Source organism: Palleronia pontilimi, assembly GCF_016412875.1.
Classification (GTDB): Bacteria; Pseudomonadota; Alphaproteobacteria; order Rhodobacterales; family Rhodobacteraceae; genus Palleronia; species Palleronia pontilimi.
On the sequence record NZ_JAEKPD010000008.1, the window covers coordinates 167520 to 281629 of the forward strand.

105 protein-coding genes, 1 tRNA gene and 1 pseudogene (2 of these 107 cut by a window edge) are annotated in these 114110 nt (G+C 65.4%); 44 read left to right on the top strand and 63 right to left on the bottom strand.

What is annotated here, in order from left to right:
- The 7 genes from ILP92_RS09645 to ILP92_RS09675 all read left to right on the top strand — a co-directional run.
- Window positions 1–651: the 3' portion of a DMT family transporter gene (locus ILP92_RS09645; protein ID WP_198916283.1), read on the top strand. It extends 189 nt beyond the left edge of the window; 651 of the gene's 840 nt are visible here — the last part of the coding sequence; its start codon lies off the left edge, out of view; it ends in the stop codon at window positions 649–651.
- Between the two features lie 114 nt (window positions 652–765).
- Window positions 766–1944: an OmpP1/FadL family transporter gene (locus ILP92_RS09650; RefSeq protein ID WP_198916174.1), complete on the top strand. Its 1179-nt coding sequence runs from the start codon at window positions 766–768 to the stop codon at window positions 1942–1944.
- Between the two features lie 143 nt (window positions 1945–2087).
- Window positions 2088–2954 carry an ATPase gene (locus ILP92_RS09655; RefSeq protein ID WP_198916175.1) on the top strand — a complete coding sequence of 289 codons (867 nt, stop codon included), beginning with the start codon at window positions 2088–2090 and terminating at the stop codon, window positions 2952–2954.
- Between the two features lie 57 nt (window positions 2955–3011).
- Entirely contained in the window at window positions 3012–3929 is a 918-nt protein-coding gene (metA, locus tag ILP92_RS09660) for a homoserine O-acetyltransferase MetA (protein ID WP_198916176.1), read from the top strand.
- A 43-nt stretch (window positions 3930–3972) separates the two neighbouring features.
- A complete protein-coding gene (locus tag ILP92_RS09665; RefSeq protein WP_368667861.1) occupies window positions 3973–4884 on the top strand; it encodes an alpha/beta fold hydrolase in 912 nt (303 codons plus the stop codon).
- Window positions 4885–4935: 51 nt separating this feature from the next.
- Window positions 4936–5817, top strand: coding sequence for a polyphosphate kinase 2 (gene ppk2, locus ILP92_RS09670; RefSeq protein ID WP_198916178.1), 882 nt, complete (start codon window positions 4936–4938; stop codon window positions 5815–5817).
- Window positions 5810–6424 (top strand): TetR/AcrR family transcriptional regulator, encoded by a 615-nt coding sequence (locus ILP92_RS09675; protein ID WP_198916179.1) that lies wholly within the window; start codon window positions 5810–5812, stop codon window positions 6422–6424. The genes ppk2 and ILP92_RS09675 overlap by 8 nt, the downstream gene beginning before the upstream one ends.
- A gap of 29 nt (window positions 6425–6453) precedes the next feature.
- Here ILP92_RS09675 and ILP92_RS09680 read toward each other — a convergent pair.
- The 12 genes from ILP92_RS09680 to iscR form a co-directional block, all read right to left on the bottom strand.
- Window positions 6454–6530: transfer RNA gene (locus ILP92_RS09680), tRNA-Arg, on the bottom strand.
- A gap of 46 nt (window positions 6531–6576) precedes the next feature.
- Complete coding sequence (locus ILP92_RS09685) at window positions 6577–7797, bottom strand: cysteine desulfurase (RefSeq protein WP_198916180.1); 1221 nt, start codon at window positions 7795–7797, stop codon at window positions 6577–6579.
- 12 nt (window positions 7798–7809) lie between these two features.
- Window positions 7810–8403, bottom strand: coding sequence for a Yip1 family protein (locus ILP92_RS09690; RefSeq protein ID WP_198916181.1), 594 nt, complete (start codon window positions 8401–8403; stop codon window positions 7810–7812).
- Entirely contained in the window at window positions 8400–8930 is a 531-nt protein-coding gene (locus ILP92_RS09695) for a YIP1 family protein (RefSeq protein WP_214650009.1), read from the bottom strand. The genes ILP92_RS09690 and ILP92_RS09695 overlap by 4 nt, the downstream gene beginning before the upstream one ends.
- Entirely contained in the window at window positions 8899–10197 is a 1299-nt protein-coding gene (locus tag ILP92_RS09700; RefSeq protein ID WP_198916182.1) for a SufB/SufD family protein, read from the bottom strand. Before ILP92_RS09700 ends, ILP92_RS09695 begins: the two co-directional genes overlap by 32 nt.
- Entirely contained in the window at window positions 10197–10952 is a 756-nt protein-coding gene (gene sufC, locus ILP92_RS09705) for a Fe-S cluster assembly ATPase SufC (RefSeq protein WP_198916183.1), read from the bottom strand. Before sufC ends, ILP92_RS09700 begins: the two co-directional genes overlap by 1 nt.
- Window positions 10953–11060: 108 nt before the next feature.
- Window positions 11061–11954: an FkbM family methyltransferase gene (locus ILP92_RS09710; protein ID WP_198916184.1), complete on the bottom strand. Its 894-nt coding sequence runs from the start codon at window positions 11952–11954 to the stop codon at window positions 11061–11063.
- A 1-nt stretch (window position 11955) separates the two neighbouring features.
- A complete protein-coding gene (locus ILP92_RS09715; protein WP_198916185.1) occupies window positions 11956–12165 on the bottom strand; it encodes a hypothetical protein in 210 nt (69 codons plus the stop codon).
- Between the two features lie 22 nt (window positions 12166–12187).
- A complete protein-coding gene (locus ILP92_RS09720) occupies window positions 12188–12619 on the bottom strand; it encodes a hypothetical protein (RefSeq protein ID WP_198916186.1) in 432 nt (143 codons plus the stop codon).
- Between the two features lie 230 nt (window positions 12620–12849).
- A complete protein-coding gene (sufB, locus tag ILP92_RS09725; protein ID WP_198916187.1) occupies window positions 12850–14385 on the bottom strand; it encodes a Fe-S cluster assembly protein SufB in 1536 nt (511 codons plus the stop codon).
- Window positions 14386–14399: 14 nt separating this feature from the next.
- Window positions 14400–15446, bottom strand: coding sequence for a cysteine desulfurase family protein (locus ILP92_RS09730; RefSeq protein ID WP_198916188.1), 1047 nt, complete (start codon window positions 15444–15446; stop codon window positions 14400–14402).
- Between the two features lie 78 nt (window positions 15447–15524).
- Entirely contained in the window at window positions 15525–15986 is a 462-nt protein-coding gene (gene iscR / locus ILP92_RS09735; protein WP_198916189.1) for a Fe-S cluster assembly transcriptional regulator IscR, read from the bottom strand.
- A 163-nt stretch (window positions 15987–16149) separates the two neighbouring features.
- Here iscR and ILP92_RS09740 point away from each other — a divergent pair, with 163 nt between their 5' ends.
- On the top strand, window positions 16150–16803 hold the full coding sequence (locus ILP92_RS09740; RefSeq protein ID WP_198916190.1) for an alpha/beta hydrolase: 654 nt from the start codon (window positions 16150–16152) through the stop codon (window positions 16801–16803).
- Window positions 16804–16950: 147 nt separating this feature from the next.
- Here the strand turns inward: ILP92_RS09740 and wrbA are convergent, their stop codons facing one another.
- Both wrbA and ILP92_RS09750 read right to left on the bottom strand, forming a co-directional pair.
- Window positions 16951–17544 (bottom strand): NAD(P)H:quinone oxidoreductase, encoded by a 594-nt coding sequence (gene wrbA / locus ILP92_RS09745; protein WP_198916191.1) that lies wholly within the window; start codon window positions 17542–17544, stop codon window positions 16951–16953.
- A 122-nt stretch (window positions 17545–17666) separates the two neighbouring features.
- Window positions 17667–17825 (bottom strand): YqaE/Pmp3 family membrane protein, encoded by a 159-nt coding sequence (locus ILP92_RS09750; RefSeq protein ID WP_198916192.1) that lies wholly within the window; start codon window positions 17823–17825, stop codon window positions 17667–17669.
- A 144-nt stretch (window positions 17826–17969) separates the two neighbouring features.
- On the opposite strand from ILP92_RS09750, the gene ILP92_RS09755 reads away from it, so the two are divergent.
- Window positions 17970–19181: an NADP-dependent isocitrate dehydrogenase gene (locus tag ILP92_RS09755; protein ID WP_198916193.1), complete on the top strand. Its 1212-nt coding sequence runs from the start codon at window positions 17970–17972 to the stop codon at window positions 19179–19181.
- A gap of 44 nt (window positions 19182–19225) precedes the next feature.
- On the opposite strand, the gene ILP92_RS09760 is transcribed toward ILP92_RS09755, so the two are convergent.
- Window positions 19226–19822 carry a pentapeptide repeat-containing protein gene (locus ILP92_RS09760; RefSeq protein ID WP_198916194.1) on the bottom strand — a complete coding sequence of 199 codons (597 nt, stop codon included), beginning with the start codon at window positions 19820–19822 and terminating at the stop codon, window positions 19226–19228.
- A gap of 130 nt (window positions 19823–19952) precedes the next feature.
- Between ILP92_RS09760 and ILP92_RS09765 the strand changes: the two genes are divergently transcribed.
- From ILP92_RS09765 to ILP92_RS09785, 5 genes are all read left to right on the top strand, one after another.
- Window positions 19953–20414, top strand: a complete 462-nt coding sequence (locus ILP92_RS09765; protein ID WP_198916195.1) for a hypothetical protein — start codon at window positions 19953–19955, stop codon at window positions 20412–20414.
- 52 nt (window positions 20415–20466) lie between these two features.
- On the top strand, window positions 20467–21081 hold the full coding sequence (locus ILP92_RS09770; RefSeq protein WP_198916196.1) for a YitT family protein: 615 nt from the start codon (window positions 20467–20469) through the stop codon (window positions 21079–21081).
- 72 nt (window positions 21082–21153) lie between these two features.
- On the top strand, window positions 21154–22023 hold the full coding sequence (locus ILP92_RS09775) for a mechanosensitive ion channel family protein (RefSeq protein WP_198916285.1): 870 nt from the start codon (window positions 21154–21156) through the stop codon (window positions 22021–22023).
- A gap of 102 nt (window positions 22024–22125) precedes the next feature.
- On the top strand, window positions 22126–23946 hold the full coding sequence (typA, locus tag ILP92_RS09780; protein WP_198916197.1) for a translational GTPase TypA: 1821 nt from the start codon (window positions 22126–22128) through the stop codon (window positions 23944–23946).
- An 88-nt stretch (window positions 23947–24034) separates the two neighbouring features.
- Window positions 24035–24682, top strand: coding sequence for a DUF6639 family protein (locus ILP92_RS09785; protein ID WP_198916198.1), 648 nt, complete (start codon window positions 24035–24037; stop codon window positions 24680–24682).
- On the opposite strand, the gene ILP92_RS09790 is transcribed toward ILP92_RS09785, so the two are convergent.
- The 6 genes from ILP92_RS09790 to ILP92_RS09815 form a co-directional block, all read right to left on the bottom strand.
- Window positions 24679–24966 (bottom strand): DUF1330 domain-containing protein, encoded by a 288-nt coding sequence (locus ILP92_RS09790; RefSeq protein ID WP_198916199.1) that lies wholly within the window; start codon window positions 24964–24966, stop codon window positions 24679–24681. The two genes, ILP92_RS09785 and ILP92_RS09790, sit on opposite strands and share 4 nt — an antisense overlap.
- Window positions 24967–25173: 207 nt before the next feature.
- Window positions 25174–26250 carry a recombinase RecA gene (gene recA, locus ILP92_RS09795; protein WP_198916200.1) on the bottom strand — a complete coding sequence of 359 codons (1077 nt, stop codon included), beginning with the start codon at window positions 26248–26250 and terminating at the stop codon, window positions 25174–25176.
- Window positions 26251–26390: 140 nt separating this feature from the next.
- The gene (locus ILP92_RS09800) at window positions 26391–28676 is read right to left on the bottom strand and encodes an ATP-binding protein (protein WP_368667862.1); all 2286 of its coding nucleotides are present in this window, start codon (window positions 28674–28676) and stop codon (window positions 26391–26393) included.
- 112 nt (window positions 28677–28788) lie between these two features.
- A complete protein-coding gene (locus ILP92_RS09805) occupies window positions 28789–29958 on the bottom strand; it encodes an RsmB/NOP family class I SAM-dependent RNA methyltransferase (protein WP_198916201.1) in 1170 nt (389 codons plus the stop codon).
- Window positions 29959–30142: 184 nt separating this feature from the next.
- Window positions 30143–31591 carry an IMP dehydrogenase gene (guaB, locus tag ILP92_RS09810; RefSeq protein ID WP_198916202.1) on the bottom strand — a complete coding sequence of 483 codons (1449 nt, stop codon included), beginning with the start codon at window positions 31589–31591 and terminating at the stop codon, window positions 30143–30145.
- A 68-nt stretch (window positions 31592–31659) separates the two neighbouring features.
- Window positions 31660–32439 carry an HpcH/HpaI aldolase family protein gene (locus ILP92_RS09815; RefSeq protein WP_198916203.1) on the bottom strand — a complete coding sequence of 260 codons (780 nt, stop codon included), beginning with the start codon at window positions 32437–32439 and terminating at the stop codon, window positions 31660–31662.
- 267 nt (window positions 32440–32706) lie between these two features.
- Between ILP92_RS09815 and ILP92_RS09820 the strand changes: the two genes are divergently transcribed.
- The 3 genes from ILP92_RS09820 (at window position 32707) to ILP92_RS09830 (ending at window position 35837) form a co-directional block, all read left to right on the top strand.
- The gene (locus ILP92_RS09820) at window positions 32707–33720 is read left to right on the top strand and encodes a C4-dicarboxylate TRAP transporter substrate-binding protein (protein WP_198916204.1); all 1014 of its coding nucleotides are present in this window, start codon (window positions 32707–32709) and stop codon (window positions 33718–33720) included.
- 87 nt (window positions 33721–33807) lie between these two features.
- Entirely contained in the window at window positions 33808–34437 is a 630-nt protein-coding gene (locus ILP92_RS09825) for a TRAP transporter small permease subunit (protein ID WP_198916205.1), read from the top strand.
- A complete protein-coding gene (locus ILP92_RS09830; protein ID WP_198916206.1) occupies window positions 34437–35837 on the top strand; it encodes a TRAP transporter large permease in 1401 nt (466 codons plus the stop codon). Before ILP92_RS09825 ends, ILP92_RS09830 begins: the two co-directional genes overlap by 1 nt.
- Here the strand turns inward: ILP92_RS09830 and ILP92_RS09835 are convergent.
- From ILP92_RS09835 to ILP92_RS09860, 6 genes are all read right to left on the bottom strand, one after another.
- Window positions 35729–36673, bottom strand: a complete 945-nt coding sequence (locus ILP92_RS09835; RefSeq protein WP_198916207.1) for a GNAT family N-acetyltransferase — start codon at window positions 36671–36673, stop codon at window positions 35729–35731. The genes ILP92_RS09830 and ILP92_RS09835 overlap by 109 nt on opposite strands.
- 122 nt (window positions 36674–36795) lie before the next feature.
- Complete coding sequence (locus tag ILP92_RS09840) at window positions 36796–37962, bottom strand: ABC transporter ATP-binding protein (RefSeq protein ID WP_198916208.1); 1167 nt, start codon at window positions 37960–37962, stop codon at window positions 36796–36798.
- Window positions 37963–37982: 20 nt separating this feature from the next.
- Window positions 37983–39647, bottom strand: coding sequence for an alpha-amylase family glycosyl hydrolase (locus ILP92_RS09845; RefSeq protein ID WP_235971295.1), 1665 nt, complete (start codon window positions 39645–39647; stop codon window positions 37983–37985).
- A 2-nt stretch (window positions 39648–39649) separates the two neighbouring features.
- Window positions 39650–40798 carry a carbohydrate ABC transporter permease gene (locus ILP92_RS09850; protein WP_198916209.1) on the bottom strand — a complete coding sequence of 383 codons (1149 nt, stop codon included), beginning with the start codon at window positions 40796–40798 and terminating at the stop codon, window positions 39650–39652.
- A 1-nt stretch (window position 40799) separates the two neighbouring features.
- Window positions 40800–41780, bottom strand: coding sequence for a carbohydrate ABC transporter permease (locus tag ILP92_RS09855; protein ID WP_198916210.1), 981 nt, complete (start codon window positions 41778–41780; stop codon window positions 40800–40802).
- A 199-nt stretch (window positions 41781–41979) separates the two neighbouring features.
- Window positions 41980–43335, bottom strand: a complete 1356-nt coding sequence (locus ILP92_RS09860; RefSeq protein WP_198916211.1) for an ABC transporter substrate-binding protein — start codon at window positions 43333–43335, stop codon at window positions 41980–41982.
- 294 nt (window positions 43336–43629) lie between these two features.
- Here ILP92_RS09860 and ILP92_RS09865 point away from each other — a divergent pair, with 294 nt between their 5' ends.
- Both ILP92_RS09865 and ILP92_RS09870 read left to right on the top strand, forming a co-directional pair.
- The gene (locus tag ILP92_RS09865; protein WP_198916288.1) at window positions 43630–44658 is read left to right on the top strand and encodes a substrate-binding domain-containing protein; all 1029 of its coding nucleotides are present in this window, start codon (window positions 43630–43632) and stop codon (window positions 44656–44658) included.
- 83 nt (window positions 44659–44741) lie between these two features.
- A complete protein-coding gene (locus tag ILP92_RS09870; RefSeq protein WP_198916212.1) occupies window positions 44742–45719 on the top strand; it encodes a glucokinase in 978 nt (325 codons plus the stop codon).
- 19 nt (window positions 45720–45738) lie between these two features.
- Here ILP92_RS09870 and ILP92_RS09875 read toward each other — a convergent pair whose 3' ends face one another.
- From ILP92_RS09875 to ILP92_RS09935, 13 genes are all read right to left on the bottom strand, one after another.
- Window positions 45739–47406, bottom strand: a complete 1668-nt coding sequence (locus ILP92_RS09875) for an FMN-binding glutamate synthase family protein (protein ID WP_198916213.1) — start codon at window positions 47404–47406, stop codon at window positions 45739–45741.
- Between the two features lie 90 nt (window positions 47407–47496).
- Window positions 47497–49866 carry a glucosylglycerol hydrolase gene (gene gghA, locus ILP92_RS09880; RefSeq protein ID WP_198916214.1) on the bottom strand — a complete coding sequence of 790 codons (2370 nt, stop codon included), beginning with the start codon at window positions 49864–49866 and terminating at the stop codon, window positions 47497–47499.
- 12 nt (window positions 49867–49878) lie between these two features.
- A complete protein-coding gene (locus ILP92_RS09885; RefSeq protein ID WP_198916215.1) occupies window positions 49879–51510 on the bottom strand; it encodes an alpha-D-glucose phosphate-specific phosphoglucomutase in 1632 nt (543 codons plus the stop codon).
- An 11-nt stretch (window positions 51511–51521) separates the two neighbouring features.
- Window positions 51522–53405, bottom strand: coding sequence for a 4-alpha-glucanotransferase (gene malQ / locus ILP92_RS09890; protein WP_198916216.1), 1884 nt, complete (start codon window positions 53403–53405; stop codon window positions 51522–51524).
- A complete protein-coding gene (glgX, locus tag ILP92_RS09895; RefSeq protein ID WP_198916217.1) occupies window positions 53402–55495 on the bottom strand; it encodes a glycogen debranching protein GlgX in 2094 nt (697 codons plus the stop codon). The genes malQ and glgX overlap by 4 nt, the downstream gene beginning before the upstream one ends.
- Window positions 55496–55499: 4 nt before the next feature.
- Window positions 55500–56933, bottom strand: a complete 1434-nt coding sequence (gene glgA / locus ILP92_RS09900; protein ID WP_368667863.1) for a glycogen synthase GlgA — start codon at window positions 56931–56933, stop codon at window positions 55500–55502.
- The gene (gene glgC, locus ILP92_RS09905; protein ID WP_198916218.1) at window positions 56915–58198 is read right to left on the bottom strand and encodes a glucose-1-phosphate adenylyltransferase; all 1284 of its coding nucleotides are present in this window, start codon (window positions 58196–58198) and stop codon (window positions 56915–56917) included. The genes glgA and glgC overlap by 19 nt, the downstream gene beginning before the upstream one ends.
- 45 nt (window positions 58199–58243) lie before the next feature.
- Window positions 58244–60454, bottom strand: a complete 2211-nt coding sequence (gene glgB, locus ILP92_RS09910; protein ID WP_198916219.1) for a 1,4-alpha-glucan branching protein GlgB — start codon at window positions 60452–60454, stop codon at window positions 58244–58246.
- Between the two features lie 52 nt (window positions 60455–60506).
- Complete coding sequence (locus ILP92_RS09915) at window positions 60507–62873, bottom strand: glycogen/starch/alpha-glucan phosphorylase (protein ID WP_198916220.1); 2367 nt, start codon at window positions 62871–62873, stop codon at window positions 60507–60509.
- A gap of 222 nt (window positions 62874–63095) precedes the next feature.
- A complete protein-coding gene (locus ILP92_RS09920; protein ID WP_368667864.1) occupies window positions 63096–64697 on the bottom strand; it encodes a carboxyl transferase domain-containing protein in 1602 nt (533 codons plus the stop codon).
- A 154-nt stretch (window positions 64698–64851) separates the two neighbouring features.
- Window positions 64852–65136 carry a hypothetical protein gene (locus tag ILP92_RS09925; protein ID WP_198916221.1) on the bottom strand — a complete coding sequence of 95 codons (285 nt, stop codon included), beginning with the start codon at window positions 65134–65136 and terminating at the stop codon, window positions 64852–64854.
- Window positions 65136–66299, bottom strand: coding sequence for an isovaleryl-CoA dehydrogenase (locus ILP92_RS09930; protein WP_198916222.1), 1164 nt, complete (start codon window positions 66297–66299; stop codon window positions 65136–65138). Before ILP92_RS09930 ends, ILP92_RS09925 begins: the two co-directional genes overlap by 1 nt.
- A gap of 75 nt (window positions 66300–66374) precedes the next feature.
- Window positions 66375–67049 carry an HAD-IA family hydrolase gene (locus tag ILP92_RS09935; protein ID WP_198916223.1) on the bottom strand — a complete coding sequence of 225 codons (675 nt, stop codon included), beginning with the start codon at window positions 67047–67049 and terminating at the stop codon, window positions 66375–66377.
- A gap of 101 nt (window positions 67050–67150) precedes the next feature.
- On the opposite strand from ILP92_RS09935, the gene glmU reads away from it, so the two are divergent.
- Entirely contained in the window at window positions 67151–68500 is a 1350-nt protein-coding gene (glmU, locus tag ILP92_RS09940) for a bifunctional UDP-N-acetylglucosamine diphosphorylase/glucosamine-1-phosphate N-acetyltransferase GlmU (RefSeq protein WP_198916224.1), read from the top strand.
- A gap of 1 nt (window position 68501) precedes the next feature.
- Entirely contained in the window at window positions 68502–70313 is a 1812-nt protein-coding gene (gene glmS, locus ILP92_RS09945; RefSeq protein WP_198916225.1) for a glutamine--fructose-6-phosphate transaminase (isomerizing), read from the top strand.
- An 89-nt stretch (window positions 70314–70402) separates the two neighbouring features.
- Here glmS and ILP92_RS09950 read toward each other — a convergent pair whose 3' ends face one another.
- Window positions 70403–70903: a hypothetical protein gene (locus ILP92_RS09950; RefSeq protein WP_235971297.1), complete on the bottom strand. Its 501-nt coding sequence runs from the start codon at window positions 70901–70903 to the stop codon at window positions 70403–70405.
- Window positions 70904–70990: 87 nt separating this feature from the next.
- Between ILP92_RS09950 and moaA the strand changes: the two genes are divergently transcribed.
- The 3 genes and pseudogenes from moaA (at window position 70991) to ILP92_RS18510 (ending at window position 74268) form a co-directional block, all read left to right on the top strand.
- Window positions 70991–71995, top strand: coding sequence for a GTP 3',8-cyclase MoaA (moaA, locus tag ILP92_RS09955; protein ID WP_198916226.1), 1005 nt, complete (start codon window positions 70991–70993; stop codon window positions 71993–71995).
- A pseudogene (locus tag ILP92_RS18505) lies at window positions 71992–72606 on the top strand (3-deoxy-D-manno-octulosonic acid transferase); the annotation flags it as partial. The gene moaA and the pseudogene ILP92_RS18505, both read left to right, overlap by 4 nt.
- Window positions 72607–73215: 609 nt before the next feature.
- Window positions 73216–74268 (top strand): glycosyltransferase family 4 protein, encoded by a 1053-nt coding sequence (locus ILP92_RS18510; RefSeq protein WP_235971321.1) that lies wholly within the window; start codon window positions 73216–73218, stop codon window positions 74266–74268.
- A gap of 132 nt (window positions 74269–74400) precedes the next feature.
- Here the strand turns inward: ILP92_RS18510 and ILP92_RS09965 are convergent, their stop codons facing one another.
- Genes ILP92_RS09965 through ILP92_RS09975 form a run of 3 tightly spaced genes read right to left on the bottom strand, consistent with a single transcriptional unit; the run spans window position 74401 to window position 77705 of the window.
- Window positions 74401–75150, bottom strand: a complete 750-nt coding sequence (locus ILP92_RS09965) for a glutamine amidotransferase (RefSeq protein ID WP_198916228.1) — start codon at window positions 75148–75150, stop codon at window positions 74401–74403.
- Complete coding sequence (locus ILP92_RS09970; protein ID WP_198916229.1) at window positions 75147–76307, bottom strand: M20 aminoacylase family protein; 1161 nt, start codon at window positions 76305–76307, stop codon at window positions 75147–75149. Before ILP92_RS09970 ends, ILP92_RS09965 begins: the two co-directional genes overlap by 4 nt.
- Window positions 76308–76352: 45 nt before the next feature.
- Window positions 76353–77705 (bottom strand): NAD(P)/FAD-dependent oxidoreductase, encoded by a 1353-nt coding sequence (locus ILP92_RS09975; protein WP_198916230.1) that lies wholly within the window; start codon window positions 77703–77705, stop codon window positions 76353–76355.
- Between the two features lie 83 nt (window positions 77706–77788).
- Between ILP92_RS09975 and ILP92_RS09980 the strand changes: the two genes are divergently transcribed.
- Entirely contained in the window at window positions 77789–79183 is a 1395-nt protein-coding gene (locus ILP92_RS09980) for an MATE family efflux transporter (RefSeq protein WP_235971299.1), read from the top strand.
- A gap of 1 nt (window position 79184) precedes the next feature.
- Here ILP92_RS09980 and ILP92_RS09985 read toward each other — a convergent pair whose 3' ends face one another.
- The 5 genes from ILP92_RS09985 to aceE form a co-directional block, all read right to left on the bottom strand.
- Window positions 79185–80465, bottom strand: coding sequence for a DUF3422 family protein (locus tag ILP92_RS09985; protein WP_198916231.1), 1281 nt, complete (start codon window positions 80463–80465; stop codon window positions 79185–79187).
- Window positions 80466–80588: 123 nt separating this feature from the next.
- A complete protein-coding gene (locus ILP92_RS09990; protein ID WP_198916232.1) occupies window positions 80589–81086 on the bottom strand; it encodes a phasin family protein in 498 nt (165 codons plus the stop codon).
- Between the two features lie 147 nt (window positions 81087–81233).
- Entirely contained in the window at window positions 81234–82997 is a 1764-nt protein-coding gene (gene lpdA, locus ILP92_RS09995; protein ID WP_198916233.1) for a dihydrolipoyl dehydrogenase, read from the bottom strand.
- Between the two features lie 16 nt (window positions 82998–83013).
- Complete coding sequence (locus ILP92_RS10000; protein ID WP_198916234.1) at window positions 83014–84333, bottom strand: 2-oxo acid dehydrogenase subunit E2; 1320 nt, start codon at window positions 84331–84333, stop codon at window positions 83014–83016.
- A gap of 30 nt (window positions 84334–84363) precedes the next feature.
- Window positions 84364–87018 carry a pyruvate dehydrogenase (acetyl-transferring), homodimeric type gene (gene aceE, locus ILP92_RS10005; protein WP_198916235.1) on the bottom strand — a complete coding sequence of 885 codons (2655 nt, stop codon included), beginning with the start codon at window positions 87016–87018 and terminating at the stop codon, window positions 84364–84366.
- 321 nt (window positions 87019–87339) lie between these two features.
- Here aceE and hisB point away from each other — a divergent pair, with 321 nt between their 5' ends.
- Both hisB and hisH read left to right on the top strand, forming a co-directional pair.
- A complete protein-coding gene (gene hisB, locus ILP92_RS10010; RefSeq protein WP_198916236.1) occupies window positions 87340–87927 on the top strand; it encodes an imidazoleglycerol-phosphate dehydratase HisB in 588 nt (195 codons plus the stop codon).
- A 49-nt stretch (window positions 87928–87976) separates the two neighbouring features.
- Window positions 87977–88618: an imidazole glycerol phosphate synthase subunit HisH gene (hisH, locus tag ILP92_RS10015; RefSeq protein WP_198916237.1), complete on the top strand. Its 642-nt coding sequence runs from the start codon at window positions 87977–87979 to the stop codon at window positions 88616–88618.
- A gap of 278 nt (window positions 88619–88896) precedes the next feature.
- Here hisH and ILP92_RS10020 read toward each other — a convergent pair whose 3' ends face one another.
- Both ILP92_RS10020 and ILP92_RS10025 read right to left on the bottom strand, forming a co-directional pair.
- Complete coding sequence (locus tag ILP92_RS10020) at window positions 88897–89718, bottom strand: alpha/beta fold hydrolase (RefSeq protein WP_198916238.1); 822 nt, start codon at window positions 89716–89718, stop codon at window positions 88897–88899.
- A 64-nt stretch (window positions 89719–89782) separates the two neighbouring features.
- Entirely contained in the window at window positions 89783–90172 is a 390-nt protein-coding gene (locus tag ILP92_RS10025; protein WP_198916239.1) for a DUF2147 domain-containing protein, read from the bottom strand.
- A 139-nt stretch (window positions 90173–90311) separates the two neighbouring features.
- Between ILP92_RS10025 and hisA the strand changes: the two genes are divergently transcribed.
- Entirely contained in the window at window positions 90312–91031 is a 720-nt protein-coding gene (gene hisA / locus ILP92_RS10030) for a 1-(5-phosphoribosyl)-5-[(5-phosphoribosylamino)methylideneamino]imidazole-4-carboxamide isomerase (RefSeq protein WP_198916240.1), read from the top strand.
- Between the two features lie 55 nt (window positions 91032–91086).
- Here the strand turns inward: hisA and ILP92_RS18725 are convergent, their stop codons facing one another.
- Together ILP92_RS18725 and ILP92_RS10035 are read right to left on the bottom strand one after the other, a co-directional pair.
- Window positions 91087–91218, bottom strand: a complete 132-nt coding sequence (locus ILP92_RS18725; RefSeq protein WP_268968523.1) for a hypothetical protein — start codon at window positions 91216–91218, stop codon at window positions 91087–91089.
- A gap of 119 nt (window positions 91219–91337) precedes the next feature.
- On the bottom strand, window positions 91338–91778 hold the full coding sequence (locus ILP92_RS10035; protein ID WP_198916241.1) for a DUF302 domain-containing protein: 441 nt from the start codon (window positions 91776–91778) through the stop codon (window positions 91338–91340).
- A gap of 89 nt (window positions 91779–91867) precedes the next feature.
- Here ILP92_RS10035 and hisF point away from each other — a divergent pair, with 89 nt between their 5' ends.
- Together hisF and ILP92_RS10045 are read left to right on the top strand one after the other, a co-directional pair.
- Window positions 91868–92629: an imidazole glycerol phosphate synthase subunit HisF gene (gene hisF, locus ILP92_RS10040; protein ID WP_198916242.1), complete on the top strand. Its 762-nt coding sequence runs from the start codon at window positions 91868–91870 to the stop codon at window positions 92627–92629.
- Window positions 92626–92934 (top strand): phosphoribosyl-ATP diphosphatase, encoded by a 309-nt coding sequence (locus ILP92_RS10045; protein WP_198916243.1) that lies wholly within the window; start codon window positions 92626–92628, stop codon window positions 92932–92934. The genes hisF and ILP92_RS10045 overlap by 4 nt, the downstream gene beginning before the upstream one ends.
- A gap of 156 nt (window positions 92935–93090) precedes the next feature.
- On the opposite strand, the gene ILP92_RS10050 is transcribed toward ILP92_RS10045, so the two are convergent.
- The 3 genes from ILP92_RS10050 to xylF form a co-directional block, all read right to left on the bottom strand.
- Window positions 93091–93855, bottom strand: a complete 765-nt coding sequence (locus ILP92_RS10050) for an ATP-binding cassette domain-containing protein (RefSeq protein ID WP_198916244.1) — start codon at window positions 93853–93855, stop codon at window positions 93091–93093.
- Between the two features lie 11 nt (window positions 93856–93866).
- The gene (locus tag ILP92_RS10055; protein ID WP_198916245.1) at window positions 93867–95198 is read right to left on the bottom strand and encodes a sugar ABC transporter permease; all 1332 of its coding nucleotides are present in this window, start codon (window positions 95196–95198) and stop codon (window positions 93867–93869) included.
- A 132-nt stretch (window positions 95199–95330) separates the two neighbouring features.
- Window positions 95331–96365, bottom strand: a complete 1035-nt coding sequence (xylF, locus tag ILP92_RS10060; protein ID WP_198916246.1) for a D-xylose ABC transporter substrate-binding protein — start codon at window positions 96363–96365, stop codon at window positions 95331–95333.
- A 194-nt stretch (window positions 96366–96559) separates the two neighbouring features.
- Here xylF and ILP92_RS10065 point away from each other — a divergent pair, with 194 nt between their 5' ends.
- Together ILP92_RS10065 and ILP92_RS10070 are read left to right on the top strand one after the other, a co-directional pair.
- Window positions 96560–97864 (top strand): ROK family transcriptional regulator, encoded by a 1305-nt coding sequence (locus ILP92_RS10065; protein WP_198916247.1) that lies wholly within the window; start codon window positions 96560–96562, stop codon window positions 97862–97864.
- Window positions 97861–99363 carry a CRTAC1 family protein gene (locus tag ILP92_RS10070; protein ID WP_198916248.1) on the top strand — a complete coding sequence of 501 codons (1503 nt, stop codon included), beginning with the start codon at window positions 97861–97863 and terminating at the stop codon, window positions 99361–99363. Before ILP92_RS10065 ends, ILP92_RS10070 begins: the two co-directional genes overlap by 4 nt.
- Before the next feature lie 15 nt (window positions 99364–99378).
- Here ILP92_RS10070 and ILP92_RS10075 read toward each other — a convergent pair whose 3' ends face one another.
- A complete protein-coding gene (locus tag ILP92_RS10075) occupies window positions 99379–99726 on the bottom strand; it encodes a DoxX family protein (RefSeq protein ID WP_368667865.1) in 348 nt (115 codons plus the stop codon).
- Window positions 99727–99790: 64 nt separating this feature from the next.
- On the opposite strand from ILP92_RS10075, the gene ILP92_RS10080 reads away from it, so the two are divergent.
- The 11 genes from ILP92_RS10080 (at window position 99791) to ILP92_RS10130 (ending at window position 107835) form a co-directional block, all read left to right on the top strand.
- A complete protein-coding gene (locus tag ILP92_RS10080) occupies window positions 99791–99934 on the top strand; it encodes a hypothetical protein (protein WP_198916250.1) in 144 nt (47 codons plus the stop codon).
- Between the two features lie 93 nt (window positions 99935–100027).
- Window positions 100028–101026 carry a type I glyceraldehyde-3-phosphate dehydrogenase gene (gene gap, locus ILP92_RS10085; RefSeq protein WP_198916251.1) on the top strand — a complete coding sequence of 333 codons (999 nt, stop codon included), beginning with the start codon at window positions 100028–100030 and terminating at the stop codon, window positions 101024–101026.
- Window positions 101027–101203: 177 nt separating this feature from the next.
- Complete coding sequence (locus ILP92_RS10090) at window positions 101204–101635, top strand: hypothetical protein (RefSeq protein ID WP_198916252.1); 432 nt, start codon at window positions 101204–101206, stop codon at window positions 101633–101635.
- 157 nt (window positions 101636–101792) lie between these two features.
- Entirely contained in the window at window positions 101793–101954 is a 162-nt protein-coding gene (locus ILP92_RS10095) for a hypothetical protein (RefSeq protein ID WP_198916253.1), read from the top strand.
- A 139-nt stretch (window positions 101955–102093) separates the two neighbouring features.
- Window positions 102094–103401, top strand: a complete 1308-nt coding sequence (purB, locus tag ILP92_RS10100; protein WP_198916254.1) for an adenylosuccinate lyase — start codon at window positions 102094–102096, stop codon at window positions 103399–103401.
- 89 nt (window positions 103402–103490) lie between these two features.
- Complete coding sequence (locus tag ILP92_RS10105; RefSeq protein WP_235971303.1) at window positions 103491–103646, top strand: carbohydrate-binding module family 14 protein; 156 nt, start codon at window positions 103491–103493, stop codon at window positions 103644–103646.
- A gap of 5 nt (window positions 103647–103651) precedes the next feature.
- Window positions 103652–104185, top strand: a complete 534-nt coding sequence (locus ILP92_RS10110) for a tetratricopeptide repeat protein (protein WP_198916255.1) — start codon at window positions 103652–103654, stop codon at window positions 104183–104185.
- Between the two features lie 73 nt (window positions 104186–104258).
- Window positions 104259–105341: a flagellar motor switch protein FliG gene (locus ILP92_RS10115; RefSeq protein WP_198916256.1), complete on the top strand. Its 1083-nt coding sequence runs from the start codon at window positions 104259–104261 to the stop codon at window positions 105339–105341.
- A 75-nt stretch (window positions 105342–105416) separates the two neighbouring features.
- On the top strand, window positions 105417–105713 hold the full coding sequence (locus ILP92_RS10120; protein ID WP_198916257.1) for an SH3-like domain-containing protein: 297 nt from the start codon (window positions 105417–105419) through the stop codon (window positions 105711–105713).
- 762 nt (window positions 105714–106475) lie between these two features.
- Window positions 106476–106787 carry a hypothetical protein gene (locus ILP92_RS10125; protein WP_198916258.1) on the top strand — a complete coding sequence of 104 codons (312 nt, stop codon included), beginning with the start codon at window positions 106476–106478 and terminating at the stop codon, window positions 106785–106787.
- A gap of 136 nt (window positions 106788–106923) precedes the next feature.
- Entirely contained in the window at window positions 106924–107835 is a 912-nt protein-coding gene (locus ILP92_RS10130; RefSeq protein ID WP_198916259.1) for a lysophospholipid acyltransferase family protein, read from the top strand.
- On the opposite strand, the gene ILP92_RS10135 is transcribed toward ILP92_RS10130, so the two are convergent.
- Window positions 107832–108524, bottom strand: coding sequence for a DUF1223 domain-containing protein (locus tag ILP92_RS10135; protein ID WP_198916260.1), 693 nt, complete (start codon window positions 108522–108524; stop codon window positions 107832–107834). The two genes, ILP92_RS10130 and ILP92_RS10135, sit on opposite strands and share 4 nt — an antisense overlap.
- Before the next feature lie 218 nt (window positions 108525–108742).
- Between ILP92_RS10135 and acnA the strand changes: the two genes are divergently transcribed.
- Window positions 108743–111544: an aconitate hydratase AcnA gene (gene acnA / locus ILP92_RS10140; RefSeq protein ID WP_198916261.1), complete on the top strand. Its 2802-nt coding sequence runs from the start codon at window positions 108743–108745 to the stop codon at window positions 111542–111544.
- A 269-nt stretch (window positions 111545–111813) separates the two neighbouring features.
- Here the strand turns inward: acnA and ILP92_RS10145 are convergent, their stop codons facing one another.
- The 5 genes in view from ILP92_RS10145 to ccmA are tightly spaced (at most 60 nt apart) and all read right to left on the bottom strand, a layout consistent with a single transcriptional unit that may run on beyond the window.
- Window positions 111814–112353, bottom strand: coding sequence for a DsbE family thiol:disulfide interchange protein (locus ILP92_RS10145; protein WP_198916262.1), 540 nt, complete (start codon window positions 112351–112353; stop codon window positions 111814–111816).
- Window positions 112346–112495 carry a heme exporter protein CcmD gene (ccmD, locus tag ILP92_RS10150; RefSeq protein ID WP_214650010.1) on the bottom strand — a complete coding sequence of 50 codons (150 nt, stop codon included), beginning with the start codon at window positions 112493–112495 and terminating at the stop codon, window positions 112346–112348. Before ccmD ends, ILP92_RS10145 begins: the two co-directional genes overlap by 8 nt.
- Window positions 112495–113223 (bottom strand): heme ABC transporter permease, encoded by a 729-nt coding sequence (locus ILP92_RS10155; RefSeq protein WP_198916264.1) that lies wholly within the window; start codon window positions 113221–113223, stop codon window positions 112495–112497. Before ILP92_RS10155 ends, ccmD begins: the two co-directional genes overlap by 1 nt.
- Window positions 113224–113283: 60 nt before the next feature.
- On the bottom strand, window positions 113284–113940 hold the full coding sequence (gene ccmB / locus ILP92_RS10160; RefSeq protein ID WP_198916265.1) for a heme exporter protein CcmB: 657 nt from the start codon (window positions 113938–113940) through the stop codon (window positions 113284–113286).
- Window positions 113937–114110, bottom strand: partial view of a heme ABC exporter ATP-binding protein CcmA gene (ccmA, locus tag ILP92_RS10165; protein WP_198916294.1) — the 3' end only. Its footprint extends 444 nt past the window's final position; 174 of the gene's 618 nt are visible here — the last part of the coding sequence; its start codon lies beyond the right edge, outside the window; the stop codon is at window positions 113937–113939. Before ccmA ends, ccmB begins: the two co-directional genes overlap by 4 nt.

Below are 114110 nucleotides of genomic sequence, written 5' to 3' on the forward strand. Positions count from 1 at the left end.
AACCTGTTCCACTTCGCGGGCCAGAACCTGTGGTTCTATGCCATCACGGTCATCCCGCTGGCGCAGGTCTTCGCGCTGGAATTCACGTCGCCCATCTGGGTCGCGCTGGCCGCGCCGCTTCTTCTGGCAGAACGGCTGACCCGGATGCGGATGCTGGCCGCACTACTCGGGTTCGTGGGTGTCCTGGTGGTGGCGCGGCCCGGCCTGGACGGGTTCGGAGCGGGGCAACTGGCAGCGGCGACGGCGGCGATCGGTTTCGCCGGCTCGGCGGTCTTCACGAAGATCCTGACCCGCCGCAACTCGATCACCTGCATCCTGTTCTGGCTGACCGTCATGCAGGCGGTCTTCGGTCTGCTCTGCGCGGGCGTGGACGGGCGCATCGCGGTGCCGCATGGCGAGGTCACCGCGTGGCTGATCGTCATCGGGTGCGCCGGGCTTGCCGCGCATTTCTGCCTGACCAGCGCGCTCACCATCGCGCCCGCCACGTTGGTCATTCCGTTCGACTTCCTGCGGCTGCCGGTGATCGCCGCGATCGGCATGCTTCTCTATGGCGAGCCGTTCGATATCTACGTCATGATCGGCGCGGGCATCATCTTCGCGGCGAATTACGCCAACCTGTGGACCGAGAGCCGACGTCCCGGTGTTGCCTAAAATACCCGCGAATTCAGCACCCAAACCCGTGACGCAGGGTCACTATTTGAGCAGCGCGCAAACATGGTCATAAGCGGTCGAAGTCAACCCCTACCCGCTGCATAGGTCTTGTAAATGAAAAAACTTCTCGGCACCGTCGCCATCGTCGCTCTGGCCCCCGGACTGGCCAGCGCACTGGGCCTGGACCGTTCCGGCCAGCCCGTTTCGCTTTTGTTCGAAGATGGCAATGTCGCCGAGCTGAGCTTCGGTCGCGTGTTTCCGTCGGTCGACGGCCAGGACAATTTCGCCGTTTCGGCCGCCGGACGGCCCGAAAGCGGCAATGTCGCCGACAATTACAGCCAGGTCGGCTTTGGCGTGAAGTACGACGTGAACCCCAAGGTGTCGGTGTCGGTGTCCTTCGACCAGCCCTACGGCTCGAACGTCGATTATCCCGTCTTCGACGGCAGCGAAGGCTCGATCCTGCTGGGCGGCACATCGGCGACCGTCGACAGCCGCGCGGTGCAGGCGCTGGGGCGTTACAAGATCAACGACAATTTCAGCGTGCATGGCGGCCTGCGCTACCAAGAAATCCAGGCCGACGTGACGCTTGCCGGCGCCGCCTACCTGCAGCGCGATCCCGCCACCGGCGCGGTCATCGGCAATGGCCTGAACGGCTACAATGCCCGGTTCGACGATGACGGCGATATCGGCTACCTGATCGGCGCCGCCTACGAGCGTCCCGAAATCGCGCTGCGCGTCGCCCTGACCTATTTCAGCGGAACGACCCACAGGCTGCCGACGATTGAATCCATCAACGGTTTCCAGGTCGCGCCCGAATCGGTGACCGAGGTCGAGGCGCCCGAGTCCGTGAACCTGGATTTCCAGACCGGCATCGCAGCGGACACGCTTCTGTTCGGCTCGATCCGCTACGCCTGGTACGAAGACACGAAGGTGTCGCCGTTCGTCTTCGGAAATTCCGACGGCTCGGGCACGCGGTCGCTGACCGATATCGAAGACAGCTATGCCCTGAACATCGGCGTCGGCCGTCGCTTCAACGACAAGCTGAGCGGCTCGGTGTCGTTCGGATACGAGCCCAAGGGCGACGACCTGGTGTCGCCCCTGGCGCCGACAAACGGCTTGAAGTCGATCGCACTGGGCCTGTCCTACAACGTGACCGAGCAGTTCAAGGTTTCCGGCGGCATCCGCTACGCCCGCCTGGGCGACGCGACCTCGGCCCCCGGCGGCAATGGAGTTGCGGATTTCGACGACAACGACGTGGTCGCGATCGGCATGAAGATCGGCTACAGTTTCTAAGATCGACTTCCGACGCAAGAATACGGGCCTCGGCGCACGCGCCGGGGCCCGTTTCGTTTCGTACCCCGCGCCGGATATCCGGGCGTATCGGCCCGGACGCGACGCCCCTAGCCAGCGTCCGCGCCCCGCGCTAAGAGGCGCCCATGATCTACAAGACAGGACAGGACTGGCTGAACGCCCCCGCCAAGCGCGTGCTGTTCTTCGGCATGTCGGGGCTTGGAAAGACCTATCTTTCCAAGATGTTGCGCGACGCGGGCGGGTGGTTTCACTACTCGGTCGATTACCGCATCGGCACCCGCTACATGGGCGAGCACATCGCGGACAACTTCAAGCGCGAAGCGATGAAGGTGCCGCTTTTGCGCGAATTGCTGATGAGCGATTCGATCTATGTCGCGTCGAACATCACCTTCGACAATCTTGCCCCCTTGTCGACCTACCTGGGCAAGCCGGGCGATCCCGCGCGCGGTGGTCTTGACTACACCGAATACGTCACGCGCCAGGCCCAGCACCGCGACGCCGAACTGGCGGCCATGGCCGACACGGTGCCGTTCATCGACCGGGCCCGAACGATCTATGGCTACGACAATTTCGTTTGCGACAGCTCGGGCTCGGTCTGCGAAATCGTGGATCCATCGGATCCCGACGACCTCACGCTCAGCGCGATGGCCGACAACCTGCTCATGGTCTGGCTGAAGGGCACGCCCGCCCACACGGCCGAGCTTGTCCGCCGCTTCGACCGCGCGCCCAAGCCCATGTATTATCAGCCGCAATTCCTGGCGCGGGCCTGGAGCGATTACCGCGCGTTGTCCGGCGACCCGCCAGACCGGGTCAATCCCGACGATTTCGTGCGCTGGACCTATGCCCGCGCGCTGGAGCATCGCCAGCCCAGATACGCGGCCATGGCCGAGCGAGGGCTGACGATCGAGGTCGATCAGCTGAGCGGGGTCGACACGCCAGAATCGGTTGTGACGCTGATCGCTGATGCGATCGACGCTCAGGCGCAGGCTTGAGATCGCGTCCGTGATCCTTACCTGAACCCACATTCCCTCACCGGACCGAGCCCAAAAATGCCCATCAAGCTGCCCTCCGACCTGCCCGCCTTCGACGTGCTGCGCAACGAAGGGGTCATGGTCATGGGCGAGCGCGAGGCCGCGCGCCAGGATATCCGTCCGTTGAAGATCGGGCTTCTGAACCTGATGCCCAAGAAGATCCAGACCGAGAACCAGTTCGCCCGCCTGATCGGTGCTGGGCCGATCCAGATCGACCTGAACCTGATCCGCATGTCCGAGCACCAGACCCGCAACACCGCCGCCGCGCATATGGAAGCGTTCTATCGCCCCTTCACGGACGTGCAGCACGAGAAGTTCGACGGGCTGATCATCACCGGCGCGCCCATCGAGCACCTGGACTTCGAAGACGTGTCCTATTGGGACGAGCTGCGGCAGGTCATGGACTGGACCCAGACCAACGTGCACGCGACGTTCGGCGTCTGCTGGGGGGGCATGGCGATGATCAACCATTTCCACGGGGTGCCGAAGCACCTGCTGGACGCCAAGCTTTTCGGCTGTTTCCGGCACCGCAACCTGGATCCGACGACGCCGCTTCTGCGCGGCTTCTCAGACGATTGCGTGATCCCCGTCAGCCGCTGGACCGAGATGCGCCAGGCCGATATCGACCGCGCGCCGGGCTTGCGGACCCTGCTGGAAAGCCCCGAGGCGGGGCCCGCGCTGGTGGCCGACCCGGATCACCGCTCCACCTATATCTTCAACCATTTCGAGTATGACGACGACACGCTGAAGCAGGAATACGACCGCGACGTGGCCGCGGGCGTGCCGATCAACGTGCCGGGCAACTACTACCCCGATGACAATCCGTTGTTGCAGCCGCTCAATCGGTGGCGGAGCCACGCGCATCTCCTATATGGAAATTGGATTAACGAGATTTACCAGTCGGTGCCCTATGACCCTGACCAGATTGGCCTTTAAGACTGCCGTTGCGGGATTGCTCGTGGCGGGCTGCAGCGCGATCGTGTCGACACGGACCGACCGGCGCGAGGCCGAGGCCGAGGCCCAGTTTCCCCCCATCGGGCAATTCACCGAGGTCGAAGGCCGCCGCGTCCATTACGTGCAGAAAGGCGACGGCCCCGACCTGGTGCTGCTCCACGGCGCATCCGGCAACTTGCGCGAATTCACCTTCCGTTTCGTCGATCAGGTGAAGGACCGCTACCGCGTCACCGTCTTCGACCGTCCCGGCCTTGGATATACCGAGCTTGCGCCGAACCTGCGCGACCCGTGGGGCAATGACGGCGAAGCGCCGCTTCAACAGGCCAGCCTACTGGCCGCGGCCGCGCGCGCCATCGGCGTGGACAGGCCCATCGTGCTGGGCCATTCCTACGGCGGGGCAGTGGCGATGGCCTGGGCGCTCGACCATGCTCCATCCGCGGTGGTGGTCGTGTCCGGCGCGACGCAACCCTGGGAAGGCGGCCTGGGACCGCTCTATACCGTGAATGGCTCGAAATTCGGCGGCTCGGTGGTCGTGCCGCTCATCTCGGCCTTCACCACCGACAACGTGGTGCGCGGCGCGGTCGCGGGGATCTTCGATCCGCAAGAGCCGCCCGACGGCTACCTGGACCACATCGGCGCCCCCCTGACGCTGCGGGCGGATTCCTTCCGGGCCAACGCGCGCCAGGTCAACACCCTGAAGCCGCACGTCATCCATATGTCGCAGCGCTATCCCGAGCTACGGCTGCCGGTGGAAATCGTCCACGGAACGGCCGATGAGGTGGTGCCGATCCACATTCACTCGGAAAAGCTGGTGAACCAGATCGAGGGCGCGACCCTGCATCGCCTGCCGGGCATCGGCCACATGCCGCACCATGTCGCCATGCCGGCCGTGGTCGACGCCATCGACCGCGCCGCTTTCCGCGCCGGATTGCGCTAGGCGCGCGCGGCCCCTAGGCTCGCCCGACATCCGCAATCCAAGGCACTGCCCATGTCCCTGCCCTTCGACGGCGCGATCAGCCGCTTCCACGACGCGTCCGCACCCCAAGCCATTCGCGACGCACTGGCATCCGCCGACAAGAAAGACATCCTCGCCCAAGACTTTCCCTACGCGCGGCGCATGGGCAGGAAGTCCTACGAAGACAATTTGGCGGCGTTGCAACACCAACTGGTCCGCCTCCAGGCGGATGTGAAAGAGACCGGCAAGCGCGTGGTCGTCGTCTTCGAAGGCCGCGACGCGTCCGGAAAGGGCGGTACGATCAAGCGGTTCCGCGAGAACCTGAACCCGCGCGTCGCGCGCACCGTGGCCCTTTCCAAACCCACCGAAACCGAAGCGGGCGAATGGTATTTCCAGCGCTACATCCGCCATCTTCCCACGGCGGGTGAAATCGTTCTGTTCGACCGATCCTGGTACAATCGCGCCGTGGTCGAGCACGTGTTCGGCTTCTGCACCGACGACCAGCGCGCCACCTTCTTCGACCAGGTGGACGATTTCGAGAACATGCTGGTCCGCGATGGCGTTACGCTGGTCAAGCTCTGGCTGAACGTGAGCCGGGCCGAGCAATTGCGCCGCTTCCTGTCGCGCGAACGCGATCCGCTGAAGCAGTGGAAGCTCAGCTGGATCGACGTCGAAGGGCTGAACCGCTGGGAATCCTACACCCACGCCATCGGCGAGACCTTCCAGCGCACCCATTCCGACACCGCGCCCTGGACGGTGATCCGGTCCGACGACAAGCGCCGCGCGCGGCTGGCCGCGATCCGCGCGGTGCTGTCCCGGGTTGACTATGACGGCAGGGATGACGGCATCGTGGGATCCCCCGACGACAAGATCGCGGGCGGGCCGGAGATCTGGCCCTTCGATCTGAATGGCTAAACGCGGCTACCATCATGGCAACCTGGCGCAGGCCCTGGTCGATGCGGCGCTGAAGCTGATCGAGGAAAAGGGCCCCACTGGCTTCACCCTGTCCGAAGCGGCCAAGCTGGCGGGCGTCACCCCGGCCGCCGTTTACCGCCATTTCGAGGGCCGCGAACAGCTGATCGCCGAATGCGCCCGCCAGGGCTACGAGATCTTCGGTGACCTGATGGAGCACGCCTACAACTCGGGCCAGCCCTCGGCGCTGGCCTCGTTCGAGGCCACGGGACGCGCCTATCTGGCCTTCGCTCGCAAACATCCCGGCCACTACGTCGCGATGTTCGAAAGCAGCCTGAACGTGCAGCGCCACCCCGAGCTGCACGCGGTCGCCGCCCGCGCCAACGGTGTGCTGGAACGCGCCGCCGCCGACCTGTCGCAGCATATCCCGGCCGACCGCCGCCCGCCGGCGCAGATGTTCAGCGCCCATATCTGGGCCCTGTCGCACGGCGTCGTCGAACTTTTCGCCCGCAACTCGCCCGGCACGAACGTGCCCTACCCGCCCGAGGATCTGCTGGAAGCCGGGATCGGCATCTACCTGCGCGGACTGGGACTGATCGCGCCGGACTGACCGGTGCGCTGCGAGATCATTTGGGATGGTGGCGGACCATAGAGGATTCGAACCTCTGGCCTCTGCCTTCGGAGGGCAGCGCTCTATCCAGCTGAGCTAATGGTCCTTGCAGGTCTTCCTAGCGTCGGGCGCCCAGGCCCGCAACGGCAAAGTCAGGCGAAAAGCTCGTGGCAAAGATGCAGCGCATCCACCAGCGCGTCCACCTCGTCGCGGGTATTGTAGACCGCGAAGGACGCGCGCGTCGTGGCCGCGACGCCCAGGTGATCCATCAGCGGCCCGGCGCAATGCTGGCCCGCGCGCACCGCGATGCCGCGCTTGTCCAGCACCGTCGAGATGTCGTGCGGATGGCCGTTGCCCTCGAGCGTGAAGGAAAACATCGCGCCCTTCCCCGGCGCCGTGCCCTGCACCGACACCCAGTTCAGACCCGCCAGGCTTTGGGAGGCGTAATCACGCAGATCCGCCTCGTGCGCCGCGATATTGTCCATCCCCAGAGCTGTCATCCAATCCAGTGCAGCGCCCAGCCCGATCTGCTGGACGATGCCGGGCGTGCCGGCTTCGAATTTCATGGGCGGGCTGTTGTAGTCGATGCCGTCACGCCGCACTTCGCGGATCATGTCGCCGCCGCCCATGAAGGGGCGCATCTCGGCCATGCGTTCGGGCCGGATATAGATCCCGCCCGATCCCGAGGGCCCGTAAAGCTTGTGGCCGGTGACGGCGTAGAAGTCGCAGCCGATGTCTTCCACGTCGACCGTCATGTGCACCGCCGCCTGGCTTCCGTCGATCAGGACGGCGACACCGCGTTCTCGGGCGGCTTGGCAGATCGTCTTAACGTCCACCACCGTGCCCAGCACGTTGGACATGTGGGTGATCGCGATCAGCTTGGTCTTCGGCCCGATCGCGTCGATCACCGCCTGCGGGTCCAGCGATCCGTCGGCCGCGATATCGACCCATTTCAGCACCGCGCCCTGCCGCTCGCGCAGGAAATGCCAGGGCACGATGTTGGCGTGATGCTCCATGATCGACAGCACGATTTCGTCGCCTGGCTCGAACCGGGGCATGGCCCAACCATAGGCGACGGTGTTGATGCCCTCGGTGGTGCCCGAATTCATCACGATGCTGTCTTCGCTGGCCGCGCCCAGGAAGGACGCGATCTTGCCGCGCACCGCCTCGTAATTCTCGGTCGAAATCGACGACAGCGTGTGCAGCCCCCGATGCACGTTGGAATAGTCTTCCGAATAGGCGCGGGTGATCGTGTCGATCACCACCTGCGGCTTCTGCGCGGACGCGCCGCTGTCCAGATAGACCAGCGGCTTGCCGTTCACTTGGCGCGACAGGATCGGGAAATCCGCGCGGACGCGGGCGATATCTAGCATGGGAAGAACCTCCTACCGGGGGACAGTTACGCCCACCAGCGTCAGCAGGAAAGAGAGGCCAAGTGCCACACCTATGAGCACCATCACGATCATTCCGAACACCTTGCCCAAGTTGTCGAAGCCATGCAGCTCGGCGATGAAGTTCGTGAGCAGCCAGAAGAACAGGACCATGCCCGCCAGCAGGATCAGGCCCGCCAGTGGCGGCACCAGCAGCATCGCGACGAATTGCAGGATCTGCAGGCACATCATGATGAACTGCACCCAGGCCACGGCGAGGATCGCGTCGGGAAAGCGGCCCTTGCCGCCGAACGAGCGGCCGATCCAGTCGATCAGGAAGACCGACACCACCAGGATCGCCATCTGGATCAGTCCCAATGTCAGGGGCGTCAACAAAAGCGGGCGGGCTCCGTCGGCAGGCAGCATGGCGACCAGCACCAGGTTGCTGACTTCGCCCACGAAGATCGACAGCACGACGACCAGCAGCAGCGTCTGCCACAGCGTGACGCGGTCGATCTTCAGCGCCATGAGCCGCGCGAAGGTCGGACGGGGTGCGCGCAGCGTGTCGCGCACGAGCCCGGCCAGGTTTGGGATCGACAGAAGGCTCATGCCGCGTCTCCGAATTCGACCGCGTAGAGCCCGGCCAGCCAAAGCGCCAGGAACGCCACGAACGCCACCAGTCCCGTCAGGTTCAGGGCCGCACCGGCGCCGATGAAGCCCGCGACCAGGCCCCAAAGCAGCCAGAACGGCACCGCCGCCAGCAATGCCCAGAAGAGCGCCATTCGCGCTTCAAGGTAAGTCGCCTTGCCGCCGAACAGCCGCGCGATGACGTGACTGATCCCGGCGATCCCGTAAAGGACCAGCGGCGCGATGAAGAGCCAGCCCAAAAGCGCGCCGCCCACCAGCATGTCCAGCTCCTGGCCGGACAGATGCGCCTCGCGCGATAGGCGCGGCCATTGGCCCACGAAGATCAGCCCGCAGGCCAACATCAGCGTGACCAGCGCCCGCGCCTCGCCGCGACCGTCACCGGTGCCCGCCATCCTGCGGCGCAGCACCGGTCCGGGTCCGCGGTAGCTGGCCAGTATGTCGCCGGTCAGCGCCACCTCAGCCCGCGTGCCGCGCGAGCCAGGCGTCAAGCCGCTCCGCGATCTCGCTGGCGATGTCCTTGTCGTCGATTTCTTCCAGCGTCTCGGCCAGGAAGGACAGGACCAGCAGATCCTCGGCACGGGCCTTCGGCACGCCGCGCGACCGCAGGTAGAACAGCGCATCCTCGTCGATGGCGCCCGTGGTCGAGCCGTGCGAGCACACCACGTCGTCGGCGTAGATCTCGAGCTCGGGCTTGGCCAGGAACTGGCTGTCGTCGTCCAGCAGAAGCGACTGGCTGATCTGGTAGCCGTCGGTCTTCTGGGCGTCCTTCTTCACCAGGATCTTGCCCTGGAACACGCCCACGGCGCCGTTCTTCAGCACCTTCTTGAACACCTGGCGGCTTTCACAGCGCAGCGCGTCGTGGGTGACGAAGACGGTGTCGTCGTGATGCATGGGATCCGTCTTGGCATCGCCGATGGCCGCGCCCGCCACGTGGGCCACGCTGTCATCGCCCAGGAATTCCACGACGTGCTCGTTGCGGGTCAGCGCCCCATTGGCGGTCAGAGTGAAGGATTTGAACGTGGCATTCGCCCCCAGCCGTGCGAAGGACGCCGTCGCCGCGCGACGGTCGTGGTTGCGGCCCTGGGTGCGGACGTGATGCAGCGTCGCACCATCCGCGATGTCCGCCTCGAGCACGGTGTTGAACCGCGCGGCGACCGGCCCGGATTCGAGCAGCGTCAGTTCGGCGCCCTCGGTCAGTTGCACCACGTGGTGCAGGATGGCGTCCGATCCCGCGTCGCGGTGGTCATAGACGATCTGGACGGGACGGCTGACCCGGCCCGTGACCCTCAGCAGAACGCCATCGCTTGCGAAAGCGGTGTTCAGCGCCGTCAGGGGGCGTTCGACCGGGTTCTGGCCACGGGCTTCCAGGTGGCCGTAAAGCTCGCGCGCCCAGTGGATATCGGCTTGCCCCGCATCGGCCAGCCGCGCGATCTCGACGCCCTCGAGCGCAAGCGCGTCCGACGCATCGGCGTTGAACACGCCGTCCACGAACACGATTTTCAGCGTGTCCCTGTCCGCGTAAAGCGGGGTTTCGTCGGACACGTCCATGGGCGCGGCCGCCACCGGCGCGACGGCGTTGAAATCGCGCGGGCTGGTGAAGCGCCAGTACTCGTCGCGCGGTTGCGGCAGGCCCATCTGCTTCAGGCGTCCCACCGCTTCCTGCCGGGCGCCAAGGCTCCAGCCCGTGTCGGTCGGCAGCGACAGATCCGCCAGACGGGCGTCGGTAGCGTCCTGCTTGGGTTTCGCCAGCGCCATCAAGCCGTCTCCGCCAACAGATCGGCATAGCCATTGCGCTCGACCTCGAGCGCCAGTTCGGGACCGCCCGTCTTGATGATCCGGCCGTCGGACATGATGTGGACGACATCGGGTTCGATATGATCCAGAAGACGTTGATAATGCGTGATAACCAGGAATGCGCGATTTTCGTCGCGCAGCGCGTTCACGCCCTGGGCCACCAGCTTCATCGCGTCGACGTCAAGACCCGAATCGGTCTCATCCAGGATGCACATCTTCGGCTCGAGCATGGCCATCTGCAGGATCTCGTTACGCTTCTTCTCGCCGCCCGAGAAGCCCACGTTGACCGGGCGCTTCAGCATGTCGGCGTCGATCTGCAGCTCCTTCGCCTTGGCGCGCACCAGTTTCAGGAAGTCGGCGGCGTTGATCTCGTCCTGGCCGCGGGCCTTGCGTTGCGCGTTCATCGCCGTGCGCAGGAACGTCATGTTGCCCACGCCCGGGATCTCGACGGGATACTGAAAGGCCAGGAACATGCCCGCCGCCGCGCGCTCTTCGGGGTCCATCTCGAGGATGTCCTCACCTTCGAGCGTCGCCGTGCCGTCGGTCACTTCGTAGCCGCCGCGCCCCGAAAGGACGTAGCTCAGCGTCGACTTGCCCGAACCGTTCGGGCCCATGATCGCGTGCACCTTGCCGGCCTCGACCGTCAGGTCCACGCCCTTGAGGATTTGTTTATCCTCTTCTTCCAGTTTCACGTGCAGGTTCTTGATCTCAAGCATGTCTCGTCTCTTTCGTCTGCGGTCTCCGGTCGGGCCGGGTCCATTTCGGTGTGGTCCTATCAAGGACCGGCTCGGGTCTAAAGGGCGCTTTCGCGCGCGCCCGGAACTTCATGCGCTGCGGGCGCGCGCGGGCTCGCCCAGCATGGGCAGCAGGTCCACGTAGCGTTCCGCGGCTTCCTGCGCGACCCGGCCCCGCGCGATCAACAAATCCAGACAGCGCACGGCCAGGTCGAAACTTTCCAGAACGCCGTCGGCCAGGATCGCCAGGTGCTTCAGCTTCTCGTCGTCCACGGCATCGGGCTCGAGCAGATCGCGGATGAAAATCGCGTCGCCGTCGATCAGCTGGTTGCGGTGGCGGCGCTTGTCCAGCCGGGTGGCAAGCCCACCGCGCAGCGACAAGCCCTTGAGAAACAGGAACTTGTGCAGCATCAGGCCGTGGCCGCGCAGCGCCGCCATCTGGCTGTCCAGAAGCGGCTGGTGCTTGTAGATCGGCAGGAAGCCCACCTCGGTGATGACGGCGCAGACAGTCGACAGCCTTTGCGCCGCGCCGTCGTAGACCAGCAGCTCGCCACCCTGCACGTCGATCTTCAGCAGGTCGAAATCGTCGGGCTCATCCAGGTCGTCCAACCGGACGGTGTCGAACTCGATCTCCTGCTCGACCGTAATGGGCTTGGACATGCGCTGCAGATAGGCATGCGCCGGGGGGTTCGGCTCCAGCAGCGACGTGAGCGACGGCATCCGCGTCACGTGCAGCTTGCGCCGCTGCCCGTCGCCCACCGCGTGGGGCAGATAGGTCTCGTCCGGCTTGCTGGTCAGCCGCTCGTAAGCGCGCGGATCGGGCTCGAAGCCCCAGACGTGGCAATGGCCCGCGTCGCGCAGGTTGGCGTAGGGATTGTCGTTAATGGGGTTGGCGCCCACATCGACGACGCGCGTCTTGCGCGCGGGCCGAAGCAGGTCGACCAGCCGGTCGGCATCGAAATAGTGCTGCGCCTGCCCCGCCATCTCAGCGCCGCCGCTTGTCGCGCAGGAACAGCACGGAAATGGCGACGCCGATGGCGGCCGAAACGACCGCCGCGACGATGAAATGCAGGAACGATGCCGCCATCCACCACGACGCGCTGACCATCAGTCCCATGACCGTGGCCACCCCGATGATAACGCTGGCGATCCAGCGCTTCGATTCGGGCACGCGGATGCGGTCAAGGCCGCTCATGCCGCGGTCCCACAGGATAGGATCAGTTGGCGAAGGCCGCCAGGATGGGTCCGTGCTCGAGCATCACGCGATTCGCATAGGTGTCGGTGTAAAGCGTTGCGAACGCTTCGGGAAACAGCGTCGCCATGTGCGCGTCGCCCAGGAACATCGCGCCCACGCCCACCGCCATCGCCCCTTGCAGCGCGGGCTTGTCGAGACGCAGGGCGATCATGGCAAGCACGGCTGCAATCCCGGCCAATCCCAGGTCGCCCAGCAGCAGGACCGCCCAGCTGAGGGTCGGCATGTCCGTTCCCAGCAATGGCTCCACCCGGATGAACGCCGCGCGTGCGGCAATCATCGACGCGGCGCCGATGGCCAGCGCGAAGGCCAGCCGGTGCAACGGGATCTTCTTGGACGCGCTCTTGATCCGCAGCTGCGCGCCGCCCTCGGGATGTGCCGAGATCTGCTTCTGCATCGTCCCGGACGCACCTTTCGCGATCAGCGCAAGGCGCTGTTCGAAAGACTTGTTCTGTGTCGCAGCTTTGCCGTGCAAGAGACCACTCCCCGAAACTTTCCCGTTTCCCCAAGTTCAGTAATGCCGGGGCAAAACGGCGAAACAAGGGCACGGAAATGGCGGTGGCGCGCCATAACGTGGGGTCAAGCCCCCACGATTCATCGTTAATTTGCACGTTGCGCGCCATCGGGTCAGCCCACCGAGCCTTCTAGCGAGATCGCGACAAGCTGTTGCGCTTCCATGGCGAACTCCATGGGCAGCGCCTGCAGGACTTCCTTGCAGAAGCCGTTGACGATCAGGGCCACGGCCTCTTCCTCGTCCAGGCCGCGGCTTTGGCAATAGAACATCTGGTCGTCATCGACCTTGGACGTCGTCGCCTCGTGCTCGACCCGGCTGCTGTTGTTCTTGACCTCGATATACGGCACCGTATGCGCGCCGCACTCGCCGCCGATCAGCAGGCTGTCGCACTGGGTATAGTTGCGGCTGTTCTTGGCCTTGGGATGCATCGACACCAGCCCGCGATAGGTGTTCTGCGCGTGGCCCGCGCTGATGCCCTTGCTGACGATCCGCGACCGGGTGTTCTTGCCCAGGTGGATCATCTTGGTGCCCGTGTCGGCCTGCTGCCAGTTGTTGGTGATGGCGATGGAATAGAACTCGCCCTGGCTGTCGTCTCCGCGCAGGATACAAGACGGGTATTTCCACGTCAGCGCGCTGCCGGTTTCCACCTGCGTCCAGCTCACCTTCGAGCGGTCGCCCCGACAATCGGCGCGCTTGGTGACGAAGTTGTAGATGCCGCCCTTGCCGTTCTCGTCGCCCGGATACCAGTTCTGGACTGTGGAATACTTCACTTCGGCATCGTCCAGCGCGACTATCTCCACCACCGCCGCGTGCAGTTGGTTGGTGTCGCGCATGGGGGCGGTGCAGCCTTCCAGGTAGCTGACATAGCTGCCTTCGTCGGCGATGATCAGCGTGCGTTCGAACTGGCCGGTATTTTCCGCGTTGATGCGGAAATAGGTGCTCAGCTCCATCGGGCAGCGCACCCCCTTGGGGATATAGACGAAGGATCCGTCGCTGAAGACCGCCGAATTGAGGGTGGCGAAATAGTTGTCCTGCACCGGGACGACCGACGCGAGATACTTCTTCACCAGCTCGGGATGCTCGCGGATCGCTTCCGAGATCGAACAGAAGATGACCCCCGCCTTCGACAGCTCCTTCTTGAAGGTCGTGCCGACGCTGACGCTGTCGAACACGGCATCCACCGCGACGCGGCGCTCGCCATCGGGCGCGGGCATGTCTTCGGCCCCTTCGACACCGGCCAGAAGCATCTGTTCCTTCAGCGGAATGCCCAGCTTCTTGTAGGTTTCCAGCAGCTTGGGGTCCACGTCGTCCAGCGACTTGGGCTTGTCCTTCATCGACGCGGGCGACGCGTAGTAATACTGCTCCTGGTAGTCCACGGGCGCGTATTTCAGCATGGACCAGTCGGGCTCGTCCATCTTCTGCCAGCGCGCGAAGGCCTCCAGCCGCCAATCGAGCATCCACTCGGGCTCGTCGTTGCGCTCGGAAATCAGGCGCACGATGTCCTCGGTCAGGCCCTTGGGCGCGAAATCCATCTCGATTTCGGTGTTCCAGCCGTGCTTGTACGTGCCGCTGAGCTGCGCCACGGCATCGACCGTCTGCTGGTCGACGCCTTCTTTCACCTTCTCGTGCAGGATGGTGTCTTCGCTCATGGTTCTTCTCCTTCTCAGGCCGCCCGGGCCCGGTATTTCTGCCGCGCCGCCAGCCATGTATCGGCCAGCCGCGCCAAATCCTCGTCGCTCGTGTCGGGCCCGATCGACACCCGCAGGGCCGATCCCGCCGCCGTTTCGTCGAAACCCATCGCCGCCAGCGTGCCGCTGCCGCGCAGCTTGCCGCTGGAACACGCCGAGCCGGCACTGACCGCAAACCCCGCAAGGTCCATCTGCATGACCTGCGTCTCGCCCTTCCAGCCGGGCGTGACAAGGCAGGATGTGTTGGGAAGACGCGCGGCATCCTGCCCTACACAGATAAGCCCTTCGGCGTGATCTGCCAGATGCGCCTCGAACGCATTGCGCCGTCCCGCCACGTCATTCCACACGCCTGCGTCCAGATCCCGTGCCGCCGCCGCGGCCGCGGCACCGAATCCGGCGATCGCCGCGACGTTTTCGGTGCCCGAGCGGCGCCCCATCTCCTGGCCGCCACCGCGGATCCGCGCGGCCACGTCCAGCCCGCGCCGGATCACCAGCGCGCCCACGCCCTTCGGCCCGCCGATCTTGTGCGCCGACACCATCGCCATGTCCGCGCCGGACCAGTCGAAGGCGAACGGGATCTTCCCGAAGGCCTGCGTCGCGTCGACCAGCGCCAGTCTTTGCGGCAGGTCCTGCACCACGCCCGTCTCGGAATTCGCGGCCTGCAAAGCCGTCACGGACGGATCCGCGACCACCACGCCGCCGCGCGCGTCGATGCCGAGCGACGCGTCGCACCAGGCCAGCACGGCTTCGTGCTCGACGGGCGCGCAGACCAATCCGCGCCCCGCACAGGCCAGCGCCGCCGCCTCGGTCGCGCCCGACACGAAGACCACGTCCGCCGCTTCGGCCCCCATCGCCGTGGCCACCTGTGCCCGCGCCCGCTCGACCAAAGCGCGCGCCGCGCGGCCTTCGGCATGGATCGCCGACGGATTGCCCGCGACGTCGAGCGCCGCAAGCATCGCCGCGCGCGCCTCGGGGCGCAGCGGTGCACTGGCATTCCAGTCCAGATAGACCCGCCCGCTCACGCGCCCTGCCCCTTCATCTTTCCCCAAATACCTCGGGGAGCCGCGCAGCGGCGGGGCAGAGCCCCGTATGGCGCGCGATCAACCATCATCCACGACCTCGAACAAGGTCGGAACCGCGGGACACGGGGCCAGGTCGTTGCCCACCACGTCCGACAGGCGGGTCTGGTGCAGATACACGTAAACCTGCGCGCTCAGCCCTTCCCAAAGCCGGTTGGTCAGCGATTGCGCCCGGGTTCCCGACGTGCCGCCCGACGCGCCCGCGCCCAGATGCATGGCGCTGACCGTCTCATCCACCGCGCCCAGGACCTCGGACACGCGGATTTCCGAGGCCGGGCGCGCCAGCCGGTAGCCACCGCCCGGACCACGCACCGATTCCACAAGGCCGTCGCGGCGCAGCTTCACGAAGAGCTGTTCGAGGTATGGCAGCGAAATGCTCTGGCGCTTCGACAGCTCGGAAAGCGACACCAGACCGTCGCGCCCGTGCAACGCCAGGTCGCTGAGCGCGACCATCGCATAGCGTCCCTTCGTGCTGAGCTTCATGCCATCCCCAAAACCGCGCGAGTGTTGACGCGACACGCGCCGCCCACTACCTGACAAGTCAACCGGCACGCCTTTGGCCTGCCAGATTAGAATGCTTCTAAGGTGCCCGACGCTTTTCGTCAACAATGGCCGGGCGCCGCGACACAGGAAAGATCCATCGCCGATGCCCGAGGTAATTTTTCCCGGCCCAGAAGGCCGTCTGGAAGGCCGCTACCACCCGCAGAAGATGCGCGACGCGCCGATCGCCATCGTGCTGCATCCGCATCCCCAGTTCGGCGGGACCATGAACAACCGCGTGGTCTATAACCTGCACTACGCGTTCCTGGAGCTCGGCTTCACCGTTCTGCGCTTCAACTTCCGCGGCGTGGGCCGCAGCCAGGGCGAATACGACCAGGGTATCGGCGAGCTTTCGGATGCCGCCGCCGCTCTGGACTACCTGCAGTCGATGAACAACAACGCCAAGCATTGCTGGGTCGCGGGCTTCAGCTTCGGCGCGTGGATCGGGATGCAGCTTCTGATGCGTCGCCCCGAGATCACCGGCTTCATCTCGGTCAGTCCGCCCGCCAATATGTACGATTTCAGTTTCCTCGCCCCCTGCCCGTCCTCGGGCCTGATCATCAACGGCACCAATGACCGCGTGGCCCCGCCGAAGGACACGCACACGCTGGTGGGCAAGCTGCATGAGCAGAAGGGCATCACCGTCACGCACGAGGAAATGGAAGGCGCGGGCCACTTCTTCGAAGATCCGCACATGGAGCCGATGATCGGCCTGGTGCAGGATTACGTGAAACGCCGGTTGACCGAAACATCGCGTTGATCCGCGACCAAGCCGCCCGGTTGTTGAATCCCCTGCAGCTCATCGTAAAACGCCACGAGCGGCCCGTTCGCGTCGGGGTGTAGTGAATGGCGCTTTCCGCCGTCTAATTTAAATGTGCGGCAGCCCGTGCGGACTGCCGCGTCGGTGTCAGCCCACCAGCTTCCGCGTCATCTCGACCAGCCGCGTCGCCTGGTAGCCGATGGATTTGCGATGCACATCCTCGAGCTCGCCCGCGGCCATCGAGAAGCCGTAGGGGTTGCCGTTATCCTCGAACTTGATGGGATCGGCGTAGCCCGGTGCTACGATGATCGCGCCCCAATGCATCGCGGTGGTGTAGAGCGACAGGATCGTCGCCTCCTGCCCGCCATGGGACGAATTCGAAGACGTGGTCGCGGTGAAGGTCTTGTTGGCCAGCGCGCCCTTCTGCCAAAGCCCGCCCAGCGTGTCGATGAAGACGCGCAGCTGGCTGGCCACGACGCCGAACCGGGTTGGCGCGGAGACGAAATAGCCGTCGGCCCATTCCATGTCGTCCGGTGTCGCCTCGGGGATGTCCTGCATCTTTTCGAGCTGGGCTTTCCAGGCGTCCTGGCTTTCCACGACGTCTTTTGGGGCACTTTCGGCGACGCGGCGCACGCGGATATCGGCCCCCGCCTCCGTCGCGGCGTCGGCCGCGGCCAGCGCCACCGCGTGGTTCGTGCCGTAGGTCGAATAGAACAGAATAAGGATTTTGGGATCGGCCATGGGTCTTCTCCTATGTCAGCGGTTATACCGCATCTTAGGTGGTGTCGTGCGGGCCCCTTGGAAACGGCGCACGCACGATCACTTGATGTGCGGCATCGCACCGGAGGGCCGATGCGCGCGCTCTAGCGTTTCAGGATGATCCACAGGGCGTGGACGATCCCGGGCAAATACCCCAGAAGGGTCAGCAGGATGTTGATCCAGAAATGCTTGCCAAGGCCTTCCTGAAGGAAAACGCCAAGCGGCGGCAGCAGGATCGCGACGATGATGCGGATGATGTCCATGGTGACTCCTTTCGCCGCCAATGGCCGACCCAGTCGATTGTTCCGCTCCATTCCCGGTATACCGCTGCATACCCTTCCCTAACCGGGCGCGCTGGTCTATGAGGCACGGTAAATCACCGCATCAACAGGAAGGTCTGTTCCCCCATGCCCAAGATCAAAGTCGCCAACCCCGTGGTCGAACTCGACGGCGACGAGATGACCCGCATCATTTGGGATTTCATCAAGAAGAAGCTGATCCTGCCCTATCTCGACATCGACCTGCTGTATTACGACCTCGGAATCGAAGAGCGCGACCGCACCGAAGACCAGATCACGGTGGACGCGGCCAACAAGATCAAGGAAATCGGCGTCGGCGTGAAATGCGCCACGATCACGCCGGACGAAGGCCGCGTGGAAGAATTCGGCCTGAAGAAGATGTGGCGCAGCCCCAACGGCACGATCCGCAACATCCTGGGCGGCGTCGTCTTCCGCGAGCCGATCATCTGCTCGAACGTGCCGCGCTTGGTGCCGGGCTGGACCCAGCCCATCATCATCGGACGCCACGCTTACGGCGACCAGTACCGCGCCACGGACATGAAATTCCCCGGCCCCGGCAAGCTGTCGATGAAATTCGTGGGCGAAGACGGCACCGTGATGGAGGAAGAAGTCTTCGACGCGCCGTCCTCGGGCATCTACATGGGCATGTACAACCTGGACAGCTCGATCGAGGATTTCGCCCGCGCATCGTTCAACTACGGCCTGAAGCGCAACTACCCGGTCTATCTGTCCACAAAGAACACGATCCTGAAGCAGTATGACGGCCAGTTCATGCTGATCTTCCAGCGCATCTTCGACGCCGAATTCGCCGACAAGTTCAAGGAAGCGGGCCTGACCTACGAGCACCGCCTGATTGACGACATGGTGGCGGCCGCGATGAAGTGGTCGGGCGGCTATGTCTGGGCCTGCAAAAATTACGACGGCGACGTGCAGTCCGACACGGTGGCGCAGGGCTTCGGATCGCTGGGGCTGATGACCAGCGCCCTGATGACGCCCGACGGCAAGGTCGTCGAATCCGAAGCCGCGCACGGCACCGTCACCCGCCACTATCGCCAGCACCAGAAGGGCGAACAGACCTCAACCAACTCGATCGCGTCGATCTACGCGTGGACCGGGGGGCTCAAGCACCGCGCCAAGCTGGACGACAACGCCGAGCTGATGCAATTCGCCGAGACGCTGGAAAAGGTCGTCGTCGACACCGTGGAATCGGGCGACATGACCAAGGACCTGGCGCTGCTGGTCGGCCCCGAGCAGAAGTGGCTGACCACGACCGGGTTCCTCGACAAGGTCGACGAGAACCTGCAGAAGGCGCTGTCCTAAGGCAGCTTCGGGGGCGGTGCCGATCGCGGCGCCGCCCCTTCTCATTACGGGCAGCCGTCGTCGCGCATCGCCCCATCCGGCATCACGGTCTTGCAGAAGACCGCCCCGCTCAGCCCCGCCGCTTGCAAGATTGCATCTGTCAGATCCGCACCGCTCAGATCGGCCCCCGACAGCACCGCACCCGTCAGGTCCGCGCCGCGCAAGACCGCGTCCACCAGGCTGGCGTCGCGCAGGTTGGCGCCCATGAGGAAGGCGCCCGTCAGATCGGCGCCGCCCAGGTCCGCGCCGCTCAGTGTCGCCTTGGGCAACGCCACTTCCACCATCGACGCACCGACCAGATTCGCGCCCGACAGGTCTGATCCGCGCGCGTTGGCCCGGTCGAAGGCGATGCAGCGCATGTCCGCGTTCCGGAAGCGGACGAAGGGCATGAACGTGTCGCGCATGTCGGCCCCCGACAGGTCCGCGCCGTCGAACACCGCGTAGGTCAGGTAGGCATCCCGCAGGTCCGCGCCGCTCAGATCCGCGTCGGCCAGGTCGCAGTCGCGGCACTGGTTTTCGGCAAGCAGGCGTTCGACCGCGCCGGGCGCCGCGGCGAGAGCGGGCATCGACACCAGCAGGCAGATCGGCAGCAACATCCGCATGGCAGGCGACTCCTTTAGGGTTGCGGGACTATCGCGTCCCGGCGCAACATCGCGCAACGCGACCTTTGGCGCATTTTCCCCGCGGTCGGCGTTGGCGATCATGGCCGCGAACCGAACCAAAGGACCGACCATGAAACCAATCGCCGCCGCCCTCGCCCTTTTCCTTGCCGGACCCGCACTGGCGCAGACGCAGGAGTCGGGCCGGGTCGGATCCGGCGCCCCCGAGGACATCTTCATGGAAGTGACCCACGGCGACGACGGTGCGCCCGTGCTCAGCCAGGACGAATTCACCCTCGCCCATGGCGGCTATTACCGTTTCAACCTGGTCTGCCCCGAAGAGCTGACATCCGAGACCGGCTTTCACTTCGAGGCGACGGAGCTTCTGGAAAACGCCCATATCCGGGTCCTGTCCGTGGCCGAAACGGACCTGGAATTCTACATGCAAGGGCTGAGCTTCCGGGCCATCGAATGCGACGATGCGGGCACGGCGCGCTTCAGCTTCCACCCCATGCGCAAGGGCGTCTATCCGATCTACGTGCGCGATCAATCCATCCCGCCGAAAGAGGTGTTCGGCCGCATCATCGTCGAGTGACCGCAGTCGGCACCGCTTGCCTCGATCCGCGCGGCGGGCCAGAACGCAGACCATGATCGACACTGCGTCCCAGACGAAAAGCCACACATGGATCGAAGACGCGCAAGGCATCGTTTTCGGCACCTTCATGTGCGCGCTGGGTCTGCAATTTCTGACCTTCCTGGGTCTGGTGACGGGCCAGACCGCGGGGCTGGCGGTGATCGTGTCCTACCTGACCGGCTGGCCGTTCGGTGCGGTGTTCTTCGTGGTCAATCTGCCCTTCTACTGGTTGGCCTGGCAGCGCATGGGCCGGATCTTCACCGTGAAGTCGCTGATCTCGGTCACGCTTTTGTCGGGCATGGTCGAGCTTCTGCCAGCGGGCCTGACGCTGGCGCATGTGACGCCCGCGCTGGGCGCGCTGATCGTGGGTGCGCTGACCGGCGCGGGGCTGCTGGCGCTGTTTCGCCATGGCGGCAGCCTGGGCGGAATCGGCGTGGTGGCCCTTTACCTGCAGGACCGCTTCGGGCTGAAGGCGGGATACGTCCAACTGGGCTTCGATGCCGCGCTCTTCTCGGTCGCCGCCTTCCTGTTTCCGCCCAGCCTGGTGTTCTACTCGTTGCTGGGCGCGGTCGTGCTGAACCTGATCATCGCTGTCAATCACCGGCGCGACCGCTATATCGCCACCTGATCGAAGGCGACGGCAAGGATCTGATTGATGTTCGAGTGGCTCAACACGCTCTGGGAAATCTTCCCCGAGCCCATGCGCAACCAGCTGGAAAACTACACCGTCGGGTTCTGGCGGATCCTGCCGCAGCTGGTCGCGGCGGTGGTGTTCTTCACGTTCATGTTCATCGTGATCCGCATCGTTCAATGGATCGTCCCGAAATCCCTAAAGAAGGCCCATGTCCGGCGCGCCCTGCGCGATGTGATCGTGATGCTGCTGACGGTGGGCTTCTGGCTGTTTACCGCGCTGATCACCTTGACCATCGCGGTGCCCACCATCACGCCCGGCAAAGCGCTGACCGCCCTTGGCGTGGGTGGCGTGGCCATCGGTTTCGCCTTCAAGGACGTGTTCGAGAATTTCCTGGCGGGCATCCTGCTGCTGATCCGCGAGCCGTTTTCGGTCGATGATTTTATCGAATGCGAAGGCATCGACGGCCAGGTCGAAGAGATCACGATCCGCGACACCCATGTGCGGCAAACCGACGGGCAGATGGTCGTTGCGCCAAACGCCATGTTCTTCAAGAACCCGGTGACCATCCGCACCTCGACCGCATTGCGCCGCACCACCGTCATCTGCGGCGTCGCCTATGGCGAAGACGTGGATCACTGCCGCGAGGTGATCATCGACGCGGTCAAGCAGGTGGATTCGGTGCGCGACGACGTGCGCGACGTGCAGATTTTCGCTCAGGAATTCGCGGCAAGCTCGATCAATTTCGAGATCACCTGGTGGACCGGATCGACGCCGCTCGACATCCGCCGCTCGCGCGACAAGGTCGTGGCGGCGGTCAAGCGCGCGCTGGACGACGCGGGCGTCGAGATCCCGTTCCCCTACCAGACGCTGACCTTTAAGGAGCCGCTGACGATCGTGCAGCAAAGCTCAGGGTCAGACGGGGACAAGAATATCTGATTTTCGGTTTCGCGGGTGCGACGTCAGGAACCGCTGGTCAATGCTGCGCCTGCGATGTAAGGCCCGCGCAACCCTGACATCTGTCCGCAAAGGCAATCCCCCATGGATCTGCGCAATATCGCCATTATCGCCCATGTCGACCACGGCAAAACCACGCTGGTCGACGAGCTTCTGAAACAGTCCGGTGCGTTCCGCGAAAACCAGTCCGTGGCCGAACGCGCCATGGACAGCAACGACCTGGAGCGCGAGCGTGGCATCACGATCCTGGCCAAGAACACGTCCGTGGAATGGAAGGGCACGCGCATCAACATCGTCGACACGCCCGGCCACGCCGATTTCGGCGGCGAGGTCGAGCGCATCCTGAGCATGGTTGACGGTGTCGTTCTGCTGGTCGATGCCGCCGAAGGTCCCATGCCCCAGACCAAGTTCGTCACCTCCAAGGCGCTGGCCCTAGGGCTGCGACCCATCGTGGTGCTGAACAAGGTCGACAAGCCCGATGCCGAGCCCGACCGCGCGCTGGACGAGGTGTTCGACCTCTTCGCCAATCTCGACGCGGACGAGGATCAGCTGGATTTCCCGCATCTCTACGCCTCGGGCCGGAACGGCTGGTGCGACGCCGAGCTGGACGGGCCGCGCAAGAACCTGGACGCGCTCTTCAACCTGGTCGTCCGCCACGTGCCGCCGCCCGCGCAGCAAAAGCGCGCGGACGAGGATTTCCGCATGCTGGCCACGACGCTGGGCGCCGACCCCTTCGTAGGCCGCCTGCTGACCGGCAGGGTCGAGTCGGGCCGCCTGAAGGTCGGCGCCACGGTGCAGGCGCTCAGCCGGTCGAACCAGAAGATCGAGCAGTTCCGCGTCACCCGCATCCAGGCCTTCCGCGGCCTCGGCCAGCAGGATATCGACGAAGCCGTCGCGGGCGATATCGTGTCGCTGGCGGGCATGTCCAAGGCCACCGTTGCCGACACGATCTGCGCGCTGGCCGTGGACGAAGCCCTGCCCGCCCAGCCCATCGATCCGCCCACCATCACGGTCACCTTCGGCATCAACGACAGCCCCCTTGCGGGCCGAGACGGCAAGAAGGTGCAGTCCCGCGTCATCCGCGAACGCTTGATGAAAGAGGCCGAGACCAACGTGGCGATCAAGGTCAGCGACACGCCCGGGGGCGAGGCCTTCGAGGTCGCGGGTCGCGGCGAATTGCAGATGGGCGTGCTGATCGAGAACATGCGCCGCGAGGGGTTCGAGCTGTCGATCTCGCGCCCCCAGGTGCTGCTGCGCGACATCGACGGTGTCCTGCATGAGCCCATCGAGGAAGCCACCATCGACGTGGACGACGAATATTCGGGCGCGGTCATCGAAAAGATCACCGGCGCGCGCAAGGGCGAGCTGGTCGAGATGAAGCAGGCCGGTGCGGGCAAGACCCGCATCATCGCCCATGTACCGTCGCGCGGTCTGATCGGCTATCACGGCGAGTTCCTGACCGACACCCGCGGCACCGGCGTTCTGAACCGCGTGTTCCACGCCTGGGCCCCGCACAAGGGCCCGATCCCGGGTCGTCGCCAGGGCGTACTGATCTCGATGGAGAACGGCGTCTCGGTGGCCTACGCGCTTTGGAACCTGGAAGACCGCGGCAAGTTCTTCATCGGCGCGCAGGAAGACGTCTATACCGGCATGATTCTGGGCGAGCACAATCGCGACAACGACCTCGAGATCAACCCGCTGAAGGGCAAGAAGCTGACCAACGTCCGCGCCTCGGGCACCGATGAAGCCGTGCGCCTGACAACCCCCGTCACGCTGTCACTGGAGCAGGCCATCGCCTATATCGACGACGACGAGCTTGTCGAGGTCACGCCCAACGCGATCCGTCTGCGCAAGCGCCATCTCGACCCGCACGAGCGCAAGCGCCAGGCCAAGGCAACCGCCTGACAGGTTGAAAACACGGGCCCCTGCGTCCAAGATCAGGTGATCCTGTTCCGACGTGGGGGGCTTCGCGATGCGCGTCTTGAGCCTAGTCTTGTTGAGCTTGACAATCGCCAATGGGGCGAATGCCGCATCGGAAGTCTGCCCCGAGATCGACGTGACCGCCGTGGCGGATGACCCCGCGGTGCGACGCATGATCTGCGCCGCGGCCAGCGAAAAGGCCAAGGCTCTTGCGGCGTGCAACATCCGCGTGCCGACGCCCCTGCGGATCACCGCCACGACGGATCTTCCGGTCGATTGCGCCGGGCTATACGATTGCCAGACCAAGGAAATCCTGGTGGCCACGCCCGATCACCTTGCCTCGATCGCGCGCCCCGACCGCCCCCTTCGGTTCCTTTCGCCGGACCTGGAATTCGCCAGCGTCATCGCGCACGAAATGACCCATGCCGCCTATGACCGCGTGCCTTGCCCGTTCGAGAATTGCCTGGCGACCACGGAATACCTAGCCTACGCGATGCAGATCCAGACCTTGCCGCCAGCCGCGCGCGCCGCGGTCACGTCGAACTTCACCTATGACCGGGACATTTCGCGCGACGAGATCAATCCCGTCTTCCTGCTGATGGCACCGGACAAGTTCTCACAAAAGGCGTGGCTGCACCTGTCCCAGCGCGACGCGCCTTGCGAGTTCGTGGACCAGATCATGCGGGGCAACATCCATTTCGATGTCGAGCACCCGTTCTAGGGATCGAGCTCGACGATGCAGAGCTCGCGCTCGGCCGCTCCTTTGGCGTGGCTCATGGCCGCCTGGTAAGCCTCCGACCGGTAGCAGGCTTCGGCGGCTTCGACGCTGGGAAAGCGCGCGACCACGTTGCGCGGCCGGTCAGGTCCTTCCAGTTGGACATAGCGCCCGCCTCGCGCGATGAACTCGCCGCCATGGGCCGCGATCGCGTCGGTTGCGAGCTCGGCGTATCGTCCGTAGGCCTCGGGATCCGAGACACGGACATGGGCGATCCAAAGGGCAGGCATGGCGGTCCTTTCATGCGTATGTGCGAAGCAGCGTGTCACCATGGCGGACGAAGAGCAATGCGAGCGTTTTGATCCTGCCATCTGTATTCAAGGCCGTGCAGATCCAACTGGGCATTACTCCTGCCCGGCCCTGTTGTATCGTACAAAAAAGGGCTCACCGGATCTTGGCAAGCCCTCAAATCAATAGTTCGGAAGCCGAAAAGACGATCAGTCTTCCATCAGGTCGTCGCCGTCATCCAAGGGCCCGGCCCCGTCGAAGTCCAGCCCGTGCGCGGCGCGGATCTTGTCCTCGATCTCGAGCGCCATGGCAGGATTTTCCTTCAGGAACGTCTTCGCGTTCTCGCGACCTTGGCCGATCCGCTCATCCCCGTAAGAGAACCACGAACCCGACTTGTCCACGATCCCGGCCTTCACGCCCATGTCCAAGAGCTCGCCGGTTTTCGAAATCCCCTCGCCATACATGATGTCGAATTCGACCACCTTGAAAGGCGGCGCGACCTTGTTCTTGACGACCTTGACCTTGGTCTGGTTGCCCACGACTTCATCGCGATCCTTGATCGATCCGATGCGACGGATGTCCAGGCGGACCGACGAGTAGAATTTCAATGCGTTGCCGCCCGTCGTCGTCTCGGGGCTGCCGAACATCACGCCGATCTTCATGCGGATCTGGTTGATAAAAATCACCGTGCAGCCGGTGCGGCTGATCGAGCCGGTGAGCTTTCGCATCGCCTGGCTCATCAGGCGTGCGTGGACGCCGACCGAGCTGTCGCCCATGTCGCCCTCGAGCTCGGATTTCGGAGTCAGCGCAGCGACCGAATCGACCACCACCATGCTGACGGCGCCGGACCGGACCAGTGTATCGGTGATTTCGAGAGCCTGCTCGCCGGTGTCGGGCTGGCTGATCAGCAACTCATCGAGATTCACGCCAAGTTTGCGCGCGTATTGCGGATCGAGCGCGTGTTCGGCGTCGACGAAGGCGCAAACCCCACCCTTCTTCTGCTCTTCGGCCACGGAGTGCAGCGTCAGCGTAGTCTTGCCCGAGCTTTCGGGGCCGTAGATCTCGACGATACGTCCCTTGGGCAAGCCGCCGATCCCCAGCGCGATGTCCAGGCCCAGCGAGCCGGTGGAGGTCGATTCGATGTCCGGCAACTGATTGTCGCCGCCCAGTTTCATGATCGAGCCCTTGCCGAACTGCCGTTCGATCTGCGCCAGCGCCGAGTCGAGCGCCTTTTGCTTGTCAGTGTTCTGCTTTTCAGCCATGTCCAGAAGTCCAGCCTTGCCCATATCTCTGCTCCTTATTTCATGCACGCGCGTCGGCGACAACGCGCCTTGATGTTCTATTATTGTTCCCTTCCAGTTCTGGCACAAAATAAGAACATTTCAACAAAAATCGTTCGGTGCGCCCGGATTTCTCCGATCACTCTTCATGCGTCCTCCGTTTGCGCGGCCAGCGACAGCTCGGCTTCGACCGCCGAGGTCAGGTCCACCAGCGAAAACGGCTTGGGAAGGAAACGCGACTGCGGAATGGCGGCCTGGTTCTCGGCAAAACTTTCCTCGGCGTAGCCCGAAACGAAGATCACCCGCGTGTCGGGTCGCTGGACCAGGGCCTCGCGCACCCACGATGGCCCGTCGCGCCCCGGCATGATGACGTCGGTCACGAAGACATCGATCCGGACAGACGGGTCCTGCACGATCTTAAGCGCCGCCTCGGCGTGCTCGGCCTCGATGACTTGGTGGCCGCGCAGGCGCAACGCGCGGGCCGCGAATGCGCGGACGGGCGCTTCGTCTTCGACCAGAAGTATGCGCCCTTCGCGCCCGGTCGACGCGACCTTCGGTGGCGCAATCTCGACCCGCCTGGCGGATGACGGCGCCGCGCTGGCCGGAAAATAAAGGCTGAAGGTCGTGCCCTTGCCGACTTCGGAGCGGGCGAAGATGTATCCGCCGGTCTGCTTGACGATTCCATAAGCCGTCGACAGGCCCAGGCCTGTGCCCTCGCCCGTGCGCTTGGTGGTGAAGAACGGCTCGAAGATCTTCGGCATCTTGTCATCCGGGATCCCGATCCCCTGATCGATGACCTCGACGATGGTATATCGGCCGGCGGGAACATCCACGCGCCCATGGGGTTCGGGAAGATCGAGCTGTAGCATCCGCGTCAGAATCTGGATCGTGCCGCCCTCGGGCATGGCATCGCGGGCATTCACCACCAGGTTCATGATGACCTGTTCCAATTGGCGCTTGTCGGCCCGCACCATTTGCAGGTTCGGATCGTGCGAGATCGACAGGCTGACCCGCTCGCCCACGAGACGGTTCAGCAGATGGGTCAAATCCGACAGGATGTCGCGCAGATCCAGCGTTTCGGGGCGCAGGTTCTGCTTGCGCGAAAAGGCCAGAAGCTGGCCGACCAGCGATGCCGCACGGTTGGCGTTCTGGTTGATCTGCTCGAGATCGGCGAAATCCTGGTCACCGGGATCGTGGCGCAGCAACAGCAAGTCGCAATGCCCGCTGATGGCCGTCAGCAGGTTGTTGAAATCGTGCGCCACGCCGCCGGCCAATTGCCCGATCGCCTGCATCTTCTGGCTTTGAACGAACTGCGCTTCCAGTGTTTTCAGCTCGGTCGCGTCGCTCAGGACCGCCATCATCGGGCCGTCCGAGCCGTCGCCCGCCTGGTCCAGCGTCACCTGCACGAAAAGATCGCCAACCGCCCGCGAGGCGCGCATGACCTCGGGGCGACCGCGCGCGCGGCCGTCGAACGCATCGGCCAGCCAGTCCGCCACCTGGCGCCCCAAGCCTTCCACCAACGACTGCAGCGTCGCCACTTCGCCGGGTTCGAGCAGCAGCAGCTGGCGTGCCAGGCGGTTCGCGCGGGTCACCGAGCCGTCGCGTTCCAGTTGCAGAAGCGGAACCGGAAGGCTTTCGAACTGACCCGACGGATCTTCGTCGCGGGCTTCGGTGAACGTGATCTCTTGCAGGCCGTCGCCAAGCTCGCGGCGGGTCGCGTAGACCTGGACGCTGCGATTGGCCAACCGCACCCCTTGGGTCGTGTCGGGGCGCAGCGGCGGATCCACGAACAGATCCGCTAAAAGAAGGGGCGATGCGTCGAGCTGATCGAGCAAATCCGGCGATATCCACATGATATTGCCGTCTCCATCCGACCGGAGCTGCCAGGCCGCCCCTGCCCGCTGTCCCGTTTCCGGCTCGAGCCGCCAGACCACGCGATCGGACGAAACCCGCGTCAGCGCGAGCGTCCGCGCGGCGCCATCCAGGCGAATACCCCCGCGGGCCATCCCGGACGACCGGGCCTGACCCAGAAGCACGGCGACGGACGGCTGAAGATCAAGATCCGGACGCGCGAGCGCATCGAGGATCTCGAGCCCGTCGCTGATCCCGAGGGCCGTGCTGGAACGGGCGTTGCGCCACAGGACAACACCCTGGGCATCGGTCACGAAAACCGGCGATTGATCCGCCTGGAAGAGCGTGCGCAGATGCCTGTCCACGCGCAGGGGCGACGCGCGGCGCAGACCGGTGGCAACGGCCAGGATGGTGACGACACCGGCCAGGGTAACCGCGCCCGCGGCCAGGAAGGACCCCGAAGGACCGCCCTGCACCGTCAACGCGGCAGCCACGCAGAGCGCAGCCACGGCTGTCAGCCCTGCCAATGACGGGGCAAGGCCGGGCAGCACGCGGGTCGATGGCACGCGGGTATCGGACACGCAATTCCTTTCGATCTGAAGCTCGCACGTTCATGGCACGGCCGAGGTTAATGCCGGATTAACCAAACAAAACCTTCAGCGGGATCGCGCCCGGATACAACCTTTGGAAGTGCTATGACGCGCCTTTGCGCAGGATGGTTGCAAAAAATCCGTCACCGCCGTCGAGCGGGGTCCAGTTCCTGACCGTCTCCAGCCGGAACGCGGGCCAATCCGCCAGGAACAGCTCAACCTGCGCGTCGTTTTCGGCCCGCATCAGCGAGCATGTCGCATAGGCCAGCACGCCGCCCGCGATTACCTTGTCCGCGGCCGCGTGCAGGATTGCCCGCTGCTGCACCAACAGCGCGTCGAAATCCGCGCGGCTCAGTCGGATCTTGCCTTCGGGGCTGCGCCGCCACGCCCCAGATCCCGAACACGGAGCGTCGGCGAGGACCAGATCGTAAGGGGGCTCGGCCGCCAATTCGTCTGCGCCGCGCAAGGTCACAGATGCGCCTGCCCTCTCGGCGCGGGCCAACAGGGGCTGGAGCCGTGCGGCCGAGATGTCGTGGGCGTGGTAAAGCGCCCGGTGCCGTCCGGCCATCGCCAGTGTCTTGCCGCCGCCGCCCGCGCAATAGTCCAGCACGCGCCGCGTGCCCGCCAGCGGCAGGGCGTCCACCAGCGCCTGGCTGGCGGCGTCCTGAAGCTCGATCAGGCCTTGCGCGAAGGCCCGCGATCCGGCGACGGCGCGCGGGCGGGCCGTGACGAGTAAGGCGGTGGGCGACAGCGGATGGGGCACCGTCTCGATGCCTTCTGTGGCCAGGGCCGATTGTGCGTCGTCGCGTGTGGCCTTCAACAGGTTGACGCGCAGGAAGACCGGGGCGCGGCTGCGCAGAAGCTCCATGACCGGGTCAAACTCGGCGCCCAGGCTGGCCCGCAGGTCTTCGGCGAAGTCGGGCGGGCAATCGCATGCCGCCAAGGGGTCGGGCGCAGCGCCCGCTGCTATTTCGGCCTCGCCGAGCGTCGCCGGACCGTAGCCTTGCCCGGTGAAAAGCGTTGCCGGATCTTCCCCGATCCCGCGCAGATAGCCGAGCATGCGGGCGCGCCCCGTCTCGCCGCCACCCAAGGCCGCCGAGGACCACCAGCGCCGCACCACATCGAAGACGAGATCGCGCACGGCGGCGCGATCTTTCGAGCCCGCGTGGCGCGCGTCCCGCGCCCAGCGGAGGAGGACACGCTCGGTAGGCTCGCCGCGGGTGACGAGATCCAGGCATTCGATCGCCGTCTGGACACGGGCCGCAGGTGTCATGCCTGGCGGCGGCCCGTGGCGGGCGTCAGGCGAAGTGGGATACGTTCACCGAACCAACCGCCCGCCGCAAGGGCCAGATCAGGATTCAAAACCCCATAATCCGTATTCAAATCAGCGGATTGCACCCCATACTTTAAGGATCTCAGGGCGGATTCAGTCAACTCTGCCGCATGGGCCGACACCCCTAGCCGAGCCGGTAATTGGGCGATTCCCGCGTGATCGTCACGTCGTGGACGTGGCTTTCCTTCAGCCCCGCGCCGGTGATCTTCACGAAGCGGCAGTTGCGGCGCATCTCGTCGATCGTCGCGTTGCCGGTATAGCCCATGGCCGCGCGCAGGCCGCCCACGAGCTGGTGCATCACCGCGCTGGCCGTCCCCTTGTAGGGCACCTGGCCTTCGATCCCTTCGGGCACCAGCTTGTCGCTGGCCGCGTCCTTCTGGAAATACCGATCCGCCGAGCCGCGGGCCATCGCGCTGAGCGATCCCATGCCCCGATAGCTCTTGAAACTGCGGCCCTGGTACAGAATGACCTCGCCGGGGCTTTCATCCGTTCCCGCGATCATGCCGCCGATCATGGCGCAGGATGCGCCCGCGGCGATGGCCTTGGCGAAATCGCCCGAGAACTTGATCCCGCCATCGGCGATCACCGGAACATCTCCGGCACCCTGGACCGCATCCATGATCGCGGTCAGCTGCGGCACGCCCACGCCCGCGACCATGCGCGTCGTGCAGATCGAGCCCGGCCCGATCCCCACCTTCACCGCATCCGCGCCCGCATCGACCAGCGCCCGCGCACCTTCGGCGGTGGCCACGTTGCCGGCGATGATCTGCACCTCGTTGGACAGCGACTTGGCGCGGCGCACGGCCTCGGCCACGCCCGCGCTGTGCCCGTGGGCCGTGTCGATCACGACGATGTCGACGCCCGCATCCACCAGCGCGGCGGACCGCTCGTAGCCCGCATCGCCCACGGTGGTCGCAGCGGCGACGCGCAGGCGACCCAGCCGGTCCTTGCAGGCCTGCGGGTTCAGCACGGCCTGCTCGCTGTCCTTCAGGGTCAGCAAACCGGTCAGCTTGCCGTCGGCATCGACGACCAGCAGCTTCTCGATCCGGCGCGCCTTCATCAGGCTCTTGGCCTCTTCCAGGTCGGCCGGCTCGTTGAGCACGGCCAGGTTATCCGACGTCATCATCGCCTTGACCGGCGTGCGATCGTCGCTGGCGAAGCGCATGTCGCGATTGGTGACAATTCCCACGACCCGGCCCCGCGCATCGACCACCGGGAAGCCGGTGACGCGATACTTTTCCTGCAGCGCCTTTGCGTCGGCCAGGGTCTGATCGGGGGTGAGTGTTATGGGCTTGTAGACCACGCCGCTTTCGAAGCGTTTCACGCGCCGGACCTCGTCGGATTGCGCATCCACGTCCAGATTGCGGTGGATCACGCCGATCCCGCCCGCCTGCGCCATGGCGATGGCCATCCGCGCTTCGGTCACGGTGTCCATGGCCGAGCTGAGCAGCGGGATATTCATGGTGATGTCGCGCGTCGCGCGCGTCCGGGTATCCGCCGTCGAAGGCATCACGGTGGAAGCGGCGGGCAGCAACAGAACATCGTCGAAGGTCAGGGCCTCGCGAATCTCCATGGGATGATCTCCTTGGGAGGCTTCGATTGACGCCCTGCTATTTCACGGACCGCGGGGATTGGAAAGCCCTAGCGCGGCTTCAGCGACTGCGCCGTTTCGGCGCGCCGGTGGATGGCGTGCGCCAGAAGTGCTATATCCCCGCCGACAGCGATGAAGTCGCCGCCCAGCTCGACCAGGCCAGCGATCGCCGCCTCGTCGAAGGTGATCAGCCCCACGGCCTTGCCCGCCGCCTTGATCCGCCGCACCGCGTCGCGGATGGCGTCCTGGACCTCCGGGTGCCCGGTATTGCCCAGGTGACCCAGCGACGCGGCCAGATCGGCGGGGCCCAGGAAAACGCAGTCCACCCCGTCGACGGCGGCGATGTCGTCCAGGTTGTCCAGCGCCTCGACGGTCTCGGCCTGCACGATCAGGCAGATCTGGTCGCAGGCATTCGGCAGGTAGTCGGTGTTCGCGCCATAGGAGGTCGCGCGCGCCATCGCGGCGCCCACGCCGCGGATGCCATGCGGCGGATAGCGGGTCGCGCGTACCATCTCGCGCGCCTGCTCCGCGGTGTTGACCATGGGGATCAGCAGGGTCTGAAGGCCCAGGTCCAGCGCCTGCTTGACCAGCCGCACGTCGCCCACCGGCAGGCGCATGGCCACCGCCGCGTCGCCGCCCGCCATCGCCTGAAGCTGCGCCAGCACCAAGGGCAGAGCTGTGGGCGCGTGCTCGCCATCGATCAGGCACCAGTCGAAACCCGCGCGCGACGCGATCTCGGCAATGGTGGGGTTCGCAGAGGCAAGCCAAAGCCCGAACTGGACGTGACCGGCTTTCATCGCGGACTTGACGCGGTTTTCGGGCGCGGGCATGGCCACCATCCTTTCCTAAACTCGCGCGATGCTATGCGCAGGACACCCGGCGCGAAAGCTGCTTTGCGCGGAATTTGTGTGGAAACTCGCACGCGCGGTGACGGAGGCGAAGAAACTCACTCCGAAATCTCCCCTCCGATCAACGGTTTGCGCGGTGTCGTCCATCCCGCACCATTTGCCACTTGATCCCCCGCGCCCAGCCCCGATGATACGCGCACAAACATCCGAGGCGACTTAATCGCCCGCACGAAACCAAGGGAGACTGACATGTCCAACATGATGAGCCGCGTGGCCCTGGCCGCGCTTGCCACTGCGTTCGCCACCGAAGCCATGGCCACCGAATGGAACGCCTCGCTCTGGGGCAAGCGCCGCGCGTTTACCGAGCATGTCGAAAAGCTGGCCGAGCTGGTCGCCGAAAAGACCAACGGCGAGTTCACCATCAATGTCAGCTATGGCGGGCTGTCGAAGAACACCGAGAACCTGGATGGTATCTCAATCGGCGCGTTCGAGATGGCCCAGTTCTGCGCGGGCTACCACCGCGACAAGAACCGCGCGATCACCGTGCTGGAACTGCCGTTCCTGGGCGTCGAGAACTTGGACCAGGAGGTGGCCGTCAGCCACGCGGTCTACGACCACCCCGCCGTGGCCGAGGAAATGGCCCAGTGGAACGCCAAGATGCTGATGACCAGCCCGATGCCGCAATACAACCTGGTCGGCACCGGCGAGCCGCGCGACGAACTGTCGGAATTCGAAGGCATGCGCGTTCGCGCCACGGGCGGCCTGGGCGACGCGTTCGCCGCCGTGGGCGCCGTGCCCACCTCGGTCACCTCGTCCGAGGCCTACCAGGCGATGGAATCCGGCGTCGTCGATACCGTCGCCTTCGCCCAGCACGCCCACCTTTCCTTCGGCACCATCAACGAAGCCGACTGGTGGACCGCCAACCTGAACCCCGGCACCGTCAACTGCCCCGTGGTCGTCAACATCGACGCCTACGAGGCGCTGAGCCCAGAGCACCGCGAAGCCCTCGACAGCTCGGTGCCCGAAGCGATCGATTACTACCTGGCCAATTACGGCGAGCTCCTGGCCCGCTGGGACACGGTGCTCGAGGAAAAGGGCGTGAACAAGGTGCAGATCTCGGACGAGACGCTGGCCGAGTTCAAATCCGTGGCCGACCCGATCCACGCCGAATGGATCGAGACCATGTCGGCGCAGGGCATGCCCGCCCAAGAGCTGTACGACCTGGTGCAAAAGACCCTGGCCGAAGCCAAGTCCGGCAGCTGAACCGCGCCTGAATCCGCCCCGGCCCTGCGCCGGGGCCACGCGCCGCGCTCTGACAGGGGTGCGGCGTTCCGCTAGAAGGAGGGTGCCATGGCCGGTGGGGCTGCGATACTGGAAGACGATAGCACGATCAGCCGCGTCGATCGCGCCTTGGTGCCGCTGGAACGGCTGATGGCCCTGATCTCGGGCTTCGGCGTGTTCGGCCTGATGGTTCTTGCCGTCGTCTCGGTCACGGGGAGGCAGTTCTTCAACAAGCCCCTGCCCGGCTACGTGGACTGGATCGAGCTTGCGATGCCGCTGATCGCTTTCCTGGGCATATCCTACATGCAGCGGCTGGGCGGTCACATCCGCATGGATATCGTCGTGGGCCAGCTGAAGGGCCGCGTCCTGTGGGCCGCCGAATTCGTCACCACGCTGGCGATCATGCTGGTGATCGCCGCCCTGATCTGGGGCAGCTGGGCGCATTTCCAGCGCAGCTTCGACTTCGGATCGCCCCTGTGGTCGCGCGACAGTACCATCGACATCGGCCTGCCCATCTGGCCCGCCAAGCTGATCGTGCCGGTGGCCTACAGCGTGCTGCTGTTGCGCCTTCTCATCCAGCTCTGGGGCTTCGGCCGCGCGTTCGTGCGCGGTGACGACCAGCCGGTCGCGGTGCCGCTGATCCTGTCGGCCGCCGAACAGGCGCAACTCGAGGCCAGCCATATCGAGGGGCGTGACTGATGGACAGCATCGAAATCGGCCTGTGGGTCACCGGCGGCCTGCTGGTCCTCGTCGTTCTGGGCATGCGCGTGGCCTTCGCCGCCGCCTTCGCGGGGCTGGTGGGCCTGATCTGGATCTTCTGGTCCAAGAAGGGCTACGACCCGTCCGAGCTGGGCTGGGCCCTGACCGTTGCCATCAAGACGGCCGGACAGGTGCCCCACGGCAAGGTGGCGTCCCAGGCGCTGTCCCTGATCCCCACCTTCATCCTGATCGGCTATCTCGCCTATTACGCGGGCCTCACGCGGGCACTGTTCGAAGCCGCCAAACGCTGGATCGCCTGGGTTCCCGGCGGCCTGGCCGTCTCGACCGTCTTTGCCACCGCGGGCTTTGCCGCGGTGTCGGGCGCCTCGGTCGCCACGGCCGCCGTCTTCGCGCGCATCGCCATCCCCGAGATGCTGAAAGTGGGCTACGACAAGCGCTTCGCCGCGGGCGTGGTGGCGGCGGGCGGGACGCTCGCGTCGCTGATCCCGCCATCGGCCATCCTGGTGATCTATGCCATTATTGTCGAGCAGGACGTGGGCAAGCTGCTGCTGGCGGGCTTCATTCCGGGCGTGGTGTCGGCCTTCATCTACGCGGGCCTCATCATCTTGCTGGCGCTGACGATCAAGGGCTTCGGCCCGCCCGTCACGGGCTTCACCTGGCGCCAGCGTTTTTCATCTCTGCCGCCCGCGCTACCGATCCTGGCCGTGGTCGTGATCATCATCTTCTTCGTCTACAATCCCTTCGGCGGCGACGCCTGGGGCACACCCACCGAAGGCGGCGCGGTGGGCGCCTTTATCGTCTTCCTGATGGCGCTGCTGCACGGGATGCGCTGGCCCGAGCTGAAGGACGCGCTGATCGAGACCGCCAAGCTTTCCACCATGATCTTCGCCATCATCTGGGGCGTGCTGATCTACGTGCGATTCCTGGGCTTCGCGGACCTGCCCGGCGCCTTTGCCGACTGGATCACGTCGCTCGAGCAATCACCCATGCTGACGCTGATCTTCATCCTGCTGGCCTATGCGGTGCTGGGGATGTTCATGGACGCGATCGGGATGCTGCTGCTCACGCTTCCCGTCGTCTACCCGGCGGTGATGGCGCTGAACGGGGGCGAATTCGTCAGCGCCGCCGACAGCGCCTTCGGCATGTCGGGGCCCATGTGCGCCATCTGGTTCGGGATCCTGGTGGTGAAGATGGCCGAGTTCTGCCTGATCACGCCACCCATCGGCTTGAATTGCTTCGTGGTGGCCGGCGTGCGGCCCGATATCTCGGTTCAGGACGTCTTCAAAGGTGTGATGCCGTTCTTCGTGGCCGATGCGGTGACCATCGCGACGCTGGTCGCCTTCCCGTCCATCGTGCTCTGGCTGCCGTCACTGGCCTGAGCCCACGGGGTCAGCAACCGCATCGGCGGCGCGGCCACCTGCCGCGCACCGGTGCCCAGCTTGAACCGCGTCAGGCCCGGCAGACGCGTTGCATCCACGATCCCAAGGTCCATGCGCGCGTCGCCGCGTTCCTCGGCGTCCCGCATCGCCCGCCATAACAGCAGGTTATGCGCTGACAGCTTGCGCCCGGTCTCGGTCGTGTGCCCCAACTCGTAGCGCATCTGCCGACCGTGCCTCAGGCAGGTCACGCCGGCCACGCGCACGCCGTCCTTCCAGGCGATGAGCGTCTCGACGCAGTCGGGATCCAGCGCCGCAACGCGCTTCACCCACAAGGCGGGCAAAGCGCGATAGCCGCGTGACCGCCGCTGTCGCAATTCGCAATCCATCAGCCAGTCCGACAGCCCGCGCATCCGGCAAACCTGCAAGCCCGCGCGCTCTGCTGCCGATAATCGGTTGCGCCACTTCTTGCCCAGCCCGGCCCGCAATCCAGAAGTCAGGACCAGCTCGGCCCGATCGGCGACCTGCCGCACGATGCGGCCCGCCTCGGGCGACAGCACGAAGGGGTGCCCGGGCAGCGCGCGGCGCAGGTCGGTCATCTCGGCCGTCGCTACCCCGTGCACGCCCCGCGGAAACCACAGGACGCGAAAGGGCCCGATCCCGCGCTCGATCCCTTGCGCAAGGGCCACGGTCTGTCCGCCCGACACCAACCGCCAGCGGGCCAGTCGCGCGCCGAAGCTCTCGGCCACCGCGCCGTAAAGCCAGGACTGCTCGAACGGCGCATCGCGCGCAGCGGCTTCCCAGGCATCCCGGTCCAGATCGTTCAAGCGCCAATACATGGCACGAACCCTGTCAGAACATGGTTACCATCCGCTGAACGCCCCGGCCGCACCGGCGCGCGCCCTGCCCATCTTTGTTCTCGAAAATATCCCGGCGCAGCGCCCGCAGCCCGCGCGCGGTCTCAGTGCTTGGAGACGTTGAAATCCTTCATCGTGGCCGTGCGCGCCAGCCCGCCCTCGCGATAGAGCAACGAGATCCCGTCCTTGAAGACGTGAACCTTCGACGGGTCCGCCCCCAGCTTCACCTGGTTGCCGCGCAGATCCTTATGGATCCCGGCCAGCTTCGCGATCACCGCCGCATCGCCCTTTTCCAGGTCTTCCAGGTCGGCATCGCCGGTTTCGAAGTAGAGCAGCGTCACCTCGCCGAGCGCTTCGATGATATCCACCTTGCCCTCGAAGATGTACTGGTCGCCCTCGGCGGTGACGAAATCCTCGGGCCGCACGCCCACTTTCACCTCGGCACCCATGTCGGCGTCGGTCGACGGGTAGTCCGACACCGCCGTGCCGCCGCCCTTGACCTCGACCGTCGTCCGGTCGCCGGTGCCGGTGATCTTGCCTTCCAGCAGGTTCATGGCGGGCGAGCCGATGAATTGCGCCACGAATTCGTTCTCGGGCTTCTGGTAGAGCTGCAGCGGCGTTCCGACCTGCGCGATCCCGCCACCCGCCAGCACGACGATGCGTGACGCCAGCGTCATCGCCTCGACCTGGTCGTGCGTCACGTAGATCATGGTCGAATTCGGCATGTTCTCCTTCAGCTGCGCGATCTCGATCCGGGTGGCCACGCGAAGCGCGGCGTCCAGGTTCGACAGCGGCTCGTCGAACAGATACACCTTGGGGTCGCGCACGATGGACCGCCCGATGGCCACGCGCTGGCGTTGGCCGCCCGACAGGGCCTTGGGCAGACGGTCGAGATAGGGTTCGAGCTGCAGGATCTTCGCGGCTTTCGAGATGGCCGCGTCGATCTCGTCCTTGGACTTCTTGGCGATCTTCAGCGCGAAGGCCATGTTGTCGCGCACGGTCATGTGCGGGTAGAGCGCGTAGGACTGGAACACCATGGCGATGCCGCGCTGGGCGGGCGGCACGTTATTGACCACCTGGCCGTCGATCTGCAGCTCGCCCCCGGTGATCCGCTCGAGCCCCGCGATCATGCGCAGCAGCGTGGACTTGCCGCAGCCCGACGGGCCGACGAAGACGATCAGCTCACCCTGCTTGATGTCCAGGTTGATGTCGCTCAGCACCTGGACGCTGCCATAGGCTTTTTCGACATCCGTCAGTTTCAGATCGGCCATGGGTCTCTCCCTGTTGGTCTTTATGCTGTCCTTGGCGTGGCAAAGGCGGCCTGCCACGGCGGAAGCGTTATTGTCTTTTCGGCGGTCTCGGACGCGAAGGGCGCGGTGTCCAGCACCGCCCAATCGCCGTCGGGCAAGGCCACCTGCTGCGCCTTGTCGGTCAGGTTGAAGGCGCAGAACAGCCGCTCGCCCGCGCCGTCGCGGATCAGCGCCAGCGCATCGTCATCGGCGCGGACGATCTTCAGATCGCCCTTGGCCAGCGCCGGGTGCTGGCGGCGGAAGGCCAGGAACGCGCGGTAGAAGTTCAGCACCGAGTCCGGCTGCTGATCCTGCAAGGATACGGCGCGCTCCACATGCTCGACCGCCACCGGAAGCCAGGGCTGCGCGTCCGAAAAGCCCGCGTTCCGCCCGGTGTTCCACGGCATCGGTGTCCGGCAGCCGTCTCGGCCCTTGAACTTGGGCCAGAACCGCTTGCCGTAGGGGTCCTGCAGATCCTCGTAGCGGACATAGGCCTCGGTCAGGCCGAGCTCCTCGCCCTGGTAAAGACACGCGGTCCCCTTCATGCACATGAGCAGCGCGGCATAGAGCTTGCGCGCGGGCTCGCTCAGGTTGAAGCGGGTGGCGTAGCGCTGCACGTCGTGGTTGGAAAACGCCCAGCAAGCCCAGCCGTCGGTCACGATCCGGTCGAACCGCTCCAGCACTTCGCGGATGCGGCTGCCCGAGGGATAGATCGTCCCCAGAAAGTCGAAATCATAGGCCATGTGCAGCAGGTCGTCGCCGGCGGTGTAGTCGCGCTGGGTCTCCATCCCGCGCTGCGACTCGCCCACCTCGCCCACGCTGGTGATCGCCGGGTATTCTTCCATCAGCGCGCGCAGGCGGCGCAGGAAATCCAGGTTCTCGGGCTGGGTCTTGTCGTAGAGGTGGTCCTGGAAGTTGTAGGGGTTCACCGCGGGCGCGGTATTCTCGTTCCGCTCCTCTGGGTTCAGGGGCGGGTTGTCGCGCAGCTGCTTGTCGTGGACGTAGAAGTTCACCGTGTCCAGCCGGAAGCCATCCACGCCCTTGTCCAGCCAGAACCGCGCCACGTCCAGCAGCGCGTCCTGCACGGCGGGGGTGTGGAAATTCAGGTCGGGCTGTTCGGACAGGAAGTTGTGCAGGTAATACTGCATCCGCTCGCCGTCCCACTGCCAGGCCGACCCGCCGAAGATCGACAGCCAGTTGTTGGGCGGCGTGCCGTCGGGCTTGGCCTCGGCCCAGACGTACCAGTCGGCACGCGGGTTGTCGCGGCTTGCGCGGCTTTCCTGGAACCACGGGTGCTGGTCCGACGTGTGCGACAGAACCAGGTCGATCAGCACCTTCAGCCCCAGCGCGTGGGCGCGTTCAACCAGCGCCTCGAAATCGCGGATCGTGCCGAACATCGGGTCGACATCGCAATAGTCGCTGACGTCGTAGCCGAAATCCAGCATGGGGGATCTGAAGAAGGGCGAGATCCAGATCGCGTCCACGCCAAGCTCGGCGATGTGGTCCAGCCGGTGGATTATGCCGGGCAGATCGCCGATGCCGTCGCCATTGGTGTCCTGGTAGCTGCGCGGGTAGATCTGGTAGATCACCGCCCCGCGCCACCAATCCTTGTCGACGGGCCCCTGGGGACGGACGACGGGGTTCGCCATTTCCGACAGGAAACTCATCGCTACTTGACCGAACCCGCCAGCAACCCGCGCACCAGGAAGCGCTGCATGGTGAAAAAGACCACCAGCGGCACCGCGATGGACACGAAGGCGGCGGTGGCGAGGATACCCCAATCGCCCCCGCGTGAGCCCAGCAAATCGTCGGCGATCTTCACGGTCATCACCTTGGATGCATCGTCCGAGGGCAGGAACACCTTGGCCACCAGCAGGTCGTTCCAGGTCCACAGGAACTGGAAGATGCTGAACGCGGCCAGGGCCGGCAGGCTGAGCGGCAGGATGATCCGCACGAACAGCTCGAAATCGGTGGCGCCGTCGACCTTGGCGCTCTCGATGATGTCGCGCGGCAGGCCGACCATGTAGTTGCGCAAGAGATACACGGCCAATGGCATCCCGAAGGCCGTATGCGCGAACCAGATGCCCATGAAGCTTTGCCCGATGCCGATCTTGTTGTGCAGGTTCAGCATCGGCACCAGCGCCAGCTGCAAGGGCACCACCAGCAGGCCCACGACCAGCGCGATCAGCACGCCGCGTCCGGGAAAGTCCATCCAGGCCAGCGCGTAGGCCGCGAAGGCCGCGATCAGGATCGGGATGATCGTCGCCGGCACCGTCACGATGAACGTGTTTACGAAGGCTTGGGTCATGTTGTCAGCTGTCAACACCTGCTCGTAATTGTCGAGCGTGAAATCCGGTGGACTTTCGGCGGCGAAATAGACCCGCTGGCCGCGATCCGGTTCTTCGGTGGTGCGCCATTCGTAGGTGCCGTCGGCGTTCACCACCAGCGTCTCGCCATCGCCGATCTCGACCGGCTCGCCCGCGGGAAAGGCCCCCGGCTCGCGCCCCGAGGTCCCGAAGGCGACGACTTCGCCGCCGCCGCCGGGGAAATAGCTTTGCGCTTCGGGGTCGTCATAGATGTTGCCGGTCACGACATAAACGTCGCCTTCCAGCGTGGCTTCGGTCGCGGTGCGTCCGCGCGCGGTCAGCTCGACCGGGAACGGCGCTTCCCACCAGCCCGACGCGCTGATCTGGTCGCGGTCGCGGAACGACGACACGAACAGGCCGATGGTCGGGATCAGCCACAGAAGGACCAGGACCAGCACCGACAGGTGTGTGGCCCAGGTGAGCGAGGATTTGGTGCCTGCGATATTGTCCATCTCAACGCATCTCCTTGCGGGCTTGCACGATGTTCCAGATCATCACCGGCAGCACGACCAGCATGATGACGAAGGCGATCGCGGTGGCGCGCCCGTCGTCGCGGAACATGAAATCCATCATGTAGGACGGCAGGATCTCGGTGCCGAAATTGCCGCCCGTCATGGTGTAGACGATGTCGAAGACCTTCAGCACCAGGATCGTGATGGTGGTCCAGACCACGACGATGGTGGGCATGATCTGCGGCACCTTGATCTGGAAGAACAGCTGCCACGGGTTCGCGCCGTCCAGGATCGCGGCCTCGATGGTCTCTTCGGGGATGCCGCGCAGGGCCGCGCTGAGGATCACCATGGCAAAGCCGGTCTGGATCCAGATCAGGATGACCATCAGGAAGAAGTTGTTCCAGAACGGGATCTGCAGCACGTCGATGGGGTTCTCAAAGCCGACCATGGCCCGGATCGCATTGATCAGTCCGATATCGGCGTCGTTGGCATAGACGAATTTCCAGATCAGCGACGCGCCCACGAAGCTGATGGCCATGGGCATGAAGATCAGCGACTTGGCGAAGTTGCCCCAGCTGAGCTTGTCGGTCAGCTGCGCGGCCAGCAGCCCGAAGAAGGTCGAGCCCGCGGGCACCACGATGGCCCAGAGGAAGTTGTTGATGAACGAGGTGCGGAAATCCTGGGATCCGGCCAGCGAGATATAATTGCCCATCCCCACGAAATCGTCCGGGTTGCGCCCGTAAAGCGAGCGGACGAACGAGCCGATCACCGGATAGACCAGATAAAGCCCCAGAACGAAGATCGCGGGAAACAGGAACAGCCAGGGCCGGACCTGGTTGGCGCGGTTGATGTTCTGGCCCGCTTTCGGTCCCTTCGGCGGGAAGATCACCTTATCGAGCACCAGGTTCGAAAAGTAGAAGTAAGCCACGCAGCCGGACACACCGATGACGATGGTCAGCAGACCTTGCAAGATGACTGGCATCTCTTTTCCCCCCTGAATAGACAGCGACATCTGGCGGTCGCGTTTGGTCAAGTCTGCGATAACACCGGGCGCGGACGCAACCGTTGATTGTCATCGGTCGATGCGGGACCGCGCATGCCGGGAGCCGCTGATCGCGCCAAAAAAGAAGGGCGCGACCCCGTTGGATCGCGCCCCCATTCTTAAGTCGTAGATGCTCGGCTCACTTGAGCGAGCTCCAGCGCTCCTGGATCGCGTTGGCGGTGGCTTCGGCGTCCTGGCTGCCGGTCGTGAACTCGACCATCTGCGTCCAGAAGGCGCCGGCGCCCACTTCGCCCGGCATCAGGTCCGAGCCGTCGAAGCGGAACGTGTCCGCGTTCAGCAGGATGTCGTTCGTCGCGCGTGTCGAGTCGGACGAAAACACCTCGGGGTTGATGCCCGTGTGCGGCGTCAGCAGACCGCCCTGCGCGGCCCAGATCTCGTGCGCGATGGGCAGTTGCAGAAAGTCGATGAACGCGCGGGTCGCTTCGCTGTCCTTGGTGATGCCGAACATGGTGCCACCGCCCAGAACCGGCTTGTCCTGGCCTTCAGGCGCGGGGAAGTAGAAGAAATCCACGTCCTCGCCTACGGCGGTGCCTTCGGGGAAGAAGGTCGGGATGAAGGTCGCCTGCTTGTGCATGTAGCATTCGGGCGGGAACTGGAAGAGACCCGCCGGGCTGTCGCGGAAGTCGGTGGTGGCGGCGGCTTCACGGCCGCCGTTCACGTAGCCGTCCTGCAGGAAGAAGCCGTATTCCTCAATCGCGGCGACGACCTTGGGATCGTTGAACGGCAGCTCGTTGGTGGTCCAGGCGTCGTATTCCTCGGGGGTCACCGTGCGCAGCATGATGTCCTCGACCCAGTCGGTCGCGGGCCAGCCGGTGGCGGCACCCGATCCCAGACCGATGCACCACGGCGTCACGCCGTCCTCGGCCATCTGGGCGGTCAGCTCTTTCAGCTGCTCGTAGGTCTCGGGGATCTCGTAGCCACCTTCCTCGAACTGCTCGGGCGAGTACCAGACCAGCGATTTCACGTCGATCTTGTAGGGGAAGGCGTACATCGCCTCGTTGCCATCGGGCCCGGCGAAGGTCGCGAGATCCACCCAGGACTGGCCCGCGGCGTAGTTCTCGGCAATCCAGTCGGCGGTTTCCTGCTCCAGCGGGGTGATCGAGCCGCGCGCGGCAAGATCGGCGACCAGTCCGGGCTGCGGGAAGGCGGCGATGTTGGGCGCCGAGTTCGCTTCGGTCGAGATCACGATGTCCTGCTCGAAGCTTTCGGAACCCGAGTAGTTCACGGTCGCGCCGGTCGCGTCCTCGAAATAGTCGATGACCGAATTCACCAGGTCGCCGTCGGCGCCGGTCCAGGGGCCGGTGATATCGACGGTCTCACCGCTCAGGTCGGTGTTTGCCGCGAATTCTTCCAGGCTGTCCCAGCTGAAGGCGCCTTCGCCCTTGGGAAAGACCAGGTTCACGTGTCCTGCGGCGTGGGCCATGCCAGCGCTGAGCGCGATGCTGGCCGCACCTGCGTAAAGAATATGTTTCATGTGGTGTCCTCCCGGATTTATCGTTCCACGGCTTGGGGGCCATGTTTGGTGGTGTGTCGCGAGCGCCCGGCGATGCCAAAGCGCTTTGGCATTGATCGCAAGACAATCAAACCCACCCCCAAGAGTCAAGCAATCGCCCCCAAACCGTTCGAAAACAAGTGATTTTCCACCGATTTATGCGGCAGCGCAGCATCGGCGGTTTTGACAGCCGGGGGGCAGATGGCGTATCCAAAGACAGAATTCCAAACCGCTTTGGAAAGCTTTGTTGCCGTAAGGAACGTCTTGCACCACGCCATGAACCTGAGGGAGCTGTCACATATCCTGGGCCTGAGCCAGACGACCGTCAGCCGCGCGCTGAACGGGTATCCCGAGGTCAGTGAAGCCACGCGCATCCGCGTGCAGACCGCCGCCATCGCGCATAATTACCGCCCGAACGCCCGCGCGCAGGGCCTGGCGACGGGCCGGGCCCGCGCGATCGCCCATGTGCTGCCCATGTCGTCGGGACACGAGGTGCTGAACCCGGTTTTCGCCGAATTCATCGGCGGCGCGGGTGAGGTCTATGCCCGGGCCGACTACGACATGCTTCTGTCCATCGTGCCCGCGGATCAGGAAATCACGGCCTATCGCACGCTGGCCGCGCGCCGCTCGGTCGATGGCGTGATGGTCCACGCGCCGCTGGTCGAAGATCGCCGGATCGCGCTGTTGTCGGAGCTGGGGCTGCCGTTCGTGGTGCATGGCCGCAGCGGATCGGATGGCCCGCCCTATGCCTGGCTCGACATGAACAACCGCCGCGCCTTTGCCCGCGGCACAGCCCATCTGCTCGACCTGGGCCACCTCCGGATCGCGCTGCTGAACGGGCTGGAACGGATGGATTTCGCGCTTCGCCGCAAGCAGGGCTACCTGGACGCGCTGGCCGCGCGCGGCATTGCCGCCGATCCGGCGTTGCACGACAGTGCCGAGATGTCCGAGGATTACGGCTTCGAGGCCGCGTCGCGGATGCTGGCGCTTCCGAACCCGCCCACCGCCTTTCTCACGTCATCGTTGATCGTGGCCATCGGCGCACGGCGGGCCTGCCAGGATCGCGGGTTGGTCCTGGGGCGCGACATCTCGATCGTCACCCACGACGATGACCTGGGCTACTTCCGCAACGGCCGCGATACGCCCTATTTCACCGCCTTGCGCAGCCCGATGCGCGAGCACGGACGCCGCGCCGCCGAGATGCTGCTTGCGCAGATCGTCGACCCCGGGCCCGCGCCACGCCAGCAGCTGCTCGAGGCCGAGTTCCTGACCGGCCAGTCCTGCGGCCCCGCCCCCGGGCCCTGAACGCAGCATGCTTGCGGCGCGCGCGCAAAGCGTCCTATCAGGGATCGAGCCCGACCCCGCCCGCCGCAGATGGATCCCGTGCCATGTCCCCAAAGCCAGTCACAACGGTCGTCGCAGATGTGGGGGGCACCAACACGCGCGCGGCGTTGGCGCTGGATGGCGCGGTTCGGCCGGACACGATCCGGCGCTTTCGCAACGAAGGCCGGTCCGGGCTGGGCGACATCCTGTCCGACTACCTTGCCGAGCAGGGAGATCCCGACTGCGCGGGCGCTTGCATCGCCATGGCGGGACCGGTGATGGACGGCGTGGGCCGCCTGACCAATGTCGGCTGGACCATGACGCGCGAGGATCTTGCCGCCTGCACCGGGGCGGGCCACGTGGCGATCCTGAACGACCTGCAGGCGCAGGGCCACGCCATGGATCACATCGCGGAGGAAAACTTGCGCGTGCTGATCCCAGGCCCCAAGGCTCAGCCCCACAACGCCAAGATGGTGGTGGGGATCGGCACCGGCTTCAACGCGGTGCCGGTCTTCAGGACCGAGACCGGGCGATACGTGCCGCCCTGCGAAAGCGGGCACGTGACCTTTCCAGTGCTCAGCGATGACGACATGGCGCTGGCGAAATACGTCTCGTCGGCGCACGGATTTCCGGGGGTCGAGGACGTGCTCTCCGGCCGCGGGTTCGAGCGGACCTATGCCTGGGCCAGCGGCACCGACACCAGGCGCGACTCGGCCTCGATCATGGCGGCACTGGAAGCCGATGACGATCCCGTGGCGATCCGCGCGGCCAACGCCTTCGTGCAGGCCATGGGCCGCGTCGTCGGGGACCTGGCGCTGACCCACCTGCCCTTCGGCGGCATCTACATGATCGGCGGCATGTCCCGCGCGCTGACGCCCTACCTGGCACGCTTCGGTTTCGACGAGGCGTTTCGCGGCAAGGGACGGTTTTCGGACTTCATGGTGCAGTTCGCCGTCTGGGGGGTCGAGGACGATTACGCCGCCTTGACCGGCTGCGCACGGCATCTGGAAGGGCTGATGACCCCGGGCGCGGATACGCCCTAGGGTCAATTGCGTGGCGGACCTATTCGGCCGCCGCCTTTTCGGCCGACCGGCGCTTTTGCGAGCGCCCGTAAGGTTCGGGCGGGTTGAACGTGTCGGGCGAGGCGCGGCGCCACCGCTTGAGATAGACATCGTCAACGTCGCTGTTGGCGTTGTCGATCAGATGGCCCGGCGGGATGTAGGGCCAGCTGTCCGATGCCTCGACCATGTCGCCGTCGGCCTCGCGCTTCATGAAGTGATGCGGCAGGAAATCACGCGGGTCGTTCAGTCCCGCCGCGCCGGCCATTTCGGCCAGCGCGCGCATGGTGTTGCGGTGGAAATTGGCCACGCGCACCGCCTTGTCGGACACCACCAGCGCGCGCTGGCGCAACGGATCCTGGGTCGTCACGCCCGTGGGACAATGGTTGGTGTGACAGACCTGCGCCTGGATGCAGCCGATCGAGAACATGAAGCCCCGCGCCGAGTTGCACCAATCCGCGCCCATGGCGAAGGCCTGGGCGATGTCGAAGGCGTGGATCAGCTTGCCCGCCGCGCCGACGCGGATGCGGTCGCGAATATCGGCGCCCCGCAGGGTGTTGTGCACGAAGGTCAGGCCCTCGACCAGCGGCATGCCCACGTGGTTGGCGAATTCCAACGGCGCAGCACCGGTGCCGCCTTCCTTGCCGTCCACCACGATGAAATCGGGATAGATACCGGTGTCGATCATCGCCTTGACGATGCACATGAACTCGCGCCGGTGGCCGATGCAGAGCTTGAAACCGACGGGCTTGCCACCCGACAGCTCGCGCAGCTGGCCGATCCACTGGCACAGCTCGCGCGGGGTCGAGAAGGTCGAATGACCGGCGGGCGAGATGCAGTCCTGACCCATGGGAATGTCGCGGGTTTCGGCGATTTCCTTGGTGATCTTCGCCGCGGGCAACATGCCGCCATGGCCGGGCTTGGCGCCCTGGCTCAGCTTGATCTCGATCATCTTGACCTGCGGATCCACCGCCTTTTCCGCGAAGGTCTCGGGGTTGAAGGCGCCTTCGTGGGTGCGGCAGCCGAAATAGCCCGATCCGATTTCCCAGATCAGGTCGCCGCCGCCCTCGCGGTGATACTTGCTGATGCCGCCCTCGCCGGTGTCCTGGGCGAAGCCGCCCGCTTTGGCGCCCTTGTTCAGCGCCGAGATCGCGGCCGCCGACAGCGAGCCGAAGGACATGGCCGAGATGTTGTAAAGCGACGCCTCGTAGGGCTGCTTGCAGTCCGGGCCGCCGATGGTCACGCGGAAATCGTGGCGGTCCAGATGCGTGGGCGCGATGGAATGGGTCATCCACGCGTAGCCGCCTTCATAGACGCGCTCCTTGGTCCCGAAGGGGCGCGCGGCTTCTTCGTTCTTGGCCCGCTGGTAGACGATCGAGCGATCCTCGCGCGAGAACGGTTCTTCGTCCTGGTCGCCTTCCAGGAAATACTGGCGGATCTCGGGGCGGATCTTTTCGAAGAAGAAGCGCATTCGCCCGATCACCGGGTAGTTGCGGGTAATCGCGTGGCGATCCTGGATCACGTCGTAAAGACCCATGAACGCGAAGATGCCGAAGAAGACGACCCCCAGCCAGAAGGCGGCGGACACCCAGGTCAGGCCAAAGAAGACGATGGTCAGCGCGACCGCGCCCGCCCATATCCCGTAGCGTTCCATGGATCCGATGCGCTTCATACTGAGGCCTCCTGCGGCGTGAACGTGGCACACAATGCCGCCTCAGGGCCCCGAAGGGCAAGGGACGTTCGCGTGATTTCTGGGCGGTTTTCAGATACCGCGGGTGAAGACCAGGCCCATGCTGTCGCGCAGAACGATCGGCCCCGACACGTATTCGCCGCCGATCCCCGGCGTGCGCAACGCGCAGCTCCATCCCGCGCCCTTCAGCCCCGGGATGGGCAGTCGCAGGGGATCGAATTCGCCCGACGGACCGCCTTCCATGTGGGTGATGCAATAGACCTCGCGGCCCTCGTGCTTGCGGTAGCTGGTGAAGATCGTTCGCCCGTCCACGGGCTGAATGTAGTCGAAATGATCGTCGGGGCCCAGGTTGTCGCGCAGCCACGGATTGTCGCGGCGGAAGCTGCGCAGCGACAGCATGAACTCGGTCTGGGTCGGGTCGAGCGCCGAGATCGAGTTGGACACGTTGCAATATTCGTGCATGTCGTCCATCCACGCCCGCGCGATCTGCTTGAGATCCGGCACGGTGAAGTGATCGGGTCCGGCAAGCGCGGGCTCGACCCCGTTCAGCAGCTTCGCGATGTGGTCCAGGTCGTAATCGGTCACTTCGACCAGTGCCGGCAGGAATTCGAAGAACCGCGCCAGGTCGCCGCGCGTCTCGTAGCCGAGGTCCTTCAGGCGCTTGAAGTTTCCGGGCACCGAGTATTCGTATTCGTCCACCTGCCATTTCAGGCTGATCGCTTCCTCGGCCACGACCTTGACGCCGTACTTGTCATCCTGGTTGCGGATGAAGCCCCAGTTGGCCCGCGCGGTGGCGTTCAGGAAATCCATCGGCACACCCGGCAACGCGGCATAGGTCAGCATCGACACCGCCGGGTTGTCATAGGCCTTTTCCAGGATCTCCATCTGGGTGTCGCCCAGCCGGGTGTTGATGTTGAGCTTGGGGTTCACCTGCGTGCCGCGGCGCAGCGTGTCGTGATTTGCGGTGCCCGAGATCCAGTTGGCGCCCACCGCCAGCACTTCCTTGATGCGCCACCACTTGGACAGCCAGAAGCCGTAGATGAAGGGCGTGTTGTGGGCGAAAGTGAGCGGACCCCACTGGAACACGTCGGGGTCGTGCTGTTTTTCGATCACGGCGCGGTAGTTCGACGACAGTTCCCAGTCTTCCTGCGGCCAGGGGCGACCGTCCTCGAACACGAACCAGGGGCGGTAGCGGGTGCCCGCGACCTCTTGCACCATGTCGGACATGAGCTGCAGGTATTCGTCGTCGTGGCGCAGCATCTGCGCGCCCGCGTCCCACCACTTGAAGTCCTGCGCGCCGTCGACGCGCACGCCGTCGGCGCCGAAATCCACCTTGCGGCGCTGCATTTCCAGCATGATCGCGCGCACGGCGGGGTTCTTGTAGTCCATGTTCTGGCCGTACATGTTCGGCCCGGCGAAGAAATGCGAGTTCAGCGCGTCCAGCCCCTGGTTGTCGGAATGACCGAACACCACGTCGAGGATCAGTTTCTTGGGCCGGGTCGGGAAATTGTGCAACACCGACGCGAAGGCCACCAGTTCGTCCGGCCGCCCCGATTCCAGCAGCACCGGGTTCACCGTGCCCATGCCCGAGATTACGATGTCGTAGCCCCAGTTGGTCGTGTCGGGGCGGGTCAGGCTGACCTTGACCTCGGATTCGGTGTCGCCGGCCGTTTCGTGCCAGAAGCCCGGACCGACCTCGTAGGTGGTCGTGGGCTCGACGGGCAGCAGCTGCACGGCGTCGTAGCCGAGGAAGATCTGGTCCAGCGGATCAAGGCTGAGCCCGCCCGCCACGCGCTCGGACAGGCGCTCGAACTGGCGCGTCAGGCTGGCCAGCGTGCCGCCCGCCGTCGCGGTGGGGACGTGGATCTGCAGGATGTTGACGGGCGGGCCGAACTTGTGGGGCGCGTCGCCCGCCAGCGCTTCGAAATAGGCGCGGTCGCCACGTCGCTTCTGCATCTGTGCCAGGTCGTAAAGCTCGGCGGGCGCGAAGGCGCCGAAGGGCAGCGACATGGCCAGCGGATCAAGGATGCGATGCCACGTATCCTGCGCGTCGCGCCAAACGAGACAGTAGAAATCGCCCCCCTGCTCGCGCGAGCCCGCGCGCATCCCCTTGGCGGCGGCGAAGGTATGGGCCTCGTAGCGGGCGACGGGCAGGAACGTGCGCTCGAACGTGACATCCTGGTGCGACCGGGTCAGGTCCAGCGGCCCTTTGGGTGACAGCACTTCCAGGAAGATATCGCCATCGGGCACCCGCGCGTCCAGCAGCTCGGGCGTCCAGAAACCGAAATGCGCCATGTCGCCGTCGACATGACCGCCCAGCATCCGCGCGATCGCCATATGGGCGTCAAATGCCGTCTCGGACGTGTTCAACAATTGGCGGCACTTATGGGCCAGCCCTTCAGCCACGCCGGTATCGGCGGTGACGCGCTCACTCAAGATCATGGTCTTCCTTCCTCAGGCGCGGACGTCGGGCTCGGTCCGGCCCGTGTGGTGTTCAATCCGGGCGATTTCATGGGCGGCCGCGATCATGTCCGACAGCGCGTCCTGCGCGTCGCGATCCTTGGCATCCGCGGCATCGCTCACATCTTCCAGGTAGACCCGCAGCGTGGCGCCCACGGTGCCCGTGCCCGACAGGCGGTAGACCACCCTGCCCCCGTTTTCGAACATGATGCGGATGCCCTGGTGCTCGGCGACCGAGCCGTCGACGGGATCGTGATAGGTGAAGTCATCCGCGGCGATCACCTTGCGCCCGGCGAAGCTTTCGCCCGCGATGTCTTCGATCTTCAGCGTGAGCGCGTCGAACATGGCGTCGGCCTTGTCGTTCTCGATCCCTTCGAAATCGTGGCGCGAATAGAAGTTGCGCCCGTACTCGGCCCAGTGGTCGTGCAGCAGCTCGACCACGCCCTTGCCGGTCGATGCCAGGATATTCAGCCACAGCAGCACCGCCCAAAGCCCGTCCTTTTCGCGCACGTGGTTGCTGCCGGTGCCGGCGCTTTCCTCGCCGCAAAGGGTGATCTTGCCCGCATCGAGCAGGTTGCCGAAGAACTTCCACCCGGTGGGTGTTTCGTAGCAGTCGAGCTTCTTTTTCTCGGCCACGGCGTCCAGCGCGCGGCTGGTGGGCATCGAGCGTGCCACGCCCGCCAGCCCGTTGGCATATGCGGGCGCGCGGTGGGCATTGGCGGCCAGCACGGCCAGCGAATCCGAGGGCGAGACATAGGTGCCCGGCCCCATGATCATGTTGCGGTCGCCGTCGCCGTCGCTGGCCGCGCCGAAATCGGGCGCGTCGTCGGCATGCATGATCTCCATCAGCTCCTTGGCCCAGATCGGGTTGGGGTCGGGGTGTCCGCCGCCGAAATCCGGCTTCGGGATCGCGTTCTTGACGCTGCCCGCCTTGGCGCCCAGCCGGTTTTCCAGCACCTCTTTCGCATAAGGCCCGGTCACAGCGTGCATCGCGTCGAAACAGATCCGGAAGCCGCCCGCGATCATCCCGCGGATGGCGTCGAAATCGAAGAGCTGCTCCATCAGGTCGGCGTAGTCGGCGACCGGGTCCACGACCTCGACCACCATGTCGCCCATGGCGTGCTCGCCCAGCGACGACAGGTCGGCATCCTGCGCCTCGGCGATCTTGTAGGCGGTGATCGTCTTCGTCGCCGCGAAGATCCGGCCCGTCACGTCCTCGGCGGCCGGACCGCCGTTGGGGGTGTTGAACTTGACGCCGAAATCCTCGTCGATGCCGCCGGGATTGTGGCTGGCCGAAAGGATGATGCCGCCATCGGTCTTGCGCGTGCGGATCAGGTTGGACGCGGCGGGCGTGCTGAGCAGCGCGCCCTGCCCGACGATCACGCGCTTCGCCCCCGAGGCCGCGGCCATGCGCAGGATCACCTGTGCGGCCTGCGGCGAGAAATACCGACCGTCGCCGCCCAGGACCAGAGTCTTTCCGGCGACGCCGCCGATGCCGTCCCAGATCGCCTGGATGAAGTTTTCCAGGTAATGCGGGGCCATGAAGGTGCGCGTCTTTTTGCGCAGGCCGGACGTGCCGGGCTTCTGGCCGTCGATGGGCTGCGTCTCGATCGTCAGAATTTCCATGGCGTCAGTCCCTATCTTCGTGCGTTTTGCATAGACTCGGCCACCGCGCGCACGGCGTCAAGCGACCCGAGCGCGTCGGCCGCCACCCCGAGGCTGCGCCGCCAGTTGGGATGCTCGAAAATGGTGCCGGGCAGGTTCGGCTGCTCGATCTGGCCCAGCAGATCCTCGATCTGGACCGCGACCAGGCACGAGGGCGTGTCGGCCAGGAAGCGGTGCAGATACTCGGCGCTGTCGCCGCCGATCAGCGTGACCAACGCGGCCACCTCGTCGCGGCGGCGAGCGCGCGCCTTCTCGAACGCGTCATCGTCCATGTCGCCCAGGTCGCGCCGCCATTCCAGGTCGCGCCCGGCTTTCCAGCCTTCCCAGGTCGGCAGATCGTGGGTCCCGAAGGACGTCAGCGCGTGCTCGTCGTATTCCTTCGCGGGGGTGAACCGCGGCACCGCCGCGTCCCAGTCCTGCATGAACTGCGCCACGCGGCAGCCCAGAAGGCCCGAGGCTTCCAGCGCGTCGTGCAGCCCGTCGGGGATATTGCCCAGGTCTTCGCCCACGATGGTCGCGCCCGCGCGCGCGGCCTCGATCCGGGCCACCGCCAGCAACGCGTCGCGCGGCATCCGGATGTAGGCGCCGGGGATCGCCGGATCGTCGGGGACCCAGAATGCGCGCTCGAACCCGAGAATGTGGTCGATCCTGAGCAGGCGCGCGTGGCTTAGCTGTTCGCGCAGGATCGCGGCCAGGGGTGCAAAGCCGCGCTCGGCCAGCGTGTCGGGCCGCATTGGCGCCAGCCCCCAGCTTTGCCCATTGGCCGTGAACGCATCGGGCGGCGCGCCCAGCGAGACGCCCCTGGCGAAGAGCTTGGGGTCCGCCCAGGTCTCGGCGCCGCTGGGATGGGTGCCCACCGCCAGATCCAGATAAAGCCCGAAGCGCATACCGGCGGCGTCCGCCTTGCGCGCCACCTGCGCCAACGACATCTCTGCCCGCCATTGCAGCCAAGCGTGGAAGCCGACCGCATCGGCGTGGTCATGGGCGAAGGCGCGCACCTCGGGGCTGCCGGGATTGCGATAGGCTTCGGGCCAGGCGGTCCAATACGGCCCCAGCGTGTCGGCTAGCGCCTGGTGCAGCGCGAACCGCTCGAAATCCGCACCCTGCAGGACGCGCCAGTCCTGGAAGCCGGGACCGCCATCGCCCGTCCATTCCTGCCGCAGCGCCGCCAGCCGGGCGGGCTGGTCCACCGCGTAGTCGACCATCGGGCCGCCGGGCGCCGGGGGCGGGCTGGCCGGATCGACATGCAGGGTCGACAGGCGCCCGCGATGCGAGGGCGAATAGGGGCTGATGGCGCTGGCATCCGTGGGAAAGCCCGCGTGGATCGGGTTCACGCCGACGAAATCCGCGCCCGCGGCACCCAGCGATGCGACGGCCGCGCCCAGATCGCCGTAGCTGCCGACCCGTCCATCCTGGCCCAGCCCGTAAAGCGGCAGCGTGATGCCCCAGCCGGGCTTGGGCAAATCCAGTTTCGGCGGCGCCGATAGCAGCCACGCGTGCCAGCCCGGCGCACTGAGCCGGTGGATGCCCATGGGCAGATCCCCCAGCGTGCGGCCGTATCCGTCGCGCCTGCCGCCGTCGTCGAAGTCCAGCAGCCAGTCTATGCCGTCCAGCGCGTCGATCTCGTGCGCGCGTTCGCTGCTGATCACCATCCATGGGGGCACGGGCCGCAGGGCGTCTTCGGCCCGCAGGCGGTCCAGAAGGCTCGCGGCCGCTTCGGCGTCGGTCGGCGCCCCCATCGCGACGAGCATCGCATCACGCGATGCCGGTGTCAGATCGTGATGCGCGCCCACCTGGTCCTTGTAGGACGCCACGACGCCCAAGCGGGCGGCCAGTTGATCGCGCGGATCGCTCATCCGGTGTGGATGTCCAGCAGGAAGACCGACACCGACGCCCCCGAGATCGTCACCCGGCCGTCCGGGACGTCGGTGTGCTTGCCGTGCCGGGACGTGTCGATGCGCCAGACCCAATGGGTGCCCTGCGGCGGATCTGGGATCACCATCTCGGTCGCGTGGCCTGCGTTGAACACGGCGAAGATGGCCGTCTCGGTCTCGGCGTAGTCGGGGGTGCCGCTGGCCATGCGCAGCTCCATGGCGACGCAGCAGAGGTCGGGATTGCCCCAGTCCTCGTCGCTCATGGGTTTGCCGTCGGGACGCCACCAGAACAGGTCCTCGATCCCGTCGACGCTGCGCTCGCGCGAGTGCAGGAACAGCTTCTGGCGCAGAAGCGGGTGATCCTTGCGGAACTTGATCATCATGCGGGTGAAATCGTGGAAATCGTGATCGAAGCTGTCCCAATCGATCCAGCTGATCTCGTTGTCCTGGGAATAGGCGTTGTTGTTGCCGCCCTGGCTGTTGCCCATCTCGTCGCCCGCCAGGATCATCGGGGTGCCCTGGCTGAGCATGAGCGTCGCCATCATGTTGCGTCGCCTGCGGGCGCGGGCCGCAAGGATGTCATGGTCGTCGGTTTCGCCCTCGACGCCCATGTTGTCGGAATAGTTTTCGCCATGGCCGTCCTTGCCGTCCTCGCCATTGGCGAGGTTGTGCTTCTCGTTGTAGCTGACCGTATCCATCAGCGTGAAGCCGTCATGGGCCGTCAGAAGGTTGACGGACGCGGTGGCGGGCCGTCCCGAATGGTCGAATTGCAGCGCGCTGCCGGTCAGCCGGTCGGCCAGCGCCGGAGCTTCGCCCGGATCCGCGCGCCAGAAGCGGCGCACCGTGTCGCGGTACTTGTCGTTCCATTCCATGAAGGGCGGCGGAAACGCCCCCAGCTGATAGCCGCCGGGGCCGATATCCCAGGGCTCGGCGATCAGCTTGACGTCGCAGAGCACCGGATCCTGGCGGATCGCGTCGAAGAACGCGGCGCCGCGATCGAAGCCACCTTCGTTCTGCCGACCCAGCGTCGAGCACAAATCGAAGCGGAACCCGTCTACGTGCATGGTCTCGACCCAGTAGCGCAAGGAATCCATGATCATGCGCAGCACCATGGGGTGATCCACGTTCACCGTGTTGCCGGTACCGGTATCGTTCACGTAGAAGCGCGGGTTGTCGGGCTGCAGGCGGTAGTAGCTGGCATTGTCGAGGCCGCGGAAGGCCAGCGTCGGGCCCAGCTCGTTGCCCTCGCCGGTATGGTTGTAGACCACGTCCAGCAAGACCTCGATCCCGGCGGAATGGAAGCGGGCCACCATCTGCTGGAACTCGGAGATCTCGGCCCGGGCCATGTATTTCGGTTCGGGCGCGAAGAAGCCGATGGACTGGTAGCCCCAGTAATTGCTCAGGTTCTTTTCGTGCAGGAACCGGTCGGTCAGGTAGGCATGGACCGGCAAAAGCTCGATCGCGGTGATGCCGAGATCGCTCAGGTAGTCCAGCATCCGGTCCGACGACAGGGCCAGGAAGGTGCCCGCATCGTCCAGGTCGCCGCGCCGCATGGTCAGACCCTTGGCATGCGCCTCGTAGATCACCGATTGCTGGATCGGCGTGCGCAGCGGCGTGTCGTCACCCCAGGAAAACGCCGGATCCTCGACAACCGAGCGTGGCATGTAGGGCGCGCTGTCGCGGGTATCCATCGCCAGGTCGGCGTCCTTGTGGCCAACCTTGTAGCCCTGCAGCGCGTCGTGCCAAGTCGGGTGCCCGGTCAGCCGCTTGGCGTAGGGATCCATCAGCAGCTTGTGCGGGTTGAAGCGGTGCCCTTCTTCGGGGCGATAGGGGCCATGTGCGCGGTAGCCATATTTCTGGCCCGGACGCAGACCCGAGATATAGCCGTGCCAGACATCGCCATCGCGTTCGGGCAGGTCGATCTGCAGCGTCTCGCGCCCGCCTTCGTCGTAAAGGCAAAGCACCATGCGGGTGGCATTTTCCGAAAAGATGGCGAAATTCACGCCATCCCCGTCGAAGGTCGCGCCGATGGGGGCCGCGCGGCCCTCGGTCATCACGTGATCAAGGCTCATGTGTTCAGATCAGACTTCTGTATAAGGCGGCGTACTCAGCGGCCGAGCTGTCCCAGCCGACCGGATGGCGCATCGCGTTTTTCACCATCTTCGACCAAGTATCTCGGTCGGCGTAAAGGTCCAAAAGCCTTTTCATCGCGTGGGCTGTGGCGTCGCCACGACCGGCCGTGTGCATAATCCCCGTGCAAACGCCCACTTTCACGGCAGCGTCGTTGGCGTCGATCACGGTATCGGCCAAGCCGCCGGTATTCGCGACCACGGGGATGGTGCCGTAGCGCAGACCGTAAAGCTGGGTCAGCCCGCAGGGCTCGAACCGCGAGGGCACAAGCACCGCGTCGCCGCCCGCGATCAGAAGGTGTGCCAGATCCTCGTCATAGCCGATGCGCACGGCCAGGCCGTCGTGGCGCGCGGCTGCGAATTCCCAGGCGCGTTCCAGCTCGGACGCGCCAGATCCCAGAAGCGCGATCTGCCCGCCATCCGACAGGAACGGCTCGAGCCCGTCCAGCGTCAGGTCCAGCCCCTTCTGCTCGGTCAGGCGCGACACGACGACGGCCAGTGGCCCGTCGGCGTCTGGCAGACCCATCTTGGCGCGCAAGGCTTTCTTGGCTTTCTCCTTGCCTTTCAGGGATTTGTAATGCGGTGCCACGGTGTCGTTCGCCGGATCCCAGACCGCAAGGTCGATGCCGTTCAGGATGCCGGTCAAATCGTCCTGCCGCGCGCGGATCAGCCCTTCGAAGCCCATCCCGAAGGTATCGGTGGTCAGTTCGCGCGCGTAGGTCGGGCTGACGGTCGTGATCTTGTCGCAATAGTTCAGACCGGCCTTCAGCGACGACACGCGGCCCCAGAATTCGAACCCTTCGGGCGTGTAGTCGGCGGGGTCGAGCAAAAGCTCGCCCATCATGCCCGGATCGGCGTGGCCGGCGAAGGCGATGTTGTGGATCGTCATCACCGACGGCACGCCCACGCGCAGCTTGTGCAGGTAATAGGGCGCGAAGCCTGCCTGCCAGTCGTGGCCATGCACCACGTCCGGCCGCCAGTCGCCCAGCCCGTCGCGCGCGATGCGGGCGGCCACCAGCGACAGGGCGGCGAAGCGCTGGGGGTTGTCGGCCCAGTCCTGGCCATTGCCGTCCAGATAGATGCCGTGATCGCGTTCGTAGAGATGCGGCGCGTCCAGCACCAGCACGGGCACGCCCTTGGCCGTCTGCGCCAGCACCTGCGCCGAGGCGCCGAAAAGATCGTCGACACGCGTCAACTCGATCGGTGCGTCAAGCGCGGCCATGACCGGCTTGTAGCCCGGCAGCAGCACGCGCATGTCCACGCCCTGCCCCGCCAGCGCCCCCGGCAGCGCGCCGGCCACGTCCGCAAGGCCGCCGGTCTTCACCAGCGGCGCGCATTCGGACGCGACCGACAGCACCCGCATCATTGCGTGGCGAGCCACTTCTCGATCATCGGCTTGGTGATCAGCGTCACGCCGCCGTCGCTTTCGTAGAAGATCGGATTGCCCTGCGCATCCAGGTGCTCGGGCGCGTCCTCGGTGCCGACCTTCAGGCCCTCGGGGATCTCGACGCCGCGGTCCACGACGCATTTCGTCAGCTCGGCCGAGCGCCCGATATTGCAGCTTGGCAGGATCACCGCCTGGTTCAGCTTGGCGAAACTGTTGGTCTTCACCTTGGAAAACAGCAGCGATTCGCGGATCTCGGTGCCCGAGATGATGCATCCGCCCGACACCAGCGACGACAGCGCGTGGCCGCGCCGCCCTTCCGCGTCGTGGATGAACTTGGCGGGCGGCGTGCTTTCCGAATAGGTCCAGACCGGCCAGTTGGTGTCCCACAGGTCGAGATCGGGGTCGAAATCCGTGAGGTCGATATTGGCCTGCCAATACGCATCGACGGTGCCCACATCCTTCCAGTATGCGGGCGCGTCCTCGCGGTGGCGCACGCAGGAATCGGAAAAGCGGTGCGCCTGCGCATGGCCGTTTTCCACGATGTAGGGGATGATGTCGCCGCCGAAATCGTGCTTCGAGCTTTCCTTGTCCTCGTCGCTGAGCAGCAGCTCGCGCAAGTAAGTCCACTTGAAGACGTAGATGCCCATCGAGGCCAGCGTCTGGTTCGGATTGCCTGGCATTCCGGGCGGATTGTCCGGCTTTTCCAGGAAGGACGTGATGCGCCACTTGTCGTCCACGTCCATGACGCCAAAGGCTTTCGCCTGTTCGCGGGTGACGGTCAGGCAGCCGATGGTCACGTCCGCCTTGGTGTCCACGTGTTCGCGGATCATCACCTCGTAATCCATCTTGTAGATGTGGTCGCCCGCCAGGATCAGGATGTATTCGATCCCGTAACTGTCGATGATGTCTATGTTTTGCGTGACCGCATCCGCGGTGCCCACGTACCACTTGTCTTCGGCCACTCGCTGCGACGCGGGCAGGATGTCCAGGTATTCGTTCCGTTCGGCGCGGAAGAAGGACCAGCCGCGCTGGCAATGGCGGATCAGGCTGTGCGCCTTGTACTGGGTGGCGATGGCCATCTTGCGAATGCCCGAGTTCAGCGCGTTCGACAGCGCGAAATCGACGATCCGGGTCTTGCCGCCGAAATAGACCGCCGGCTTGGCGCGCATTTCGGTCAGGTCCTTCAGCCGCGATCCGCGCCCGCCGGCCAGCACGAAGGCCAGCGTGCGGTTCGTCAGTCTCGAGTTCGGTCGGTCCATCCCTCGTCTCTCCCTCCCAGAAGTTATTCTTGTTGTCGTCGGGCGTCAGTCCTTGATGAAGATCTGCGTGCTGAGCGGCGGCAGAACGACCTTGGCTTGCGCAGGCTGTCCGTGAAGCGGTTCGGGCGTGGCATCGATGCCGCCCATGTTGCCACGATCGCTGCCGCCATAGACGCCCGCATCGGTGTTCAGCGCCTCGCGCCACCGGCCCGCCTGCGGCAGCGGCAGGATGTGCTCGGTCCGCTCGACCGGGGTCATGTTGCACACGACGACGACCTCGGCCGCGTCCTTGTCCTTGCCGCGACGGATCCAGGCATAGCTGGACTGTTTCGAATCGTTCGCCTCGATCCACTGGAAGCCCTTGGGGTCGCAATCAAGCTGATGCAGCGCGGGCGTGTCGCGGTAGAGCGTGTTCAGATCGCGCACGAGGCGGCGCACCCCGTCGTGCTTGGGGTCGTCCAGCAGGTCCCACGGCAATTGCCCCGCGGCCTTCCATTCGTGCGGCTGGGCGAATTCGCAGCCCATGAACAGCAGTTTCTTGCCCGGATGGCCCCACATGAAGCCGTAATAGGCGCGCAGGTTGGCGAATTTCTCCCACTCGTTGCCCGGCATCTTCGACAGCATCGAGCCTTTGCCATGCACCACTTCGTCATGGCTGATCGGCAGGATGAAATTCTCGGAAAATGCATAATGCAGCCCGAAGGTCATCTGGTGGTGGTGGTGCTGGCGGTAGATCGGATCCTTTTCCATGTAAGACAGGGTGTCGTTCATCCAGCCCATGTTCCACTTGTAGCCGAAGCCCAGCCCCCCCTGATCCACCGGGTGCGACACGCCCGGAAAACTGGTCGATTCCTCGGCCACGGTCATGATGCCCGGATGCTCGCCATAGGCGGCGATGTTGGTGTTCTGCAGCACCGCGATCGCTTCATAATTCTCACGGCCGCCATCCTTGTTGGGGATCCACTCACCTTCCTTGCGGCTGTAGTCACGATAGAGCATCGAGGCCACCGCATCCACGCGCAGCCCGTCGACGTGGTATTCCTCGAACCAGTACAGCGCGTTGGAAATCAGATAGTTGGCGACCTCGGTGCGACCGTAATTGTAGATCGCGGTGTTCCAGTCGGGATGAAATCCTTCGCGCGGGTCGGCGTGCTCGTAAAGCGCGGTGCCGTCGAACTTGGCCAGCCCATGCGCGTCCACCGGGAAGTGACCCGGAACCCAGTCCAGGATCATGCCCAGCCCCGCCTTGTGGGCGGCTTCCACCAAGTCGCGGAATTCGTGCGGGGTGCCGTGGCGGATGGTGGGCGCGAACATGCCCACGGGCTGGTAACCCCAGGACCCGTCGAAGGGATATTCGCTGATCGGCAGCAGCTCGATATGGGTGAAGCCCATGTCGGCCACGTATTCCACAAGCTCGGTGGCCGCTTCCTGGTAGGACAGCGACCGCCCGCCTTCATCCACGCGGCGCTTCCAGGACGGCAGATGCACTTCGTAAACGGAAATCGGAGAGGCGCGGTCGTTGAGCGATGCGCGCGTCTTCATCCACTCGGCGTCCTTCCAGCCATATCCGCGCAGGTCGCGCACGATGGACGCGTTTTCTGGCGGATGCTGCGAGCCGAAGCCGACCGGATCGGCCTTCAAGGGCTGCAGCGTGCCGCCGGGGCCGAGGATCTCGTACTTGTACGCCTCGCCCTCGGCCACGTTGGGGATGAAGATCTCCCACACACCGGTGGCGCCGCGCAGCCGCATGGGATGGCGCCGCCCGTCCCAGTGGTTGAAGCCGCCCACGACGCTGACGCGTTGCGCGTTCGGCGCCCAGACGGCGAAATGGGTGCCGGACTGGCCCTCACGCTCCATGACGTGAGCGCCCAGGACGGTCCAGATGCGGCGATGGGTGCCTTCGCCGAGCAGGTATTCGTCCATCTCGCCCATGACGGGACCGAAGCGATAGGCGTCTTCGTATTCCCAGTCGGCACCGTCGACGTGGCCCTTCAGCCAGTAATGGCCATCGCCGGGCACCGGGCCCGAGAAGACGCCCGTCCCGTCGGCCACCCGCGCAAGGGGATGCGCGGTGCCGTCATCGGTCATGGCGAACATTTCTTCGGCACCGGGATCGATGCAGGTGACGTGGCGTGTGCCATTCACGGAATGCGGACCCAGCACGGCGAAGGGATCGCCGTGCTGTCCGGCCTGTAGGGCGCGGGCCGCGTCTTGGGAAATGGCGGACTTGGCGGGCGTTTTGTCGGTTGTGCTCATACGCCCTAGCCTAGGCCGTTTGAGCATTACCGCAACCGTCCCGAGCGGGAATTTAGCCGGCCACGAGCGCCTGGGCGTCCCAAATATCGCGCATGTACCCCCGGATCGTCCTGTCCGAGCTGAACCAGCCCGACCGCGCCGTGTTCAGCACCGCCATCCGGGTCCAGTCGTCCTGGTCGGCATAGGCTTTTTCGACGTCACGCTGTGCGCGGTAGAAATCGGTGAAATCCGACGCAACCAGGAAGTAATCCGGCCCGCTGATATTGCCCACGATGCCGTCGAAGCTGTCACCGAAGGTGCCCTTGCGGATCTCGTCCAGCGCGCGCTTCAGGCGGGGATCGGCCTCGATCGCCTTTTGCGCATGGTTCGCGACCTCGCGGCGCTCGACCACCTCTTGCGCGGTCATGCCGAACAGGAAGAAGTTGTCCGCGCCCACGAGGTCACGGATTTCCACGTTGGCGCCGTCCAGCGTGCCGATGGTCAGCGCGCCGTTCAGCGCGAACTTCATGTTGCCGGTGCCCGACGCTTCCTTGCCCGCGGTGCTGATCTGCTCGGACAGCTCCGCCGCCGGGATCAGGCGTTCGGCCAGGGTGACGTTGTAATTGGCGGGATAGGCCACTTTGAGGTACTGGCTGGTCTGCGGATCGCGGTTCAGCACGTCGGCCACCGCGTTGATAAGATGGATGATTTCCTTGGCGAAGACGTAGCCGGGGGCCGCCTTGCCGCCGAAGATCTTCACGCGCGGCACCCAGTCGGCGTTGGGATTGTCCTTGATCTCAAGCCAATGGGCGATGGTTTCCAGGATGTTCAGGTGCTGGCGTTTGTATTCGTGGATGCGCTTGATCTGCACGTCGAACATGGCGTCGGGGTCCACGTCGGTGCCCCGCTCGCCCAGGTAATTCGAAAGGTCCGCCTTGTTCGCGCGCTTCGCGGCGGCATAGGCATCGCGGAAGGTGCGGTCGTCGGCCATGGGTTCGAGCTTTTTCAGCCGCTCAAGGTCGTCCACCCAGCCCTTGCCGATGGCCTGCGTGATCAGCTGGCTCAGGCGCGGATTGGCCGACAGCACCCAGCGGCGCGGCGTGACGCCGTTCGTCTCGTTCACGATCCGGTCGGGATGCAGGCGGTGCAGCTCGGCGAACACGGTTTCCTTCATCAGCTCGGTATGCAGCGCCGACACGCCGTTGACCTTGTGCGCCATGGCGAAGGCCAGCGGGCCCATCAGCACGTCGCCCTCGTCGGTCATGGTGACCTGGCGGTCCGGATGCTCGGCGGCGTGGGCCTTGTCGATCGCCTCGATCAGCTGCATGTGCCGCGGCAGCAGGTCCGACATCAGCTCAATCCCCCACCGCTCGAGCGCCTCGGGCAGCAGCGTGTGGTTGGTGTAGCTAAGGCAGCCGCGCGCGATCTCGATCGCTTGCTCCAGCGCCAGGCCACGCTCGTCCACCAGCAGGCGGACCAGTTCCGGCCCGGCGATGGCGGGGTGGGTGTCGTTCAGCTGGATCGCGACCTTTTGAGGCAGCAGGGTCAGGTCGTCGTATTCACTGTCGAACCGGCGCAGGATGTCGCGCAGGGACGCGGCTGTGAAGAAGAATTCCTGCTTCAGCCGCAGGCGCTTGCCCTCTTCGGTGGTGTCGTCGGGATAGAGCACGCGGCTGATCGTGCGCGCTGTGTTCTCGGGCTGCGCCGCGCCGTAATAGTCGCCCGCGTTGAAGCGGTCGAGGTCGAAGACCTGCTCGGGCACCGCCGCCCAGAGCCGCAGCGTGTTGGCCCAGTTTCCGTCCCAGCCGATGATGGGCGTGTCGAAGGCTTCGGCCACCACGGCCTCGTCCGGGGTCCAAACGGTCTTGCCGCCCAGATCCGTCACGGTGCCGCCGAACCCGATGGAAAACGACGCTTCGGGGCGCTCGAATTCCCACGCGTGGGTCTGGGTCAGCCAGTCCTCGGGCGCCTCGATCTGGCGACCGTCCTCGAAGCTCTGCTTGAACAGGCCGTGCTCGTAGCGGATGCCGTAGCCATAGGCCGGGCAACCGATGGTCGACAACGATTCCAGGAAACACGCCGCGAGCCGTCCCAGCCCGCCATTGCCGAGCGCCGCGTCGGGCTCGTCGCCCAGCACGTCGTCCAGCGACAGGCCCAGCCCGTCGAAGATCTCGGACGTCTCGTCCAACAGGCGCAGGTTCACCACCGCGTCCTCGAGCAGACGCCCGATCAGGAATTCCATCGACAGGTAATAGACGCGCTTGCCTTGCTGGGCGTAGGTCGCGCGGGTCGAGGCGAACCACGGATCGACGATCCTGTCCCGAATGGCGTAGCTGAGCGCCAGCCGCCAGTCGGTGATCTGGGCGTGGGATTCGTCCTTGCCCAGCGAATATTTCAGGTGACGCAGGATGTCGTCGCGAAGTTTCGTCTTGGTGGTCATAGCGAGCTATCTTTCGGGATGCGGCCCAAGCAGGCCGTAACTGGGGGAGTTAGCGGTAACCTTTCCCGCCTTGGCCCCAGCGTTTGCACGGCTTCGCCCAAGGCTGCAAGCGCTTTGAAAAGCGAATTGACGCAGGGCGTTTCCGTGACGCAACAGACCGCTGCGGACCGTTTCGGATAAGTGGCGCGCGTGATTTGCAGAATCCACCGGCACGGCAGGTCGTCACATCCGGAAGACGCCGAACCTGGTCTCGCCGATAGCAGTGTTGCAGGCCGCCGCGAGGCTCAGCGACAGCACCTGCCGCGCGGTTCGCGGGTCGATCACCCCGTCGTCCCAGAGCCGCGCGCTGGCGTAGAGCGGGTGCGACTGCCGCTCGAACTGCTCGATGATGGGCCGCTTGAACGCGGCCTCGTCGGCGTCCGACCACTCCTCGCCGCGCTTTTCCCTTTGGGCGCGCGTGACATCGGCCAGCACACCCGCCGCCTGCGGCCCGCCCATGGTCGAGATGCGTGCGTTGGGCCACGACCACAGGAAGCGCGGCGAATAGGCCCGCCCCGCCATCCCGTAATTGCCCGCCCCGAACGAGCCGCCGATCAGCATCGAGATCTTCGGCACCGCCGTGGTGCTGACCGCCGTCACCATCTTGGCGCCGTGCCGCGCGATGCCTTCGTTTTCGTATTTCCGGCCCACCATGAAGCCGGTGATGTTGTGCAGGAAGACCAACGGCACCCGGCGCTGGGAACAGAGCTCGATGAAATGCGCGCCCTTCTGGGCGGCTTCAGAGAACAGCACGCCGTTATTGGCCACGATCCCCACCGGCCAGCCGTCCACATGGGCAAAGCCGGTGACCAGGGTGTCGCCGAAGCGGGCCTTGAATTCGTCGAAGCGTGAGCCGTCCACCATCCGCGCGATCACCTCGCGCACGTCATATGGCGTGGTCAGCGCCTTTGGGAGGACGCCAAGCACCTCGTCCGGATCATAATCGGGATCCTCGGACGCCTGCCGCGGGGAGACGTGCTGTCCCGCCCCAAGCGACGCCACGGCCTGCCGCGCCAGGGCCAGCGCGTGGGCGTCGTCCTCGGCCAGGTAATCGGCCACGCCCGAAAGGCGGGTGTGCACGTCGCCTCCGCCCAGGTCCTCGGCCGTGACGACCTCGCCCGTCGCGGCCTTCACCAGCGGCGGGCCGGCCAGGAAGATCGTGCCCTGGTCGCGCACGATGATCGTCACGTCGGACATGGCGGGCACATAGGCGCCACCGGCCGTGCAGGACCCCATGACGACGGCGATCTGGGCGATGCCCTTGGCGCTCATCTGCGCCTGGTTGTAGAAGATGCGCCCGAAATGGTCGCGGTCCGGGAAGACTTCGTCCTGCAACGTCAGGTTCGCGCCGCCGGAATCGACCAGGTAGATGCACGGCAGACCGTTCTGCTCGGCAATCTCCTGGGCGCGCAGGTGTTTCTTCACGGTCATCGGGAAATACGTGCCGCCCTTCACGGTGGCGTCGTTGGCCAGCACCATGCAGAGCTGCCCCGACACGGTGCCGACCCCCGCGATGGCGCCCGCCGCGGGCGCATCGCCGCCATACATGCCATGGGCCGCGGTCAGCCCGACCTCGAGGAACGCGGATCCGGGATCGAGCAGACCGGCCACCCGGTCACGTGGCGCCATCTTGCCGCGCGCCTCGTGGCGGGCACGGGCCCGCGCGCCGCCACCCGCCATGGCCGTCTCCGCCGCCGCGCGCATCTGGTCGATCAGGTCCAGGTGATGGGCCCGGTTTTCCCTGAACTCGGCCGCGCCGGTCAGGATGTGCGATTGAAGCTTCACGGGCGGCAGGTCCTTACGGCGCGGATATCCGCCCCGAGCCTAGGCGCGCCCCGCCGGACCGGCAAGCGATCCGGCGCTTGTTATCACTGTTCTACAAATAGTTTGTCGCAAAGGCAGTCTGACGGCCCACCCATTGATCCTCACGCCCCTGCGCTCAGATGCCGCCCGGTTCCGGTACGGCCACGTCGCCGCCCCAGCGCGATACGCCATAGACCCGGCGCGCGTCACCGTCGCAGATCACGCGGATCCAGACCCGGCCCTGCCCCGGCACGCCGATGCAGTCGCCCGCGCGCCCGCCGGTCTCGGCCACGTAGCGCGCCGCGCGGTCGGCGATCACCGCGCCCTCGTCCAGGCGCATCACCCGCAATCCCGCCGTCAGACCCAGTGCCAAGGCGGCGAGCGACACCGCCACCAACCCCAGCAGGACCGGCCCGCGCATCACTGCATCCCGGCCATCAGTTCACGGCCAATCAGCATGCGCCGGATCTCGGACGTTCCTGCGCCGATCTCCATCAGCTTGGCGTCGCGGAACAGCCGTGCGACCGGGCTGTCGGCCATGAAGCCCGCACCGCCCATGGCCTGCACTGACTGGTGGGCCACCTTCATCGCCTCTTCGCTGGCGTAGAGCACGCAGGCCGCCGCATCCTGGCGGGTGACACGGCCGCGATCGCAGGCCTTCGCGACCTCATAGACATAGGCCCGCGCGCTGTTCATCGCGGTGTACATGTCGGCGATCTTGCCCTGCATCAGCTGGAAATCCCCGATCCGCTGGCCGAACTGCTTGCGCTCGGCCAGATACGGCATGATCTCGTCCAGGCAGGCGGCCATGATGCCGGTGCCGATGCCGCTGAGCACCACGCGTTCGTAATCCAGCCCCGACATCAGCACGGCCACACCGCCGCCCTCTTCGCCCAGCACGTTCTCGAACGGCACTTCCACGTCGTCGAAGATCAGCTCGGCGGTGTTTGAGCCGCGCATCCCCAGCTTGTCGAAATGCGCACTCGTGGTGAACCCGGTCATGGTCCGCTCGATCAGGAAGGCGGTGATGCCCCTGGAGCCCGCCTTGGCGTCGGTCTTTGCGTAAACCACCAGCGTGTCGGCATCGGGGCCGTTGGTGATCCAGTACTTCGTGCCGTTGAGCCGGTAGTGATCGTTGCGCTTCTCGGCGCGCAGCTTCATCGACACCACGTCGCTGCCCGCGCCCGCTTCGGACATCGCCAGCGCGCCCACGTGTTCGCCGCTGATCAGCTTCGGCAGGTACCGCGCCTTCTGGTCCGCGCTGCCGTTCAGCGCGATCTGGTTGACGCACAGGTTGGAATGCGCGCCGTAGCTCAGGCCAACGCTGGCACTGGACCGCGCGATCTCCTCGACCGCGACCACGTGGGCCAGGTAGCCCATGCCCGCGCCGCCGTCTTCCTCGGGCACGGTGATGCCCAGCAGGCCGAGCGCGCCCATCTCGGGCCAAAGCTCGGGCGGAAACGTGTTTGCGCGGTCGATCTCGGCCGCGAGCGGCTTCACGCGCTCCTGCGCCCAGCCATGCACCATTTCGCGCATGGCGTTGATGTCGTCGCCCAGATCGAATGTCATCGAGCCCGTGAACATTTGCGCATCCCCCTGCCGTTGCATCACTCTAGCGACGGTGCCGCCGGGCGCAAATTTTCGTCGAAAATTTGCCGCCTAGCCCAGGAGCCTGTCGACGATCAGCGGCAAATCCGAAAAGCGGTCGAGCAACGCCTCGGGCGCGAGCTCGGCCACCGCTTCGCCTTCGGGGCCGAAGCTGACCAGCACCGACGCCACGCCCGCGTTGCGCGCGGTTGTGCGGTCGGTTTCCGTGTCGCCCACCAGCACGGCCCGCGCGCGGTCGCCGCCCGCACGGTCCACCGCTTCGAAGAAATGCGCGGGATCGGGCTTGCGCACCGCCAGCGTGTCCGCGCCGATGAGCGGGCCGAACGTGTCGCGATGGCCGAGCGCGCGCAGCAGCTTGTCGGCAAGTCCGTAGGGTTTGTTGGTGGCGATCCCCACCGCGTCGCCGCGCGCGGCGAGCGCCTGCGCCGCGTCCACCGCACCGGGATAGAAGGCCGAGTGCACGCAGACCGCATCGTCGTAATGCTCCAGAAGCCGCGGGTATTGCGCGTCCACGCGCGCCTCGCCGCCGAGACCCAGTCGCGCGAAGCCTAGCCGCAGCATGGCGCGTCCGCCGCGAAAGGCCGTCGCCTTGTCGGCCTCGGGGTCCAGCAGGTCGCCATGGCCCAGCTCGCGGAAACACGCATTCGCCGCCGCGATCAGGTCCGCGCCGGTGTCCACCAGCGTGCCGTCCAGATCAAGAATGACCGTTTTCCTGCGCGTATCCATGTGGCCGGTAACTCTGCGAAACCCGATGTGAAGGCAAGCGGGATTGCGCCCGGCCCGCGGCTCGTGACAGACAACACCAAACGAAACGGGGGCTTTCCGCCATGCCATCCCACCTGATCATCCTGGCCGCGGGCGCGGGCACGCGCATGCAGTCCGATCTGCCCAAGGTCCTGCACCGAGTGGGCGGCGCACCGCTCTTCGCGCATGCCCTGAATGCGGCCGAGGGTCTGGGCGCCGAGCGGCGCATCCTTGTCGCGGGTCACGGCGCCGAGCGGGTGCGCGCCGTGGCGGCCGAAATCGATCCGGACCTGCATATCGTGCTGCAGACCGAGCAGCTTGGCACCGCCCATGCCGTCGCCCAGGCCCGCGAAGCGCTTGCCGGTGCGACGGGCGACGTGTTCATTCTTTACGGCGACACCCCCTTCATACGACCGGAAACATTGCGCGCGATGGCCGACGCCCGCGCGGAGGGTGCCGCCGTCGTCGTGCTGGGTTTCGAGGCCGCCGATCCGGGCCGCTACGGTCGGCTGAAAGTGGTCGACGGCACGCTGGAAGCCATCATCGAGCACAAGGATGCATCGGATGAAGATCGCGCCATAACGCTCTGCAATTCCGGCGTGATTTGCGCGGACGCGGAACAGATTTTCGACCTGATCGACGCGGTGGGCAACGACAATGCGTCGAAGGAATACTACCTAACCGATATCGTGGCCCACGCCCGCGCCCGAGGGCTGGAAACCGCCGCCGTGACCTGCCCCGAATCCGAGACCATGGGCATCAACACGCGCGCCGAACTCGCCAGGGCGGAAGCCTTTTTCCAGGCCCGCAAACGGGCCGAGGCGCTCGAGACCGGCGTGACCCTGACCGCACCCGACACGGTCTTCTTCGCCCACGACACCCATCTGGGTCGCGACGCCGTCGTCGAGCCGCACGTCGTTTTCGGCCCCGGTGTCACGGTCGAGTCGGGCGCGCAGATCCGCGCCTTCAGCCATTTGGAAGGATGCCATGTGGGCGCGGATGCAGTCGTCGGCCCCTATGCCCGCCTGCGACCCGGAACCGAACTGGGCAACGGCGCGAAGATCGGCAACTTCGTCGAGACGAAGAACGCCGAGATCGGCGAAGGCGCGAAGGTCAACCACCTGAGCTATATCGGCGACGCGCATGTGGGCGAGGCCGCCAACATCGGCGCGGGCACCATCACCTGCAACTACGACGGCGTCTTCAAGCACCGCACCCATATCGGCGCGCGGGCCTTCATCGGGTCGGACACCATGCTGGTGGCGCCCGTCACGATCGGCAATGATGCCATGACCGGCTCGGGCTCGGTCATCACCGCCGACGTGCCGGATGGCGCGCTGGCCCTGGCGCGTGCCCGGCAGGAAAATCGCGAAGGTTTCGCCCGCAAGCTGATGGCCAGGCTGCGGGCTGCGAAACAGAAAAGGACCAACTGAGATGTGCGGAATCGTCGGCGTCCTGGGCAAGCACGAAGTGTCGCCCCTGCTGGTCGAGGCGCTCAAGCGTCTTGAATATCGCGGCTATGACAGCGCCGGCATCGCCACGGTCAATGACGGCCATCTCGACCGGCGCCGCGCGGTCGGCAAGCTCATCAACCTGTCCGATCACCTGGTGCGCTCGCCGCTGCCGGGCAAATCCGGCATCGGCCACACGCGATGGGCCACGCATGGGGCGCCGAGTGTCACCAATGCCCATCCCCATCGCGCCGGCCCCGTGGCCGTCGTCCATAATGGGATCATCGAGAACTACGCCGCGCTGCGCGATGAACTGCGCGCCCAGAACCTGGGCCCCGAAAGCGACACCGACACCGAAACCGTCGCCCTTCTGACGCAATCCTTTCTGCAGGCGGGCGACAGCCCCCAACAGGCGGTGGCGAAGACGCTCGCCAAGCTCGAAGGCGCCTTCGCGCTGGCCTTCCTGTTCGACGGCCACGATGACCTGATGATCGCCGCGCGCCGCGGCTCGCCGCTGGCGATCAGCCTGGGCGACGGCGAGGCTTATGTCGGCTCGGACGCGATCGCGCTGGCCCCGATGACCGATCACCTGACCTATCTCGAGGAAGGTGACCTGGCTGTGCTCACGCGTCATTCGATGCAGATCTTCGACGAGACGGGCGCGCCCGTCACCCGCGCGATCGAATCGATCACGCCCGAGGCGGGCCGGGTCGAGAAGGGTGGCCATCGTCACTGGATGGCCAAGGAAATCGCCGAACAGCCTGCCGTTCTGGACACCGCACTGGCCCATTACATCCACGATGGGGCCATTCGTCTGCCCGAAGGCGACGTGGATTTCAGCGATGTCACCCGCATCGTCATGGTCGCCTGCGGCACCGCGTTCTACGCGTGTCTGACGGCGAAATACTGGATCGAGCGCCTGGCGGGCGTGCCCGTCGAAGTCGACGTGGCGTCCGAGTTCCGCTATCGCGAACCGCCGATCACCGATGGTACGCTTGCGATCTTCGTGTCGCAATCTGGCGAGACGGCGGACACGTTGGCCGCGCTGCGCTATTGCGAGGGCCGCGCGCGGATCGTGTCGGTGGTCAATGTCGAGACGTCGTCGATCGCGCGCGCGTCCGACGTGGCGCTGCCGATCTTGGCAGGCCGCGAGATCGGCGTTGCATCCACCAAGGCGTTCACCTGCCAGCTTGCGGTGCTGGGCGTGCTGGCGCTGAAGGCCGCGCAGGATCGCGGAACGCTGAGCGCAGCCGAGATCAGAAGCCATCTGGAAGACCTGACCCGCGTGCCCGCGCTGATCGCCCAGGCGTTGAACCTGGAAGACGATCTGAGCGATATCGCCCGCGACCTGTCCGAGGCGCGCGACATCCTGTTCATCGGCCGGGGCCCCATGTACCCCCTGGCCCTGGAAGGCGCTCTGAAACTGAAGGAAATCAGCTACATACACGCCGAGGGTTATGCATCTGGCGAACTGAAACACGGGCCCATCGCGCTGGTCGATGACAGTGTGCCGGTGATCGTCTTCGCGCCCTCGGACGATCTGTTCGGCAAGACCGTCAGCAACATGCAAGAGGTCATGGCCCGAGGCGGCAGGGTCGTGCTGGTCAGCGACGCGCAGGGGCTGAAAGCTCAGCCCGGAAGCTGGCACAGCGCGCAGATGCCGCACGCTCCAGATCTGTGGGGTCCGTTACTTTACGCCATTCCGGCGCAGCTTCTGGCCTATCACACGGCGGTCGCCAAGGGGACTGATGTGGACCAGCCGCGCAACCTAGCCAAGTCCGTGACGGTGGAATAGCGCGCAGCAGCGCAGCACGCTATTGCGCCGCGCTTCAGCCTGACTGTGTCTGTCGCCGGAAGGCTGCCAGGCTCATGCGCCCCGTGCTCTCAGTTGGCATAGACGATCAGGGTCGGCAGATCGGTCAGCGGTGCCTCGAGCAATCGCATGGCCGCCAGCGACACCTGCGATCCGCCGTCGCCGGCGAGGGGCCGCAATTCCACCACGGCGCTCTTGCCCGAGCCGGGATATTCCAGCCGCCCCGATCGCTGTTCGGTGACAAGCGGCGTCTTGATCCACAGCCCCGGCTCGGTCGGATCGCCAAGCGACGCCACCACCTCGCCCAGCCGCGTCTCGCCGCCCGTGGGTGCGGCGGTGGCGGCGGCTTTCTGCTCTTGGGTGGTGGTGTCGAACTGATCCACCGTGCGCGCGGCCGCTGCGGGCCGTGGCGCGCTGACGATCGCGGCGATTTCTTCGGGCGGGGGCGGCGTATCTTCCACCGTCGGGGCAGGCCCCGAAACGGGCCTTGCGGCAAAGGGGTTGGGAAGCTGCGCGCAGCCCGACAGAGCCATGGAAAGCGCCAGTGCGCCGGACAAAATACGTGTGTTCATGGTGCCGAGACTATGCACTAGACGACGCCTTGCCAACGACCAAAGGAGGCTTGCGGCGGGCCTTCGCCCCCCTTACTTTGACAGCCCATGAAAACAGCCCTCATCGACCCGTTCCAGCGTGCCATTTCCTACCTGCGCGTGTCCGTTACCGACCGCTGCGACTTCCGCTGCGTCTATTGCATGTCGGAGAACATGCAGTTCTTGCCCAAGAAGGAACTGCTGAGCCTGGAAGAGCTCGACCGGATGTGCGCCACCTTCATCCGGCTGGGTGTGAAGAAGCTGCGCATCACCGGGGGCGAGCCGCTGGTCCGGCGCGATATCATGACCTTCTTCCGCTCGATGTCGCGCCATCTCGACAGCGGCGATCTGCACGAGCTGACGCTGACCACCAACGGCTCGCAGCTGCACCGCTTTGCCGATGATCTTTACGCTGCAGGCGTGCGCCGGGTGAACGTGTCGCTCGACACGCTTGAAGAGGCGAAGTTCGCGCGCGTGACCCGCTGGGGCCGTCTGCCGCAGGTGCTGAAGGGCATCGACGCGGCGCAAAAGGCGGGTCTGAAGGTCAAGATCAACACCGTGGCGCTGAAGGGCTTCAACGAGGACGAGCTGTTCACCCTGACCGAATGGTGCGCCAGCCGCGGCATGGACCTGACCTTCATCGAGGTCATGCCCATGGGCGACCTGGGCGGCGAGGATCGCGTCGGCCAGTACTGGGCGCTCGACGACCTGCGCGCTCAACTGGCGACCCGCTACAGCCTGAGTGACATCCCGAAACGCACCGGCGGCCCCGCCCGCTATTCGCGGGTCGCCGAGACCGGCCAGGATATCGGTTTCATCACGCCGCTGACCCACAATTTCTGCGAAAGCTGCAATCGCGTGCGGCTGACCTGCACGGGCGAGCTCTACATGTGCCTGGGCCAGGAAGACATGGCCGACCTGCGCGCGCCGCTGCGGGCCTCGGACGACGATGCGGTGCTGGAAAACGCGATCCGCGCCGCGATTTCGCTAAAGCCCAAGGGCCACGATTTCGACTATTCGCGGCAGCGCGCGGACGGACAGATGACCCGCCATATGAGCCATACCGGCGGATGAGGCTTGCCTATGCGGGCTACCGCGCGCTGACCCGATTGATCGCGCCCGTCTTGGCGCGCCGTGATGCCGCGAAACTGGCCGAGGCGGGCGTGCCCGCGCCGCGCCGCCGTGAACGCCTGGGCCATGCGTCGCGGCCGCGCCCCGACGGCCCGGTGATTTGGCTGCACGCCGTATCCGTTGGCGAGGCGATGTCGATCCTGCCCCTCCTGCCCGCCTTTTCCCGGCGGGCCAGCGTGGTGCTGACCACGACCTCCGCCACCTCTGCCCGTATCGTGGCCGAACGCGCGCCGAAGGGCATCATCCACCAGTTCGCCCCGCTGGATACCGCGGCGGCCACGCACCGCTTCCTGGACCATTGGCGCCCCGATCTGCTGATCCTGACCGAATCCGAGCTTTGGCCCCGTCAGATCACGCTGGCCCATGACCGCGCCATTCCCGTGGCGCTCATCGGCGCACGGCTGTCCGACCGCTCGCTGGCGCGCTGGCGTAAGCTGAAGCCGTTGTCCCGCCACATGCTCTCGCGCCTGTCGCTGGTCCTGGCCCAGGATCAGCGCACGGCGGACGGGCTTCTTTCCCTGGGCCTTGACGCTGGGAAGCTCGAGGTCACCGGCAACCTGAAGACCCTTGCCAGCCCCCTGCCCGCCGATCCAGCAGCCCTTGCCGCCTTGCGCAACACCATCGGAGCCCGCCCGGTCTGGGTCGCCGCATCGACCCATCCGGGGGAAGAGGCGATCGCCGCGGCCGCCCACCGCAGCTTGCGCGCGCAATACCCGGATCTGCTGCTGATTCTCGCCCCCCGGCACCCCGAACGCGGTCACGAAATCGCGTCGCAGCTACGCCGCGACGGCTGGCAAGTCGCCCAGCGATCGAAAGGCATGACGCTGGAGCGGGCGACCCAGATCTACCTGGCCGACACGCTGGGCGAGCTAGGCCTGTGGTTCCGCCTGTCGAAGGTCGCGCTGATCGGCGGCTCGTTCTCCGAGATGGGCGGCCACAACCCGCTGGAGGCCGCGCAACTGGGCTGCTTTCCGGTCTCGGGTCCGTCGATCACCAATTTCGCCGACGCCTACGACACCCTGCAATCCACCGATGCGGCCAGGGTCATCGCGTCCGCCGACGCGCTGTCCGACGCGATCGCAGCACGGCTGCACGCGGAGCAGATCGCGCCGCCCGAACAGGACGGCGACGCCGACGCCATAGCGGCCAAGCCCCTCGCGCTGATGGACGCGCCACCGCCGGATGCGCCCCCCAGCGTCATCGCACCCAATTTCAAACGCCGCCTGTCGGGCGTCACCGCGACGGTCGTACGCCTTGTCCCGCTGCAGGCCCGTCAGATCGCCATCCGCGCCGCCGCCCCTGCGCTGCCCGATAACGTCCCGCAGATCCCGCTGGCGCATCTGGCGTTCCTGCCGCGCCGCGCACCGCGCGTTTGGCACGCCCGCCGCAATGTCGAGATGATCGGTGGCCTTGCCCTGCGCCACCTGCTGCGGAAACGTCTGGCGCTGCTCTTCACTTCGGCGTCACAACGCGACCACACCGGTTTGACCAAACGGCTGATCGACCAGATGGATGCGATCGTGGCCACGTCGGATAAATCCGCAAGCTATCTCGACCGCACCGCCACGGTCATCCGCCACGGCATCGACACCGATGCCTTTGCGCCCGCACCGGACCGCGCGGCGCTTCGCGCTCGGCTGGACCTGCCCGGCGGCACACTGATCGGCTGCTACGGCCGCATCCGGGCCTCGAAAGGCACGGACCTTTTCGTGGATGCCATGATCGCAGCGCTGCCGCATCATGCGGACGCCACGGCCCTGGTCATGGGGCGTGCCACGCAGAAGGACCGCGCTTTCCTCGACGATCTGAGGGCGCGTGTGAAATCCGCGGATCTGTCCGACCGCATCTGCTTCCTGCCCGAGGTGCCGGTTCACCAGATCGCCGATTGGTACGCCACGCTCGACCTTTACGTCGCCCCCCAGCGGTGGGAGGGCTTCGGCCTGACCCCGCTCGAAGCGATGGCCTGCGCGGTGCCCGTGATCGCCACCCGCGTCGGTGCTTTCGACGAGATGATCCTGGACGGCACCACGGGCGGCCTGATCCCCAGCGAAGACCCCGCCGCCATGGAGGCGGCGATCCACGACGCCCTGGCGGATCCCGCGCGCATGGCGGGTTGGGGCCACGCGGCCCGCACCCATGTCACAGAGCATTTCACGCTGCAGGCCGAGGCCGACGCCCTGATCGCGCTCTACCGCGATCTGCTCGCCCGCGTCTGATCCTCCCGGCGCAACGATCCCGGGCGCGGCGCGCCCTTCCCCATCTTTGTTCTTCCAAATATCCCGGCGCACCACCGGCAACCTGAACCGCATGTCGAGCTGTGCACGACCCTTTCGCAATCGCCCTATCCGCTAACCGACATCCGCGCGGCAATAGCGCCGCGTGAAATTCGCCAGCACCCGGTGCGATGCGTCCACGGGTTCCGACCGCGCCACGGCGATCATTGCCTCGGCTTCGTCCGGTGCGAAATAGCCGCGATCCGCGTAGACCCCGATCCGCAGCGCGAAGCTGTCGCCGTCGGCCTCGGGGTGGAATTGCGTGGCGTAGACGTGTCGGCCAAAGCGGATCATCTGGAACGGGCAGGCATCTGCGCTCACGAGGTGGGCGCAGCCCTCGGGCAATTCCTGCACCGCTTCCTTGTGGGCCACCAGAGCGCCGAAACGATCCGGCACACCTGCCAGCAGCGGGTCTGCCTGGCCGTCCTCGGTCACCTCGCAGCGGGCGATGGACACGGGCTCGGACCAGCGGTCCTTCGACACGCGCGCGCCCAGGAAATCGGCAAGCCCGCCGATCCCGTAGCATATACCCAGGAACGGCAGGTCGCGGCCGCAGATCTCGGTCAGAAGGCCCCGCAGCGCCGCCACGATCCTTGCTTCCTCGTCCGACTGGACCGATTGCGGATCCGACACGCATGCGGGCCCACCGCCCATGATCGTCGCCGACACGTCGTCCAGCGACAGCCCGTCCGGCAACCCTTCGCGCTCGAGCCGGACGCGCAATGTGTCGGACGCGGACAATCCCCCGCGCGTCAGGATCGCGTCGAATTCCTCGTCGGCGGCCAGATCCTCGGGCCGTCCCTGCAACACGAGGACCGGTTTCACGAGACAGGTAAACGCTGCTCGACAATCCCGGCCCACCAGGAGCAGCCCGCGGGAATGGCGTCGTCGTTGAAATCGTATTGGGGATGATGGACCGGCGCCGTGGCGCCGTTGCCCACCAGGATATAGGCGCCGGGCCTCGCGTTCAGCATGAAGGCGAAATCTTCGCCCCCCATCACCAACGGCGCCTCGTCGCAGGTGCCCGCGACGGAGGCCGCTACTTCGGCCGCGAAGGCCGCCTGCGCGTCATGGTTGACCATCACGGGGTAATTGCGCTGGTAGTCCACGCGCGCCGTAGCCCCGAAGCCCGCCGCGACGCCATCGCAGATCGCCGTCAGACGCGCTTCGGCCAGGTCACGCATCTTGTCCGACAGGGTCCGCACCGTGCCCTTCAGCGCCACCCGTTGCGCGATGACGTTGTAGGCTTTGGACGACGACTCGATCGACGTGACGCTGACCACGATCTGGTCGACCGGGTCCGCGTTGCGCGATGCGATGGATTGCAGGGCGGTGACGATATGGCTGGCCACCAACGTGCTGTCCACGGTCTCGTGCGGCTTGGCGGCGTGGCCGCCCTTCCCTTCGACCACGATGTCGAACACGTCCGTCGCCGCGAAGAACGGTCCCGGCCGGATCGCGAAACTGCCCACCTCCATGCCGGGCCAGTTGTGCATCCCGTAAACCTCTTCGATGTCCCACCGCTCCATGATGCCGTCTTCGACCATCTCGCGCCCGCCACCGCCGCCCTCTTCGGCGGGCTGGAATATGACCGCCACGCGCCCCGCGAAATTGCGTGTCTCGGCCAGGTATTTCGCCGCCCCGAGCAGCATCGACGTATGCCCGTCATGGCCGCAGGCATGCATCTTGCCATCGGTCTGGCTGGCATGGGCGGCCCCGGTCTGTTCCTGGATCGGCAGCGCGTCCATGTCCGCGCGCAGCCCGATGGTGCGGTCGCCGGGCCCCTTTCCGTCGATGATCCCGACCACGCCGGTGCGCCCCAAACCTTCGACCACTTCGTCACAACCGAAGGCGCGCAGGCGTTCGGCGACCAGTCCCGCGGTGCGTTGGGTGTCGAACTGCAGCTCGGGGTGGCGGTGCAGATCGTGGCGCCATTCGATGATCTCGGGCAGCATTTCGGCGAAGCGGTTCTTGATGGGCATGGGCGCGGCTCCTTTGGCGGGCAGGATGAAGCAGCCCGCCCGCGCTCACAAGTGGGGGCCGGGCCGGATCGGCGTGCCGTCACTGAACCGGGTGATGCGAAAGCGGCTAAGGTCCAGCCCCGGATCGCGGCCCAGAGCCAAATCCGCCGCGACGCGTCCCACCCCCGGACCGATCCCGAAGCCGTGCCCCGACAAGCCGGTCAGCACCACCAGGCCGGGCAAGTCCGGCGCTTCGTCGATGATCGGCACGAGGTCCGGCATGGAATCGATCATTCCCGCCCAGGCGCGCTTCACCTTCACGGCCGGAAGCTTCGGGAACGCCTGGCGGAAGCGACGGAGCGCGCCTTTCACATGCGCGGCGTTGGGCGCCGGGTCGAGCACGCGCATCCGCTCGAACGGCGTCTCGTCGTCCGCCGACCAGCTTCGCGCCGTGCCCCATGCGTCGGGATAACCGGCCGGTGCCTTGGGCCGCAGCCCGGTGGACAACACGTCGTCCTTCACCACCGGCCAGAACTTGCCCATATGCCGCAGCGCGTCCGGCCCCATCAGGAAGTCGTGTTGCGCCGAGGCGGCCAGCGAATACCCCCCATCCGCGCGCCTGCGAAATGCCACGCGGTCGTCCGCCGCCTGTCCGCCGAACACGTCGCCCACCGGCTCGGTGGCGCAGACCGTGGCCCGCACCGACAGTTGCGGTACGTCGATCCCGTGGGCGCGCAGGAACAGCGACGACCACGCGCCACCGCAAAGCACCGCCCGGTCGCAGGCGATGCGCCCCCGTTCGGTCACCACGCCGCGCACCCGCCCGTCCGTCACGTCGAGCCGCCGCACCGCGCAATCCTCGACGATGGTCACACCCGCGCGCACCGCCGCGCGCGCCAGGGCGGGCACCGCGACCCACGGCTCGGCGCACATGTCCGACGCGGTCCAGAGCGCGCCGCGCCAGCCTTCGGCCGCCCCGGGCATCCGGTCGCGCAGCTCGGCCGCGCCAAGCATCTTCGTATCCAGCCCATGCGCGCTGGCATGGGGCAACCAGGCCTCGTAGCGCGCCTGGTCCGACGCGTGGCGCATCAGGTAGAATGTTCCGGTCTGCCGCAGCCCGAGATCCTCGTTCGTTTCGGCCTGAATCGCCTGCCAGTGGCGCACCGCTTCCATGACCAGCGGCAGCTCGTCGGGGTCGCGGCCCTGCTGGCGGATCCAGCCCCAGTTGCGCGACGATTGCTCGCCCGCCACGCGGCCTTTTTCGCACAAGACAACCCTTGCGCCCGCCTTGGCCGCGAACCACGCGCACATGACCCCCGCCACGCCGCCGCCGATGACGACAAGGTCGGCGGCACCGGGCAGCGGGCCGGAATGCTCGGGCGGCTGATTTAGGGAGACGGGGCCGGACGGGATGCGCATCGGAACACCATGGCCCGCCCGGCGTTGCCATGCAACGTCCCGGCACGCGGCCAGGTCGCGTGGATATCGAAGGACGAAATTGCATGGCCAAGGGCGACAGAGACCTGACCACGGGATCGGTGCGCCGCGCCGTCGTCGTGGTGTCGCTGCCGATGGTATTCGGCATCCTCGGCGTGATCTCGGTGGGCCTTGCCGATGCCTATTTCCTGGGCCGCGTGGGCCAGGCCGAGCTGGCCGCGGTCGGCTTCTTCTTCCCCGTCGCCACGGCCGTCACGTCCCTGTCCATCGGTCTGAGCGCAGGCGTCAACGCCGCCTTGAGCCAGACCATCGGGCGCGGTGAGGAGGACAGCCACACGAACCGCGTCGCGTTCCACGCGCTGGGGCTCGGGCTGGCCATCGCCACCCTTGTCGGACTGACTTTGTGGGCGGTCGACGGCTGGATCTTCCGGCTGATGGGTGCCACCGACGCGACGCTGCCCGAGATAGCGGATTACATGTTCTACTGGTGCCTGTCCTTCCCGTTGCTGGTGACGTCGATGTTGCTGGGGTCGATGTTCCGCGCCCATGGCAACGCCATCACGGCGTCGATCATCATGGCGGCGCAGTCGGTCTTCAACATCGCGCTCGACCCGGTGCTGATCTTCGGGCTTGGACCGTTCGCGGAAATGGGCACCGGTGGTGCAGGACTGGCCACGCTGCTCGCGCGGCTGCTGGCGGTGATCGGGGGGCTGATCTGGGCGTTCCGGCAGGGCTATATCACGATCTGCACCAAGCCCATGAAGGGGCTCTGGTCCAGCGCGAAACAGATCTTCGAGGTGGGCCTGCCCGCCGCCTTTTCGAACGCGATCAACCCTATGGGCATGGCCGCCGTCACGGCGGCCGTCGCGACCTTGGGCGAAGCTGCGGTCGCAGGGTATGGTGCGGCCACCCGCATCCAGACGCTGGCGCTGGTGCCGATGCTGGCGCTGTCATCGGGCATCGGGCCCGTGATCGGCCAGAACTGGGGCGCGGACGAAAAGAGCCGTGTCCGCGGTGCCATGCGCTTCACCTTCCTGATCTGCTTGGGCTACGGAGCCGTTCTTGGCGCCACCTTGCTGATTTTCGGTGAAACCTTCGCGGGCTTCATCGCCTCTGGCCCGGAAGATACCGCCTTCGCCACCACCTATCTGCGGATCGTGGGGTTCAGCCTGTTCGGCTACGGCGTGCTCGTGACGGCGAACGCAGCGATGAATGCGCGCTCGAAAGCGACGTTCTCGATGGGTCTGAGCCTGGGGCGCATATTCCTGCTCTACATCCCGCTGGCCTGGGCGCTGGTCGCGCTGATGGGGTTCACCGGCATTGCCATCGCCGCCGCCACGGCCAACGTGGTCGCCGCCTGCGCCGCGCTGATCCTGACTCGCGCCACCGGGATCCTGGGCCTCGACGTGGCGGTCGTCCGCGTGCCCGGCGACAGGCTTGCCAAGGCAACCGATACCTAAGCTACTCGATCTTGCGGCGGACCCGGCGTACCAGATACCAGACCCCCAGTACGACGACGGGCACCAGGAAGGCGGTGCCGACGGCCTTGGACACGCCGCCCGCGTCGAAAACCGGCGTGGCGACATAGACCACCAGGCTCAGCGCGTAGTAGCTGATCGCCACCACCGACAAGCCCTCGACCGTGCGCTGCAGGCGCAGCTGCAGATCCGCGCGGCGGTCCATGCTTTCCAGCAGATGCTGGTTCTGGGCCGAGCGCTCGACATCGACCCGGGTGCGCAGCAGGTCGCCCGCGCGCAGCGCGCGTTCGGACATCTCGTGCAGGCGGCTGCGGGTGGCCGTGACGGTCCGCATGGCCGGATCGAAGCGGCGCATCATGAATTCGGCGAAGGTCTGCCGCCCGCCCAGCGTCCGTTCGCGCAGCACCGAGATCCGCTGGTTGACCAGCGCCTCGTAGGCGCCTGTCGCACCGAACCGGAACGAGGTCTGCGCCAGGATCGTCTCTAGCTCGGCCGAGACTTCGAGCAGCGCCTTCAGCGTCGCCTCGGACCGCGCATCCTTTCCGGTCATGTCGTCCATCAGCCGCGTCAGGTTCTGGTCCAGCGCACCAAGCAGCGGCGACAGGTCGCGGACCCGTTGCAACCCCAGCATGGACATGGCCTTGTAGGTCTCGATCTCGCACAGCCGCTGCACGACGCGGCCCACCCGGCGCGAGCCGATGTCGGGCGCGGTGAACACCGCCATGCGCATGTGCCCGGCCGAATCGACCCGGAAATCGCTGGCGATCAGGGCGCTGTCGTCCAGCACCAGGCTGGCCGCCAGGCTTTCGGGGACGAACCAGTCCGCCAGGTGACGTTTCACGGTTTCGTCGTCGGGCCGCTCTTCCACCCGGATCAGCGCCGAGGTCAGCCGCGCGCCCGGCGCGTTGGCCAACCAGTCATCGGGGAAGACATCGAACACGCCTGGATCGAAGGGCCGGTCTGCCACACCGTTCCCGAAGATCGTGTAGGTGACGAACTCGGTATGCTGCTCCCATTTCAGCTCGAACTTGCCGATCTGGCCGAACCAGTGGGTGGCGTTTTCCTTGGGGTGCTGCGCGCCGAACCGGTCCAGAAGCGCGATCAGGTGCGCGCGGTCCGCGGCACGGTCGCGGCTGGCCGCGTCTTCGGGCTGCTTGATCGCCAGGTAGGCGGCGAAACACGGGGCGTTCAGGGATGGAAACGGACGCGCGTGCAGCTCGTTGGCCAGCGCGTATCGCAGGGGATGATCCTTGATGGCGGGCATGGCATCGCTTTCCGGGCTAAGTCGCTTTGCATGAACCTATGCCGGAAAGACGAAAAGGAAACGCTGAAAATTCAGCGTTTCCCATGACTTAGTGGAATACAGCGGTATGCCGCGGTGGTTCGGTCAGGCTTTCTTGGCGCTGTTGACCGCCTTTTTCGCGGTCTCTTCGACCTTCTTGGCGGCGTCGCTCATGTGGCTTTGGACCATCTTGAAGGCTTCTTCGTTGGACTTGCGCGCCTCGTCGGCCATCTTGCGCATCATCTTCAGCGCCTCTTCCACCGCGTCGTTCATGGCGGCGGTCTTGGCCTTCATCTGCTCGGGGCCCGCGTTCTTCTCGATCCAGTCATACTGCTCGCGCGCCTTGTCGGTCATCTGGTTGAAGACGTCCATCTGCTTGTCGATCATGTCCTTGTAGGCCTCGGCGGCGGCCTTGTTGGCATCGGCCATGGCGTCGAAGTTGCGCTGGTTGGCGCGGATCACTTCTTCCATGTCGAACATGTTCTGCTGGGGCTGTTGGAAGGCGGCCATCATGTTCTGCGGATCCCACATCTTGCGGATCTGCTCGGGATCGAACGCCTTCATGTACTGGCTCATGTCAAAGGGGTTTTTGTGTTCGGCCATGGTGTCTGTCCTTCTTTGTCTTGGTTGGTCGATGCGGCAAGAAGCCACTGATTTACCCTTGTAATGGTAGGGCGCATGCAAGCAAAATCAACAGCTTGGCAAAGCTTTGGGAGCGCGCGTCGAAGCGGTGCACGCCCCCGGACTGCTCTATTTCTTCTTGGGCGGCATCAGGTCGGTGATGGTGCCCTCGAACATCTCGGCCGCGAAGTTCACCGTTTCCGACAGGGTCGGGTGCGGGTGAATGGTGTGGCCCAGATCAACGGCATCTGCCCCCATCTCGATGGCCAGCGCCACTTCCGAGATCAGGTCACCCGCATTGGTGCCCACGATCGAGCCGCCGATGACCCGGTCGTCTTCGGGATCGAAGATCAGCTTAGTCAGACCTTCCGAGCGACCGTTCGACAAGGCCCGGCCCGACGCGGCCCAGGGGAAGACGCCCTTGTGGATCTTCATGCCCTTTTCCTTGGCCTCGTTTTCGGTCACGCCGACCCAGGCCACTTCCGGGTCGGTATAGGCCACGGACGGGATCACCATCGCGTCGAAGGCGCGCTTGTGGCCCGCGCAGACCTCGGCGGCGACCTTGCCTTCGTGCACCGCCTTGTGCGCCAGCATGGGCTGGCCCACCACGTCACCGATGGCGAAGATGTGGTTGACATTGGTGCGCTGCTGGTGATCGGCCTCGATGAAGCCGCGGTCGGTCACCTTCACGCCGGCTTTTTCCGCCTTGCAGGTGGCGCCCAGCGGGCGGCGACCCACCGCGACCAGCATCTTGTCGAACATCTCGGACGATTCGTTGCCGTCGGCATCCTCGAACATGACCTTCAGCCCGTTCTTCTGGGCCTTCACATCCGTGACCTTGGTCTTCAGCTTGATCGCCTTCAGACGCTTTTCCATCCGCTTGTGCAGCGGCTTGACCACGTCCTTGTCGGCGCCGGGCAGGATCTGGTCCATCATCTCGACGACCGTCACCTCGGAGCCGAGCGCGTCATAGACCGTCGCCATCTCGAAGCCGATGATGCCGCCACCGAGCACGCACATCTTCTTGGGGATCGGATCCAGCTCCAGCGCGCCGGTGCTGTCGACGATCCGCTCGTCGTCGTGGGGGATGAACGGCAGCTCGACGGGGGTCGAGCCCACGGCGATGATGCATTGGTCGAAGGTCACGGTCTTGGTGCCGTCGTCGGTCTGGACGTCGATGGAATTGGCGCCCGAGAACTCGCCCCAGCCATTGACGATCTTCACCTTGCGCTGCTTGGCGAGGCCGCTCAGGCCGCCGGTCAGCTGCTTGACCACGCCATCCTTCCACGACCGCAGCTCGTCCGCGTCGACCTTGGTCTTGCCGAAGCTGATGCCGTGCTGCGACATCTCTTCGGTTTCGGTAATGACCTTGGCGGCGTGCAGCAGGGCTTTCGACGGGATGCAGCCCACGTTCAGGCAGACGCCGCCGATGGTCGAGTAGCGTTCGATCAGGATCACGTCCTTGCCCAGATCCGCCGCGCGGAACGCAGCGGTGTAGCCACCGGGACCCGAGCCCAGCACCACCACTTCGGCATGCATGTCGCCCGACCCCGAGGACGTGCCCTTGGCTGCCTTGGGCGCGGGGGTGTCGTCCTTCTTCTCGGATGTCTCGGGCTTGGCGTCGCCGCCGCCCGATCCGCCGCCACTGTCCGAGCCGCTTTCGGCCTCTTCGAAGACCATGATCACGTCGCCTTCGGTGACGGTGTCGCCTTCCTTGACCTTGATCTCCTTGACGGTGCCGGCCTGCGGGCTGGGCACTTCCATGGTGGCCTTGTCCGATTCCAGCTCGATTAGCGGGTCTTCCGCTTCGATCTTGTCACCGACGCTGACCAGGACGGCCACGACCGGCACATCCTTGAAATCGCCGATGTCGGGAAGTTTGATATCTGCCATTCTGTCGCTTCCCTCTTTACAGCATCAGACGGCGGGGATCCGCCATCAGGTAGGCCAGGCGCGCGGCGAATTTCGCCGCCAGGGCGCCATCGATCGCACGGTGATCGTAGCTCAGGCTCATCGGCAGCGTCTTTTGCGGCACGAATTCCTCGCCGTTCCAGATGGGCTTCATCCAGTACTTGGTCAGACCCAGGATGGCGACTTCGGGCGCGTTGACGATAGGCGTGAAGCTGGTGCCGCCGATGCCGCCCAGGCTCGAGATCGTGAAGGTCGCGCCTTTCATGTCGTCGCCCTTCAGCTTGCCGTCGCGCGCGGCCGCCGACAGATCGCCCAGCTCCTTGCTGATCTCGACGATGCCCTTCTTGTCGGCATCCTTGATTACCGGGACCATCAGCCCGTTCGGCGTGTCCGCCGCGAAGCCGATATTGTAGAAGTTCTTCCTGATCAGCTTGTCGCCGTCGGGATGGAGCGAGCTGTTGAACTGCCAATGCGTCTTCAGCGCCGACACGCTGGCCTTGACGACGAAGGACAGCAGCGTGACGCGGTAGCCTTCTTCCTTTGCCTGGGTGTCGAGCTCTTTGCGGTAGTCGTCGGTGACGTCGATATTGGCGTCTTCATTGTGCGTCACGTGCGGGATGTTCAGCCACGAGCGGTGCAGCGCGGGGCCCGAGATCTTCTGGATCCGGGTCATCTCGACGTTTTCGACGGGGCCAAACTTGCTGAAATCGACCTCGGGGATGGGCGGGATGCCCATGCCGCCCTGGGCGCCCTTTCCGCCCGCGGCCGCCTGGCCGCCGGACTGCGCTTTCAACGCCTTTTCAACGTCTTCGCGCAGAATACGGCCCTTGCGGCCGGTGCCGTTGACCTGCCGCAGATCCACGTCGACATGCCGCGCGAAAGCGCGGACGCTGGGCGAGGCGTGGAACTTGTCGCTTCCGGTGTCGACGACGGTGTTGCTTTGCGGCTCGGGCGCGGCCGACTGGCTTTTCTGACCGCCGTCGCCGTAACCTTCCTGGCCGCCGCCCTTGGCTTCGGCCTTTTCTTCCTTCTCCTCTTCCTCGCCTCCGCCGCTGGCATCGCCGCTGTCGCCACCGCCTTCATCGGCTTCTTCGATGAGCAGGATCACCGTGCCTTCCTGGGCGGTGTCGCCTTCCTTCAGCTTCATTTCCTTGACGGTGCCCGCATGGCTTGACGGCACTTCCATCGTCGCCTTGTCGGATTCAAGCTCGATCAGGGGATCTTCCTTCTCGATCTTGTCGCCTTCCTTGACCAGCACGGCCACCACGGGAACGTCGTCGAAATCACCAATATCTGGAACTTTAACTTCAGTCGCCATATCTTTTTTTTCCTTTACCTATTGGTGTCTTCAGACCAGCCGGGGATTGGGCTTGTCGCCGTCGATCTCGTATTTCTTCAACGCCTTCTCCATGTCCTTCTTGGTCACGTGACCTTCCTTGTAGAGCTCGTGCATCGCGCAGGCCGCGATGTGGTTGCTGTCCACCTCGAAGAAGCGGCGCAGGTTCACGCGGCTGTCGGACCGACCGAAGCCGTCGGTGCCCAGAACCGTGAAGGGCTGTTCGACGAAGCCGCGGATCTGCTCGGCGAAGTTCTTCATATAGTCGGTCGCGACAACGATCGGGCCCTTCGCGTTCTGCAGGGTCTGCGTGACGTACGGCACCTTGGGGTCCGCGAACGGGTTCAGCCGGTTCTGACGGACGCAATCCTGCCCCTCGCGCGCGAGTTCGGTGAAGGACGTGGCCGACCAGATGTCGCTGGTGACGTCGAAATCTTCCTTCAGCATCTCGGCCGCCTTGATTGCCTGCACCAGGATCGTGCCCGAGCCCATCAGGTTGACGTGCTTCTTGCCGGGCTTGTCGGTCTTCCTGAAGCGGTAAAGGCCCTTCAGGATGCCTTCCTCGCTGCCCATGGGCATTTCGGGGTGGTGGTAGTTCTCGTTCATCAGGGTCAGGTAGAAATACACGTCCTCCTGATCCACGAACATGCGCTGCAGTCCGTTCTGCACGATCACCGCGACCTCGTAGCCGAAGGTGGGGTCGTAGCTGATGCAGTTCGGGACGGTCGAGGACAGGATATGGCTGTGACCGTCCTCGTGCTGCAGGCCCTCGCCGTTCAGCGTGGTACGTCCCGCGGTGCCGCCCAGAAGGAAGCCGCGCGCGCGGCTGTCGCCCGCGGCCCAGGCCAAGTCGCCCACGCGCTGGAAGCCGAACATCGAGTAGTAGATGTAGAACGGGATCATCGGCACGCCGTGGGTCGAATAGGACGTGGCCGCCGCGATCCAGTCGGCCATGGCGCCCGCTTCGTTGATGCCTTCCTGCAGCACCTGGCCGTCCAGCGCTTCCTTGTAGTAGGACATCTGGTCGCGATCTTCGGGCGTGTAGTTCTGGCCCAGCGGATTGTAGATGCCGACCGAGCGGAACAGACCCTCCATCCCGAAGGTGCGCGATTCGTCTGGCACGATGGGCACGATGCGCTCGCCGATCTTCTTGTCGCGCAGCAGCGTGGTCAGCACGCGCACGAAGGCCATGGTCGAGCTGAATTCGCGATCCCCGCTGTCCTGCAACTCGCGCTTGAACGCGTCGAGCTTCGGGATTTCCAGCGACGGGCTGTCGGTGAAGCGTGCGGGGAACGGTCCACCAAGTTCCTTGCGGCGGTCGGCCAGGTACGCCTTCTGCGCGTTGTTGAGCGAGATGAAGGGCGCCTTCTTCGCGTCCTCGTCGCTCAGGTCGATCTTGAAGCGATCGCGGAACGCCAGAAGCTGCTCGTCGTCCAGTTTCTTCTGCTGGTGGGTCGTGTTCTGACCTTCGCCGGCCTTGCCCATGCCGTAGCCCTTGACCGTCTTGATGAGCAGGCAGGTGGGCTTGCCCTCGACCTCGGTGGCGCGCTTGTAGGCGGTATAGACCTTCTGCGGGTCGTGGCCGCCGCGGCGCAGCTGCCACAGATCCTCGTCGCTCCAGTCTTCGACCAGGGCGGCGGTTTCGGGATACTTGCCGAAGAAATGTTCGCGGATATAGGCGCCGTCCTTCGAGCGCAGCGTCTGGTAGTCGCCGTCCACCGTCTCGTCCATGAGCTGGCGCAGCTTGCCAGAGACATCACGCTCGAGCAGGTCGTCCCAGCCGCGGCCCCAGAGTGTCTTGATGACTTCCCAGCCCGCGCCGCGGAAGCTGCCTTCCAGTTCCTGCACGATCTTGTGGTTGCCGCGCACCGGGCCGTCGAGCCGCTGGAGGTTGCAGTTGATGACGAAGATCAGGTTGTCCAACCCTTCGCGCGCGGCCAGGGAAATCGCGCCCAGGCTTTCCGGCTCGTCCATCTCGCCGTCGCCCAGGAAGGCCCAGACCTTGCGGTCGCCCATGTCGATATGGCCGCGGTTGTGCATGTATTTCATGAACCTGGCCTGGTAGATCGCCATGAGCGGTCCCAGTCCCATGGAAACTGTGGGGAACTGCCAGTAATCCGGCATCAGCCACGGGTGCGGATAGGACGACAGGCCGTTGCCGGCCACTTCGGAGCGGAAATTGATCAATTGCTCTTCGCTGATGCGCCCTTCCATGAAGGATCGCGCGTAGATGCCCGGGATGATGTGACCCTGGAAAAACACCAGGTCGCCGCCGTGGATCGAGGACTTGGCCCGCCAGAAGTGGTTCAGGCCGATATCGTACATCGCGGCCGAGGACGCGAAACTGGCGATGTGGCCGCCATACTCGGACGATTCCTTGTTGCGCCGCACGACCGTGGCCATGGCGTTCCAACGATTGATCGACCGGATGCGCTTTTCCATCTCGGCGTCGCCGGGGATTTCGAGCAGCTCGTCGGCCGGAATGGTGTTCTGGTAAGGGGTCGTCGCGCTGAAGGGCAGTTGCGCGCCGGCCGCCCGGGCCTGCTGCACGGCCTTGTCGAGCAGGAAATGCGCGCGATCGGGCCCGTCGCGGGCGATCACGTCCTCGATCGCCTCCTGCCATTCCTTCGATTCTACTGGATCGATGTCCGAGGGGTTGTCTTTCATGGCCTTGTCCCTTTGCGTCAGCGCGAAATCTAGCGGTCGGAAAGGACGGGTGCGCCCCCGAACTCAAGGGGGAATAAGGATGGATGCAGCCCGCGCGCCTCCCAACGCGACGAATACCACGGTGGGACCTAGACCTCCTAGAGCCCTCGTCCAGAAACCGCACGCCCGACCCGGCAAAACGATCGCCGGAACCGACAAGCTGTTGCCGGGCAAGATCAAATTCCAACGAAATGCGTCGGCCGACCGCAGCGGTCCTTTCCCATATGGCGCCATCGCCGTATAGCTCTGCCTGCCCGGCATCATACTGGAAGGATTGGGTCCATGCGCAGCGCGTCGATCACCCGCAAGACCAACGAGACCGACATCACCGTCATGGTCGATCTCGACGGCACCGGCACGTCCGACATGGCCACCGGCATCGGCTTTTTCGACCACATGCTCGACCAGCTGGCGCGGCATTCGCTGATCGACATGAAGATATCCTGCGCGGGCGATCTGCAGATCGACGATCACCATTCGGTCGAAGACGTGGGCATCACGCTGGGTCAGGCGCTGTCCCAGGCGCTCGGCGACAAGCGCGGCATCACGCGTTACGGGCAATGCGCCTTGCCGATGGACGATACGCTGGTGCAATGTGCGCTCGATCTGTCGGGGCGTCCGTGGCTGGGCTGGAATGTCGAGATGCCGACATCCAAGATCGGGACATTCGACACCGAACTGGTGCGCGAATTCTTCCAGGCGCTCAGCGCCCATGGCGGCATCACCCTGCACCTGGACCGGGTGCGCGGCTTCAACAGTCACCACATCGTCGAGGCCGCGTTCAAGGCGGTCGCTCGCGCGCTGCGACAGGCGGTCGAGCCCGATGTCCGGCGCACGGGCGCCGTGCCGTCGACCAAGGGCACGCTGTGAGCGACATCACGGTCATGGCGCGCGCGGTGGAAACCGGTGTTGTCCCGTCATGCTGACCGTGCTGATCGACACCGATAGCGGCAATTTGCACTCGGCCGAAAAGGCCTTCCAACGTATGGCCCGCGAGGTCGATGGCGGCACCGTTCTCGTGTCGTCGAAGCCCGAGGACGTCGCGCGCGCCGACCGTGTCGTGCTGCCGGGCGACGGTGCGTTCCCGGCCTGCCAGCGGGCTCTGTTCGCCGATCGCCGCGCGCTTTACGAGGCGCTGATCGACACGGTCGAACGCCGGGGGCGCCCATTCCTGGGGATCTGCGTCGGAATGCAGTTGATGGCGCGAAAAGGCCACGAATACGAGGAGGTTCCGGGCCTGGGCTGGATCGCGGCCGAGGTCGTCCGGATCACCCCATCGGACCCCGCGCTGAAGGTGCCGCATATGGGCTGGAACGATCTGGTCATTGACCGACCGCACCCGGTTCTGGACGGCATCGCCACCGGCGATCATGCCTATTTCGTCCATTCCTACCACATGGCGATGGACGATGCCGCGCAGCGGCTGGCCCATTGCGACTACGGCGGCGACATTACGGCCATCGTTGCGAACGCCAACCGCATCGGCACCCAGTTCCACCCCGAAAAAAGCCAAAGCGCGGGGTTGCGGCTGATCGCGAACTTTCTGAACTGGCGCCCGTAAGTTACCGAATACAGTGATAGATGTGCCGAAATCCGACACCGCCGTCGCGCCGGGTTTCCTTGAACTCCGCGCGCTTGCCGGATTGTCGGCAGGCACGCCTTGCGGCGGCGCGCGTCGCTTGACCCGGAACGGGCGTCGCGAGGTAGGTATCGATCTGGACGATTTGCGCAGGGGGCACGCGCCGTGCGTCCCCGCACGCCGCCAGGCCCAACGCCAAGATGATAATCGAACACCTCATGGCCGCGAGTGTGGCATCGGTCGGTTAAGATGTGCCTAAGTCAGTCGCCCAGGAATTTCAGAAGATCCTGGCTCACCCGCTCGGCATGGGTCGCAAGCACCCCGTGGGGCGCATCTTCGTACTCGATCAGGGTCGCGTCTTTGATCATGCTTGCGGCCTGTCGGCCCGACGGCGCGATGGGCACGATCTGGTCCCCGGTGCCGTGGATCACCAAGGTGGGAATGTCGAACGCCTTTAGATCGTCACGCATATCGGTCTTCCCGAACGCATCCACGCAGTCCAGCGTGGCCTTGGGCGAGCCCATCATCGCCATGCCGAACGTCCAGTCGAGGACACCCTGGCTGACGCCGCCCGCGTCGGTGTCCTGCCCGTAAAATCCGGTGGCGAAGTCGCGCAGGAATTGCGGCCGGTCCTTGCGCAGCCCGTCCTTCATCCCGGCAAAGACATCCGCGGGCACGCCGTCGGGATTGTCGTCGGTCTGCAGCATGTAGGGCACGATGGACGAGATCAGCACCGCGCTGCGCAGCTTGGCGGTGCCGTGGCGCCCGATGTAACGCGCGACTTCTCCGCCGCCCATCGAGAAGCCGACGATGGTGGCATCCCGCAAATCCAGCGCCTGGATGACCGAGCCCAGATCGTCGGACATGGTGTCGTAATCGTATCCGCCGAAGGGTTGGCCCGACCGGCCGAAGCCGCGACGGTCGTAGCTGATGACGCGAAAGCCCGCTTCGGCCAGGGTGACCGCCTGATGCTCCCAGCTATCGGCGTTCAGCGGCCAGCCGTGGATCAGGATCACTGGGCGACCCGCGCCCCAGTCCTTGACGTAAAGCTCGGTTCCGTCGGTGGTTTGAATGGTCGGCATGGATCGCGTCCCCCCGTTGAGCGTGTCGCATGACAACCCAACGGGGCAGAGCGAAACGCGTTCCTTACTGGACGCGCGCCCAGGTCTGGCTCGAGCACAGCAGACCGCCCGCGATGCAGCCCTTCAGCTGCAACCGCTCGCCCGCCAGCGTCATCTTGCCCAGGTAAATCTTGTTGTTGGACGGCCGCCAGACCTGCCCTTCGTAGGCGCCGCCGCCCTGGGGCGCCATCGAGCGCACGATCTGCTTGCCCTTGTTGGGCGAGTTGTATTCGCCGCTCGCGTTGAAGGTGCGCACGATTGTGCCGCACACCGCGCCGCCACAGGGGGCGAGTTGGACGTGGGCATAGGCGCCGTCGTCGACCTCGGTCTGCCAGATGCCCTCAGCCGGGTCGGCCTGAGCCGCGGTGGCGGCAAGCGAAAGACCGGCAATTGCGGCCAGAATAAAGTGTTTCATTCGTAACCTCCCGAAATGATGCGCCGAACATGGCTGCGGTTTCGCGATCCGCGCAAGTCTGACGTTGGGTCCCATTGCGCTTGGCCGCCCGGCTGGGCAAAAGGCCCGCGACAGAAGGCAAGAGACCGGAGCCCGCGCCATGATCCTTTACCCCGCCATCGACCTGAAGGACGGCCACTGCGTGCGACTTCTGCGCGGCGACATGGAGAACGCGACGGTCTTCGGTGAAGACCCGGCCGCCCAGGCGCGCGCGTTCCAGGACGCAGGCTGCCAGTGGCTGCACGTGGTCGATCTGAACGGAGCCTTCGCGGGCCGCCCCGTCAACGCGGGCGCGGTCGAAGCGATCCTGGCCGCCGTGGACGTGCCCACCCAGATGGGCGGCGGCATCCGCGACATGGCAACCATCGAGATGTGGCTGGACAAGGGCCTTGCCCGCGTGATCCTGGGCACGGTGGCGGTCGAAGACCCCGACCTGGTACGGCAAGCCGCGCGGGCCTTCCCGGGCAAGGTGGCCGTGGGCCTGGACGCGCGCAACGGCATGGTCGCGACCCGCGGGTGGGCGACCGAGACGGATATCCTCGTCACCGACCTGGCGAAATCGTTCCAGGACGCGGGCGTGGCGGCCATTATCTACACCGATATCGACCGCGACGGCGCGATGAAGGGCCCGAACGTGCCCGCGACCGCGGCGCTGGCCCGCGCCACCGACATCCCCGTCATCGCGTCGGGCGGGGTGTCATCCATGGACGACCTTCTGGCCCTGCGCGACACCGGCGTGATTTCGGGCGCGATTTCGGGCCGTGCGCTTTACGACGGCGCGCTGGACCTTACCGCCGCGCTGGACGCTCTAAGCCGGTAAGGGTCGCCGCGCGCCAGTGAAGGCGCGCGAACGATCGTTTCAGGCCGGAATGGGGTTACTGGGTTCCAGTCTCTTCCGTGGTGCCGCTCTCGGTCTCGGTGCCGCCGGCGTCACCGCCCTCTTCCTGGCAAGCAGCCAGACCGAGGATCGAGACGAGCGCGAAGATCGGGATCATGCGAAATATCATGGCAGCGTTCCTTGCATTGGCTCAAACGCCCCGTACCGCCATGGTCCGGGGCTGCAGAGCAACGTAGTCCCTGCCGGGCCCCATGGCGACGCGCGCCCGCGTGATCGGCGGCGGCTCGCCTATCCGCCCGCCGCGGCGGTCGCGAAATTGCTCAACGCCCCTTCCATCTTGCCCAGAACTTCCAGGTCGTCGTCCACGTCCAGGTCGTCGAAAGTCTCATCGACTTCTTCGTAGGCGACCCAGGTCTGCCCGTCGCCGTCGCCGTAGACCAAGATCTTCAGCGGCAGCTGCAAACCTGCCAACGGGTCGGCCTGCATCACCGGGGTGCCCAGCATGGGATTGCCGAAGATCAGAAGCTGGCTGTCGGGCAGGTCCATGTCGACGCTGGCGGCGCCTGCCCCGTGATCCACCTTGGCAAAGACCGTGGCGCCCGCGCCCTCGACCGCGCTTTCCAGCCGGGCCATGGCGTCGGCGACGGATCCTTGCGCCTCCATCCGTTGGTAGTCGGCCAAGGCGGGCGCGGCGACAAGGCAGGCGGCGGTCATCCAGATCGTTTTCATGAGCAAATCTCCCTTTGGCCATCAACATACCATGGATCGCGTTGTTCCCCCACTGGCGCACAGCGCGGCCGCGCGCTAGAAGCGGGCGCATGCTGAAGACCCGCATCATCCCCTGTCTCGACGTGGCCGACGGCCGCGTGGTCAAGGGCGTGAATTTCGTGGATCTGCGCGACGCGGGCGATCCCGTGGACGCCGCGATCGCCTACGACGCGGCGGGCGCGGACGAGCTGTGCTTTCTGGACATCCACGCCACGCATGAGAACCGCGGCACCATGTTCGATCTGGCCACCCGCACGGCCGAGCATTGTTTCATGCCGCTGACCATCGGCGGCGGCGTGCGAACGCACGACGACGTGCGGGCCCTGCTGCTGGCGGGTGCGGACAAGGTCAGCTTCAACTCCGCCGCCGTGGCGAACCCGGACGTGGTGGCCGAAGCCGCCGACCGCTTCGGGTCGCAATGCATCGTGGTGGCCATCGACGCCAAGGCCGTGGCGCCCGACCGGTGGGAGATCTTCACCCATGGCGGCCGCCGCCCGACCGGAATCGACGCGGTGGAGTTCGCGCGGACGGTCGTGGACAAGGGCGCGGGCGAAATCCTGCTGACCTCCATGGACCGCGACGGCACGCGGGCGGGATTCAACCTGCCAATGACCCGCGCGATCAGCGATGCCGTGTCGGTCCCGGTGATCGCGTCGGGCGGCGTCGGAACTCTCGATCACCTGGTCGAAGGCGTCACCAAGGGCGGCGCGTCGGCGGTGCTGGCCGCGTCGATCTTTCATTTCGGCGATTTCACCATCGCCGAGGCCAAGGCGCACATGGCCGCCGCGGGCATCCCCATGAGGCTGACATGAGCATCATTCACGACCTCGCCGCGACGATCGAGGCGCGCAAATCCGCCGATCCAGACAGCTCCTGGACCGCGGCGCTCTTGTCCAGGGGTCCCGAGAAATGCGCCGAGAAATTCGGCGAGGAAGCGGTCGAGGCGATCATCGAAGCGGTCAAGGGCGACCGCGCGCGCCTGACGTCAGAGGCCGCCGACACCCTCTATCATTTATTGGTCATGTGTATCGCCCGTGACGTCAGGCTAAGCGACATCGAAAACGAGTTGATCAGCCGCAGCATCCAGTCTGGACTTGACGAAAAGGCCGCTCGCTGACCGCCGCTTGCTTTTCTATGGGGAATATCCCGGGGCGTCCGAAAAGGGGGGCAGCGCTCCCTCTCACTGTCCCGCGTGTCAGCAGCGGCCCGCCAGTTCTGAGACCAAATTATCTCCGATGATCTGACTCAGATTATGTTGGCTAATCTGCGCCCCTCACGCGGCCTCGCGCTTGGGGTTCTTGCCCAGGATGATCATCGACAGGATGTCGTCCTCGGTCACGTCCTCGACCCGCTCGGTGCCGACCAGCGCGCCGTTCTTCATGACCGACACCCGGTCGCACAGGGCCATCATTTCGCGCGTGTCGTGGCTGATCAGGAAGATGCCCAGGCCCTGGGCCTTCAGCTCCTTGATGATCTCGGCCACCATCTCGGTCTCGTGCACGCCCAGCGCCGCGGTGGGTTCGTCCATGATGACGATCTTGGCGTCGAAATACACCGCCCGCGCGATCGCCACCGATTGCCGCTGGCCGCCCGACAGCGCCGACACCGGCACGCTGAATTTCTGGAAGTTGGGATTCAGCCGCGCCATGATCTTGCGCGTCTCGGATTCCATCGTGGCATCGTCCACCAGGCCCAGCCGGGTGGTCAGCTCGCGCCCCAGAAACAAGTTGGCGGCGGCGTCCAGGTTGTCGGCAAGCGCCAGCGTCTGGTAGATCGTCTCGATGTTGTAGTCGCGCGCATCGGCGGGGGTCTTGATGTCGGCCTTCTCGCCGTTGATCCAGATTTCGCCCGAATCCATCCGGTAGGCGCCTGCCAGGATCTTGATCAGCGTCGACTTGCCCGCGCCGTTATGGCCCAGCAATCCCACGACTTCGCCGGGATAGAGGTCGATCGAGACGTCATCGACCGCCTGCACGCCCCCGAACGAGATCGAGATGTTTCGCAGATCGACCAGCGGTGTGCCTTGGTTCTTGGCCATGATCGCTCTCCTTATTTCGAGTTGCGGCGATAGAGGATGTCGAGGAACACCGCGAGCACCAGGACCGAGCCCACGACCACCTGCTGCATGCCGGCGTCAAAGCCGATCAGCACCATGCCCGATTGCAAGGACTGCATCACGAGCGCGCCCAAGATAGCGCCGAAGACCGTGCCCACGCCACCAGCCAGCGACGTGCCACCGATGACGGCTGCGGCGATGACGTAAAGCTCGTCCAGTGTGCCAAGTGCGTTGGTGGCCGAGTTCAGGCGCGCTGACGCGACCACGGCCGAAAGACCGGCCAGGCCGCCCATAATGGCGAAGATCTTCACGGTCATCCATTGGGTATTGATCCCCGCCAATGCCGCCGCCTCGGGGTTGCCGCCGATGGCGAAGACGTAGCGGCCGAACCGGGTGCGGCGCAGAAGGACGGTCATGACGATGCCCACCGCCAGGAGGATCAGAACCGGGATCGCGAAGCCGTGGCTGATGAACAGGCCGCCCTCGGGGATCTCGATGCCCTCGGCTTGGGTGTAGCGGCGCACGATGCCGCGCGGCCAGGGGTAGGAATTGACCAGAAGCACGGCGCCGATGGCCACCGCGCAGCCGACGACGGCGATGAAGGTATCGGCCCAGACCGGGTGCTGGGGAAAGCGGAACTTGGTTCGCTGACGGCGTCCGTTCAGGACAAGCAAGACCACGGCCGCGCAGGCGATCAGACCGACGATCCAGCTGCCGGTCGCGCCGATTGCCCCGTAAGGCCCGCCGCCCAGCAGCGAAAACGTTTCGTCCACTGGCGAAATCGTCTCGCCCCGCGCGACCAGAAAGGCCGAGCCGCGCCAGACCAGCAGACCGCCAAGTGTCACGATGAAGGCCGGGATCGCACCATAGGCGATCAGTGCGCCCTGGAACGCGCCGATGCAGGCCCCCATCGCGATGCCGACCAGCACGGTGATGATCCAGATCGCCGGATGCCCCAGCCCCAGAAATTGCGGCAGGATGTTCACCTGCACGGTGCCCATGATGATGGCGCAGAACCCCAGGATCGATCCCACAGACAGGTCGATATGGCGGGTGATGATGACCAGCACCATGCCACAGGCCATGATCCCGATGGACGAGGTCTGGACGCTCAGGTTCCATAGATTGCGCGGCGTCAGGAAGGCGCCGAAATCATTCACGATCACGCCGTAGAGATGGAAGCCGGTCCAGATGATCAGCAGGGCGGCGACCATGCCGATCAGGCGGGTGTCGATCTCGGTCGCGGTCAGGAACTTTGTCCAGGCCGTCTTGCCCGTCTGCGTGGTGCCGGGATGGGCGGGGGCGTCTTGGGTGGCATCGCTCATGGGGGAAACCTCGCGCGGGTCGGTCCAGGGATCGCGGGGACCGGAATGCCGTCGAAACGGTCTGCGCCGGACACCGCAAGAAACAGGGATCCCGTCGCCGCCCCAAAAGGATGCGGCGACGGGGAAGGCCGCTTACTGGCAGGCCTCGACGCTGTCCATGGCGCCTTCGCAAGCCTGCTCTTTCGAGATGTGGCCCGCATCGATCACCAGGTTCAGGTTGTCTGCGGTGATCGGCGTGGGCTGCAGGAAGATGGCGTTCATCTCGACACCCTTCTCGCCACCCGACCAGGTCTCGGCGCCTTCGACCTCGGCCAGCGCCGTGCCGTCGGCCAGCGAAACCGCGATTTCGGCGGCGGCCTTGCCCAGGTCGTTGGAGTTCTTCCACACCGACACGGTCTGCGTGCCGCGCGCGACGCGGTTCAGCGCCGCCAGGTCGCCGTCCTGCCCGCCCACGGGAATATCCAGGCCTTGGGCGTTCAGCGCCGCGATGACGCCGCCGGCCATGCCGTCATTCTCGGCCAGGACCGCGTCCACCTCGTTGTTGTTGGCGGTCAGGATCTGCTCCATGTTGCGCTGGGCATTCTCGGGCTTCCAGCCGTCGGTGAAGGCTTCGCCGACGATGGTGATGTCGCCCGCTTCGATCTTCGGCGACAGCACTTCCATCATGCCTTCCAGCAGGAACAGCGCGTTGGGATCGCCCGAGTCACCCTTGATGATGGCGTAGTTGCCCTCGGGGGCTTCGGCCATCACGGTCTCGGCGATAATGCTGCCCACGCCCTTGTTGTCGAAGGTCAGGTAGAAGGCGCGCGGATCCTCGATCAGGCGGTCATAGCCCACCACCGGGATGCCTTCGTTGTCGGCCTGGTCGATCGCAGGACCGATGGCGTCCTTGTCCATGGCCAGGATGATCAGCGCGTCGGCGCCCTGGGCGATCAGCGCCTCGATGTCGGTCAGTTGCTTGGCGGCCGAGGCTTGCGCGTCGGACGAGATGTACTTGGCACCGGCTTCATCCAGCGCGGCCTTGATCGCGGCCTCGTCGGTTTTCCAGCGCTCTTCCTGGAAGTTGGACCAGCTGACGCCCACGGTGGGGCCTTCGTGTTCGGCGGCGAACGCCACCGAGGTGAGCGATGTGGACAGCGCGGCGGCCGCCAGAAGTGAAAGACGCATGTAATCCTCCCAGATGTTGTTTCGCCGGTTCAGCCGACGACCAGATTCTTGCGTAAGCCGAAGCATGGCGATATTTATTTCGCCTGTCAAAATAAATCCTTTGCCAAATGCCTATTTTTCCATACTCTGCGCAGGAAAGCTGTTCTGCGCTGCCGCATTATGCGGATCATTTTGCACATGCAGCAGGAATTAATATGGGCAATGAAAGAATAGCGACGGAAAGCGACGACACCGCTGCAGCGCAGCGACGTGGATGTGGCCCTTTGCATCCGCTGCGTGGGGATTCGGACGCGTCCGTCGCGCCCCTGCGCCAGCTGATCTTCGAATCGGTCCGGGCCGAAGGCGCGCTCAGCCGGGTCGAGATTGCCCGCAATCTCGGCGTCAGCCCGGCATCGGTCACGTCGGCCGCCAACGAGCTGATCGGAGCCGGCTATCTCGAGGAAATCACCGCGCCGCGCCGCGATGCCGAACCGACGGTGCGCGGCCGTCCGCCCGTGGCGCTGGCCGTGCAGGCGGGTGCCGGGCTCGTTGCGGGCCTGAAGATCGCTGCCGCGACCAATTCGGCGGTACTGCACGATTTCGCGGGCAACGCCATTGCCGACGTGACCGAGCCGGGCGTCGGCAATGCCGTCTCGCCGGACGCTTTCGATTCCATCGCCGACACCCTTCTGACCACGCTTCTTGACCGTGCGGGCCGCACCCGCGCCGAAGTGCATGCCGTGGGCCTGGGCCTGCCTGGCTTCATCGACAGCGCGGCGGGCACTGTGCTGTGGTCCGCGCTGCTGGACACCGCGCCCGTCGATCTGCGGGACCGGCTGGCCACGCGGCTGGGCGTGCCTGTGGTCATCGACAACGACGCCAACCTGCTGACGCTGGCCGAGTTGTGGTTCGGCGATGGCCGCGCCATGGGTAATTTCGCCGTCGTCACGATCGAGCACGGGGTGGGCATGGGGCTGGTTCTGAACAACCGGCTGTTCCGCGGCGCTCGCGGGCTGGGGACCGAGCTCGGCCACACGAAGGTGCAGCTTGACGGCGCGCTCTGCCGCTGTGGGCAGCGCGGCTGCCTGGAGGCTTACGTGGCCGATTACGCGCTGGTGCGCGAGGCCTCGACCGCGCTGGACTGGGATCCGTCCGAGCTTGTGGGATCGGGTCGGATGCTGGCCCAGCTCTACGAGCACGCCAAGTCCGGCGACCCTGCGGCGACGTCGATCTTCCGCCGCGCGGGTCGTTACCTGGCCGTGGGATTGGCGAACGTAATCAACCTGTTCGATCCCGAACTTATCATCCTGTCCGGCGAGCGGATGGAGTACGACTTCCTGTACGCCGACGAGGTTCTGGCCGAAATGGCACGCGCCGCGATCCAGGTGGACCGCCCGGCCCCGCGGGTCGAAATACATGCCTGGGGCGACCTGATCTGGGCGCGGGGCGCCGCGGCCCTGGCGCTCAGCCAGCTGACAGCCCAGCGCCTGGGCGCGCCGGGTGTGTTGGAGGATACATGATCCGCCTGGCCCTTCTGTGTCTCGCCGCGACCCCGGCGCTGGCCGACCCGATCTTCATCGACCGCGCGGGCGCCCTGCCCGCACCCCACGTCTATTCCGGTGGCTGGGCGCATTTCGTGGGCGGCGGGGTGGCGCTGATGGATTGCGACGGCGACACACGCCCGGATCTGTTCGCCGCCGGGGGCGAGGCTCCGGCGCTTCTGGCCCGCAACGTGACCCCGCCCGGCGGCGACATCGCCTTCGAGCCTGTGCCGATCGGCCCGCGCACGGGCGTCACGGGCGCCTACCCGCTCGATCTGGACGGCGACGAAAATATCGACCTGTTCGTGCTCCGCAACGGTGTGAACCGGGCGCTGTTGGGGAATGGTGATTGCACCTTCACCGATGGCACCGCCGCGCTGGGCCTGCCGCAGGACAGCGCCTGGACCACGGCTTTTAGTGCGACGTGGGAGGACGGCCAGGCGCGGCCCACCCTTGCCATCGGCAATTACGTCGACGCGGATGATCCCGACGGCCCCTTTGGCACGTGCGACGACAGCTGGCTGATCCGGCCCGAGGGCGACCGTTACGGTGCGGCCGAGCCGATCGCGCCCAGCTTCTGTCCGCTGTCGATGCTGATCTCGGACTGGCGGCGCGACGGCACACCGCTGCTGCGGATGTCCAACGACCGGCACTACCACATCAATCGTGGCTACGAGCAGATGTGGGATCTTTCGCCCCTGCGGGAATGGGAGATTTCAGACGACTGGCCGCGCCTGCGGCTCTGGGGCATGGGCATCGCCAGCGCCGACATCACCGGCGACGGGCTGGCCGAGGTGGTGCTGACATCCATGGGCGACCAGCTGATCCAGACGAACGACGGCAAGCGCTTCACCGCCCTGCCCTTCGGCGTCGGCACCTATGCCGCGCGGCCCTACACAGGCGATGACGGGCGCCCATCGACCGGCTGGCACGCCGAGTTCGCCGATTTCGACAACGACGCGCGGCTGGACCTGTTCATCGCCAAGGGCAACGTGGACCAGATGCTGGGCCTTGCCATGGCCGATCCCAACAATCTGCTGATGCAGCAGCCCGACGGCACCTTCGCCGAACGGGGCGACCTGGCGGGTATCGGAACCCCGCATCGGGCGCGCGGCGCGGCCATCGCCGACCTGAACGCCGACGGGCGGCTGGACCTCGTGGTGGTGAACCGCCGCGCGCCGCTGGAGATCTGGCAGAACGCCACGCCCGACACCGGCAACTGGCTGGAGGTCGAGCTGGCGCAACCGGGTGGCAATCCGCGCGCGGTGGGCGCCGTCATCGAGCTCAGGATCGGCGACCGCCTGCACACCCGCGAAATCACCGTGGGCGGCGGCCACGCTTCGGGCAGCGCGGTGGCCGCGCATTTCGGACTGGGCGATGCCGATCGGGCCGAGCTGCGCGTGACCTGGCCCGACGGCACGCAGGAGCCTTGGCGCGCGGTCGAGGCGAAAAGCCGCCTGACGATCGCGCGTGACTGATCCGCCGGGGCCGTCCTATCGGGGCGGCTGCGATCCCGCCAGCACCAGAAGCCCCCCGGCGATCGCCCAGTTCTTGACGAAGATCGACATCTGCCAGCCATCGGCGGGGATGAAATGGAAGACGCTCGTCACCATGCAGTAAGCCGCGAGCAACAGCGCCACCGGGCGTAGCCACAGCCCCGCGACGAGCGCCACGGCACCCAGCCCGTTGAAGACGAGCGCGGGCCAGACCAGCCAGCCCGGCAGGCCCATGCCCCGCAACAGCCCTTCGACCTGGCCCGGATCGACGGCCTTCTGCACGGCGCCCGCCGCGAACAGCGCGGCCAGCAGGACCCGCCCGACGATCTGCAAATAACGGCTCACCTGGTCTGGCCCTCTTTCGCGCGGCCTGCCATCGTGGCGCCGGGACAGACCGGGACGCCAGCCGATGACCAACACGATTGCCGCAAGCCTGGGCCTGCTCATCGCGGCCCTTCTTCTTGCTGACTACGCGCTGAACGATTTCGGCGCGAGCCTTTTCCTGGCCGCCCGGCTGGTCGACCTGATCCATACCCTTGCCTTCTGGCGGTAGGCGCGCCCGGTTGACGGCGCGCGCGGAATACATTGAAACCGACATAACGGACCCGATCACCGGGTCGCGAACTCAGACGGGAGATTTCATCGAATGACAGTCAAGGTTGGCATCAACGGCTTCGGCCGCATCGGACGCAACGTGCTGCGCGCCATCGTCGAGTCGGGCCGCACCGATATCAAGGTCACGCATATCAACGACCTGGGGCCCGTAGAGACCAACGCCCACCTGTTGCGCTACGACAGCGTGCATGGGCGCTTCCCGGCCGAGGTGACGACCGGCGACGACTGGATCGACGTGGGCCGCGGCCACATCAAGGTCACGTCCGAGCGCGACCCCAAGGCGCTGCCGTGGGACGGCGTCGATATCGCGCTGGAATGCACCGGCATCTTCACGTCGCTGGAAAAGGCCTCGCTGCACCTGGAAAACGGCTCGGACCGCGTGCTGGTCTCGGCGCCCTGCGGATCGGCCCACAAGACCATCGTTTACGGTGTGAACCACGACACGCTGACCTCGGACGACACCGTGATCTCCAACGCGTCGTGCACCACCAACTGCCTGTCGCCCGTCGCCAAGGTCCTGAACGACACCATCGGCATCAAGCGCGGCTTCATGACCACGATCCACAGCTATACCGGCGACCAGCCGACGCTGGATACGATGCACAAGGACCTTTACCGCGCGCGCGCCGCGGCGCTGAACATGATTCCCACCTCGACCGGGGCCGCCAAGGCCGTGGGCCTGGTGCTGCCCGAACTCGACGGCAAGCTCGACGGTGTGGCGATCCGCGTGCCCACGCCCAACGTGTCGGTTGTCGACCTGACCTTCGAGGCCGATCGCGACACCAGCGTGCAGGAAATCAACGATGCCATCCGCGCCGCGGCCGACGGTCCCATGAAGGGCATTCTGGGATACACGGACGAAAAACTGGTCAGCTCGGACTTCAATCACGATCCGCATTCGTCGATCTTCCACATGGATCAGACCAAGGTTATGGAAGGCACGATGTGCCGCATCCTGACCTGGTACGACAACGAATGGGGCTTCTCGAACCGGATGGCCGACACCGCGGTCGCCATGGGCAAGCTTTAATCCGATCCCTGCGCGCCCCGGCATATCGCCGGGGCCGCGAATTCGTGCGGGACGGACCGCGCGAAGGCAATTTCGAGTGTCAAGGTGCGGCACACCGCGCGCTTCTTCACAGTCCTGCTGACAATTCGGCTAAACTCGTCTAGGTTACAACGCAGTATAGCCCTCAGGCGACCCGCCATGCCCTGCATGTATCAAATCCATCCGCGCGAAAATTTGATCGTAAAGAAATACAGGGGCGCCATCACCGTGCGTGAAGTCCTGGAATTTTTCGACGCCATCGAATCCGATCCGCATTTTAGGGACGGGATTTACGAGTTGGATTGCCTGAAAGATCTCACCGAGCTGAAAATCACCGTGCGCGACCAGCTGAAGCTGCTCGACATGATCCGCCTTATCAGCACCCGTAAATCCGGCCCAAGCCGCAAGGCGATGGTCGCGCCATCCGGGATTGGCCGGGCGACCGCCAACCGGATCGTCGAAGAGGTCATGCGGGTTCGGGGCGCGAGCATCGCGGCATTCAACGACCTACCGGCCGCGCTCGACTTCCTAGGACGACGCGACCTTGAAAAGTCCGGCATGTTCGACTGGTTGATCGCCACCGTTCATTGAGATTGTGGCGGCCCGGCCGATCCCGCGCGACCCGTGCGAAGGCATGCAATCGGCGCATGGCGGGGTTGATCCTCGCCCGGTTGTTGGGCGCTAACATCGGGGTCATATCGGGGGTGTAGGCAGCAAGGCCTGCGCACCGAAAGGAACGGAGTTTCCAATGACCATGATCGAACGACTCAAAGACATCATCTCCAAGCGCGCGCAATACAACCGCACGGCGGGCGAACTACGCCATCTGCCGCTCGAGACCCAGATCGACCTCGACCTGAATGGCCGCGATACCGATGCGATCGCCCGCCGGGCGGTTTACGACGCATGACCGACCTTTCTTCTTGCCGCCATTGAAAGGCGCGGGCCCCCAAGCTCGCGCCTTTTTCGCGTCGGCAGCATCGCCTTGCCGCAGTCCCGTTCAGGCCGTATGACCCGCCCGAAACCGCTTTCCTGCGAAAGGCCATCCCATGATCTCCCGCTATTCCCGCCCCGAAATGGTCCAGATCTGGGAGCCCGCCACGAAGTTTCGCATCTGGTACGAAATCGAAGCCCATTCCTGCGACGCCATGGCCGATCTGGGCGTGATCCCGCGCGAGAATGCCGAAGCCGTCTGGAAGGCCAAGGATGTCGAATTCGACGTGGCCCGCATCGACGAGATCGAGGCCGTGACCAAGCACGACGTCATCGCCTTCCTGACCCACCTGGCCGAGCATGTCGGCAGCGATGATGCGCGCTTCGTGCACCAGGGGATGACCAGTTCCGACGTGCTGGACACCTGCCTGAACGTGCAACTGGTGCGCGCCGCCGACATTCTGATCGCAGATGTGGACGCCCTGCTGGCGGCGCTGAAACGCCGCGCGTTCGAGCACAAGATGACCGTCCGCGTGGGCCGCAGCCACGGCATCCACGCCGAGCCCACGACCATGGGCCTGACCTTCGCCCGCTTCTACGCCGAGATGGACCGCAACCTGCGCCGCCTGAAGACCGCGCGCGAAGAAATTGCCACCGGCGCGATCAGCGGCGCGGTGGGCACCTTCGCCAATGTCGATCCGCGCGTGGAAGAGCATGTCTGCGCCAAGCTGGGCCTGACCCCCGAGCCGATCAGCACTCAAGTGATCCCCCGCGACCGCCACGCCGCCTTCTTCGCGGCGCTCGGCGTCGTGGCCTCCAGCATCGAGAACATCGCCACCGAGATTCGCCATATGCAGCGCACCGAAGTGCTGGAAGGCGCCGAGTTCTTCTCGATGGGCCAGAAGGGGTCTTCGGCCATGCCGCACAAGAAGAACCCGGTCCTGACCGAGAACCTGACGGGCCTGGGGCGTCTGGTCCGCATGTCCGTGATCCCGGCCATGGAAAACGTGGCGCTCTGGCACGAGCGCGACATCTCGCATTCCTCGGTGGAACGCGGCATCGCGCCCGACGCCACCGTGACGCTGGATTTCGCGCTGCACCGGCTGACGGGCGTGATCGACAAGATGCTGATCTTTCCCGAAAACATGCTGGACAACATGAACAAGTTCCCCGGCCTCGTCATGTCCCAGCGGGTGCTGCTGGCGCTGACCCAGGCCGGTGTCAGCCGCGAAGACGCCTATGCCATGGTGCAGCGCAACGCGCTGAAGGTCTGGGAAGAACGCACCGATTTCCGTGAGGAATTGCTGGCCGATGAAGACGTGGTGGCGGCACTCGGGGTCGAGGGGATCAACGAGAAATTCGATCTGGGCTATCACACCAAGCACGTGGACACGATCTTCGCGCGGGTTTTTGGCGAAGCATAGCCTGCTCCGATCTGTCGCAATCGCGGCGCGTGACAGGTTCGCAGGGCGTGCTATCGTCTGCACGTCGCAACCCGATGGAGTAGCCCCCCATGTCGCTGAAGATCGCCCTGTCCGCCTTCGTGCTGGCCCTGACCCCCGGTCTGGCGCTGGCCCAGTGCAGCTACGGCAAGCAGGCCTCGATGTCCTGCGCCGATGGCACCGTTTACGACGAAAAAGCGCAAGGCTGCGTGCCGGTCTCCAGCTAAGACCCGTGCGTCACCTCCTGGCTGCCAGCCTTGTGCTGGCCCTTCCCGTGGCGGGCTACGCCGCGGGAATCTCATCCGCGCCCCCCGCAACGACCAAAACCACGACCGAGTGCAAGGGCGCTCAGGTCTTTGACGAAAAGACCAAGACTTGCGTGGATGCGCGCGACAGCCGTCTTGACGATGACGCGCGCTTCGACGCTGCGCGCGAGCTTGCCTATCGTGATCGGCCCCGCGACGCGCTGGCCGTCCTGTCCACCATGTCCGAGCAGGACAGCGACCGCGTCCTGACCTATCTCGGTTTCGCGACCCGGAAATCCGGCGACATGGAAGCGGCGATGGCGTTCTATGATCGCGCGCTCAAGCAGAACCCCGACAACCTGATGGCCCGATCCTATCGCGGCCAGGCATATATCCTGCAGGGCGAGGCGACGCTGGCCAGCGCCGAGCTGTCGCAGATCCGCCAGCGCGGCGGGCGCGGAACCTGGCCGGAATACGCCCTGCGCGCCGCGATCGAGACCGGACGCTTCAGCGGCTACTGATCCGCCCGCCATTCGCAAAGGATTAACCGCCTTGGCCTAATCAGGTGTCATACCCGGAATCACGGAGACCTTGATGGCTGGCCAAGTTGCGCTGCGGACCAATACCCAACCCGTGCCCGCCCGGCCCCTGCCCGGCGCACCCACGGCGAAAAGCCTGTCGCGCCGCCAGAAGGCGGCAATCGTGGTGCGCCTTCTGCTGGCCGAAGGCGCGCAACTGCCCCTGTCGGACCTACCCGAGATGCTGCAGGCCGAACTGACCACGCAAATGACCCAGATGCGCTTCGTCGACCGCGCGACCCTGCGCGACGTGATCGAGGAATTCGCGACCGAGCTGGACAGTATCGGCCTGAGCTTCCCGGGCGGGCTGGAAGACACGCTCGCGATACTGGAAGGGGCGATCAATCCCGACCTGGCCGCGCGGCTGCGCAAGCAATCGGGCGCGATCTGGGCCGATGATCCCTGGGACACCATCGTCGAATTCAAGCTCGAACAGCTGATGCCCTTGCTGGAACGCGAAAGCCCGGAAGTGGGTGCGGTGATCCTGTCCAAGCTGAAGGTGGGCAAGGCGGCCGAATTGCTGTCGAAACTGCCCGGCAAGACCGCGCGCCGCCTGACCTTGGCCGTGTCCGAGACGGCCGACGTCGCGCCCGAAATGGTGCACCGCATCGGCGTGGCACTGGCCGCCGAGCTTAAAGCCGAACCGCCCCGCGCCTTCCCCGCCGCCGCCGTGGAACGGCTGGGCGCGATCCTGAACGTTTCGCCCTCGGTCACGCGCGAAGACGTGTTGGAAGGGCTGGACGAAGAGGACGCCGATCTGGGCCAGCGCGTGCGCAAGGCGATCTTCACCTTCGAAGACATCCCCGCCCGCATCGGCGTCAAGGACGTGCCCAACATCACCAAGGCCGTGGACCAGGACAACCTGGTCATCGCCATCGCCGGCGCCGACGACCGCACGCGCGACGCGGTGGACTACCTGCTGAAAAACATGTCGCAGCGCCTGGCCGACACCTTGCGCGAAGAAGCCGCCGAACTGGGACAGGTGCCCGCCGCCAAGGCCGAGAAGGCGCAGACCGCCGTCGTCTCGGCCATCCGCGACGCGGTGGACGCAGGTGAGATCCGCATGCTCGACCCCGACGAAGGTGGCGACGAGGGTTGACGGACATCTGGTCGGACGCTGCCGCTTGCGCGAGGCCTGACGCATGGACAGCTTCACCGGAAACGCTGGAGTGACATGGGTCGCGAGGCCGCCGATACCACACCCGGCAAAAAGAACGATTTCCAGGTTTGTGATAAGCGTACCGACTCGGCTAAGGACCTCATGAACGCAAACGGCCACCTCAACGTGGGCAGCTTGCGTCGCTTGCTCGAAGCCCTGGGCGAAGATAGTTTTGAGTCGATTGCCCTTCTCGAACGTTGGATCGCGTCGGTGAACCATGATCTGATCGAGTTGGGCAATTTTACCCCTAAAGAACTCGACGCTAATATGGAAAACTACTCCCGCAGCGCGGCCCTATCTGAGGCGATGTAAACCTTCCTTAGGCTCGGTGACGAAGTCCGCGTCCAGGCACCAATGCCTTCGATGACGTCCGAACTCCCACCGATCTGCATGGCCGCACCGGATCGGTAGAACGCACGTTGGGCTCTTGATCAAACCCCAAACAATCGGCCTACACTACGCGCGCTAGCGGCTCTATCGCGAGCGCTTCACCATGGCCGAGCCTTTGGATGACGTCTCCGAAAAGGCGCTCGTCGCAGAAATCCATGACTCCCGGACTGAAGCCCGACTACTCCCCAACAGATGCTTAGATCCCTTTTTCCACTATTAAGAACTGGATCAATAATTATTCACAACCTTCTGTTAATTAGTGAAAATACCCACCCCGAAATCGCTGATCGAATGCGGTTCATGGTGGCATCCCAGATAACAGCCATGGACGCCCGTCGCCGCGCAATCGGTGCGGAGATCGGCCCTGAGACTGGACGGACCTAGCCGTTCGCGACGCACTGCTGGTCGATGTCGGCATCGCAACCAAAGCCTTCGGCTTCGACATCAGCCCGCTGCGACTGATCGCAGCCGAAAACACCGAGATCGTTCATCATGAACCCTAATCATGTGCACGCCGCTTCTTCCTTTCCGCCCGACCCGCTGGATCGGCGGCATGACTTAGGCACGCCGCCTGTCAATCGTAGCCGTACGGTGCCTGGGTGCCTGCCCCAGCGTGCTGGTCGAATAAGGCCTGTCCCTGCCCGACACCATGACTGTCAACGTCCACGACAGCACGGCCAACATGTGTTCTTCCTCGATGTCCGCACCCCCCTGTACCGAGGAGGTGACTCCGCAGAACTGGTCGTGCTAATGATCTGCGACAGCACGTATTATTTCGACATCTCTTCTTTGCAACGCGATTTGCGGGACGGTGGTATCGAGCGTACCGATTCACTCCATCGGTCCGCACCCAATGCCAAGACCGCGTTCCGGATGCCGTTTTTCGGCGGTATCACTGCGGGCAAGCAGTCTTTGCCAATCTATCCGGTGCAGTTGGCCGAGGCGGTCCAGAACGCGTCCTTTGACTATACCGGCCGGACCTTCGCAACCTTCTAGGGACAACTTTTTCTTTCCGAGACCCCCGATGACCGAACCGTCGCGGGCATGGTTGTGATCGCATCTGCCGGGCTTTATGTCTGCTGTTGCGGGCTGCAGGCGCAGCGCGCCCGTTCGCAGATGAAGGCAGAGCCCGTTGGCGTCCAATCCTGAAGCTCGACCGTTCGACAAGGTCCAGGACGCGGCCATCCGTGCGCTTCTGGGGCTGGTTCTGGCGCTTCCCTATCGCACCCGCGTGCGCCTGATGGGCTGGACCTGCGCACATATCCTGGGACCCATTGCGGGCTGGCGCAAGCGCGTGCGCGCCAACCTGGCGCTGGCCTGTCCGGATCTGCCGGATGCCGAAGTCGAGCGTCTGGCCCGCGCGGTCCCGAACAACGTGGGGCGAACCCTGATCGAGATCTATTCGGGTGCCGAGTTCAAGGATCATGTCCTTGGCACGCCGCTTTCGGGGCCCGGCCTCGCCCCGTTCCGCGAAGCCCGTGCCCAGGGCCGACCCGTCGTGCTGATCACCGGCCACCTGGGCAATTTCGACAGCCTGCGCGCCGCGCTGACGGCGGAAGGCCACGTGATCGCGGGCCTCTATCGGCGGATGCGCAATACGGCGTTTAACGAGCATTACGTCGCCGCCCTCAGCGCCATCGGCGAGCCGCTGTTCGCGTCGGACCGCGCGGGTGTCGCGGGCTTCGTGCGGCACCTAGCCAAGGGCGGCATCGTCGGCATCCTGACGGATGTGTATTCGTCGAAGGGCGCGGATGTGACATTCTTCGGCCAGCCCGCTCCCACCGCCACGTCGGCTTGCGAATGGGCCGTGAAATACGATGCGCTCGTGGTGCCGTGCTACGGATTGCGCAAGCCCGACGGTCTGACCTTCGACATTCGCCTGCAAGAACCGATCCCGCTGGGCGATCCCGTCGCCATGACGCAGACGATCAACGACGGGCTCGAAGCGCTGGTGCGCGATCACATGGAGCAGTGGTTCTGGATTCACCGCCGCTGGAAGCCCTGGCGCAAGCGCCGCGGCAAGAAAGCGCGGTCGGCGGCCTAGTCGATCCGCGCGGCGGCCACGATCGCCCCGAAATCGGGCCGCTGAAGGAGGACCGCACCGGGCCCGTCCGCCTGCGTCTCGATCTCAAGGGGCGCGGTGCCGTCCCATTGCCCCAGCACCTGCCAGTCGGTCACGATGTTCGAATAGGTCAGGCTGCGCCCCGCGTTTTCGCCGCGCTGGATCGCCACCGTCTCACGGGGCGTGTACTGGACGAGGTTGACCGTCAGGGCCCCATCGATCCCGGGCGCGGCATCCGCGCTGATCTGCAAGGTCGGACCCTGACGCTTGACGCTGAGCGGCACGAGGTCCGGGCGGCGCTTGTGCTTCTGGATCAGGTCCATCACCTGCATCGGCTCGTAGCCGACCACGTGATCGACGCCGCCGATCACCATCTGCGGCGTATAGATCGTGCGCTGTCCCGCCGCGCGGGCGTAATTCTTCTGGCGACGGGTATGGGCCGGGTCGGCGAAGATGTCCTTCCAGCCGATGTAGTCCCAGTAGTCCACGTGCAGCGCCAGCGCCAACACGTCGGCATGACCCGCAAGCTTGCCGACCAGTTCATCGGCGGGCGGGCAGCTGGAACAACCTTGCGAGGTATAGAGTTCGACCACCACGGGCTGGTCGCCTGCCTGCGCCCCGGGCGGCAGAACTGCGACCATGGCCCCGAAAATCGCCGCCCTGTAACCCATGTGCTGCTCCGTCATCTTTGCCCGGTCACTGCTATCCCGACCGTGTGGTCCCTGCCAATCAAGGTTTTGCGAGTCCCGCGAAATAAATAGAACTGCATACTGTTGCATACAATACTGAATTGACACCTAGGTGGCACCCGCCTACTTGTATCAGCAAGAGGTGCGACCGCCCCCGCCGAGGACGCGCACAGCCCCAGCATTTCAACAAGGAGAGCCCCATGCCCATCGAGGTTGGACAAGATACCAATAAGACCCGAAAGACGCTTCAGGCCACGGGCAGTTCCTATGCCTATTACTCGATCCAGGCCGCGTCCGACGCCGGGCTGGGTGATTTCTCGAATCTGCCGGTGTCGATGAAGGTGCTGCTGGAGAACCTGCTGCGGTTCGAAGACGGCAACACCGTCACCACCGACGACATCAAGGCATTCGCGGATTGGGCGGCCAATGGCGGCAAGACCAACCGCGAAATCGCCTATCGCCCGGCCCGCGTGCTGATGCAGGACTTCACCGGCGTTCCGGCCGTCGTGGACCTGGCAGCCATGCGCGACGGCATCGTAGAGCTTGGCGGCGACGCGCAGAAGATCAACCCGCTGAACCCTGTCGACCTGGTCATCGACCACTCGGTCATGATCGACGAATTCGGCAACCCCCGCGCCTTCCAGCAGAATGTGGACCGCGAATACGAGCGCAACATCGAACGCTACCAGTTCCTGAAATGGGGCCAGAAGGCGTTTGAAAACTTCCGCGTCGTGCCGCCGGGCACCGGCATCTGCCACCAGGTGAACCTGGAATACCTGGCCAAGACCGTCTGGTCCGACAAGGATCAACATGGCGACATGGTCGCCTACCCGGACACGCTGGTGGGCACCGACAGCCACACCACCATGGTCAACGGCGCGGCCGTGCTGGGCTGGGGCGTCGGCGGGATCGAAGCCGAAGCCGCCATGCTGGGCCAGCCCGTATCGATGCTGATCCCCGAGGTCGTGGGCTTCAAGCTGAGCGGCGCCATGCCCGAGGGCACCACCGCCACCGACCTGGTGCTGCGCGTCTGCGAGATGCTGCGCGAAAAGGGCGTGGTGCAGAAATTCGTCGAATTCTACGGCGACGGACTGGACAACGTGCCGCTGGCCGACCGCGCCACGATCGGCAACATGAGCCCCGAATTCGGCGGCACCTGCGCCTTCTTCCCCATCGACGACGAAACCCTGCGCTACCTGACCCAGACCGGCCGCGACAAAGACACCATAGCGCTGGTCGAAGCCTACGCCAAGGAGCAGGGCCTGTGGCGCAAGCCGGGCGCCGAGCCGATCTTCACCGACACGCTCGAGCTGGATATGTCGACGGTGAAGCCCGCCATCTCGGGCCCCAAGCATCCGCAGCAGCATATCGACCTGGACGACGCCGCGGCGAAGTTCCACGCCTATATCGACGGCCAGCGCAACAATCAGAAAACGACCGAGCGCGAGGCGACGCGCTGGGAAGCCGAGGGCGGCCCCCCCGCCCCCAAGAAGATCCCCGGCGACAAGGGCAAGCACAAGCAGACCCAGGTCACCATGACGGATATCGACGGCGAGGAAAAAACCTTCGCCCTGCATGACGGGTCCATCGTCATCGCGTCGATCACGTCCTGCACCAACACGTCGAACCCTTACGTGATGATCGGCGCGGGGCTTGTGGCCCGCAAGGCGCGCGAGCTCGGTCTCGACCGGCAGCCCTGGGTGAAGACCTCGCTGGCGCCGGGATCGCAGGTCGTGTCCTCCTATCTCGAGCAGACCGGCCTGCAGGACGACCTGGATGCCATCGGCTTCAACCTGGTGGGCTATGGCTGCACCACCTGTATCGGCAATTCGGGTCCCATCCCCGAGGAGCTGAGCAAGGCCATCGCCGAGAACGACCTGATCGCGTGTTCTGTCCTGTCGGGCAACCGCAACTTCGAAGGCCGCATCAGCCCCGACGTGCGCGCCAACTACCTGGCGTCGCCGCCGCTGGTGGTGGCCTATGCGCTGGTCGGCGACATGAACGTGGACATCACGCGCGAGCCGCTCGGCCAGGACAAGAACGGCAACGACGTGTTCCTTAAGGATCTGTGGCCGTCGCAGCACGAGATCGCGGAATTGGTGGAAAAAACCGTCACCCGCGAGATGTTCCAGGAGAAGTATGCCGACGTGTTCGACGGCGACGAGAAGTGGAAAGAGGTCGAGACCACCGACAGCCAGACCTACAACTGGCCGCCCACCTCCACCTACGTTCAGAACCCGCCCTATTTCCAAGGCATGGGGACCGAGCCGGGCGAGATCACCAACATCCACGGCGCACGGATGCTGGCGTTGCTGGGCGACATGGTCACCACCGACCACATCAGCCCCGCGGGCTCGTTCAAGGAAAGCTCGCCGGCCGGCCAATACCTGACCGAGCGCCAGGTCGCCCCGCGCGAGTTCAACTCGTACGGGTCGCGCCGCGGCAATCACGAGGTGATGATGCGCGGCACTTTCGCCAACATCCGCATCCGCAATGAGATGCTGGACGGAGTCGAAGGTGGCTATACTAAGGGCCCCGACGGCGAGCAGATGTCGATGTTCGACGCCGCGATGAAGTACCAGGAACAGGGCACGCCCTTGGTCGTGGTCGCGGGCGAGCAATACGGCGCGGGCTCAAGCCGAGACTGGGCCGCCAAGGGCACCGCGCTGCTGGGCGTCAAGGCCGTGATCGCGTCCAGCTACGAGCGGATCCACCGCTCGAACCTGGTGGGCTTCGGCGTGTTGCCGTTCGAATTCACCGGCGACGACTCGCCCAAAAGCCTGGGCCTGAAGGGCGACGAGACGTTCGATATTTCGGGCATCGAAGGCGACTGGAAGCCCGGAGGCGAGGCGCAGTGCAAGATCACCTACGCCGACGGTACCGAGAAGGAGATCACCTTGAAGTCGCGGATCGATACGGCGATCGAGGTCGATTACGTGAAGAACGGCGGCGTGCTGCACTACGTGCTGAGGCGTCTCGCGGATACGGCAAAGGCCGCCTGACCACCAACCAGCAACAATCGCGCGAAGGCCGGGGCATTGTCCCCGGCCTTCGTCGTCTCAAGGCCCCAATTGCGGCGATTCAAAGGAAACAAAGTGTTTTCTGGGCGAATCGCAGCAATTCGTTAAGGATTGCCCGTGATTGCTGGGGGGCAATGAACATGTACTCGTCCATCCGCGCCACCACGCGCAAATTCGCCTTTCCGTTGCCGATGCTCGAAACCGGCATCTGCGTCGTTGCGTTCGTGTCGCTGATCTTCGGCTAGATCGGGCTACTCGCCGCGCGCCGCCTCGATGGCGGGCCGGATCTGGCCGTCCAGCGTGCGCTGGGTGATCGGTCCTGCAAGCCGTTCCAGCACGCGGCCCTGCCCGTCGATCACGTAGGTCTCGGGCACGCCATAGACGCCCCAATCCCGTGCCGTGCCGCCGCTGTCGTCCGCGCCCACGGCGATATAGGGATTGCCCAGCTCCTCCAGGAAGCTCAGGGCATTCTCGGGCCGATCCTTGTAGTTGATCCCGTAGATCGGGATTCCTTCGGCGGCCAGCGCCTCGAGGTTCGGATGTTCCACACGGCACGGCCCGCACCAGCTGGCCCAGAAATTCACCAGCTTCACGCCCTCGGCCTGAAGCGCGTCATTCGTGAAGCCCGGCAGGTCGCCCAGCGGCACCAGCGCCAGCGCGGGGGCCGGTTTGCCGATGAAGGTCGATGGCAACGCATCCGGATCCTCGCGCTGCATGCCCACAAAGAACAGCACGGCGAGGCCCAGGAACGCGGCAGGCGGGATCAGGGCGAGAACGGGGATCCTAGGCATCCTTGCGCCCCTCGGCCGCCCGCAAGGCCCGCTTGACCCGCGCGCCCTGCCAGAGAGTCAGCGCCACGATGCCCAGCAGCAGAACTGCCGAAACCGCGTAGGCCGCTCCGACCTCGGCCGCGTATTTGCCCAGATCCGGCATCACGCCATCCTTTCGCGCAGTTGCAGCGCGTGCAGACGCCGCGCCCGGATTTCCGTTCGCGTCCGCGCCAACACCAGCGCCACGAACAGCAGCACGAAACCCGCGATGCAGACCAACAGCGGATAGTAGAACACGTCCGCCACGTTTTCTTCCTTGTCCAGGCTCAGCGACGCCCCCTGGTGCAGACCCTGGTTCCAGAAATTCACCGCATAGCGCGACAGGATCGCGAAGACCGACCCCACGAGGCAGAGCACCGATGTCAGGTCCGCGGCGGTGTCGGGGTCTTCGATCGCGGACCACAGCGCCATGTAGCCAATGTAGAACAGGAACAGGATCAGAAACGACGTCAGCCGCGGATCCCACGCCCAATACGTCCCCCACATGGGCGAGCCCCAGACCGCGCCGGTGACCAGCGCGATCAGCGTCATCGTGACGCCGACTGGCGCCGCGGCCTTTGCGGCCAAGGCGCTGACGTGATGGCGGCGGACCAGCCAGATCAGCGACGCGACCAGCATCATCAGCCACGCGTTGATCGCCATCAGCGCCGACGGCACATGCAGATAGATGATCTTGACCGTCGCACCCTGCCGGTAATCGTCGGGCGTGAAGAAGAAGCCCCAGGCCAGCCCGCCCAGCAGGCAGGCCCCGGCCAGCAGCGAAAGGATCGGCACCGCCCGGGCGGTCGTAGCCATGAACTTGGCGGGGTTGGCATAGGTCCAGATCGACATGGCTTTCCTTTATCGCCCGCCCGCGCGCGTCTCAAGCGGCGCTGACACAGACGTGACGCCTTAGCGCAGGTTGACCCGCAGCGCCGCGGCAGTTGCGAAGGGCAGCAGGGCCACGCATCCCGCCGTCACCGCCCCCAGAAGCGACAGCGGCGCGCCCAGATCCAGCCCCTCCGCCCCCCGCCGGGCGACGTCCGCTCCGAAGATCAGCGTCGGCACGTAGAGCGGCAGGACCAGCAGGCTCAGAAGCAGGCCGCCCCGCTTCAGTCCGACCGTCAGGCCCGCGCCGAACGTTCCGATCAGCGACAATGCCGGCGTGCCCACCAGAAGCGACACGCACAGCCAGGGATGGCCCGGCCAAGGCAGCCCCAGCAGCACCGCCAGGAACGGCGCGGCCAGGCTGAGCGGCAGCCCGGTGGTCAACCAATGCGCCGCCGCCTTGGCCAGTGCCACGCCCTCGAGCGGGACCGGCGCCGTGGCCAGCAGGTCCAGCGCGCCGTCCTCGCGGTCCAGGGCGAACACCCGGTCAAGGGACAACAGGCACGCCAGCAGCGCGCCGATCCACAGCACGCCCGGCGCGATAGGCGACAGGCGCGCGGTTTCGGGGCCGATCGCGAAGGGCACCAGCACCACGACAATCAGGAAAAAGGCCAAGCTCAGGCCGAAGCCGCCGCCCGCGCGCACCGCGAGCCTCAGGTCCCGCGCCAGGATGCGGATCATTCCACCGCCTCGCCCGCGAACACGTCGCCCTGCACCGTGCCGGGACGTACGCGAAACGCCTCGAGCTCGAGCACTTGCGCCTCGATGCCCAGATCCACGTGACTGGCCAGCACCGCGATGCCGCCGCCGCCCAGGTGGGCCCGCACCGCGTCGGCGAAGCGCAAGACACT

Coding starts and splice junctions, on each gene's coding strand:
- ILP92_RS09740 (WP_198916190.1), top strand. CDS start 16,150: ATGCCCGAGGTAATTTTTCCCGGCCCAGAAGGCCGTCTGGAAGGCCGC.
- ILP92_RS10065 (WP_198916247.1), top strand. CDS start 96,560: ATGGGCAATGAAAGAATAGCGACGGAAAGCGACGACACCGCTGCAGCG.
- iscR (WP_198916189.1), bottom strand. CDS start 15,986: ATGAAGCTCAGCACGAAGGGACGCTATGCGATGGTCGCGCTCAGCGAC.
- ILP92_RS10115 (WP_198916256.1), top strand. CDS start 104,259: ATGGCTGGCCAAGTTGCGCTGCGGACCAATACCCAACCCGTGCCCGCC.
- ILP92_RS09805 (WP_198916201.1), bottom strand. CDS start 29,958: ATGACACCTGCGGCCCGTGTCCAGACGGCGATCGAATGCCTGGATCTC.
- ILP92_RS09820 (WP_198916204.1), top strand. CDS start 32,707: ATGTCCAACATGATGAGCCGCGTGGCCCTGGCCGCGCTTGCCACTGCG.
- ILP92_RS09845 (WP_235971295.1), bottom strand. CDS start 39,647: ATGAGTTTCCTGTCGGAAATGGCGAACCCCGTCGTCCGTCCCCAGGGG.
- ILP92_RS09750 (WP_198916192.1), bottom strand. CDS start 17,825: ATGGACATCATCCGCATCATCGTCGCGATCCTGCTGCCGCCGCTTGGC.
- ILP92_RS10045 (WP_198916243.1), top strand. CDS start 92,626: ATGAGCATCATTCACGACCTCGCCGCGACGATCGAGGCGCGCAAATCC.
- ILP92_RS09980 (WP_235971299.1), top strand. CDS start 77,789: ATGGCCAAGGGCGACAGAGACCTGACCACGGGATCGGTGCGCCGCGCC.
- hisB (WP_198916236.1), top strand. CDS start 87,340: ATGCGCAGCGCGTCGATCACCCGCAAGACCAACGAGACCGACATCACC.
- purB (WP_198916254.1), top strand. CDS start 102,094: ATGATCTCCCGCTATTCCCGCCCCGAAATGGTCCAGATCTGGGAGCCC.
- typA (WP_198916197.1), top strand. CDS start 22,126: ATGGATCTGCGCAATATCGCCATTATCGCCCATGTCGACCACGGCAAA.
- ILP92_RS09850 (WP_198916209.1), bottom strand. CDS start 40,798: ATGGACAATATCGCAGGCACCAAATCCTCGCTCACCTGGGCCACACAC.
- ILP92_RS09930 (WP_198916222.1), bottom strand. CDS start 66,299: ATGTTCACGGGCTCGATGACATTCGATCTGGGCGACGACATCAACGCC.
- xylF (WP_198916246.1), bottom strand. CDS start 96,365: ATGCGTCTTTCACTTCTGGCGGCCGCCGCGCTGTCCACATCGCTCACC.
- ILP92_RS09700 (WP_198916182.1), bottom strand. CDS start 10,197: ATGGCGCTGGCGAAACCCAAGCAGGACGCTACCGACGCCCGTCTGGCG.
- ILP92_RS10135 (WP_198916260.1), bottom strand. CDS start 108,524: ATGGGTTACAGGGCGGCGATTTTCGGGGCCATGGTCGCAGTTCTGCCG.
- ILP92_RS09870 (WP_198916212.1), top strand. CDS start 44,742: ATGTCCCCAAAGCCAGTCACAACGGTCGTCGCAGATGTGGGGGGCACC.
- sufB (WP_198916187.1), bottom strand. CDS start 14,385: ATGAGCGAAGACACCATCCTGCACGAGAAGGTGAAAGAAGGCGTCGAC.
- ccmD (WP_214650010.1), bottom strand. CDS start 112,495: ATGCCGGATCTGGGCAAATACGCGGCCGAGGTCGGAGCGGCCTACGCG.
- ILP92_RS09840 (WP_198916208.1), bottom strand. CDS start 37,962: ATGGCCGATCTGAAACTGACGGATGTCGAAAAAGCCTATGGCAGCGTC.
- ILP92_RS09770 (WP_198916196.1), top strand. CDS start 20,467: ATGATCGACACTGCGTCCCAGACGAAAAGCCACACATGGATCGAAGAC.
- ILP92_RS09950 (WP_235971297.1), bottom strand. CDS start 70,903: ATGAACACACGTATTTTGTCCGGCGCACTGGCGCTTTCCATGGCTCTG.
- gghA (WP_198916214.1), bottom strand. CDS start 49,866: ATGATCTTGAGTGAGCGCGTCACCGCCGATACCGGCGTGGCTGAAGGG.
- ILP92_RS10145 (WP_198916262.1), bottom strand. CDS start 112,353: ATGCCTAGGATCCCCGTTCTCGCCCTGATCCCGCCTGCCGCGTTCCTG.
- ccmB (WP_198916265.1), bottom strand. CDS start 113,940: ATGATCCGCATCCTGGCGCGGGACCTGAGGCTCGCGGTGCGCGCGGGC.
- ILP92_RS10035 (WP_198916241.1), bottom strand. CDS start 91,778: ATGAAAACGATCTGGATGACCGCCGCCTGCCTTGTCGCCGCGCCCGCC.
- ILP92_RS09685 (WP_198916180.1), bottom strand. CDS start 7,797: ATGCTAGATATCGCCCGCGTCCGCGCGGATTTCCCGATCCTGTCGCGC.
- ILP92_RS09885 (WP_198916215.1), bottom strand. CDS start 51,510: ATGGAAATTCTGACGATCGAGACGCAGCCCATCGACGGCCAGAAGCCC.
- acnA (WP_198916261.1), top strand. CDS start 108,743: ATGCCCATCGAGGTTGGACAAGATACCAATAAGACCCGAAAGACGCTT.
- hisF (WP_198916242.1), top strand. CDS start 91,868: ATGCTGAAGACCCGCATCATCCCCTGTCTCGACGTGGCCGACGGCCGC.
- ILP92_RS09970 (WP_198916229.1), bottom strand. CDS start 76,307: ATGCCCATCAAGAACCGCTTCGCCGAAATGCTGCCCGAGATCATCGAA.
- ILP92_RS10000 (WP_198916234.1), bottom strand. CDS start 84,333: ATGGCGACTGAAGTTAAAGTTCCAGATATTGGTGATTTCGACGACGTT.
- ILP92_RS10025 (WP_198916239.1), bottom strand. CDS start 90,172: ATGAAACACTTTATTCTGGCCGCAATTGCCGGTCTTTCGCTTGCCGCC.
- ILP92_RS18725 (WP_268968523.1), bottom strand. CDS start 91,218: ATGATATTTCGCATGATCCCGATCTTCGCGCTCGTCTCGATCCTCGGT.
- metA (WP_198916176.1), top strand. CDS start 3,012: ATGCCCATCAAGCTGCCCTCCGACCTGCCCGCCTTCGACGTGCTGCGC.
- wrbA (WP_198916191.1), bottom strand. CDS start 17,544: ATGGCCGATCCCAAAATCCTTATTCTGTTCTATTCGACCTACGGCACG.
- glmU (WP_198916224.1), top strand. CDS start 67,151: ATGCCATCCCACCTGATCATCCTGGCCGCGGGCGCGGGCACGCGCATG.
- ILP92_RS09835 (WP_198916207.1), bottom strand. CDS start 36,673: ATGTATTGGCGCTTGAACGATCTGGACCGGGATGCCTGGGAAGCCGCT.
- ILP92_RS09830 (WP_198916206.1), top strand. CDS start 34,437: ATGGACAGCATCGAAATCGGCCTGTGGGTCACCGGCGGCCTGCTGGTC.
- ILP92_RS09865 (WP_198916288.1), top strand. CDS start 43,630: ATGAACCTGAGGGAGCTGTCACATATCCTGGGCCTGAGCCAGACGACC.
- ILP92_RS09975 (WP_198916230.1), bottom strand. CDS start 77,705: ATGCGCATCCCGTCCGGCCCCGTCTCCCTAAATCAGCCGCCCGAGCAT.
- ILP92_RS09855 (WP_198916210.1), bottom strand. CDS start 41,780: ATGCCAGTCATCTTGCAAGGTCTGCTGACCATCGTCATCGGTGTGTCC.
- ILP92_RS10080 (WP_198916250.1), top strand. CDS start 99,791: ATGACCAACACGATTGCCGCAAGCCTGGGCCTGCTCATCGCGGCCCTT.
- hisH (WP_198916237.1), top strand. CDS start 87,977: ATGCTGACCGTGCTGATCGACACCGATAGCGGCAATTTGCACTCGGCC.
- ILP92_RS10020 (WP_198916238.1), bottom strand. CDS start 89,718: ATGCCGACCATTCAAACCACCGACGGAACCGAGCTTTACGTCAAGGAC.
- ILP92_RS09690 (WP_198916181.1), bottom strand. CDS start 8,403: ATGAGCCTTCTGTCGATCCCAAACCTGGCCGGGCTCGTGCGCGACACG.
- ILP92_RS10155 (WP_198916264.1), bottom strand. CDS start 113,223: ATGTCGATCTGGACCTATGCCAACCCCGCCAAGTTCATGGCTACGACC.
- ILP92_RS09775 (WP_198916285.1), top strand. CDS start 21,154: ATGCGCAACCAGCTGGAAAACTACACCGTCGGGTTCTGGCGGATCCTG.
- ILP92_RS09790 (WP_198916199.1), bottom strand. CDS start 24,966: ATGCCTGCCCTTTGGATCGCCCATGTCCGTGTCTCGGATCCCGAGGCC.
- ILP92_RS09720 (WP_198916186.1), bottom strand. CDS start 12,619: ATGCAGAAGCAGATCTCGGCACATCCCGAGGGCGGCGCGCAGCTGCGG.
- ILP92_RS09710 (WP_198916184.1), bottom strand. CDS start 11,954: ATGGCGGGGCAGGCGCAGCACTATTTCGATGCCGACCGGCTGGTCGAC.
- ILP92_RS09825 (WP_198916205.1), top strand. CDS start 33,808: ATGGCCGGTGGGGCTGCGATACTGGAAGACGATAGCACGATCAGCCGC.
- ILP92_RS10055 (WP_198916245.1), bottom strand. CDS start 95,198: ATGAGCGATGCCACCCAAGACGCCCCCGCCCATCCCGGCACCACGCAG.
- ILP92_RS09985 (WP_198916231.1), bottom strand. CDS start 80,465: ATGCCCGCCATCAAGGATCATCCCCTGCGATACGCGCTGGCCAACGAG.
- ILP92_RS10090 (WP_198916252.1), top strand. CDS start 101,204: ATGCCCTGCATGTATCAAATCCATCCGCGCGAAAATTTGATCGTAAAG.
- ILP92_RS10105 (WP_235971303.1), top strand. CDS start 103,491: ATGTCGCTGAAGATCGCCCTGTCCGCCTTCGTGCTGGCCCTGACCCCC.
- ILP92_RS09655 (WP_198916175.1), top strand. CDS start 2,088: ATGATCTACAAGACAGGACAGGACTGGCTGAACGCCCCCGCCAAGCGC.
- aceE (WP_198916235.1), bottom strand. CDS start 87,018: ATGAAAGACAACCCCTCGGACATCGATCCAGTAGAATCGAAGGAATGG.
- hisA (WP_198916240.1), top strand. CDS start 90,312: ATGATCCTTTACCCCGCCATCGACCTGAAGGACGGCCACTGCGTGCGA.
- glmS (WP_198916225.1), top strand. CDS start 68,502: ATGTGCGGAATCGTCGGCGTCCTGGGCAAGCACGAAGTGTCGCCCCTG.
- ILP92_RS10050 (WP_198916244.1), bottom strand. CDS start 93,855: ATGGCCAAGAACCAAGGCACACCGCTGGTCGATCTGCGAAACATCTCG.
- ILP92_RS09675 (WP_198916179.1), top strand. CDS start 5,810: ATGGCTAAACGCGGCTACCATCATGGCAACCTGGCGCAGGCCCTGGTC.
- glgB (WP_198916219.1), bottom strand. CDS start 60,454: ATGAGCACAACCGACAAAACGCCCGCCAAGTCCGCCATTTCCCAAGAC.
- ILP92_RS09875 (WP_198916213.1), bottom strand. CDS start 47,406: ATGAAGCGCATCGGATCCATGGAACGCTACGGGATATGGGCGGGCGCG.
- malQ (WP_198916216.1), bottom strand. CDS start 53,405: ATGAGCGATCCGCGCGATCAACTGGCCGCCCGCTTGGGCGTCGTGGCG.
- ILP92_RS09765 (WP_198916195.1), top strand. CDS start 19,953: ATGAAACCAATCGCCGCCGCCCTCGCCCTTTTCCTTGCCGGACCCGCA.
- ILP92_RS10120 (WP_198916257.1), top strand. CDS start 105,417: ATGGGTCGCGAGGCCGCCGATACCACACCCGGCAAAAAGAACGATTTC.
- ILP92_RS09925 (WP_198916221.1), bottom strand. CDS start 65,136: ATGCGCGGGCCGGTCCTGCTGGGGTTGGTGGCGGTGTCGCTCGCCGCC.
- recA (WP_198916200.1), bottom strand. CDS start 26,250: ATGGGCAAGGCTGGACTTCTGGACATGGCTGAAAAGCAGAACACTGAC.
- sufC (WP_198916183.1), bottom strand. CDS start 10,952: ATGCTTGAGATCAAGAACCTGCACGTGAAACTGGAAGAAGAGGATAAA.
- ILP92_RS10070 (WP_198916248.1), top strand. CDS start 97,861: ATGATCCGCCTGGCCCTTCTGTGTCTCGCCGCGACCCCGGCGCTGGCC.
- ILP92_RS09760 (WP_198916194.1), bottom strand. CDS start 19,822: ATGCGGATGTTGCTGCCGATCTGCCTGCTGGTGTCGATGCCCGCTCTC.
- gap (WP_198916251.1), top strand. CDS start 100,028: ATGACAGTCAAGGTTGGCATCAACGGCTTCGGCCGCATCGGACGCAAC.
- ILP92_RS09815 (WP_198916203.1), bottom strand. CDS start 32,439: ATGCCCGCGCCCGAAAACCGCGTCAAGTCCGCGATGAAAGCCGGTCAC.
- ppk2 (WP_198916178.1), top strand. CDS start 4,936: ATGTCCCTGCCCTTCGACGGCGCGATCAGCCGCTTCCACGACGCGTCC.
- ILP92_RS10095 (WP_198916253.1), top strand. CDS start 101,793: ATGACCATGATCGAACGACTCAAAGACATCATCTCCAAGCGCGCGCAA.
- lpdA (WP_198916233.1), bottom strand. CDS start 82,997: ATGGCAGATATCAAACTTCCCGACATCGGCGATTTCAAGGATGTGCCG.
- ILP92_RS09860 (WP_198916211.1), bottom strand. CDS start 43,335: ATGAAACATATTCTTTACGCAGGTGCGGCCAGCATCGCGCTCAGCGCT.
- guaB (WP_198916202.1), bottom strand. CDS start 31,591: ATGGAGATTCGCGAGGCCCTGACCTTCGACGATGTTCTGTTGCTGCCC.
- ILP92_RS18510 (WP_235971321.1), top strand. CDS start 73,216: ATGGACGCGCCACCGCCGGATGCGCCCCCCAGCGTCATCGCACCCAAT.
- ILP92_RS09915 (WP_198916220.1), bottom strand. CDS start 62,873: ATGACCACCAAGACGAAACTTCGCGACGACATCCTGCGTCACCTGAAA.
- ILP92_RS09650 (WP_198916174.1), top strand. CDS start 766: ATGAAAAAACTTCTCGGCACCGTCGCCATCGTCGCTCTGGCCCCCGGA.
- ILP92_RS09990 (WP_198916232.1), bottom strand. CDS start 81,086: ATGGCCGAACACAAAAACCCCTTTGACATGAGCCAGTACATGAAGGCG.
- ILP92_RS09715 (WP_198916185.1), bottom strand. CDS start 12,165: ATGAGCGGCCTTGACCGCATCCGCGTGCCCGAATCGAAGCGCTGGATC.
- glgX (WP_198916217.1), bottom strand. CDS start 55,495: ATGAGCCTTGATCACGTGATGACCGAGGGCCGCGCGGCCCCCATCGGC.
- moaA (WP_198916226.1), top strand. CDS start 70,991: ATGAAAACAGCCCTCATCGACCCGTTCCAGCGTGCCATTTCCTACCTG.
- glgC (WP_198916218.1), bottom strand. CDS start 58,198: ATGGACCGACCGAACTCGAGACTGACGAACCGCACGCTGGCCTTCGTG.
- ILP92_RS09755 (WP_198916193.1), top strand. CDS start 17,970: ATGCCCAAGATCAAAGTCGCCAACCCCGTGGTCGAACTCGACGGCGAC.
- ILP92_RS09935 (WP_198916223.1), bottom strand. CDS start 67,049: ATGGATACGCGCAGGAAAACGGTCATTCTTGATCTGGACGGCACGCTG.